The organism is Comamonas odontotermitis, from assembly GCF_040396735.1.
GTDB lineage: Bacteria > Pseudomonadota > Gammaproteobacteria > Burkholderiales > Burkholderiaceae_C > Comamonas > Comamonas odontotermitis_C.
In genome coordinates, this window is sequence record NZ_JBEBNZ010000006.1 from 1 (window position 1) to 114,128 (window position 114,128).

Below are 114,128 nucleotides of genomic sequence, written 5' to 3' on the forward strand. Positions count from 1 at the left end.
CCCGGCTTGTTCTCGATGATGATCGACTGCCCCAACTGCTTGCCCATCGACAAGGCCAGCGCCCGCGCCACCACATCGCTCACACCGCCCGCCCCATAGGGCACGATCAGCACAACAGGCCGGTTGGGATAATCGGCTTGCGCTACAGCAGGCGCGGCAAAACCCGCAGCGCCCAGGACGGCAATGCTGGCTGCGACAGCGGCAAAAGTACGGCGATGCATGGTCGTCTCCTTGCAATGGTGGTTGTTTGCCCTGCAGCCTAGCGAAGCCACCCGCCCATACCCCCAACACAGGTGACAGCGCCGTTGCACCGACGCTCCAATGCAGGGAAAACCACCATCCGTTGACTCTTTAGTGCGTGACCCATGGGTGCAGCCGCCCTTGGAGACGGCAGTCAGTAATTTTTCAAAAATAATCGTTCAACAATTCTTCATAACACACTCAACAAAAGAAAAAACAAGACCTACAAACTTTCGATATTGTTGAAATCCCTGATGGAAGTTAATTGGCAGGAATGTTACTTTTGGCAAGCAATTTGCAGGTACATTGCAAGCGGCGCGCGGCGGAGGGCTGCGGCGCCGTGCGTTCACCGTTTTCATCCTGGCCAGCGACCGCTGAGCCGCTTTCTTTGAGGAGCCACTATGAAGCGTCGTTTTTTCTGTGCTACCGCCACCCTGGTTGCCAGCATCGGTTTTGCCACGGCGGCTGCCGCCCAGACCAAGTGGGACTTTGCCACTGCCTACGGGCCCGGCAACTTCCATTCCAAGAACAACGAGCTGTTTGTGAAGGATGTGGATGCAGCCACGGGCGGCAAGCTCAAGATCACGCCCCACTTCGGCGCTTCGCTGTTCAAGATGCCCGAGATCAAGCGCGCCGTGCAGACCGGCAATGCGCAGATGGGCGAGTTCTTTCTGGTGAGTTTCCAGAACGAATCGCAGATTTTTGGCGTGGACGGCCTGCCTTTCCTGGTGGGCAGCTATGACGATGCCTTCAAGCTGTACCAGGCCCAGAAGCCTGCGCTGCAAAAACTGCTCGACAAGCAGGGCCAGGTGTTGCTGTATTCGGTGGCGTGGCCACCGCAAGGCATCTACACCAAGAAGCCGGTCAATTCGGTGGCCGATCTGAAGGGCATGAAGTGGCGCGTGTACTCGCCCACCACGGCCCGCATTGGCGAGCTGATCGGCGCGCAGCCGGTGACGGTGCAAGAGGCCGAGCTGGCGCAGGCGCTGGCCACGGGCGTGGTCGATGGCCTGATCACGTCAAGTGCGACCGGCGCCGACAACAAGCTGTTCGAGAACCTGAAGTATTACTACAACGTGCAGGCCTGGATTCCAAAGAATGCCGTGACCGTGAGCAAGAAGGCGTTCGCCGCATTGGGCAAGGCCGAGCAGGATGCATTGCTGAAGGCCGCAGCCGCAGCCGAGGAGCGCGGCTGGAAAGAGTCGAAGGAAGTGGATGCCAAATCGATCGCAGCACTCAAGCAAGGCGGCATGAGCATCGAGACGGGCTCTGCCCAGCTCAAGGCAGACCTGGCCAAGGTAGGGGAAACCGTGGTGAAGGAGTGGACCGAGAAGGCCGGCGCCGATGGCAAGGCCATTCTGGACGCGTACAAGGCTGGCAAGTAAGGATCAGCACCGGATCACGATGGCATGCGCCCATCTGCCCCACAGGCCGATGGGCGCCTTTGTCAGTGACCACAGCCTTGGAACACACATATGCGTAAATTTCTAGATGGCTTGTACTCTGCCGCCGCCTGGCTGGCAGGGCTGTCCATGATCGGCATTCTGGTGATGGTGCTGCTCACCGTCCTCAGCCGCGTCATCGGCTTCAACGCACCCGGCACCGACGCCTACGCGGGCTACGCGATGGCGGGCGCCGGTTTTCTGGCACTGGCCAGCACTTTCAAGAAGGGCGAGCACATCCGCGTCACCCTGCTGCTGGGCGCGCTCAAGGGCAAGGCACTCAAGGCGATGGAAGTTGCCGCGCTGCTCATTGCCACCATATTGGCCGGTTTTCTGGCCTTCTACTCTGCGCGGCTGACCTGGCAGTCGTGGGACATCGATGATATTTCGGTGGGCATCGATGCCACGCCCATGTGGATTCCGCAGATTTTCATGGCCCTGGGTACCCTCATCTTCTTCATCGCCCTGTGCGATGAGCTGGTGCTGGAGCTGATGGGCAAACGCCAGACCGCCGTGAACGAGGACGCACACCATGAGTGAAATTACCGCAAGCATTGCACTCATCGTGGTGCTCCTGCTGCTGCTGGCCGGCGGCGTGTGGGTGGGTCTGACGCTCGCTGGCGTGGCCTGGTTCGGCATGCAGTTCTTCACCGCGCGCGCCGCAGGCGACGCCATGGCCATGACCATCTGGGGTTCGGCCAGCAGCTGGACGCTGACGGCCCTGCCCTTGTTTGTGTGGATGGGCGAGATTCTCTACCGCACCAATCTGTCGGAGAGCATGTTCCGGGGCCTGGCGCCCTGGGTCAACGCCCTGCCCGGCCGCCTGCTGCACACCAACGTGATCGGCTGCACGATCTTTGCGGCAGTCTCCGGCTCGTCTGCAGCCACCTGCGCCACCGTGGGCAAGATGAATGTGCCCGAGCTGATGAAGCGCGGCTACCCGCAGGACCAGGTAATTGGCTCGCTGGGCGGCCCCGCCACACTGGGCCTGTTGATTCCGCCCTCCATCATCCTGATCGTGTATGGCGTATCGGCAGAGTTGTCGATATCGAAGCTTTTCATGGCTGGCGTGCTGCCGGGCATCATGCTGGCGGTGATGTTCAGCGGCTGGATCATGGTGTGGGCGTTGATGAATCCCTCCAAGGTGCCCAAGGCCGATGCAACGATGGGCTTCAAGGAGAAAATCTACGAATCGCGCCACCTGATTCCGGTGGTGCTGCTGATCGCCTCGGTGATTGCCAGCATCTACACCGGCATTGCCACTGCGACGGAAGCTGCCGCCATTGGCGTGGTGGGCTCGCTCATTCTGTCGGCTGCGCAAGGCGCCCTCACCTGGAAGAACTTCAAGGATTCGCTGTTTGGTGCCACGCGCCTGTACTGCATGATTGCCTTGATTCTGGCTGGCGCCGCCTTCATGACGCTGTCGATGGGCTACATGGGCCTGCCACGCCAGCTGGCCGAATATGTGGGCAGCCTGAACCTGTCGCCTGCGATGTTGATCGTGGTGCTGGGCATTTTCTACATCCTGATCGGCTGCTTTCTGGATGGCATCTCCACCATCGTGCTGACCATGAGCGTGGTGCTGCCCATCATCCATGCCGCAGGCATCGATCCGCTGTGGTTCGGCATCTTCCTGGTGATCACCGTGGAGACCGCCCAGATCACACCGCCCGTGGGCTTCAACCTGTTCGTGCTGCAGGGCATGACGGGCAAGCAGATCACCTATATCGCCCGCGTCTGCGCGCCGTATTTCTTCCTGATGGTGATCGCGCTGGTGATTCTGTGGTTCTTCCCGCAGATCGTCACGGCGCTGCCCAATAACATGTAGGCTCCCATCCACGTGCGAAAAACCGGCTCCTGCAGCCGGTTTTTTTTCGTGCACGGGCAACGAGCCTCCAAGCCAAAGGCACCCTCGCATTCACCACGACAATGGCGGGTGAAGCACCGCATTTCTCAGAAGCTCCATGCACTGGCCATCGCCATTCTGTTCATTCTTCTTGGGCTGGTGCCATGGCGACAGCATTTGACATTCTGAACCCCTATCTTCAGCAATTGGCTCTTTACAGACAGACTGAAACTGAGGACATCCATGCAGATTCACGGCTCCTGCCACTGCGGCGCCATCCGCTTTACCGCCGATATCGACCCTGAACGCGTCACGCTCTGCCACTGCAGTGACTGCCAAGCGCTGTCGGGCGCACCGATGCGGGCCATCGTCAGGGCGCCCATCGGGCAGTTCCATCTGCAGGGCGACCCGAAAGCCTATCTCAAGACCGCGCAAAGCGGCCAACGGCGCGCGCAGGTATTCTGCCCCGAATGCGGCACCCCCATGTATGGCAGCGAGGCCGTGAACCCGCAGTATGTGGTGATTCGCCTGGGCTGCGTGGCCGAGCGCGCCCACTTGCCGCCGCGCAAACAGATCTGGACGCGTTCTGCCATGCCGTGGATTCATGACCTGGAAAACGTGCCTGCCTTTGCCGAAGGCAGCTGATTTCATAAGAAAATAGCCTCCAGCGCGCCCCCCATAAGCGCGATTCGCTTTATTTTTATAGCACCACTCCACCGTGTGCGCTATTCCTCTGCCGCATGACCCGCCTTTTTGAGTTTGCCGATTCCGAAATCAGCCGCATCGAAACCTCGCCTGCCGGGCTGGTGATTCGTTTTGCAGCGGCCATGCTGCGCGTGCCTGAGGCCAACGAAGCGCTCTCTTCCCGCCGCAGCCAAGGCTATACCAATGGCCTGAGCCTGACATTGACGGGTGCCCTGGTCACCGGCGACATGGCCGCTTGCACAGGCCGGCTGGCGGAAGGCCAGTTGGTGCTGGCGCAAGAACGCCTAAGTGCCCTGCCCGTGCCCAGCCTGTATGCGGCGGATGGCACCCATGAAACGGGTGGAGCAGCCCTGCAGCTGGAGCTGCAGAGCGCCCAAGGGGCCTGGCTGCGGATCGATGCCACAGGCCTGCGCTGCGAAGAGGCAGCGGATGCGCGGTTTCATGAGGTCTTTCAATGCTGAACCTGCCAACCACCGAGACACGTTTGCCCAAGGTACTGGTCAGCGCCTGCCTGCTGGGCCAGCCCGTTCGTTATGACGGAGGCCACCAATTGGCGCATCACCCGGTGCTGGCACGCTGGCTGGCGCAGGGCCAGGTGGTTGCCATCTGCCCGGAGGTGGCAGGCGGCCTGCCAACACCCCGCCCACCGGCAGAAATCACGACAGGCGGCAGCGGTGCCAGCGTGCTGTCTGGCCACGCACAGGTGCGCGACAGCGCAGGTGACGATGTGACGGATGCCTTTGCGCGTGGCGCCCAGCTTGCGCTGCAGTTGGCGCACAAGCACGGCATACGGGTTGCAGTGCTGAAGGACTTCAGCCCTTCCTGCGGATCCAGCCATATTTACGACGGCCAGTTTGCGGGCCGCAAGGTGGCTGGCGACGGCGTGACCAGCGCCTTGCTGCGCGATGCGGGCATTGCGGTGTTTGGCGAACACCAATGGGATGCAGCAGCGCAAGCCCTGCAGGCCGCTACCTGCGCTGCGGGCAAGGATTGATCGACATGCGTTTTGAAGGCACTTTGCAGTCGTGGAATGACGAGCGCGGCTTTGGCTTCATTGCTGCCGATCAAGGGGGCGACCCTGTTTTTGTACACATCAAGGCATTCGGCCCGGGCGCTGCGCGGCCCCAGGCGCAGCAGCGGTTGAGCTTTGAGGTGGAACCGGGCCCGGAAGGCAAGAAGCGTGCCCGCAAGGTGCAACTGGTTCGCCCGCGTGCTGGCACTGCTGGCCCTGCCACTTCTGCTGGCAGGCCCGCTCGCGGCACGCAGCAGCGCAGCCCCGCATCCGCCCGCTCTGCCCATGGCAGTGCCCGCTGGGGAACCGCCAGCCTGTTTGCCTTGCCAGCCTTTGCGCTGCTGGTTGTGGTGCTGGGTGTGCTGTGGCACCCGCCATCGTGGCTGCTCTGGTGGTATGCGGGTCTGAGCGCATTGACCTTTGTCATCTACGCCCTGGACAAATCCGCAGCCCAAAGCGGCCGGTGGCGCACCAAGGAGAGTACCTTGCACCTGCTTGCCCTGGGCGGTGGATGGCCTGGGGCGCTGGTGGCGCAACAACTGCTGCGCCACAAATCGGCCAAGACGGAATTTCGTGCGGTTTTCTGGCTGACCGTGCTGCTCAACGTGGCCGCCCTGGTGTATGTGTGTTCCCCCGCCGGGCGCCATCTGCTGCCTTATTAGGTCTACCGTCGTTTGCCAGCAATCATTGACCTGCCGACTTCAGCACGTCTCGTTTTGGTATGGCTCAATGGGTGTTGGCGGTAATGCCAAGCGCCAGGCGCTCAATGCCTGCATCGCTCAGATCATCGGTCGCATAGCTCTGGCGCGCAGGCCACTGGGCAAAGTTGCGCGATTGCGAGCGTTCGTAGTGCGGGTCGTAGTGCTGCGCCATCAACTCGGCAAACAGGGGCGACAGCGCGCCTTGCCGCGCCCAGCCCTGCCAGCGGGCCACCGCCTCCTTGCCTTGCAATTCCTTGAGGTAGCCCAGTTTTTCTTCCAGCAGGGCCGCATCGTCGCCCAGGTAGGCATAGTCGCGCAGCAGGTAGGCCAGGCGCGCCTCTGGCGTTGCCTGGATTTCGACCACCGGCGCCGCGCGCAGGTGCGCCACCAGCGGCAGGGGCAGTGCAATGCGGCCAATCTTGGCGCTTTCCCCTTCGATGAATACCGGGCGCTCCAGATCCAGCGTGCCGATCTGCTCGGCCAGCAAGGTCTCGAAATGCTTCTGGCTGGGCTGGGCAACGCCCGGCAGGCTGCCCAGGAGCGAGCCCTTGTGGCTGGCGTAGCCTTCCAGATCGATGATCTGCGCGCCCTGCTCCGCCATGGCGTGCAGCACACGGGTCTTGGCGCTGCCGGTTGCACCGCACAGCACACGCAGTTGCAGCCGGGGCACCAGGGTGTCCAGTTGTTCGATCACATGCGAGCGAAAACCTTTGTAGCCGCCAGCGAGCTGCTGTGCATCCCACCCCACCAGGCGCAGCCAGGTCACCATCGAGCCGCTGCGCAGCCCACCCCGCCAGCAGTACACCAAGGGCTTCCAGTTGGCAGGCTTGTCATGGAAGGTATCGCGCAGGTGCCGCGCCAGGTTGGCGCTGACCATGGCCGCGCCCAGGCGCTTGGCTTCAAAGGGGCTGACCTGCTTGTAGATGGTGCCGATCTGCGCGCGCTCTTCGTTGCTGAGCACAGGGCAGTTGATGGCGCCGGGAATGCGGTCCTGCTCAAACTCTGCAGGCGAGCGGGCGTCGACGATGGTGTCGAACTGGTCAATGTCGCTGATGCGGACAGGCTGGCGGTGAGACATGGCAGAAGGCTCGGGGCTCCAACATGGAGCCAGTCAAAAACAGGGCGCCGCTGTCATGGCAACAGCAGCTTCGCAGTGTTTGATCGAGCCTCGATACATCCGTTTGTGGCCCCTGTCTTGGAAGGGGCGCACGCTGCGCGCGAAAGCTGGCATTATCCCACCGCGCGCAAGCCAGTGACAGCTGCTCAGCCGTCCACGGGTTGCGCGGGCGTCTCCAGGGTCAGCTGGTACAGCGCCAGATCCAGCCAGCGCCCGAACTTGAAGCCCACTTGTGGCATCAGGCCCACGCTCTTGAACCCGAGCTTTTCGTGCAGCGCAATCGAGCCCGTGTTGGCGGCGTCGATGGCGCCCACCAGCGCATGCACATCGTGCGCCCGGGCCTCGGCAATCACTGCCTGCAAAAGCCGCTTGCCCAGCCCCCGGCCGCGCTGGTCGTTGCGCACATAGACCGAGTGCTCCATGGTGTACTTGTAGGCCGGGTAGGCGCGAAAGCTGCCGTAGCTGGCAAAGCCCAGCAACTCTCCGGCCTCGTCTTCCAGGCCGATCACCGGCCAGCCGCCCTTTTGCTTGGCGGCAAACCAGGCCACCATGCTCTCTGCCGTGCGAGGCTGGTAGTCATACAGCGCCGTGCTGTTGATGATGGCATCGTTGAAGATGGCCAGGATTGCAGCGGCATGGCGCTCATGGGTGCAGGGCACCAGTTTCGGTTCACTCATCACTTGCTCCGGGAAAATTCGGGGTTCACCAAGGCCAGCACATAGCGCGCGGGCGTGTTGCCGGTGTTGGAAAACACCAGCGTCTGGTTCAGCTCCATCGCAAGGCAATCGCCCGCCTGCAGCGCCCAATGCTGACCGCCCAGGGCCAGCTGCATGCTGCCCTCCAGCATCCACAGTTGCTGGTGCAGCGGCTGGCTGCGCAGGGCATGGTCAAAAGCCACGCTCTGGCCGGACGGGAAGATCACCTCCACCAACTCCAACGGCGCGGGGTAGCCAACGGGCGAGAGCTGGCGGCGCACATAGCCGGTGGCCGGGTCCTGCCAACGCGGCTGGCTGGCGGCGCGCACCAGGGGCTGCGCCACTTCGCCGCTGCGCTCCTCTTCAAACAACGATGCCAGCGGCACCTGCAGCGCCTGCGCCAATTTACCCAGGACAGCGGCAGTGGCGCTGGTTTCGCCCCGCTCGATCAGCGAGATGGTCGAACGGCTCACACCACTGATCTGCGCCAGGGCATCGAGCGTATGTCCGCGCGCCTTGCGCAGGCCATGCACACGGACGGAGAGAAGCTGGTCGATGGACATGCATCCATCATAATAGAATAAATTCCAATTTACTGGAATAAGTGCAGTCAATGCACTAAATGCATTCAACAAGGGCGCTTGTGGCCTTGTTCATGCAACCGGCCTGTGCAGCAATGCCATGGTGTGCATGTCAAAGTACACCCCATCCACACAGAAGCCGTCGCGCAGCAGCCCTTCGCGCACAAAGCCCTGGCGCTCGTACAGCGCTATGGCCCGCGCATTGTCTGCACGCACGGCAAGCTCCACCCGTGTAAAGCCATAGGATTGCGCGGCTTTCAGCGCGGCCTGCATCAGCCGCTCTCCAATGCCCTGGCCACGCATTGCGGGCAGCAAGCCCATGCCCAGCATGCCCACATGGGCACGCGCCTGTCCGTGCACGGGTTGCACGCCGCACCACCCGCACACCTGGCCGTCTGCCAGCGCCACATAGTATGGCTGGCCCTTGTCGATATAGGCTTGCAGGTACTCGCGCATCTGCGCAGGCGCTGGCGCGCATTGCGATGCGAGGTAGTGCTTTTCGCGCGCCACCGTATCAAACACCTGCCAGACGGCGTCGAACTGTGCAGGCTGCAGGGCTTCAATGGATATCTGCATCGCGGTCACAGCCTTCTGCGCAGCGCTTCAAAAAACAGGGTCGACTGCAGGCGTTCGCCATTGGCCTGCTCGGCCACCCGTGCGGCCAGCGCCGGATCACAGGGCGCCAGTGGCACACCGGTCGATTGCGCCAGTACCTGGGCTTGGCAGGCGCGTTCCAGGTAGTACAGATCGTCAAAGGCGTAGTCCATGCGCTCGCCGCAAACGATGATGCCGTGGTTGCCCAGAAAGCTGATGTCCGCGCCCCGCATGGCATGGGCGATGCGTTCGCCTTCGCGGCCATCCAGTGCAAAGCCGTTGTACTGGCTGTCCACCGCCACGCGGCCATGAAAGCGCATTGCGTTCTGGCTCAAGGTGGTGTCCAGCGCGCGTTGCTGCGTCAGGGTAAGTGCAGTCGCATAGGGCATGTGCGTATGCAGCACGCAGGTCTTGCGGGCGATGCGGTGCACGGCCGTGTGGATGAACATGGCGGTGGGCTCCACCGCGTGGCCACCTGCAACCACGCAGCCCTGGTCGTCGACGATCACCACATCATCGGCCTGCACCTCGCTCCACATGAGCCCACGCGGGTTGAGCAGAAAGTGGCTGCCATCGGGCAGCGCCATGCTGAAATGGTTGCACACGCCCTCGCCCAGGCCGAAATGCGCTGCCGCACGCAGGGCCAGCGCCATGTCCTCGCGCATCTGGACGACATCGGGATCGGTGAACAAGGGGTGCGCTGTGCTGCCTGGGGTATGGGGTGCATTCATGGGGCGGCCACTCTGTAGAGGAAGACGGAAGAAGTTCCACCAGTATGGAAGGCGCCCGAGCCGCAGGCAAGCGCCTGGGGCACAAACCGGCTGTTACTGTCTCCTGCATGCGCTCCGTATTTCTGCCAATTGTGTCCGCAATCCATCGCTATCCTCGGTTTCAGGATATGTCATCAAAACCGCCTCTGGCGCCCACCAGTCAAACGCTAAATGCTATGAAAAATATAGAAATCATCGACGGCAACCTGCTGGACCAGCCAGTGGATGTGATTGTCAACGCATGGAATCGCAACATCATTCCCTGGTGGCTGCTGCTGCCACGAGGCGTATCAGGTGCCATCAAGAAGCGGGCGGGCTACCGGCCCTTCTGGCAGTTGGGCATGCTGGGGGCGATTCCGCTGGGCGGCGCGGTTACCACCTGCGCGGGCAGGTTGCCGTTCAAGGCGATCGTGCATGTGGCCGGTATCGACATGTGGTGGCGTGCGTCGCAGGCTTCCATCCAGGCCAGCGTGCATTCGGCCATGCAGATCGTCCATACGCGCGGCTACCGCTCCGTGGCCTTTCCGGCCTTGGGGGCAGGCACCGGCGGGCTGTCCGAAGAGCAGGCCCTACACTGGATGCAGGAGAGCCTGAACACCATCGACAGCAAGGCGCATGTGCGGCTGGTGCGCTTTGGCGGTGCAAGCCAGGCAGGCCGGGTAGGCCGGGCCTTGGCAAATTACAGCGAAGCGTAGACCGCATCCCGCACTTCGTTGACCAGTCGGCCGGCCATGCCTTCGAACGCCGTGTTGGTGAGCAGGATCACGCTCAGCCTGCGCTCGGGGTCAACAAACCAGTTGTGTCCATACGCCCCACCCCATTGCAGACTGCCCTTGCCCTGGGGCGTTCCGGCCAAGGCCGGGTCGACCAGAACCGCCCAGCCCAGGCCAAAGCCCCAGCCCGGGCCCTGCGTCTGGGCTTGCGGGCCGACCTGGTCACGCACCATCTCCTGCGCGGTTCTAGGCTGCAGCAGGCCGCGCTGCCCGGCGGCGCTGCGCCTCACCGATTCCAGCAGCTGGAGGTAGTCATCTGCATTGCCCACCATGCCTGCGCCGCCGGATGCAAAGGCATGGCGGTCAAACGCCCGATTGGGAGAAAAGCGCACGCCCCCCTCCTGCCCGGCAGCGAGGGGAACCACCATGTTCTCGTGCACGCGCACTGGCTGGGGCTTGCCGTCGGCATAGGGTACCGCCAGCGGCGTCCCCGGGCGCACCGCAAAGCGGGTGTGCTGCATCTGCAAGGGATGGGTCACAGACCGCGCCACCACCTGCTGCAGCGGAGCGCCCCCGGCCTTGGCGACGACGGCGCCCAGCACATCGATGCCCAGCGAATAGCGCCACTGGCTGCCCGGGGCGAAGTACAGCGGCGCCTTGCCCAGCCTGCGCAGGTTTTCATCCAGGCTGATGCCGCTGCTGTCGAGCCCGTCGGAGACGCCCAGCCGGGCATAGGCACCATCGGCCCCTTCCGCAAATCCATAGCCCAGGCCCGAGGTGTGGGTGATGAGCTGGCGCACCGATAGCGTGGGCACGGTCTTCTCGCCGTGGGCCTGCACCAGGGGCGGCCGAAAATCCGGCAGGTACCGGGTGACGGGCGCGTCCAGCTGCAGCTTGCCCGCTTCCACCAGCCGCATGGCGGCCAGCGTGACGATCGGCTTGGTCATCGAAGCGAGGCGAAAGCCGGTCGATGCCTGCATGGGCCGCTGTGCTTCACGGTCCGCATAGCCAACGGCCTGGCGGTAGAGCACGGCTCCATCCTGCGCCACCAGCACCACGGCACCCACGATCCGCTTTTGCGCGACGGCCGCATCCAGCACCGTGTTGAGGTTGGCGGCGAGCCGGGCCCGTTGCTCCAGCGCAGCATCGCTGGCCGCGTGGGCGATAGACGCCAGTGAAAGCAGACCGGCGGCAAGCGGCCGTGCCATGGTGGCAAACACATGGTTCATGGAGAACTCCTTGGCGGAAAACCGCAGTGTCCGCCACTTCACGCTCAAGAAAAAGCGTGCAACACTTCACCCATCGTGAAGAAAAACTTATCCAACCCGCGCGATTCGCTGAATGCGCTGAGCACCTTTGTACTGGTGGCACGCCTGCGCAGCTTTACCCAGGCGGGCAACCAGCTGGGCATCAGCGCGTCTGCCGTTTCGCAGCAGATGCGCAAGCTCGAAGCGCAGCTGGATGTGCGACTGCTGCAACGCAACAGCCGCCAAGTCTCCGTCACCGAAGCGGGTGAGCAGTTGCTGGCAGAGGTGACGCCGTCGCTGGACCAGCTCGACCTTGCCATGCAGAAGGTGCGCGCCGCGCGTGACGAGCCCACCGGCTTGCTGCGCATCAATACTTCGCGGCTGGCGGCGGGGCTGCTCATCACGCCCCGGCTCGATGCCTTTCTGGCACGCTACCCGCGCATTCAGCTCGAGCTGTTCACCGACGATGCGTTTTCCGACATCGTGCAGGATGGCTTTGACGCAGGCATTCGCCTCGGCGCCTTTCTGGCACGCGACATGGTGTCGCTGCCGCTCGACCAGGGCCAGTGGGAAGCCGTGGTCGCCAGCCCGGCGTACTGGCAGGCGCACGGCATGCCGCAAACGCCTGCCGATCTGGCCCGCCATGACTGCATCCGTTTTCGGCTCCCCGGCTCCAAGCGCTTTGTGCCCTGGATTTTTGTGGTGGACGGCAAGGAACAAGCCATTGAACCCAGGGGGCGCCTGATCTTTTCGGACGACGCCTACCTCACCCGCGCGGCCTGCCAGGGCTATGGCGTGGCGCACAAGTTTGTGGCCAGTATTCAGCAGGAGCTTGCCACCGGCTTGCTGGTGCCGGCCTTGCAGGCCTTCGAGAGGCCCTGGTCGGGCTTTCACATCTACTACCCGGCGCGCAGGCAGATGCCTCCCAAGCTGCGGGCGTTCATCGATTTTCTGCGCGAGGAGCCACCAGCCTGAAGTGCTGACGATTCCAGCACCGGGCTACAAAAAAAACGCAGCCCGAAGGCTGCGTTCCTGTTTTCATCGCATGCAGCGCTTACTTGATGAGCGTCACACCCGTCTTGGATTGCGCGTCATCAAAGCTCACCTCGGGGGCCAGCTCAATCACCTTGAGGCCCTGCTCGGTCACATCGAACACACCCAGGTCGGTGATGATGCGATCGACCACGCCCACGCCGGTCAGCGGCAAGGTGCAGTTCTTGAGAATCTTCAGGTCGGTGGTACCGTCCTTCTTCTTGGCCACGTGTTCCATCAGCACGATCACGCGCTTGACGCCAGCGACCAGATCCATCGCGCCGCCCATGCCCTTGACCATCTTGCCCGGAATCATCCAGTTGGCCAGGTCACCCTTCTCGGACACCTGCATGGCGCCCAGGATGGACAGGTTGATCTTTCCGCCACGGATCATCGCAAACGACTGGTCCGAGCTGAAGATGGAGGAGCCGGCGATGGTCGTCACCGTCTGCTTGCCAGCGTTGATCAGGTCGGCGTCAATGGCGTCTTCGGTAGGAAATGGGCCGATGCCCAGCATGCCGTTTTCCGACTGCAGCCACACTTCCTTGTCGCCGGTGTGGTTGGCCACCAGGGTAGGAATGCCGATGCCGAGATTGACGTAGAAGCCGTCTTCCAGCTCTTGCGCCGCGCGTGCGGCCATTTGGTCTTGGGTCCAAGGCATGTCAGGCTCCTTATTTCTTCTCGGTGATGGTGCGCTTTTCGATGCGCTTCTCGGGCGTGGCGTTCAGCACCAGGCGGTGCACATAGATGCCAGGCAGGTGGATTTCATCGGGCTTCAAGGCGCCGGTCTCGACGATCTCTTCCACTTCCACGATGCAGACCTTGCCGCAGGTGGCCGCTGCCGGATTGAAGTTGCGCGCCGTCAGGCGGAACTGCAGGTTGCCGCTCTTGTCGGCGCGCCAGGCCTTGACCAGCGACACATCGGCAACGATGGAGCGCTCCATCACATAGGTCTCGCCGTCGAATTCGCGCAGTTCCTTGCCTTCTGCCACCTGCGTGCCCACACCGGTCTTGGTGAAGAAGGCGGGAATGCCGGCGCCGCCAGCACGCATTTTTTCGGCCAGGGTGCCCTGGGGTGTGAATTCCAGTTCCAGCTCGCCTGCCAGGTACTGGCGCTCGAACTCCTTGTTCTCACCCACGTACGATGCGATCATCTTCTTGATCTGGCGGGTCTCCAAAAGCTTGCCCAGGCCGAAACCGTCGACGCCGGCATTGTTGGATGCCACAGTCAGGTTCTTGGCACCGCTGTCGCGCAGCGCTTCGATCAGCGCCTCGGGGATGCCACACAGGCCAAAACCGCCCACGGCCAGCAACTGGTTGTCTGCGACCACGCCTTGGAGTGCAGCTGCCGCATTCGGATAAATTTTGTTCACACGTGTCTCCTAATTAAGAAGGGCTTGTTCCGCGAATGAAGCATACTACGTATTAGCATACGTAGTATTTCGTAAAGGGGACAATTTTTGCCATGCGAGTGACACCGCTTGATTATCGACAGGCCTTCGAGATGGCGCCCGTGGGCCTGGTGGTTTCGCACCGCCGCATCATGATCGACTGCAACGAACAGGTCTGTTCCATGTTCCGCACTTCGCGCGAGCTGATGATCAACCAGTCCTTCCAGATCCTCTACCCCAGTGCCGACGAGTTCGAGCGCCTGGGCCGGCGCATTGCCCCCATCATGGGCGCGCAAGGCCTGTATTCGGACAACCGCATCATGAAGCGCGCCAACGGCGAGATGTTCTGGTGCCATGTGATGGGCCGGGCCTTCAACCGCGACGATCCGCATGAAGGCGGCGTGTGGAGCTTTGAAGACCTGAGCGCGCTGCGCCCGGTGCGCGCCGAGCTGACGGCGCGTGAGCGCGAGGTGGCCGCCCGCCTGCTCGAGGGCATGACCAGCAAGGAAATCGGCCGCTGCCTCGATATCAGCCACCGCACCGTCGAGATCTACCGCACCCGCCTGATGCGCAAGTATGGTGCGGAATCATCCGCAGCACTGGTGCAGAAGCTGCTGGCCGGTGGCAGCTCGCTCGATATCGTGCTGGGTCCGGACGAGGCTTGATCCAAGGCCACCAGGGCCCCTCTGCAAAACGCCCTGCCGTGGCCTGAACACGGCTTGGGGCGATCCGCTGCTTTGTCTTTTTTGATCAGTGCAGCTTCATGCGACCGGACACACGCTGCTGCAGCAGCCGCGCCAGGGCCAGCACCGCTGTCTTCACCGTGCCCAGAATGGCGCGGTGGTGCATCAGGTGCAGCGACATGTACATCCACTTGGCAAGCAGCCCCTGCACAAAGAAGTTCTTGCCGGACAGGCCCCCCATCAGGTTGCCCACACCCTTGTTGTCACCCAGCGAGACCAGCGAGCCAAAATCCTTGTAGACAAAGGGCTCGTTGAAGCGCCCTTCCTTCAGGGCGGCATACAGCACCTGGGTCAAATAAGTGCCTTGCTGGTGCGCGGCCTGCGCACGGGCGGGTACGGTCTTTCCATCTACCCAGGGCGTTGCTGCGCAGTCGCCCAGCGCATAGACCTGGTGCGCACTGGTACGCAGATGGTCATTCACCACCAGCTGGTTGATGCGGTTGACCTCCAGGCCCAGCAGCGCATTGCGGTCGGCTGCCTTGATGCCGGCAGCCCAGACGATCAGATCTGCCGAGACAGGGCCATCGGGCGTGATCACTTCGCCCGGCTCCAGTGCCTGCACCCGGGTGCCCGTCATCACGCGAACCCCCTTGCGCTCAAGCGCGGTGGTGGCCTGCTCCGATATGCGCGGTGGCAGCCCACCCAGAATGCGCTCGCCTCCCTCGATCAGGTTGATCTCCAGCCGAAAGCGCTGGTTGCTGCCCTGGCTCTCCTGCAGCATGCTGTGGGCCTCCAGCAGTTCGGCCGACAGTTCCACGCCGGTGGCGCCCGCCCCCACGATGGCCACCGACAGCGAGCGCGGTTCTGCATACGAGGCGTGGGCACAGGCACTGAGCCAGTCGGCATGGAAGCGCTGCGCGTCGCGCACGCTTTCGAGCAGATAGGCGTTCTCGATGCCCGGCGTGCCAAACGAATTGGAGCCGCTGCCCAGCGCAAGCACCAGGTGCCGGTAGCCAATGCTGCGCTCGGGCACCACTTCCTTGCCCGCTTCATTGGTGATCGCCGCGAGGCGAATGCATTGCTGTGCGGTGTTCAGCGCGATGAACTCGCCCATCACAAAGCTGAAATGGTTGCGCCGGGCCAGCACGGTGTAAGAGAGCCCCTCCTGGTGCGCGTCAAGCGTGCCTGCCGCCACCTCGTGCAAGGTGGGCTTCCAGATGTGGAAGGGCATCTTGTCCACCAGAAGCACCCGCTCGCGCCCTTCTCGCGCCCCCAGCTTGCGCCCCAGCTGTGCGGCCAGTTCCAGCCCCCCGGCGCCGCCGCCCACAATTACCACGTCATAGTGCATCTGCCACTCCTTTGCAGGATCTCCGGTACGGTCTTTCAATCACAGCTTGAACCGTAGCTTAACTTAAGTCAAATTTAACATACATTCTTGAATGTATATACAAAAAGACGACGTTTCTGCCTATACGATCTGGCGTATAAAGGCAGCAGATACCGCCCAGACAACCCGCGCCCTCAGCGCTGTACTCGTCGCGCTGAGAGGAGTTCAGCCAAGCTGGCATATGCAGTTCTGCCCATACACTGGGCTGGTTTCCATCCCGCCCTGCCCGCGGCATTCCTGCATCTATCCACTGCCTGCCATGTCGTCCCATCCACCGCCCAGCAATCCCCTGCCCCTGACACCACTGGCGCCCAATTTATGGAGCGTGCAGCAGCGCATCCGTGTGCAAGGCCTGCCGCTGCGCACGCGCATGACTGTGGCCCGGCTAGCGGACCACCAGCTATGGCTGCACTCGCCCGTCGCGCCCACACCGCAACTGCGCGCCGCACTCGATGCCCTGGGCAGCGTGGCCTGGGTAGTGGCCCCCAACCGCATGCACCACCTGTATGCAGGTGACTGGCTGCCGTTCTATCCAAAGGCGCAATTGTGGGGCGCGCCTGGGCTCGCATCCAAGCGGCGCGATCTGCGGCAGTTGCAGACCCTGCCAAAACAGCCGGGCCCACCGGGCCAGTCGGACGATTCCGCCACGCCCTCCGCATGGCGTAATCAGTTGCAGATGCAATGCGTGGGCGGCATTCCGCTGCTGAACGAATGCGTGTGGCTGCACGAGCCCAGCGGCAGCCTGATCGTCACGGATGTGCTGCAGTACTACCCGCAGGATCTGTCGCTGTCGGCGCGCCTGTTCAACAGCCTGAACGGCACACGCAGCCGCCTGGCCATGCCACGGGCCGTACGCTTTGCCATCCGTGACCAGGCGGCCGCGCGCGCAGCCGCACAGCTCATCTGCAACTGGCCCGTGCAGCGCATCGTGCTGGCGCACGACACGGTCATCGAACAGCACGCCGCCGGGCAGTTGCGCGCCGCGCTCGGCTTTCTGCTGGACTGATGGTTGGCCAAATTGCTATCCAATCAATAGCTAAATGCGCCATCTGCACTAGGCCACCTGCAAATTTCTTTGAAGAGTAAAGAGGCTTTCAAGAAACGCGAAAGCTCTCCAGGTGGATGCTGGTTTCGCTATTGCTGATGCCCTTGATGAGCCGGATGCGCTCCAGCACGCGCGAAAGCTCCTCCAGGCTCGCCACCTGCAACTCGGCCAGCAGATCCCAGCGACCATTGGTGCTGTGCAGCGCCGCCACGCCAGGCTCGCCCAGCAGCGACGCCATCACCCGGCGCGTGTCGTTGCCCACGATCTCGATGCTCATCCAGGCTCGCAACACCTCGGGTTGCACATCGGGGCGCAGACGCACGCTGTAGCCCACGATCAGGCCTTCGCGCTCGAGCCGCTCCATGCGGTTGGTGACGGTGCCGCGTGATACGCCGAGCTTGCCGGCCAGCGTGGCCACGCTTTCGCGTGCGTTTTGCCGCAGCATGCTGATCAGTGCCTGGTCGGTTTTGTCAATTTGCACAATGAGAGCCTACATTTTGCTTCACAGGCTGACATTTTCTACCACTTTTTGCACTTTGCTTTGTTTTCGCCCTGCGCCACACTGGTGTCAGCCGCCAGTGCCCATGTATTGGGCATCAAAAGCTATAAAACAAGGAGCAAACCATGACCAGCACAAGCAATAACTACACCGCAACCGTTGACTTCCTCAGCACTGATGCTGCCGCCGAACTTGTGCGCCGCGTAGGCCTCACGCCGCTGCTGGCAGGCCTCGTCGCTGCCCTGGAAGAAGACTTTGCCCGCTGGCAGGACTTCGACAAGACCGCGCGGCTTGCCCAGCACACCCGCGACGGCGTGATGGAGCTGATGCCCGTGGCCGATGCCGACCACTTTGCCTTCAAGTACGTCAACGGCCACCCCAAGAATCCGCAGCGCGGCATCCCCTCCATCATGGCGTTTGGCGCGCTGATGCGGGCCGATACCGGAGCGCCGGTACTGCTGTCGGAGCTGACGCTGACCACCGCCCTGCGCACCGCCGCCACCAGCGTGATGGCCGCCAAGCGCCTGGCGCGTGCCAACAGCCGCACCATGGCCCTGATCGGCAACGGCTCGCAGAGCGAATTTCAGGCACTGGCATTCATCGGCCTGCTGGGCATCGAAGTGCTGCGCCTGTTTGACATCGACCGCGCCGCCACCGACAAGCTGGTGCGCCACCTGCAGGCCCATGCACCGCAAGTGCAGGTGACGGTATGCGACAGCGCCGCGCATGCCGCAGACGGCGCCGATATCGTGACCACGGTGACTGCCGACAAGACCAATGCAACCATTCTGACCCGCGCCATGGTGCAGCCCGGCATGCATCTGAACGCCGTGGGCGGCGACTGCCCGGGCAAGACCGAACTCGACGCCGCCATCCTGCCGGACGCCAGTGTGTTTGTGGAATTTGCGCCGCAAAGCCGCATCGAAGGCGAAATCCAGCACATGGCCCCTGACTTTGCCGTGACCGAACTGTGGCAGGTATTGCATGGCAAGGCACCGGGTCGGCAGCGTGATGACGAGATCACCGTGTTCGATTCCGTCGGCTTTGCGCTGGAGGATTACTCCGCCATGCGCTACCTCCACGCCCTGGCTCAAAAGCATGGCGTGCTGCAGCCTCTGCTGCTGCTGCCACAATTGGCCGATCCCAAGGATCTGTTTGGCGTGCTGCACACAGGCAGCCCTGCCCGCAACCCATTGAAAACGACTGCCGCAACCGCTTGATATGCACAACTCTACTGCCATCAGCTTGATAGGAGCACCCACCGACATCGGCGCCGGACGCCTGGGCGCCGCCATGGGGCCGGACGCGCTGCGCGTGGCGCAGCTGGGCCCTGCCCTGGCCGAGCTGGGCTGCGAAGTACGCGATGTAGGCAACCTGGCCGGGCCCGCCAACCACCGCCACCCGCGCGATGCGGCCCACGGCAACCTGCGCAACTTTGAAGAAGCCGTGGCCTGGAACCAGACCGTGCACGATGCCGTGCACGCCGAGCTGGCCGCAGGCCGCATGCCGCTGATGCTGGGGGGCGACCACAGCCTGGCGGTGGGCTCCATCAGCGCGGTGGCGCGCCACTGCAAGGCTGCAGGCAAGCGCCTGTATGTGCTGTGGCTCGATGCCCATGCCGATTTCAACACGCCCGAGACATCGCCCTCCGGCAACATCCACGGCATCCCCGTCGCCTGTCTGAGCGGCCTGGGCCCGCGCGAGCTCACCCACCTGGCGGGTTTCGCACCCGCCCTGGGAGAGCAATCGCTCTGCCAGATCGGCCTGCGCAGTGTGGACGATCAGGAAAAGCACCTCATCAAGACCCACAACATCGACGTGTTCGACATGCGCGCCATCGACGAGCTGGGCATGCGCGAGACCATGCTGCGGGCGCTGGCGCCGCTGCGCAATGCCGACCCGGCCACCACCCACCTGCACCTGAGCTTCGACGTCGATTTTCTCGATCCTGAAATCGCCCCCGGTACCGGCACCACCGTGCGCGGCGGCCCCAACTACCGCGAAGCGCAGCTGTGCATGGAGATGATTGCCGACACCGGCCTGCTGGGCTCGATCGATATCGTCGAGCTCAATCCAGCGCTCGACCTGCGCAACCAGACGGCTGAACTGGTGGTCGATCTGGTGCAGAGCCTGTTTGGCAAGAGCACCCTCGTCAAGGACGTGCGCAGATAGGTTCCCAGGCTTTCCACAAACACTTTTGATCGGCCGCAATGCGGCCGTTTCCATTGGGTGATAAGCGAATCCATGGCGCCTATTTGCACAACCCCAGCGCTTGATTTTCTTAATGATGCACTTGGGTATATTCAATCGGAAAAGCGCACACCGAAAGCAGCTGCAATCGCATAATGAACAGCAACCAATGGCACGGAACACCTGCCCGCCATTGCCACGTTGCTGTCGCCGCAAGGCCGTCAGTGTCCTGCAAGTTTGAACCGGAGAACTCCCCATGACGACTGAATCCAAGTGCCCCTTCCATAACGCCCAGCAGACCCACAGCGGCACAACCAATAGAGATTGGTGGCCCACTGCGCTGCGCGTGGATCTGCTGAGCCAGCACAACAGCAAAAGCAACCCCATGGGTGCCGGTTTCGACTATGCCACGGAGTTCGGCAAGCTTGACTATGAAGGCCTCAAGCGCGACCTGCGGGCGCTGATGACCGACTCCCAGGACTGGTGGCCCGCCGATTTCGGCCACTATGGCCCGCAGTTCATCCGCATGGCCTGGCACTCCGCCGGCACCTACCGTGTGCAGGACGGCCGTGGCGGCGCAGGCCGTGGACAGCAGCGCTTTGCACCACTCAACAGCTGGCCCGACAACGTCAACATCGACAAGTCGCGCCGCCTGCTGTGGCCCATCAAACAGAAGTACGGCAACCGCATCTCCTGGGCCGACCTGCTGATCCTGTGCGGCAACGTGGCTCTGGAGAGCATGGGTTTCCGCACCTTCGGCTTTGCCGGCGGCCGGGTCGATACCTGGGAACCAGACCACGATGTGTACTGGGGCGCCGAAAAAGAATGGCTCGCTCCCACCAACAACCCCAACAGCCGTTACAGCGGCGAGCGCGATCTGGAAAACCCGCTGGCTGCCGTGCAGATGGGGCTGATCTACGTGAACCCTGAAGGGCCGGACGGCAATGGCGACCCCATTTCGGCCGCCCGCGACATCCGCGACACCTTCGCCCGCATGGCAATGGACGATGAGGAAACCGTGGCCCTGATCGCTGGCGGCCATACCTTCGGCAAGACCCACGGCGCGGGCCCTGCCAGCCACGTCGGCAAGGAACCCGAGGGTTGCGACCTCGAAGCCCAAGGCCTGGGCTGGCAAAGCAGCTTTGGCACCGGCTCCGGGCGCGATGCCATCACCTCGGGCCTGGAAGTGACCTGGACGCAGACCCCTGCGCAGTGGAGCAACTTCTTCTTCGAAAACCTGTTCAAGTACGAATGGGTGCAAGAAAAGAGCCCTGCAGGCGCCATCCAGTGGGTGGCCAAGGATGCGGACGATGTCATCCCTGACGCCCACGGCGGCCCCAACAAGAAGCCCACGATGCTGACCACCGATCTGTCGCTGCGCATGGACCCGGCCTACGAGAAGATATCGCGCCGCTTCCTGGAAAATCCCCAGGCCTTTGCCGAAGCCTTTGCCCGCGCCTGGTTCAAGCTGACCCACCGCGACATGGGCCCGGTCAGCCGCTACCTCGGCCCCGAAGTGCCGAAGGAAACCCTGATCTGGCAAGACGTGATTCCCGCCGTCAAGCACCCGCTGGTCAACAGCGATGATGTGATGGCCCTCAAGGCCCAGGTGCTGGCATCGGGCCTGACCGTGCAGGAACTGGTGGGTACCGCCTGGGCATCGGCGTCCACCTATCGCGGCTCCGACATGCGCGGCGGTGCCAACGGTGCGCGCATCCGCCTTGCACCGCAAAAGGACTGGCAGGTCAACCAGCCAGAACAACTGGCCAAGGTGCTGTCCGTGCTGGAAGGCATTCAGCGCGAATTCAACAAGACGGCAGACGGCGACAAGCGCATCTCCATGGCCGACCTGATCGTGCTCGCTGGCAATGCAGGGGTCGAAAAGGCGGCTGCCGATGCTGGCGTCAAGGTGACCGTACCTTTCAGCCCTGGCCGAGGTGACGCCACCGCCGAGGAAACCGATGCCGACTCCTTCAAATACCTGGAGCCCAAGGCAGATGGCTTCCGCAACCACCTGCAAGGCCCGCTCCCTGCTTCCGCTGAATCTCTGCTGATCGACAAATCCCAGCTGCTGAACCTGACGACCCCTGAAATGACCGTGCTGATCGGCGGCCTGCGCGCCATCAACATCAACACCGGTGGCAGCCAGCATGGCGTGCTGACCCACACCCCCGGCAAGCTGACGAACGACTTCTTCGTCAACCTGCTGGACATGGGCACCCAGTGGAAGGCGCTGGAAGACGGCACCTACGAAGGCGTGGACCGCAAGAGCGGCACCAGGAAGTGGACCGGCACCCGCGTGGACCTGGTCTTTGGCAGCAATGCCATCCTGCGCGCCGTTGCCGAAGTCTATGCCGAAGCTGGCAACCAGCAGAAGTTCGTTGGCGACTTCGTGGCAGCCTGGACCAAGGTGATGGAGCTGGACCGTTTCGACCTGAAGAAATAATTCCGCAACCCCGGCCGGCGCCTTGCGCTTCGGCCAGCCTTCAGAAACGCCCGATCCGGGCGTTTTTCATTTGCCGCGCATCCGCAGTTCCGCTCACCAGGTACCGGGCTCGCGCACCATGTGGATGATGTTGGACGGGCTGGTAATCCAGCCTCCCTTGAACCCCTCCGGCAGCGGCTCGATTGCATCGCAGCGGGTCACTCCGGCCCGTGCCAGATGCGCGGCCGCGTCCTCAAAACTCTCGGTGAACAACTCCAGCCAGATTTCCGCCTGGCTCATCTGCGGCGCCTCATCGATCCAGAGCCGGTTGGGGCCCAGCGCAAAGCCCATGGCCGGAGCTTTTTCGGTGATTGGCACGAGCCCCACCACATCGCGGTAGAACGCGAGCGTCGCCTCGTACTGGTGCGATGGCACTTTCATCGCGATATCGATTCCGCCGTAGAGATTGGCAGTCATGGCTTTCTCCTTTGTCTGTGCCTCCCCTCACCCGTGGAATACAGGCAGCCCGGCCTTGCGGGTTTTCGGTCACTTCTATAATCCAGCCTTCACCATACACCGTCAGAGGTATCCGTCCCATGCGCCATTGATGCAGCCGTTCACACAACGGCAAACCTCCACTGCCCCCACAGCGCGGGGAGTTCTTTGCATCTCTGGAATTGGCATGGCGATTTCTCACCTCTCCCTGGAGGGCGTTTCGTACGTCCTCCCCAACGGTCAAGCGCTTTTCTCCGACCTGACCGACATCTTTGACACACGGCACACCGGCCTCGTTGGCCGCAATGGCTGCGGCAAGACCATTCTGGCGCGCGTGCTTGCAGGCCAGTTGCAGCCCTCCAGCGGCCGCTGCGTGCGATCGGGTAGCGTCTACTACCTCGAACAGCAGGTTCGCCCGGGCGCGGCCACCACGGTGGCCGACCTTGCGGGTGTGCGGAAGGTGTTGGATGCCTTGCAGCGCATCGAGGCGGGCAGCTCCGCGCAGGCGGATTTCGACGCGGTGGCCGACCAATGGGACATGGCCCTGCAGTTCCACCAGGCGCTTGCGCTGCAAGGCCTCCCGCACCTGCAAGCCGATACGCCAGCCCTTGCGCTCAGCGGCGGAGAAACAATGCGTGCGGCATTGGTGGGCGCCCAGCTCTCTGGTGCGGATTTTCTGATCCTGGACGAGCCCAGCAACCATCTGGACCAAGGCAGCCGCACGGCATTGGCCGCATGGCTTGCGCATTGGCCGGGCGGCCTGCTCGTCATCAGCCACGACCGGCAACTGCTGGAATCCATGGACCGGATTGTCGAGCTGTCTGCGCAGGGCTTGCGCAGCTACGGCGGAAACTACCTGTTCTATGCCCAGGCCAAGGCGCAGGAACAGCAGAGTGCGAACGCAGAACTCGATCGCACCAGGCTGGAGCGCAGGCGCACGGAGCAATCCATGCGCGAACAACGCGAGCGCCAGGAAAAGAGACTGCAACGCGGAGCCCGAAGCGGCAAACAGGCCAACCAGGCCAAGATCCTGCTGGACCGCCAGAAGGAGCGCAGCGACCACTCAATCGGCAAGCTCCACAGGCAGCACGCGGCCACGCAACGCGAGCTTGCGCAGCGTGTACGCGATGCCGCCGCCCAGGTTGATGGCGACCTGCACATTCACCTGCAAACGCCGCTGCATGCTGGCGTCTCCCAACGCCACGTGGTTGTGCTGGATGGCGTAGCACTGCCATGGGTGGCCCCTGCCACCCGGCAGATTGATCTGCTGGTAACCGGGCAGCAGCGCATCGGCCTGCAGGGGCCCAATGGCTGCGGCAAGTCCGCCTTGCTCCAGGTACTCGCAGGCCGGATCCAGCCCCAGGCCGGGGTTTGCACGGTGACAGAAAGCCTGGCCTATCTCGACCAACGGCTGGATACGCTGGATGTGCATCGGCCAGTGCTGGAACAGTTGCAGCAGGTGAGCCACCGCCTGAGCGAGAGCGAGCTGCGGATGCGGCTGGCGCAACTGGGCCTGGGCGCCGACCGGGTAACGGTGCCCAGCGGCGTACTCAGCGGTGGCGAACGCCTCAAGGCGGCACTCGCCTGCATCCTCTATGCCGATACGCCGCCACAATTGCTACTACTGGACGAGCCCAGCAACCACCTCGACCTGCCTGCCTTGCAGGCGCTGGAGACCATGTTGTCTGGCTACCAGGGCGCGATGATTGTGGCATCGCACGACCAGATTTTCCTGAACAATCTCCCATTGACCGATATGCTGCAAGCAACCAGTGCAGGTTGGCGGCTCTTCAGTGCCGATACGCGGCAGGACCGGGATCGGTGAATGCTTCTTTCGTGCGGAAGGTTGGGCCTCACCGGGTGCAGTGGTGCCTGGTCGGTCGCCACCGGGCTTGGTGAGGCTCCCGCTGATCTCAGTGGGGCAGTTGGTCCGCATCCATCGCCACTTGCAGGTGCAGGATGGTGAAGTACAAGGTCACATCCCCTTGCTTGTCGATGAAGGTACCGGCTGCGCGCTGCAGGCGGGCTGCGATGCACAGGCATTCGGTGGCCTCGGGGCGGCCGCCGGGGATGCGCGCCGTGGTCAGCAAGGCCAGATGGTGCTCGCGGCCAAAGTCGTGCACTACTTCCAGGGCCTCGCCGTGCTGGCGCGGAATGGCCTCGTTGGCCCAGCTCCAGACAAAGCCGCCTTCGCTGTCGCTGGTGGTGCCCACGAGGCAGACCGTGGCGACCACCTCGTGCAGGGGGCCCTGCAGCACCAAGGTGGCGCTGTCCAGGTCCCAGCGGAAGCTGGGGGTTGCCTGCAGGCCGAACTGCTAGGGCCATTGGGCATTGCGTGCCACCATCATCTCGACGGCCTCGCGGCTCCATGCGGCCCAGTCGGTGTCTTTTTCTGCTTCACTCATATGCTGTCTGTTGCTGTCCATTGCGCTTCAATGGGTGCTATTGTCGTCCAGCAAAGGCCCACCCCACATCAACGGACAGCCGGCAACCCGCAGGCGTTTCAGTTCAGACCGAGCATGCCGCGCAGCTTGGAGAGGTCTTCGGCCAGCGTGTTGACCTTGCCAGCCAGTACCTTGCGGTCGCGCTCACTCAGCTTGGTGTAGAGCTCGAAGCTGCCATCGGGCTTGCGGTATTTGGCCAGCACATCGAAAACGGTCTTGAAGTTGGCGGCTGTCTTGTCGGCGAAGGCCTTGTCCTTTTTCTCGACCAGGGGGCGCAGCAGCTCGAATATCTTGTCCGCGCCTTCGAAGTTGGCCTGGAAGTCGTCCAGATCGGTGTGGCTGTAGCGCTCTTCCTCGCCCGAGATCTTGGTGGCTGCCACCTCCTCGATCAGCACGGCGGCGCCACCCACCACCTTTTCCGGCGGGAAGGTGAGCGTGGTCACGCGTTTTTGCAGCTCCTTGCAGTCGGCCAGCAGCCGGTCGGCCACGGGCGCGAGGCCCTTGGTGGATTTTTCCACCCACAGGCCGTATTCGATGCGGTGAAAACCGATGAAATCGGGGCTTTTTTCGCCCTGCTCGTGGTCGTCGGCCCGTGCGTCGATGCTTTTATCCAGGTCGGCAAACAGCTCGGCAATGGGTTCGATGCGCTCATAGGGGCGGCGTACCTGGGCATAGAGCTTCTTGGCTTCTTCGATCTTGCCGGCCTTGACGGCGTCGGTGAAGGCCTGCACGCCTTTGACGAGTTCGCGCAGATTAGTGTTGACGTACAGCTTGTACTCGGCCAGCGGCTTGACCAGTTCGAGGGCCGAGACACCGTCGGCCGCCCACGCGGGAATGACGGCGGCGGACGCACCACCAAAGAGCGCCAGGCTTTGCAGGAAGTGACGACGTGCGAGCATGTTTTCTTGTCCTTTCAAACTATCAATTCAATAGCATCTTGCGCTTGAATGGTGTACGCAAAATGCTGATTTATTCCTCAAACCAGGCCATACCGCGAAAGCTATGCCTTCGCAGCAGCCAGGAGGCTGCGGCCGAGCCAATCCTGCGCGTCGCGCACGCCCGGCAGCACATAGAAGAAGCCACCGCCCACGGGCTTGATGTATTCCTCCAGCGGCTCCCCATCGAGCCGCTTCTGAACGGTGACAAAGCCCTTGTCCAGATCGGCCTGGTAGCAGATGAAGAGCAGGCCCATCTCCAACTGGCCGGATTTGGTGACCCCATTGGAGTAGTTGAATGGCCTGCGCAGGATGAGGTTGGCTTCGCTGCCGTGGTTGCGGGGGTTGGCGAGGCGGATATGGGCATCCAGCCGGGTCTTGTTGCCTTCGGGGTCGGCTGCGTAATCGGGCACATCGTGCTCGGTCTTGCTGCGTGCGTCGAGCGGCGCGCCGCTGTCCTTGTCGCGGCCCATGATGGCTTCCTGCTCCTGCAGCGGCGTGCGGTCCCAGCGCTCGACGAAGTTGCGGATGATGCGCACCACCTGGTAGCTGCCGCCTTCGGCCCAGGCGGGCTCGTCGCTGCCTGCCTGCACCCAGACAATGCGGCGCATCAGCGCATCGCTGTCCGAATCCGGGTTCGCCGAGCCGTCTCGAAAACCGAGGAAATTGCGTGCGCTCTCGGGCGCCTTGCCTGCGGCTGCGGGTATGGGCGGCACCGTCCCCTCCTGCTTCCAGCGCATCATCAGCAAATCCGGCAGGTTCTTGATGATGTCGCGCAACGCATGGATATTGGTGTCTGGCGTGTTGGCGCAGAACTGGATGGACAGATCGCCATGGCACAGCGCGGGCACCAGCGCATCGTTGGGGTGCTGGCGCATGGGCGTCAGGCGCTTGGGCGCGAGGCCCTGAAGGCCATAGCGCTCCTCAAACAGGCTGTGGCCCACGGCAACGGTCACGGTCAGCGCATCGGGCTGCACCACGGGCCCGAGGATGCCAGAACCGGCTGGCGGCAGTCTGGGATCGGCCACAGGCTGCGCGCCCCCTTCGGTGAGAAAGCGGATGCGCTCGGTGAGGGTCTTGAAGAGCCGCTCCAGATCGGCCTTGTTGTCGGCCAGCACATCAAAGCTGGCCACCATGCCCGCCAGCGGGCGCGGCGTGACGATACCGGCCTGGTGCGGGCCGTGGAAAGGCACACGCTGCTGCGAGGTGGTGGTGTGCGGCGCATCGGCCACCTGCGGATGCGCGGGCGCATTCGCCTGGAGCTGGGCGGCTGCCTGACGCGCCGGCACGCCCGCGAGGACCCCTGCGCCGACGACGCCCGCAGCCTCGCCCAGCCAGCGGCGGCGACCGGGGGCCGCGGGCGCCGCCTCGGCAGCGCCGGCCGATGCGTCCGATGCGGCAGTCTCAGCACTGGATTGAGAATCGTTTCTACTTTTAAAGAAAGACATGGCGGCTCTTTATTTTGTCGTGTGTTATCGGTAAAAGTTTAAGGCTGCAGACCCAAGGCCATATTGATCTTGCCCACGCTTTGTGACGCCTGGTACAGCGCCTGCGCCAGATTCTGGCATTGCACGGGGTTCAGCAGCACCCCGGGCACGCCAGCGGCCTGCGCCTCGTCGGCAGAGACGCCCTGGTCTGCCAGCAACTGGCGCACTTTGTCCAGGCTGGTCTGCAATTGCTGCAGCAGTGCCGGGTTGGCATTGGACAGCACCGGCGCCAGCAATTGCTGGGTCTTGTCTGCCGCAGCCAGGCTGCCGCGCACAAACTGCAGGGCCCAACGGCCCTGCGCGGGCGTGGTGGCCTCACCTGGAATCAGGGTGGATGCACGCTCCAGCGCCTTGGCGCTGTTGGTAGCGAGGTTTTGCGGCTGCAGTGAGGCATCGCCCAGGCGTTGGGCCAGTTGGTCCACATCCTGCTGCAGGCTGGTGACAAGCGGCAGCAATTGCTCGGCACCTTCACCCGCCTTCAGGCCGGCCGCGATGCGGTGCAGGCCGACAAAGGCGGGGTCCTTGTCACGCAGTGCAAAATCAGCGGCGCGCGCGTCAATGCGGGCATTGAGGTCGCCAAATTGTGCAGCCAGCGGCACCAGCTTCTGGTACTGACCGCGTGCCAGGGCCACCAGTTGCAGGGCATCGGCCGGATAGCCGTCTGCAGGCGCCTGCAACGCAGCATCCGCATCGCCAGCTGGCTGCAGGCGCTGCGGCAGGGCCTGCAGCATGTCCTGCAAGCTGGCCACCTCGGTCAACAGGTACACCTGGTATTCGGCCAGCGCACCGATGAAGGCCGTCACCGGCGGCTTGGCGGCTTCGGCCTTGAAGGCGTCTGACGGCGTGACGGTCAAGGTGCCGCGCGGTGCGTTGAGCAAGCCGCAGGTCATCTCGTACTGACCAGGCGCAAGGCGTGCCGTCAGGGTCTGCGACAGGCCGGGCAGGATGTTCTCGCGCTCTTCGAGCACCATCACACCGTCCAGAATCTCCCACTCCAGCGCACGCTCGCCCTTGTTGACGATGCGAAACTGCACCTTGCCCGCAGGCACGCTCACAGCATTGGGCGTACACGTACCCTGGCTGATCTCGATGGTGACCTGGGGCACATCGGTAGCGCCACCTGCAGCCGCCGCGTTGTCGACGCCTGGCCTCGCCGCAGACTGCGAGGAGCCCGCCGCCTGCCAGAAAGCCGCCGCGCCCAACACCAGCACGAGCACGCTGCCCAGTACCACGCCGCCCAGAGATGCAGGCTGCATGGCGCCTGCGGAAGGCTCGCTTTGCATCGCCATATCTGCCGCTGGCGCACCATGGGTGCGCGCAGCCGCTTCTGATTTTATAGCAGGTGCAGCTGACACCGGCCAGAAGAACACCACCAGTGTGACCGCCAGATACGCGGCCCATACCAGCACCTCGCCCAGTACCGGGGCATGCATGTAACCCAGCAGGCCGCCCAGAACCACGCCCAGCGCGCTGTCTTCCGGCAGAGTCGCGCTGCTGTCAAACACCACCTGCTGCAGATGGTTCCACACCCCTGCCTCATGCAGGCGGCGCACGGCGCCTGCCAGCAGGCCTGCGGCCACCAGCAGGATGAACACGCCGGTATAGCGGAAGAACTGGCGCATGTTGATGCGCACCCCACCCTTGTACAGGCCCACGCCCAGCAGAATGGACAGCGCGATACCTGCGAGCGCGCCCACCGCCGCGCCCCAACCCGTGCTTTGCTGGAAGATGGCCAGCAGGAAGAAGACGGACTCCAGCCCTTCGCGCGCCACCGCGAGGAACACCATGCCGATCAGTGCCCAGCTGGCGCTGCCTGTCGTAGAAAGCGCCTTGTCGACCGAAGCCTGCAACTCGCTCTTGATGGAGCGTGCGGCCTTGCGCATCCAGAACACCATGCCCGTCAGCATGCCGACGGCGATGAAGCCCACCACGGCCTCGAACAGCTCCTGCTGCTTCTGCGGGAATTCTGCGGCCATCCACTGCAGGCCGGCGCCCGCAAACAGCGACAGGCCCAGCGCAAAGAAAACCCCGGCCCAGACGGCAGGCATCAATGCGGCGCGGCCTGTATGGCGAAGGAAACTGGCAATGATGCCAACGATCAGCGCGGCTTCGATGCCCTCGCGCAGCATGATCAAAAACGGAACCAGCATGAATGTTATGGCGGATCGGCCCCGCGCCCGGCATACCCGTGGCGTGGCGGCGGCCCATGTCTTTCTAGGGTCTATGGTGCAGTGCAGCCGGCTTCCCCTTCGCAATGGAGCTGCCGACACAGCCTTGCCCATTTGGGAATGGCCTGCGCCTGCGACTCCAAATCGGGATGATTCTCAGCCACTGCAATTGGCGCACATATTACGACCAAAACACCACGCGCTCTGCAAGCGCCTCTGCCATACAGGAAGCCAGCAGGGTTGTTACATGCAAACCATACCTCTGGCACCCGCTGCAAAAGCGCAGCCAGCTCTCAAAAATATAGCGATTGTTACATATCGCCACCCGCATTCCCGGGACAGCCCGGCAGCTTGCTGCCGCTTATGATGCGGTTCAGCACAACAGGAACACGTTCCAAGGAGATTTGCCATGGCGTCCAAACCCCGCTACCCCCTACCCGATCTCAACACCCTGCCACAGGACATCCAGGATCGCATCCTGCAGGTGCAGGAAAAGGCAGGCTTCATCCCCAACGTGTTCCTCGCCTTTGCCCGCCGCCCTGCGGAGTGGCGTGCGTTTTTTGCGTACCACGACGCCTTGATGGAGCGTGAGGACAGCAGCCTGACCAAGGCTGAGCGCGAGATGATCGTGACGGTGACCAGCGCGCACAACGAATGCCTGTACTGCGTGGTGGCCCATGGCGCGCTCGTCCGCATCTATGAAAAGGCGCCCCTCCTGGCCGACCAGCTGGCCGTCAACTACCGCAAGGCCGATATCACCCCGCGCCAGTGCGCCATGCTGGATTTTGCGATGAAGGTCTGCACCCGTTCGCAGGAAGTCAACGACGCCGATTTCGATGCGCTGCATCCGCACGGCTTTGATGACGAGGATATCTGGGACATCGCGGCGATCACGGCGTTTTTCGGCCTCTCGAACCGCATGGCCAGTTTTGCGGGCATGCAACCCAATGAGGAGTTCTACCTGATGGGGCGTGTGCCAAGAGCAAAAGGCTGAAGCAAAGGGATGGCGTGAAGGGCTGAGCAGGCCTGCAGCCACCGCTTGCCGTTATCACCGGCCTTCCCTGCTCAGACCTCGGCCAGCTTCACACCGCCGCGCAGGCGCTCCTCCACGGCCTCGCGCATGCCAGGCGGTGCATCGGCAAGCAAGACTGGCCACTCGTCATGTGCCCGGCGCACCACGTCCTTGAGCAGCGCCACATGGCGCGACGCGCGCAGCAGGCCGGCGGATTTGACCAGCGCCTCCACATCGTCCCAGCTCAGGGCGCGCATGGCGGCATCAATCGCCTTGTTCACCGCGTACTGCTGCGGCGGTGAGCCCGGAAAGAAGGCGGCGACGCACACGCAGTCATACACGGGCGCCAGGCGCGGCTGGTGGCCATTGGGGTAGATCAGCGCCCAGTTTTTCAAATGCGCATCGGTATTGCCCATCAGGATGGCGGCAATGGTGCGCGCCAGAAACTCGCGCGTGTCGGCCACGGGCTCGGGGCTCAGGCGGTCGAGCACACGGAGCATCGTGGGCCAGTCCTGCTGCAGGCCCTTGCCGTATTTGTGGCGCGGCGCGTAGCCCAGTGCCTGGTTGAACTCTTCCATGTGCACGCGGCTGCCATCGGGCAGGTGGTCAAAGCGCTGCACGGCCAGAATCTCGTCAAACGGCACATGCCCGGGCAGGTCGGCCTGCGCGCGGGTGATGACCTGCGCATCCGCCGTGGTCAAGCCCAGCGCCTGGCATAGGCGGTAGCAGCTGTATTCGTTGGCGACCAGATCGGGATGCGCCGTGCTGGGCAGCTTGAGGATGACGCTGCCCGCTGCGCCCTTGCGGTGCACGGTGTAGCGGCGGCCGTCCTGCACCGCGCTGAACTTGGTGACGATGCCGGGCAGCGACGCCGCATCTGCCACCGGAAACTCCACAAAACCGGGCTCCAGCACGTCGAGCCCCTGCGTGGTGTGCCAGTGCCGCACCACATCGGGAATGGCTTCGCCCTGCGGGACGGGCTCCACTTCCAGCGCGCCCATCAAATCGTGGCCGGCAGCGGCCAGCAGCTCGAACTCATCGTCGGGCGAGCAGCCGCGCTCGGCAGCCAGGCGTTCGCGGTTGTGGCCTTCGGGCAGCAGATTCTGAAAGTACACGGGCCAGCGCCCATCCGTGCGCACCAGGCGCGCATCACGGGCAGACGAGAGGATGGCCCGCGTGTCGGCCTCGTTGCCCCCCAGATAGCTCAGTGACAAGGTGGGGCGCTGCGCATCGGCAATGTAATCGGCCTCAAACGAGACGCGCAACACATCGCCGTACTGCGACAGGTAGCCGATTGCGCGGCGCCCGCCCCCCATGGCCGCAGGCTGGTGCATGTACAGGCGCAGGTAGCGGATGGAGGTGGACATGGCGATATGCGGGCGGTGCTCAGCGCGCCTTTGCCTGGTTGGCAGGGCCCCGTGGCTCGGCGGCGATGCTCTCCACCACCGAAGGCGGCGCATCGGCCCCTGCCGGCTGGCCCAGGAACTTGCCGCCTGACTGGATGAAGGCCTGCAGCGCGGGCACCAGATCCGCCGGCACGGCCACCAGTTGCATGCCCAGCACACGCGCCATCTCGGCCACGGTGGAGTAGCGCGGGTCCACATCGCCGGTTTCGGTGCGCTGCACGGCCATGCGGGACAGGCCTGCGCGCTCGGCCAGTTGGGCCTGGGTGATGTTCTGGGCCTTGCGGCTGGCAGCCAAGGAAGCAATCAATGCATCAGTCATGCTTCACATCATACTCTTTTTCATGAAAATGAGTATAAAAATATTCATTTCAACCAAACAATGCAAGCAACACAAGAAAGCAAGGAGAAAAGATACTTATAGCGATCATTTTTCAAAAAAAGATCACCACAGATATCTTTTATGCCATGTGAAGCGCTACGCCCTCAAGCCACCCACACGCAGGCCGCAAAGCGGCCCGAGCCGCCCTGCACACCGGGCACCCCATCGCGCCGGTGCGAAAAGAACCGCTCCGGGTTGCGCACCGTGCACCAGACGGGGCTGCTGTCGTTGCCATAGAGCCGGGTGATTCCCTGGCGCTGCAGACGGTGGCGGGCCAGTGCGCTCAGATCCGCCTGGAACTTGCCCGGCTTGCCAGCCGCAAAGCAGGCCGCAGCGCTGGCATCGTGCTCCACAAAGGCAGCCTGCACTTCCGGGCCCACCTCGAACTCGGGCTGGCTGATGCAGGGGCCGAGCCAGGCGAGTGTCTGCGCGGCAATGTCTGCCAGGCTCATATCCTGGCCCAGGTGCTTGCGCACCAGTTGGGCATATGCGGCAAAACAGGTTTCCAGCACCCCGACACCACCCTGGCCCACAAGGCCGCGCCACCCCGCATGCGCCGCGCCCACCACGGGCAGATTGGCGTGCGAGAAGATCACCGGCAGGCAGTCTGCAGCCATCACCGCGCAGCCCATGCCGGGCGTGTCGCTCACGCTGGCATCGGCATCCTGGCCGCTGGTGGCGCACTGGTCGATGTATTTCACCTCGGTACCGTGCACCTGGCGCACAAATACCGGCTGGCTGGGCGGTGATGCACCGGCAACGACAGTGGCAGGGCTGCCAGCGGCGCCATTCAATGCTTTTTGGGTCTCAAGCGCTTGCATGGCTTGCGCAAGCAGCGCTCTATTCTGTAGCACATGCGCAGCCTCATCACCCACATTCAGGCTGAGGTTGGTAGTGCCAAAGAGGCCCGAGCTGAACCCGCCCTTGCGGGTGGTGCACAAGGCGTGCACCCGCGCAGGCGCAGGCCAGTCGGGAATGATCCAGTCCTGGGGGAAGGCAGTATCCATCGTGGCGGGCTCCCTCACGCCTGCGCGTCCGGGCAGGCCGAAGGCTGGGCTTTCTGCACGGCGTCCGTTGCCAAGGCGGCCTGGTAAGCCGCCATGGTGAGCGGCAGGCCTTGCAGATCGACATTGAAGCGCTGTGCATTGAAGATCTGCGGCACCAGCGCGCAGTCGGCCAGGGTCAGGCTATCGCCCCAGCAGAAGATGGAAGGCGGCAGACCCTGCGCCTTGCGCTCGGCAGCCAGCAGCACCAACTGGCGCTCAAAGGCATCCAGCCCGGCCCGGCACCAGTGCTGGTACCAGGCGTTCTTGGCCTCTTCGCTCTGGCCCAGCGTGTTCTTCAGGTACCCCAGCACCCGCAGGTTGTTGATGGGATGGATCTCGCAGGCCACCTGCAAGGCCAGCGCGCGGATGCGGGCACGCGCCAGCGCGTTGCCAGGCAGGAGCGTCGGGGTATCGGGATAGGTTTCCTCCAGCCATTCGATGATGGCGAGCGACTGGTTGAGCCACTGGCCATCTTCGGTTTCCAGTGCGGGCACCAGCGCATCGCCCACATGGCTGGCAAAGGCAGCGGCGCGGTGTTCGCCCTTGACCAGATGCACCGGCACATAGTCGTAAGGCAGGCCTTTGGCATGGAGTGCGATGCGCACGCGGTAGGACGCAGAGGAGCGGAAATAGTTGTGCAGCTTCATGGCTGCACAGCATACCGCAGGCAGGTGGGCGATTGTGCACACAACCAACAGGCAGTCGCGCGCATGACAGTGCCTGCAAGGAGGCGCGCGAACCAAGGCGTGGCTTTACACGGCCTTCCACCCTTTTTGCCCGATAATTTTTTGCATCGATTCATTGACCCGCGCGCCGGTGCCCTGCGCGCCGCCAACCGAGACCAGCATGAGCCACTACGTCATTCCCGCGCCCCAGCAAGCCAGCGTGCCCGTGCACGGCAGCAGCGACCTGTTTCCCGTGCACCGCATCTATTGCGTGGGCCGCAATTACGAAGAGCACGCCAAGGAGATGGGGTTTACCGGCCGTGAAGCGCCTTTCTTCTTCATGAAACCTGCCGACGCCATCGCGCCGGTGGCCGCAGGCACCACGGGCGAGGTGCCCTACCCCACGCTCACCAGCAACCTGCACCACGAGATCGAGCTGGTGGTGGCCATTGGCAAGGGAGGCAAGAACATCTCGGCTGCCGACGCCGCCCAGCACATCTGGGGCTACGCAGTGGGCCTGGACATGACCCGCCGCGACCTGCAGGGCGAGATGAAGAAGCAAGGCCGCCCCTGGGAGATTGGCAAGGCCTTTGAAGCCAGCGCCCCCATCGCCCCGCTGGTGCCCGCAGCCCAGGCGGGCGATGTGAACAACGCTGACATCTGGCTCCAGGTCAATGGCGCCGAGCGCCAGCGCAGCAATGTGAGCAAGCTGATCTGGAACATTGCAGAAACCATCGAAGTGCTGTCGCAGGCCTGGGAGCTGCAGGCGGGCGATCTGATCTTCACCGGCACCCCCGAAGGCGTGGCCGCCGTCGTCAAGGGCGATGTGCTCGAAGGCGGCGTTGCAGGCCTGCCATCGCTCAAGATCCAGCTGGTGTGATTGCCAGCGTCCAACCAAAACGCCACCCACTGCGGTGGCGTTTTTCGTGGCCGCACAAGCGCATGGCTGTTCTGCGTCGGATGACAAAACGCCCCCTTGCGAGCCACTGCTGCATGCAGCCAACAAGCCAGGGTCGCCATTTTGCAACCACCCGCTGCACAGCCCCACCAATAGCGCACAATAGCGCCCATGACTTCTCGCGCCCCTGTTGATTACTGCCGCCAATGCGGCACCAAGGTAGAGCACCGCATTCCCGATGATGGCGACACCAAGATCCGCGCCGTCTGCCCCGCCTGCCGCGTCATCCACTACGAAAACCCGCTCAACGTGGTCGGCACAGTGCCTTACCTGGGCGACCGGGTGCTGCTGTGCAAGCGCAACATCGAGCCGCGCAAGGGCTACTGGACGCTGCCCGCAGGTTTCATGGAACTGGGCGAAACCACAGGCGCAGGTGCCGCGCGCGAAACCGATGAGGAAGCCGGCGCGGACATCACCCTGGGGCCGCTGTTTTCCGTCATCAACGTGCCCCATGTCGGCCAGGTGCACCTCTTTTACCTGGCGCAACTCAACAGCAGCACATTCAACCCTGGCTGGGAGACGATGGAGGCGCGGCTGTTCAGCGAAGCGGAAATTCCATGGGACGACATTGCCTTCCGCACCGTCAAGATGACCTTGAAGCGCTATTTTGAAGACCGCAAACAGGGCGCGTTCGGCTTCCATGCCGTGGACCTGGAGCCGCCAAAGGAAATGCGCTGACAGGCTGGCTGCCCTGCGCCAGACACCATGCATCAGAATCTCGAAGGAACACCGTCCATGTCTCTCTCCCCATCCCGCCGCCAATTTGTCCGCACCGCTGCCCAGGGCCTTGCACTGGCCGGCCTCTACACAGGCGTTCTGCCTGCCAGCCATGCCGCCAAGCTGGTCGACATGGCCCAGGCCATGGTGGAGAAATACAAGCTCGGCCACACCCTGCCCCAGGTGGCATTGCAGCTGGCTGCCAAGTCGCCCGACTACCAGACGCTGATCGACAAGATGGGCGCACAACAGGCCCAGCAGCAGTTGATGGCTGCCGCCCGCCAGGTGGTGCCGCAATACCAGAAGCAATGGGATGCGCAGCTTGCCAATGCCTATGCGCAGACCTTCAGCGAGCCCCAGCTCAAATCCTTGCTGGAACTGGGCCCCCAATCCCCGCATGCGCAGCTGATGCAAAGCAAGCAGGCCGAAATCAACCAGCAGATGCAGAAAAGCAGTTCAGGCATGCTGCGCGAAATGCTGGGCAAACTGTTTGCAGCCGCCCAGCAACCCGCAGCCAAACCGGCAGACAAGGCGCCGGAAAAGGCCAAGAAGTAAGCTGCATACGCTCCATGACTGCCAGACCTTGCTTGCAGGCTTGGTCAAGCTTGCTCAGCGGCGCAAGGTTCTCGGTCTCAGCCCAGGAAGCCAGGCCCCTCTGCCTGACAGGTCTTCTTCAGCAATTGAGCACGTTCCCCGACCGATGGCACACGCGGCCATCCGGCCCGGTCAACATGTTGGGATTGCTGGACTTGCGAAAGATACCGCCCTGGCTGTCATAGCAGTAGTTGGCGTTGCAGTTGGTGATGGTGGTAGGTGTTTTGGGCGCCACGATGGGCTGCACGGCCTTTGCAGGCGGCTGCAAAAGCTCCGTGCTGGAGCCGCAGGCCGCATTGGCCTTGGCAATGGCCGCGTTCACCTGATCGCGCTTTTCAGCTTCATTTCTGGCGATGGCGCTGCGCGCAGCGTCCAGATCGCGCAGCGCAAGCCTGCAGTCCTCGGTGTCACGAAGACCGGGCTGGGGGCCCTGGGCGTAAATCGGCGCATGCACGCTGGCGGCAGCCAACAACCCGCACGCTGCCAAAAGTTGAACCCGTTTCATCTCCTCTCCTTGCGATCCATGCGGGCAGTGGAAGCACCTTGCGCATCGCACTTGATGGTGACACAAGTCCCTTCAAGGCTGATCAAGCCACTCCATGCTGCGCCGCGGCACCCGGTCATCCAGGCGCATTCCTTTTGGGCCATCAAACCTGGCCGGTCTTGAGCAGCTGCAGCATGCCTGCCTCGTCAAGCACCGGCACGCCCAGCTCCTCGGCCTTGGCCAGCTTGCTGCCAGCCTCGGCGCCCGCCACCACATAGCTGGTTTTCTTGCTGACCGAGCCCGAAACCTTGGCACCGGCGGCTTCGAGCAGGTCCTTGGCTTCGTCGCGGCCCATGGTCGGCAAGGTGCCGGTCAGCACCACCGTCATGCCAGCGAGGATCTGCGGCGGTTTCTCGGCGGGTGCACCCTCTTCCCAGTGAACTCCGGCAGCGCGCAGTTGCTCCACCACCTCGCGGTTGTGCGGCTGCGCAAAAAAGGTGTGGATGCTCTGCGCCACCACCGGGCCCACATCGTTCACCTGCAGCAGCGCTTCGACCGAGGCATCCATGATCGCATCGAGCACACCAAAATGCTTGGCCAGATCCCTGGCAGTGGATTCGCCCACATGGCGTATCCCCAGGCCGAACAGAAAGCGCTGCAGGCTGGTCTTCTTGGATGATTCCAGCGCCGCCAGCACGTTCTGCGCAGATTTCTCGGCCATGCGCTCCAGGCCCGAAAGGGTGGCGATCCCCAATTTGTACAGATCGGGCAAGGTGCGGATCACACCGGCATCGACAAGCTGATCGACCAGTTTGTCGCCCAGGCCTTCAATATCCATCGCGCGGCGGGCGGCAAAGTGCAGGATGGCCTCCTTGCGCTGCGCGGGGCAGAACAGGCCGCCGGTGCAGCGGTGGTTGGCCTCGCCCTTCTCGCGCACCACGGCACTGCCGCAGATGGGGCATGCCGCAGGCATGTGAAAGTTGGGCACGTAAGGGCTGCGCGGCCCGGGCTGCGAAGCCGCATCGGCACCGGGCACAGGAGCGACACGGCCCACCACCTCGGGAATCACATCCCCCGCGCGGCGCACGATCACCTGGTCGCCCACGCGCACGCCCTTCTTGCGGATGTCAAACACATTCGACAAGGTGGCATTGGTGACGGTGACGCCGCCTACAAACACCGGAGCCAGGCGCGCCACAGGCGTGAGCTTGCCGGTGCGGCCCACCTGGACGTCAATGCCCTCCAGGCGCGTCACCATCTCTTGCGCCGGGTATTTGTGCGCAACGGCCCAGCGCGGCTCGCGGCTGACAAAACCCAGCTCGCGCTGCTGCGCCCGGCTGTTGACCTTGTAGACCACGCCGTCGATCTCATAGCCCAGGCTGCCCCGCTCTGCGCCCATGCGCTGGTGAAAGGCGACCAGCTCGCCCGCCCCGCGTGCCAGACAGACTTGTGGCGCCACCGGAAAGCCCCAGGCCTTGATCTGCATCAGCATGGCGTAGTGGCTCTGCCAGTCCGGCCCACCGCTGACCACAGGGGTGACTTCACCCACGCCATAGGCAAAGAATGACAGCGGGCGCTGCGCGGTGATGTTGGAATCGAGCTGGCGCACCGCCCCTGCCGCCGCATTGCGCGGGTTGACGAAGGTCTTGCCGCCTGCAGCCTCCTGCTTGCGGTTGAGCGCGTCGAAGTCATCGCGGCGCATGTAGACTTCGCCCCGCACTTCCAGCACCGGGGGCACGCCCGCGTTCTGTGGCAGGCTGAGCGGTATCTGGCGGATGGTGCGGATGTTGTGCGTCACGTCCTCGCCAATCTCGCCGTCTCCGCGCGTGGTGGCCTGCACCAGCAGGCCGTTTTCGTAGCGCAGGTTCATGGCAAGGCCATCGAACTTGGGCTCGGCCACGTATTCCACCGGCGGGGCCGAAGCATCGAGCCCCAATTCCTTGCGGATGCGTACGTCGAAAGCCTCGGCGCCGCTAGCCTCGTTGTCGGTTTCGGTGCGTATGCTGAGCATGGGCACCGCGTGGCGCACCGGCGTCAGGCCGTCGAGCACCGCGCCGATCACCCGCTGGGTGGGCGAGTCGGGAGTCACCAGTTCGGGGTGCGCCTTCTCCAGCGCTTCGAGCTCCTGGTAGACGCGGTCGTATTCGCCATCGGGCACGCTCGGCGTATCGAGCACATAGTATTCGTGCGCCCAGCGGACCAGTTGGTCGCGCAGCGCTTTTATTTTGATAGCTGCCTGCGCTTTTGCGTCATGCGCTGGAGCCGAAAAAAGATCAAAGGTATCAGCCATGAGACTTGCTTCCAAAGCACAAGGCGGGTGGCATTCTTCGCCCACCCGCCTTGTCAAAAGAATAGCTACTCGCGCTTGCTACAAAAGGATTTCAAACGTAAATCTATCTGAAATGCTTTGAGGGCAAGCGCCAACAGCTCATTTTTATCAACTGAACAAACGCCGCGCCGCCAGCGAGCCCGCTGCAAGCTCTCGCTCTTCGAGCTGGTCGTACAGGTTCTCCAGGTCCTGCGCGATCGGGTCCACCACCATCACCGGCAGTGGCGTGCCGTTCTGGTCGCAGATGACGCCGTCCATCTCGGCGCACAGGGCTTCGGCGGCAGCACGCATCTTGTCGAAAGGCGCTTCGCTGCGGCTGACGTGGGGCACATCCAGGCTCAGCAGCACATCACGCAGCGCGCTTTGCTCCGGGTCGTCTGCCAAGGCTGCCTGGGCATCGTAGGTCAGCGCTAGAATGGATGGCATCTGTGCAATGCTGGAAGGCATCACCATGCGGCCAGGGCCTGCGGGCACAAAGCCGTGCTTGGCGGCGACCTGTGCAACGTAACCGGGGCTCCACGAAGCGCGCTTGGCGCGCAGCATGAAGGCCAACTGGGCATCATGCTCGCTGGCAAAGGCATCCAGTTCACGGGCGCGGGCCACTTCCTGCAGCATGTCGGGCAGGTCAGGCGAGGCGCCGATGGTGTCGGCAAACTGCTGCACCTTGCCGACAAATTCGGAAAACTCGATCTCGTTCATCGGGCCGTGGCGGTTGGCCAGTTGAATGCCAGCCTGGAAGCCGGTGTAGCGCTCGCCCGCCTTGGGCAGCTCCCAGGTCTGCGTTGCCTGGTTCATGCCTTCGATGTTGAAGGCCTTGTTGCCCGCGCGAAAACTGCTGGGCATGGCGGCAATGGCCGCGTTGCCCGAAACGATGCCATCGGTATGGATCGGAGCAATCGCGTCGGTCAGCGCATCCAGTATCTGCTGGCGGTCACCCAGGTAGGTGCCGGGGTTGCCGCTGCGCGCCACGGCGCCTGCGGGAAACGCATCTGCACTGGCATTGCCGCCCAGGTTGCCCCCCAGGCGCGGGCCCTGCCCACCCAGCTGGGCATCCAGCACCGGATCGCCCGTGGCTGCGCCCACCTTGCCATCAAAGCCGGGTTCGAAACGCGCGTCGTCTTCGCCCGCAGGCAGTGCGCCGCCAGCCTCTTCGGGCTTGGGCTTCTTGGGCTCGTTGCGGCGGGCAGACCAGGTGTTGAAGCCGACATACAGCGCCAGAATGACACCAAAGGTGATGACCAGGGCCAGTTGAAAATTACTCATACGATTTCGTTGTAAATATCCCAGGGCCGACGCACACAACGGTAAACAGCGGGCATCGCTTTGCGAAAAGCATGCCCCCACCGGGTGTGCGCAAGCCGCGTATCCGTATCCATCAGACCGATTCGGCCATCGTCAGCGCGGACTCCATGTCCACGGCCACGATGCGCGAAACGCCCTGCTCCTGCATTGTTACACCAATGAGCTGCTGCGCAATCTCCATGGCAATCTTGTTGTGACTGATGAAAAGGAACTGGGTTCCCCGGCTCATGCTGGCCACCAGCTTGGCGTAGCGCTCGGTATTGGCGTCGTCCAGCGGCGCGTCCACCTCATCCAGCAAGCAAAACGGTGCGGGATTGAGCTGGAAGATCGCAAACACCAGTGCAATCGCCGTGAGTGCCTTCTCGCCACCCGACAGCAGGTGGATGGTCTGGTTCTTCTTGCCGGGCGGCTGCGCCATCACCTGCACGCCAGAATCGAGAATCTCGTCGCCGGTGATGATGAGCTTGGCCTGCCCGCCACCAAACAGTTCGGGGAACATGCGGCCAAAATGCTGGTTCACCGTGTCGAACGTGCCAGAGAGCAATTGCCGCGTCTCTGCGTCGATCTTCTTGATCGCGTCTTCAAGGGTCGTCATCGCCTCGGTCAGGTCCTTCATCTGCGAATCGAGGAAGGTCTTGCGCTCGCGGGCGTGGTTCAACTCGTCCAGCGCTGCCAGGTTGACGGCGCCCAGCGCGTCGATTTCGCGGTGCAGGCGGTCAATCTCGCCTTGCAGGCCCGTGAGGCGCACATTGCCCTCCTGAATGGATGCGGCCAGCGCCTCCATATCGGCCTGCGCGTCGTTCAGTAAGGTGGTGTACTGCTCCAGGCCCAGTTGCGCGGCCTGTTCCTTGAGCTTGAATTCGGTGATGCGGTCGCGCAGCGGCTGCAGATCCCGCTCGAACTGCTGGCGGCGCTCGTCGCTGCCGCGCAGGCGGGCGGTCAGGTCGTCATATTCGCTGCGGCGCGCGGCAAGCTCTTTTTCGCGCTCCATTTTCAGGTTCAGCGCGTCCTGCAGGCCGCCTTGGGCGGCTGCGTCGTTCAGGCGCCCCTGCTCTTCCTGGGCGCGCACCTGCTCATCAGCAAGGGCCTTGGCCTGCTGTATGGCCGTCTCCATGGTGCGGCCGAGCTCGGCGCGGCGCGCATCCATGCTGCGCTGGCCGAACACGGCTTCCTGCGCCTGTCGCTCCAGCGCACGCAGCTGCTCGCGGGCGCCGGTCAGCTTGCGCTCGGACTCGTAGACCTGCTCATCGAGCTGCGCGTGGCGCTCCTGGCTGTCGGCCAGTTGCATGTCCAGCTCTTCAAAACGGGCCTCGGCGGCAATGCGGCGCTCCTGAATCTCTTCGAGCTGGATCGTCACTTCCGACAGATCCGCATCCAGCTGCGCCGTGCGCGCACGCGCCTGCTCGGCCAACTGGGTCTGGCGCAGGGTTTCGACCTGCAGCTCGTGGGCGCGGTTGCGGGTTTCGGCCGCATCGTTGCGGGCCGTCACCAGGCGCTGCGATGCATCGGCATAGGCCGATTCGGCGCGCACCAGGGCGTTGCGTGCCTCTTCGCCGATCAGCGACTGCGCACGCAGCTCCTTTTCCAGGTGCTCGATCTCCTGGGCCCGCGCCAGCATGCCCGATTGCTCGGAATCCTGCGCGTAAAAGCTCACGCTGTGGCTGCTGACGGCGTGGCCCGTGGGCACAAAAATGGTCTCACCCGCCTTGAGGCGGGCGCGCTGCGCCAGCGCCTCGTCGAGGGTCGGCGCCGTGTAGCAGCCGCACAGCCAGTCGGACAGCACGGCGCGCAGGCCTGCATCGTGTACGCGCAGCAGGTCGGCCAATTGGGCCATCTGCCCTTGCGGCGCGGCGCCGGGAGCCTGCGGCAGGCTGTAGAACGCCAGACGCGCAGGCGGCGCATCCTGCGCACCGGCGCCCAGAAAGCCGCGCACCATGTCGAGGCGGCTCACTTCCAGGGATGACAGGCGCTCGCGCAGCGCCGCTTCCAGCGCGTTTTCCCAGCCGGGCTCGATCTGGATGCGGCTCCACAGGCCCTGCAATCCGTCCAGGCCATGCTTGGCCAGCCAGGGCTGCAGCTTGCCGTCGGTCTTTACCTTTTCCTGCAGGGCCTTGAGGGCTTCAAGGCGCGCGGCCAATTCGGCCTGGCGGGCGCCTTCGCTGTTGACCTGCTGCTGTTTCTCGCGGCGCGCCTCGTCGAGCTGGGGCACGCTGTCCTGCAGCTCTAGCAGGCGCGCCTCGGCAATTTCGGCGGCCTCGGCGGCCTCGTCGTTCTGCTGTTTCAGGTTGGCAAGGCGTGCCTCGTCGGGCGCGGCCATGGCATTGCGGTCGGTGCGCAGGCGTTCGCTGCGCACTTCCAGACCACGGCTTTGTTCGTTCAGGCTGCGCTGCTCGGCGGCCAGCACCTGAATCTGCTGCTGCACCTGGGTGACGGCGCCACGCTGCTCATTGGCACGCTGCTGTGCCTGGCGGTGCGCGTCTTCCATGTCGGGCAGCTGCTGGCTCTGCTCTTCAAGCTGGGCAGCCAGCATTTCGGCCTTTTCCTCGGCGTCCATGCCCTGACCGGTCAGGGTTTCAAGCTCGGTCTCGGATTCTTCCTTGCGGACCATCCACATGGCGATCTGCTCGGCCAGTTGCACCAGGCGGTTTTCCACGCGCTGGCGGCCTTCCACCACGTAGCGGATTTCGGCCTCCAGCCGCCCCACCTCGGCCGTCGCCTCGTAGAGCTTGCCCTGGGCCTGGTTGACGGTATCACCCGCCGCATAGTGGGCTTGGCGGATCGACTCCAGATCGGCCTCGACATGGCGCAGGTCGGCCATGCGCGACTCCAGATCGTTGACGGCCTTGAGGCCTTCGATCCGCACCTTTTCCTGGTCTTCTGCCGCATCGCTGCGCTTGAGGAACCACAGCTGTTGCTGCTTGAGTGTGGCGCTGGCGTTCAGCGCGTTGTATTTGGCGGCCACCTCGGCCTGCTTTTCGAGCTTTTCAAGGTTGTTGTTCAGCTCGCGCAGAATGTCTTCGACGCGGGTGAGGTTCTCGCGCGTGTCGTTGAGACGGTTTTCGGTCTCGCGGCGGCGTTCCTTGTATTTGGAAACCCCGGCGGCTTCTTCGAGGAACAGGCGCAGCTCTTCCGGGCGCGATTCGATGATGCGGCTGATCGTGCCCTGGCCGATGATGGCGTAGGCGCGCGGGCCCAGGCCGGTGCCGAGGAACACGTCCTGCACATCGCGTCGGCGCACCGGCATGTTGTTGATGAAATAGCTGCTGGTGCCGTCACGCGTGAGCACGCGCTTGACGGCAATCTCGGTGTACTGGCTCCACTGCCCGCCCGCGCGGTGATCGCTGTTGTCGAACACGAGCTCCACACTGGAGCGGCTGGCCGGCTTGCGGTGGTTGGTGCCGTTGAAGATCACGTCCTGCATCGACTCGCCGCGCAGCTCGCTCGCCTTGGATTCACCCAGCACCCAGCGCACCGCATCCATGATGTTGGACTTGCCGCAGCCGTTGGGCCCCACCACGCCCACCAGTTGGCCAGGGAGCATGAAATTGGTCGGCTCCGCAAACGATTTGAAGCCAGCAAGCTTGATGGAATTGAGACGCACGGTGCTTTTTTACTTTTCTCGGTCGGGATCGATGGCGTGGAACAAACAATGAATGGCAGGCCGATATAATACCGTGCAAGCCCTGCCTGCCACGGGCAAAAGCATCCATCCCAGGCCTTTTGCCTGCGCACCGGACTGCATCGGCGTTGAAATCTTGCGACATCGCAACAAGATTGCGCGCGCAACACCCCCCACCAGAGCTGACAATAAACACAGCCGCACACAGGACAAAGCCTGCGCGGACAATGGCTGCATGGATTCCACGCTGTCCAACACCTCTCCCTCCCATATGGTCGAAGCCTTGGCCGCCCTGCAGCCCGGCGCCCGGTGGATCAACAGCTTTGCGCAGTTGCCGCCCGCCTTCTACACCCGCCTGCAGCCCACGCCAATGCCACAACTGGCCTTGAACGCGGGCAACGGGCCTCTGGCCAGCGCCCTGGGCTTTGCCAGCGATTGGCTGCAAACCGAAGCTGCCGCCCAGGTGCTGGGTGGCAACACACTGCTACCCGGCATGGATGCCTTGGCCACCGTCTACAGCGGCCACCAGTTTGGCCAGTGGGCTGGCCAGTTGGGCGATGGCCGCGCGATCCTGCTGGGAGAGCTGGCCGCGCCAGACCAGCAGGACAGTGGCCAGGGGCTGGAGCTGCAGCTCAAGGGCGCAGGCATGACGCCATACTCGCGCATGGGCGACGGCCGCGCGGTTCTGCGCTCGTCCATCCGCGAATACCTGTGCAGCGAAGCCATGCACGCGCTGGGCATTCCAACCACGCGAGCGTTGTCGCTCGTCACCTCGCCGCAGCCGGTATACCGCGAGACAGTGGAAACCGCTGCCGTGGTGGCCCGCGTAGCGCCCAGCTTTGTGCGCTTTGGCCACTTTGAACACTTTGCCGCCCGCAACCAACTGGACAACCTGCGCACGCTGGCCGACTACGTGGTGCAGCGCTACTTTGCCGGCGCTGCCCAGCACGCGAGCGGCACCCCCGCGCGCTACGCAGCCCTGCTGGGCGATATTGCCGAGCGCACTGCCCGCATGGTGGCCCAATGGCAGGCCGTGGGCTTTTGCCATGGGGTGATGAACACCGACAACATGAGCATTCTGGGCCTGACCATCGACTACGGCCCCTTCCAGTTTCTGGACCATTACGATGCAGGCCACATCTGCAACCACAGCGACAGCAGCGGCCGCTATGCCTTTTCACGCCAGCCGCAAATCGCTTACTGGAACCTCTACTGCCTGGGCCAGGCGCTGCTGCCCCTGATTGACGACGAAGCCCAGACCATTGCCGCCATCGATGCCTATAAGCCCGCGCTGGAAAGCGCCATGCTTGCCGCCATGGCTGCCAAGCTGGGGCTGCCGGGCGAGGCCACCCGCATTGCCGACCTCGCCAACCCACTGCTCACTTTGATGCAGCAGCACCGGGTGGACTACACCCTCTTCTGGCGCGAATTGTCGCAAGCGGTAAAAAATGACCGCCTGCCTGCCCTTGCCCACTGGTTTGCAGGCGATGCGGCTTTCGACACCTGGTTGCTACAGTATCAGGAGCTTCTGGCGCGTGCTGATATTGCACAGGCTGCCGATTTGATGCTCTGCACCAACCCACAGTACGTGCTGCGCAATCACCTGGGCCAGCAGGCCATTGAGGCCGCTCAGCGCGGCGACTGGGCGCCCTTTGCACGCTTGCAAACCGTGCTGGCAGCGCCATATCAGGAACATGCGGGCTGCGAAGACCTGGCAGCCCTCCCGCCCGACTGGGCGCAACACATTGCCATCAGTTGTTCATCATGAGCTTTCCCATCCAGAAAACCGATGCCCAATGGCAAGCCGAACTGGCTGCCAAGCATGCCGAGCCCGCGGCCTACCAGGTCACGCGCCACGCCGCCACCGAGCGCCCCTTCACCGGCAAGTACGAGCAGCACTGGGCCGACGGCAGCTACCACTGCGTGTGCTGCGGCGCCAAGCTGTTCGACAGTGACACCAAGTTCGACGCGGGCTGCGGCTGGCCCAGCTTTTCGCAGGCCATTCCTGGAGCCATTGCCGAAAACGTGGACCGCAGCCACGGCATGGTGCGGGTGGAGACCGTCTGCGCGCAGTGCGGCGCGCACCTGGGCCACGTCTTCCCCGATGGCCCCGAGCCAACCGGCCTGCGCTATTGCATGAACTCGGCCTCGCTCGATTTCGAAGACACGAAGTGACGGCGGGCGCGGCGCGACTGTGCGGCGGAACTTTTCCGCACCGCCGCGCTCTTAGAACGTGTTTCCCCCCATTCGCCGCATTGCGGCAGGTCAAGCACATCTTCAGCACGGCTTAAGTCAGGGCGAATCCGCTCGCGTATCATTGACAGCCTTTCAAACAAAACGCTGAAATCACTGCGCCGCAGACTGCAGGCCTACAAGAACGACTCCAACACGCCACGCGCTGCGCCCATCCAGACCCCCCTGCTTATGAAATTCCTGATCGATTTTTTCCCCATCCTGCTGTTCTTCGTCGCCTTCAAGGTATGGGGCGTGTTCGTGGCAACGGGTGTGGCCATCGTTGCCACCATTGCGCAAATTGCCTACCTGCGCATGAAGACCGGCAAGGTCGAACCCATGCAGTGGATCAGCCTGGGGGTCATCGTCATCTTCGGCGGCGCCACCCTCATCTCGCACAACGACACCTTCATCAAGTGGAAACCCACGGTGCTGTACTGGGTGATGGCCGCCGTGCTGCTGGGTGCCTACTGGATCATGGGCAAGAACCTGATCCAGAAACTCATGTCTGCGCAGGTGCAACTGCCCCAGCACGTATGGAACAAGCTCAACTACAGCTGGGCGATCTTCTTTCTCGTCATGGGTGTGGTCAATATCTGGGTCGCCTACCAGTTCGATCTGGACACCTGGGTCACCTTCAAGATGTTCGGTGGCCTGGGCCTGATGCTCGCCTTTGTGGTTGCACAGGCGCTGTACCTGAGCCGCCACATCCAGGAAGCGCCCCCTGCCAGCAAGGCCCCGGATTCGCTGCCCAAATAAGAGAAACCAGACAGATTGACCTCTGGCGCCCTTCCTCAAAGCGCCACCAGCTATCGTTTCTATAGTAATCATGCAAACCCAGGACATCACTGCCGCCGCCATTGACGCCGTGCTGCGCAACACGCTCGCGCCCACCCTGCTCGAGGTCATCGACGAGAGTTGGCAGCACGCGGGCCACGCCGGCGCCAATGGCACCGGTGTGGGCACGCATTTCCGGGTTCGCATCGCTTCACCCTTGTTTACCGGCACATCGCGCATTGGCCAGCACCGGCTTGTGTATGATGCGCTGCAAGCATTCATTGACGCGGGTTTACATGCCCTTGCCATTGAAGTCCTCAGTACACCAAAACCATGAAATCACTGGTGTATATTTCATTTCATTGATAAATATTTTGGATTTCGCATGAAAAAACAGCTCTTGTCCGGCCTGGTTGCAGCTGCTCTGCTGGGTTCTGCTGCACTGCCCGCGATGGCTCAGAACATTGGTATCGTCAATGGCAAGCCCGTGCCTGCATCGCTGATGCAGACCTTCAAGGACCAAATGGAGCGCAGTGGCCGCCCCGTGACGGCTGACCAGGAAGCCCAGATCAAGGAAGCCATCATCGAGCGCGAAATCTACGCGCAAGCTGCCAAGGCCCAGGGTCTGGACGCCACCGACAGCTTCAAGGGCCAGATGGAACTGGCGCGCCAGGGCATCCTGACGCAAGAGCTGTTTGCCGCTTACGAAAAGTCGCACCCCATTACCGACGCAGCCGCCAAGGCCGAATACGACAAGTTTGTCGCCGCCAACCAGGGCAAGGAATACCATGCCTTCCACATTCTGGTGGACAGCGAAGACAAGGCCAAGGCCCTGATCGCCCAGATCAAGAAGGGTGCCAAGTTTGAAGACGTGGCCAAGAAGGAATCGAAGGATCCTGGATCGGGCCAGCGCGGTGGCGATCTGGACTGGGGCAATGCTGCCAACTACGTGCCCGAGTTCTCGGAAGCCATGACCAAGCTGAAGAAGGGCCAGATGACCGACGCCCCGGTCAAGACCCAGTTCGGCTACCACATCATCCGTGTGGACGACATGCGTGATGCACAACTGCCCAAGCTTGACGAAGTCAAGCCACAGATCGTGCAGCAACTGCGTCAGCAACAGATCCAGAAGTACCAGCAAGAACTGCGTGAAAAGGCCAAGGTCGAATAATCTTCCTTGCGCCTTCAGCCAGCAACCCCTGCCCCGTCCAGGGGTTGTGCTTTTTGTGGCGCGCGATGGATCGCGCCACCGATAAACTAGCGTTTTCAGACCCGCGCGCAGTCCTGATACAGGCTTGACCCGCGAAGTGACGGCAAGGTGCAAAGCCACCGCCTGTCACCGAGCGCCAGTGCTCCTGCAATGATCAGCCAAACACATTGGCGACTGCTGCGCCCCAACAAGAAAGAACCCACCCCATGCGTCTTCTGCACACCATGCTGCGCGTCGGCAACCTGCAGCGCTCCATCGATTTCTACACCCAGGTGCTGGGCATGAGCCTGCTGCGCACGTCCGAGAACCCGGAGTACAAGTATTCGCTCGCCTTTGTGGGCTATGAAGGCGGCAACCCCGGCCAGGCGGAAATCGAGCTGACCTACAACTGGGGCACGGAATCGTACGACCTGGGCACGGCCTACGGCCACATTGCGCTGGGCGTGCCGGACGCCTACGCCGCCTGCGAGAAGATCAAGGCCAATGGCGGCAACGTGACACGCGAGGCCGGACCTGTCAAAGGCGGCACCACGGTGATCGCTTTCGTGACCGACCCAGATGGCTACAAGATCGAATTGATCCAGCGTGCAGAAGACGCTACAGGAGGCGGCCTGCGCTAAGAGCCGCTCACACAGTCCTTGATACGTCATTGCTTCGTCGGGGGCGCCTAGCCGGGGGCGCCTAGCCGGGGGCGCCTAGCCGGGGGCGCCTAGCCTTGTCGTACGTCTTTACTGCTTGCGGCTTCGCCTAGCGCGGCCCGGCCTGACGCGGCCCGACCTAGCGCGGCCCTGCCTGACGCGGCCCGACACCTAGTCTCAGCCGCACATCTGCGATTTGCTGGGTTGCGTTAGCGGCTCTAAGCGCGCTTGGCCAGAAATACTCCATCAAACTTTCGACCGAATTCGCACAAAGGCAGCCGCCGTTGCGAGTCCCATCAGCACAATGGCCCAGAGTGCGTTGACTGGAACGGGCGTTGAAACGCTGGCATTTTTGTCATTGACGGTCAGCGTCACCGTAGCTGTTGCACAGACTGCTGGCACCGCCTTGTTGCACAGCTGGTAGGTGATGGTGTAGGTGCCGGGCGGCACTGCAGCCGTGGTGGTGACGAGGCCTGTGGCAGGGTCCAGCACCACACCGGGGTTGGACGCTGGCGTCACCACGGTCAGCGTGGAATTGCCAAGCGTGGAAGGCACGCCATCGGTAGTGTCGTTGGCCAATACGTTCACGGGGGTTACCGGCGTCCCGGCAGTGGCTGTGACCGTATCGGGCTGCGGGGCGGCGGCGCCTGCTACCGTGACTGTGACCGTGCTGGTGGCGCATGTTGGGGGTGTCGCCTTGTCGCACAGCTGGTAGGTGATGGTGTAGGTGCCGGGCGGCACTGCAGCCGTGGTGGTGACGAGGCCTGTGGCAGGGTCCAGCACCACACCGGGGTTGGACGCTGGCGTCACCACGGTCAGCGTGGAATTGCCAAGCGTGGAAGGCACGCCATCGGTAGTGTCGTTGGCCAATACGTTCACGGGGGTTACCGGCGTCCCGGCAGTGGCTGTGACCGTATCGGGCTGCGGGGCGGCGGCGCCTGCTACCGTGACTGTGACCGTGCTGGTGGCGCATGTTGGGGGTGTCGCCTTGTCGCACAGCTGGTAGGTGATGGTGTAGGTGCCGGGCGGCACTGCTGCCGTGGTGGTGACAAGGCCTGTGGCAGGGTCCAGCATCACACCAGGGTTGGACGCCGGCGTCACCACGGTCAGCGTGGAATTGCCAGGCGTGGAAGGCACGCCATCGGTAGTATCGTTGGCCAATACGTTCACGGGTGTCATGGGCGCTCCGGCAGCAGCTGTGCCTGTATCGGGCTGCGGGGCGCCTGTGCCAGCAATGGTTACGGTTGCGGTGGTGTTGGCACAGGCTGGCGGCAATGATTTATCGCACAAGGTGTAGGTAATGACATAAGTGCCAGGCGGTGTAGCGGCGGTTGAAGTTATCTGGCCGGTACTCGGGTCCAGCACCACACCAGCATTGGCGGCTGCGGTGGTGTTGGCATCGGTGCCCACCTGCAATGTGGAATTGGTGGGTGTGGCGGGCTGCCCATTCGATGTGTCGTTGCCCAGCACATTGATGGGGGTAAGGGGCGCGCCCATAACGCCAGTGGCAATATCGGGCTGCGGGCTCACCAGCAGCAAGGCTGCCGGGTTGATTCTGGTGGCATATAGTGTTGTTTGAGAGTTGATGGTATTAGGAGCGGTGACGATGGTAGTGGTGTCTTGTGTAATTGTTATTTTGTCTACCGGCCCGTTGATCACCAGCCCATTGAGGAATAACGAAGTGCCTACCGCCGGTGCGAGCGGGTTCCAGGTATAGGTCACAAAATTGGCCCCCACCCCGCCGGCCGTTTGCTGAAACCTGCTGGTGGCGGTACCACCCACCGCATCAAACACCGCCCCGCCGCTCAGTGCAATGGTGACCGTGCTGCCGCTGACGTCGGGTGGAGGCGGAGACCTGCGCAGTGAAAAACCGCTTTTACCCCCTGAACCACCCGGAAAGGCATTGCCCTGGGCGGCTGCAGGCCCGAACGTGGCAAGCGTTGGGCTGTAATTGATTTCAACCACCTCTTGATTGGTTGTGGGAACAGGCCCTGCCTGGTTATTTAGAATTCCTGAAAAAGAACTATTGACAGCACCAGAAAGACCAAGAGCGGGCAGGCCACCTGATCTAGACAAAGAACCCGATGCGGTTTGATTCACTTGAATATTGACCGACGGTGTTCCCTGCGAAGCAATACTGCTGGTTGTTACTGTTGAGGTAGCGGGATTGGTAGCAACGGGGCCATTCGTGTACGACCAAGGGCTCAAATCCCAATCGCCGGGTGCTGCGCACGCATATGCTGCGTTCAGCAATAGCGAAACTGCAAGTATTTTTTTCAGCTTTAGTAATTTCATGGTGCATCCCTCATCAAGATATCTGCTGCTTATTGATTTTATTTACGCATGTTTAATTTATGCGAACAATTGATATTGAACAGCAGCATTCGCAGGCATGATGTCACAAAGATCAGGCACTTACAAGGTTCTTCTGCCATAGAATGTTAATAATCATTCAAGCCAATCCATAGATGGATTGCATATGAATTTTTATTATTTTTCAATATGTCGATGATTATTAATTTATATGCAATTTATAATCATCAATAAATCACCCAACCCCGCCCCGCCTCTGGCCCGGCATCCTGGCGGCTGCGCGGGCGTTCCCCTTCCGCCGGCACATGGCACCCGGCTCTTGACCTCGGCCTGACAGCGCCAGCCGGCACCCCTAACGTAGTTGGCCGCAGTTCGGCACTGCACCGCCGAATTGCGGGCACACGCCGCGCTGCAACTCGCGATGAAACACGTCGGGCAGCACAAGCGGCTTCAGACACGCTGCAGGCTCCATCGACCGTCCTGGACATGCTCGCTGCTTGGGTGCTGGCGTCCGTTGGTCATCCCAAAGGTTAAATTTTGTAAAAAATAGATTTTTTGTATATTATTATTTGCTAGTAATTACCCTAATTTCTATTCTTACAACTCACTTTGTTACACTCCATCACTGGTTTATTTTGTAGCAAATTGTTTTAATGTTAAGAATAGATTTTCGTTTTCGCCGAGCCCTTTCCATTGCCAGCCTTGCCGGATTGAGTGCCTGTAGCGTCCAGGCCAGTCAGTTGACGCTGTATCTCTCCCAACCGTCTCTCAATGCGGCCCGGAATGCCGCCGTTCCCGATGGCGCCCTGCCGTGGTCTTCGACCTACGGGAAGGACTACACGATAGAGACTTTCAACAGCGAGGCCCTTGGGGCCAAGACCTCTGGCGCCTGGGCCATCGGTACCTATGCCGTTGCAACAGGTGGGAACACCAATGTCTCGCCTGCCAACCAATATGGGGGCGCGGGCACCAATACCGCCCTGGGCCGGGGTGGCTCCCATTTCCTCAACGCGGGCAATGCCGGCAGCCCTGCGGGCGTCACCATCACCCTGACAAACCCGGCGCGGTATGTCGGTTTCTGGTGGTCGGCTGGCTCCAATGGCAACAATGTGGAATTGCTGGACGAGCATGACAACGTGCTCACGAGCATGACCACCAACGATCTGATGCGTTTCCTGAACGATCCGGCCAACACGACGATGAAGGCGCTGAACGGAAAGACGACCTATACACGGACCCAATACAACGGAAACCCGTTCTTCGGCACCCCGGCCAATGCGGGAGAGCCCTATGTCTACCTGAACTATGTGCTGAACGACACGACCGGGTTCGGCACCACCGTCATCCGGAAAATCCGGTTCTGGGGATCGGGCTTTGAGCTCGACAACGTGGCTGTGCGCGAAGAGGCATTGCCCGGGCTGCCAGCCGAGACGGAGTTGCCCGATTCATGGGTGCCGACGGAGATCACCAAGGATTTTGTAGACCCTCCCGTCACGGCCAACGACGCAGGGGCAACGCGCATCAATACCGCTTCGGGGCCGCTCGATCTGACTGCCAATGACCCTTTTGTACCGGCAGGCAGCTCCGTCACGCCCGAGCCCTCTTCCGCCAACGGCGGCACGGTTGTGCCGCATCCGGATTACCCGGGCCAGTTTCTCTACACGCCGGCCCCGGGCTTCCATGGCGTTGACACGTTCCGCTACCAGGTCTGCCTGCCGTCGCCCAACCAGAGCAAGTGTGCAACTTCGACGGTCACGATGACGGTCACCGCTCCGGATCTGGTGGTGGATTTGACTGACATCAAGCCAAACGCCACCGTGGGGGTCCCTTATGAAGGCTCTTTCACCTGCACGAACCAGGGCACTGCCGACGCATTGACAGGCACGCGTTGCACGACGGGCCCCCTGCCCGGCGGGCTGGCCGTTGGCGTCTGCACGATGAGCCCTGCCGGTGCGGTATGGCATGCAGGCGATGCCATCCCCCAGGATGCAGTGGTTACCTGCGCGGTCACCGGCACGCCAACCAATGACAAGGGTGTGACGACCACCATTGGCACCACGGATGCTGATGGGGATTCCAACCCGGGCAACAACAGCGCATCCAAACAGATTACCGTCGAGGGAACGCCCGATCTGGTGATCGATCTGGAAGGCCTGCCGCCTACAGGCATCATTGACCGGCCTTACCAGGGCAGCTATACCTGCAGGAACCAGGGCAGTGCCGATATCGCAGGGGCAGAGTGCACCGCCACCGGCCTTCCACCCGGGGTGAGCCAGGGGCCGCAGGCCTGTACCATGGAGTCCCCATCCAGCCGAGGTGCCGTCAGTTGGTCGTCGCCCGCGGACATTCCCGAAGGGGCCGTGGTGACCTGCCTTGTGGAAGGAACACCCACACAACGGGGCCCTTCGACCACCAATGGCACGGCTGGCAACAGCACGGCCACCAAGGACATCACGATCAGCGCGACGCCCGTGCCAACTGCCGTGCCCTCGCTGACCGGATGGATCACGCTTGTGCTCTCCGCCATGATGGCTGCGCTCGGCCTGCGCAGCATCCGCAGACGCCAGCGCTGATCAAAAAGCCACCCTCGGGTGGCTTTTTCATGGTGCGGTGGCCGATTCCTGCTTGCCGCGCCTCAACTGAGTTCAACGGAGGGGAGCCGCACCCGGGAGCCGCGATGCGCTTTCACCAGGGGCCACCCCCTGTTAAAGCGCACCACCATGGGCCTTGGCCTTCTGGCGATACATGTCCCTGTCGGCGTGCTTGAGCAGGGTCTGCGCGTCGGCGCCGTCGGCGGGGTAGATGGCCTGGCCGATGGAAGCGCCCAAGTGAACCGATTCGTGCGCAGGCACGCCTTTGAGGCTGGTGAATGCCGTGCTCAGCACTTCCATGATCTTGTCGCGCACCATGCGGGCCTGCTCCTGGGTTTCCACGCCTTGCAGCACCACGACGAATTCGTCGCCCCCCAGGCGTGCCAGCATGTCGTTGCCCCGCAGAATGCCGCGAATGCGCTGTACCACTTCGATGAGCGCGAGGTCGCCGTTTTCATGGCCCCAGCGGTCATTGAGCGGCTTGAACTTGTCCAGATCCATGAACAGGACTGCAAATGGCACCGGCAGGGCTCCATTGGCCGGTTTTCTGGTGAGCGTGTCCAGAATATGCGTGAGCGCACTGCGGTTGGAGGCGCCTGTCAGCGGATCGGTGAACAGCCGGTGGCGCATGTGGTGCACATTGCTGGCCAACTCTCCGATCTCGTCATTGCGGGCTACCCCGATGGGTGCATCGATCTCGCCCTGCCCCACGCGGCGCACCGCATGCGTGAGCGATCGCATGTCATGGGCGAGGCCCCCGAAGATGCGCAGCCCCAGGCCCAGGGCAGTCCCCAAGGCCAGCAGGCCCAGCGCAACCACCAGGATGACATGGGAGCGGATGCCAGCGAGCATTTCCTGGTGCGGCACGGCCACCACGGCGAGCCAGTTCAGTCCGGCATCATCGGTGATCCGGCGGTAGGCCACTTCGATCGCCTTTCCATCCGTATCGAAAATCAGCGAAGTCTCCGCCACTTCGATCGATCCTTCAAACCGGGAACGCAGCTTTTCGTAAGCCACTTCGATCAAATGATCACCTGACGCACCGGCATTCACACGGCTGGGCCGCGCACCGGCTGTATAGCGGATGTTCTCCAGCCCGGTGGCGGCAATCAGATCCCCATTGGGCTCCATGATGAAGGCGCTGGCCCCCTTGGCCAGCGGCATGGCATCGACAAACCGGCGCAGATTGTTCAGAAACACGTCGGTGGCCACCACGCCGATGACCGCACCGTCCTCGGCATGAACGCCGCGTGCCCGCGTCATCACCAGATCACGGGCGTTGAAGTCGATATACACCGGCGTCCACACATGGCCTTTCGCCGCCCGGGCCAGGGTGTACCAGGGGCGTGTGCGCGGGTCGAACAGCTGCTTCTCGGTGGATTGCAGAACCGGAGCCGCCTTGATTCCCGGCACCATGTAGATGTTGCGGAAATCCTCGGCGCGCAGCTTCAGCCGCAGTTCGGCCACCGCCTCGCTCTTGCGCAGCAGGCCAATGCCCTGCCCGCTCTGGTTGCCGTAGTACACGTAGTCGCCGTCGTTGCCCGTCAATGAGGTTGCGGCCCACAGGCGGGTGCGCAGCGCGGGCATCTCGTCCTGCAGCCTGCCGGAGGCGTACATGCCCTCGGGAAACGAGGCCTCAATGATGGAGCGCGAACTGAAGATATGCCGGTCGACCGCCTGGCTGATGCGCTCTGCCATCTCCACCATCAACTGCTGCGACAGTGTCGAGACGGTCTTGCTGCCCGTCCAGTACCACAGCACGCCAAGCACACCCGTCAGCAGCGCAATCAGCATCACGAAAGGCAGTATCAGGGAGATCGTCAGCGATGAGGCTTTACGGGTGGGCATGGCAGATCAGGCAAGGCATTGTTTGCATTACATAGGCATCCGGGCATCCCGCGCATTGCGGCATGCCAAAGCATCGCAGGATAAATTGATAGGAATAACATATGGAACTGCAGTACTTTGATTTAGCAAAGCTTTGCTTGAATTCATCGCATACCCATGCAAAAAGCCCGCTGATCCTGCACGGATCCACGGGCTTTTTTGCTATTCAATCAGGAGTAATCGGCTGGCCTCAATGCACGCCAGCGCCGGATTTGCCTCCAGTCAGGCCTTGCGGGGCAAGGCTGCGGCTTCGCGCGCCAGCAGTGTGATGCGCTCCCAGTCGCCACGCTCGAGCGTGTCGGTCGGCACCAGCCAGGAGCCGCCCACGCAGACCACGTTCTTCAGCGCCAGAAACTCGGTCGCATTGGCCTGCGTGATGCCTCCGGTGGGGCAGAAGCGCACCTCGCCGAACGGGCCCTGCCAGGCCTTGAGCATGTTGATGCCACCGGCCTGCATGGCGGGGAAGAATTTCAGTTCGTTGAAGCCATCTTCCTGCGCCTGCATGATTTCGCTGCTGGTGGCCACACCGGGCAGCAGCGGCAGCTTGAGATCGCGGCAAGCCTGGCCCACGGCGTGCGTGTAACCGGGGCTCACGGCAAAGCGCGCACCCGCCGCTGCGGCGGCCTTGGCGTCGGCGCTGCTGCGCACGGTGCCAGCGCCCACGATGGCTTCTGGCACCGCCTTGGCAATGGCCTCGATGCTGGGCAGGCCCTGCGGTGTGCGCAAGGTCACCTCCAGCACGCGGATGCCGCCGCCCACCAGGGCCTTGGCCATCGATACGGCATGGTCCACATCGTGCAGCACGATCACCGGAATGACCGGTGCGTTCTGCATGATCGATAAAGCTGTCAGTTGCTCAGCCATGTGCAAGCCCCTTCTTCTGCGCTCGTCGCGTTGCGCCGGAATCCGGCAAACAGTTCACGGCCCAGCCCGCGCCCATTGGCGCGCAGCTGTTCGGCCGATATTGTGGCGTTCTCGCGGGCATTCCACACGTCTGCCGCCACTTCGGCCTGCATGATACCGGTTTCAGTGTTCAGCAGCACCACATCACCATCCTGAATCTTGGCCAGCGGCCCACCGGCCAGCGCCTCGGGCGATACATGGATCGCTGCGGGTACCTTGCCGGATGCGCCGCTCATGCGCCCGTCCGTCACCAGCGCCACCATGTAGCCTTTGCCCTGCAGCACGGCCAGCGGCGGCGTGAGCTTGTGCAGCTCGGGCATGCCGTTGGCCTGCGGGCCCTGCCAGCGCACCACGCAGACCACGCCATTGTGGCCATTGGTCTGGCAGATGCGCTCCAGCTCACCCGATTTGAAGGCGGCCTGCAAGGCGTCCTGCGAATCGAACACCTTGGCAGGCGCACGCAGCACATGGCGGTCCTGCGGCACGGCGCTGACCTTGATCACGCTGCGGCCCAGGTTGCCGGTGAGCAGTTTGAGGCCCCCAGTCGGGCTGAACGGTGCATCCACGGGACGCAGCACGTCGGTGTTGCCCGACACGCCCGCGTCCTTCCACACCAGCTGGCCCGACTCCACATGCGGAATGCGGGCAAAGGCCGCCAGCCCCTCGTCGCGCACGGTCAGTACATCGCCATGCATCAGGCCGGCTGCCAGCAGCTGGCCGATCACATAGCCGGGGCCGCCTGCGGCCTGGAACTGGTTCACATCGGCCGCGCCATTGGGGTACACGCGCGCCAGCAGCGGCACCACCGACGACAATTGCTCAAAATCGTTCCAGTCGATGACGATGCCCGCTGCACGCGCCACCGCCACCCAGTGGATGAGGTGGTTGGTGGAGCCGCCCGTTGCCAACAGCGCCACCATGGCGTTGACGATGCAGCGCTCATCCACCACGCGGCCGATGGGCGCAAAACGCTTGCCGTGGGTGATGCCCAGCACGGTGCGCATGGCTTCGCGCGTCAGCAGTTCGCGCTCGCCGTCCTCCGGGTTGACGAAGGCGGTACCGGGCACATGCAGGCCCATGGCTTCGAGCAGCATCTGGTTGCTGTTGGCAGTGCCGTAGAAGGTGCAGGTGCCCGCGTCGTGGTAGGCGGCCATTTCGGCCTCCAGCAATTTTTCACGGCCCACCAGGCCCTGGGCTGCGAGTTCTCGCACCTTGGCCTTGTCGCCGTTGGACAGGCCCGATTTCATCGGTCCCGCAGGCACGAACACCATCGGCAGGTGCCCAAAGTGCAGCGCGCCGATGAGCAGGCCGGGCACGATCTTGTCGCACACGCCCAGCATCAGCGCGGCATCAAAGGTGTCGTGCGTCAGCGCCACGGCGGTACCCATGGCAATGGTGTCGCGGCTGAAGAGCGACAGCTCCATGCCCGGCATGCCTTGCGTCACGCCGTCGCACATGGCTGGCACGCCGCCCGCCACCTGGGCGGTGGCTCCGTGGCGGCGCGCTTCGTCTTTCAGAATGTCGGGGTAGCCGGCAAACGGTGCGTGGGCCGACAGCACATCGTTGTACGCCGTGACGATGCCGACATTGGGCCCCTTTTCCTCGACGATGCGGATCTTGTCCTTGCCCGGCAGACCTGCCACTGCGTGCGCCACGTTGGCGCAGCCCATGGAGCGCATCTGCGGGGGGCGCTGAGCCATCGCATCCACCTGGGCCAGATAGTCGCCGCGCGTGGCTGCGCTCTTGCTGCGAATGCGGTCGGTGACCTCTTGGAGAATCGGGTGGAGTGGCGTCATGGGGATTTCCTTTGTAGGGGCGTGTCCGCGGTCTCCTTACGGGCTCTGGGTGGCCTGTACCTTGCGCACAGACCGCCAGCACACCCTCCGCGTTCAAGGCGCAGTCTGCGCTGCGCTTGGTTTTGTCTATTTTTATAGCATACGCGCCTTACACAATGTGCGCAGGCGCATATTTTTGCTATTTATTTTGCATCGCGCGCCTGCTTGACGGCGCCTTGCACGGCATCCCAGGTGCCCTGCCCCACGGTCTTGGCAATACCTGCATTGACCGACGTCAATTTGTCACGCATGCGGTTGGCCTCTGCGGCGGGCAACTCGTTCACCTGCATGCCCTTGGTCTTGATGTCTGCCAGGGCTTTGGCGGCTTCGTCGCGGGTGTCCTTGCGCTCGAAATCACGGCTCTTGATGGCAGCGTCCTGCAGCACCTTCTTCTCGGCGGCGCTCAGGCCGTCCCACCATTTCTTGCTCACCGTCAGGATCCAGGGGCTGTAGACGTGGTTGGAAACGGTCAGGTACTTCTGCACTTCGTAGAACTTGCTTGACAGCACGGTGTTGTACGGATTTTCCTGGCCGTCCACCGCCTTGGTTTCCAGCGCGGTGAAGAGTTCGGAGAATGGCAGCGGCACGGCGTTGGCGCCCAGGGCCTTGAAGCTGTCGAGGAACACGTTGTTCTGCATTACACGCAGCTTCACATCCTGCAGGTCTTCCAGCTTGGCGATTGGCCGCTTGTTGTTGGTCAGGTTGCGAAAGCCGTTTTCCCAGTACACGAGGCCGACCATGCCCTTGGGCTCCAGCGTCGCCTTGACCTTTTCACCCACCGGGCCGTCCAGCACGGCGTCCGCTTCCTTCACGTTGCTGAAGAGAAACGGCGTGTCCCACACCGCCATCTCGGGCGCGAGACCCACCAGGGTGGCGGTCGAGCCCACCATCATCTCCTGCGCACCGCCAATCAGCGCCTGCTGCATCTGCGTGTCTGACCCCAGCGATGCATTGCCGATGGCGCGCACCTTCATCTTGCCGCCCGATGCCTTCTCGACCTCCTGCGCAAAGAAGCGCGCCGCGCGCCCCTGGTTGGAATCCTCCACCAGGCCATAGCCAAAGCGCACGATGCGAGGCTTGAAATCCTGGGCGAGCGCCTGCGTGGCCGCGCCCGCAGCCATCAGGCCCGCGAGGGCACCCACCATGGCCAGCTTGGAAAATTGGATACGCATACCTGTCTCCTTCTTGTTGGGCACGCAGCCCGGGTTTGAACCAAGATTGAAATAAAACGGGGCTTCAGTGCCCTACATTCGGGCGCCACCAGCTATCAAATAAATAGTAAAAAAGCCGTTGTCAATGCATCCACTTGAGCGGCACGGTCACGATCTGCGGAAACACCACCAGGAGGGCCGCCAGGAATACATAGGCCAGCAGGAACGGCGTGGTGCCCTTGATGACCACCTCCATGCGCAGCCTGCCCACGCCTGCGACCACGTTCTGCACCGTGCCCACGGGCGGTGTGATGAGGCCGATGCAGCCCACATAGATGAACATGAAGCCGAAGTACACCGGATCGATACCGGCCTTGGCAGCCAGCGGCGCGCACACGGGGCCGAAGATCAGGATCGTTGGCGTCAGATCCATGGCCGTTCCCACCACCAGCAGGAAAATCATCATCACCGCCATGAACAGCATCGGCTGCCCCAGCAGGCCCGAGAAGCTGTCGGCCAACATGTTGGGCAAATCGGCCAGCGTGATCATGTAGGCCGTGACGGTGGCTGCGCCGCACAGGAACATCACCACCGCCGTCGTCTTGGCAGCGGCCAGAAACACCTCATACAGCTTGCACCAGCTCATCTCGCGGTACACCACCATCGAGACGAACAGCGCGTACACGGCAGCCACCACGGCCGCCTCGGTCGGGGTGAAAACGCCCCCTTTGAGCCCGCCCAGAATGATGACGGGCATCATCATGGCCCAGAAGCTCTTGGCCAGTGCCTTCATGCGTGCGCCCCATTCCACCCGCTCGCCGGAGCGCAGGTCATACTTGGCAGCAATCTTCCACCAGGCGCCCACCAGGAACACGCCCATGATGAGGCCCGGCACCACGCCCGAGAGGAACAGCTTGCTGATCGAGGTGTTGGTGGTCACCCCATAGATCACGAAAGGCATGGATGGCGGGATGATGGGCGCAATGATGCCGCCCGAGGCCAGTAGGCCCGAGCTGTAGCTGTCGGGGTACTTCTGGTCGCGCATCATCGGCAGCAAAATGGTGGCAAGCGCCGCAGTATCGGCAATGGCCGAGCCGCTCATCGAGGCCAGCAGCACTGCCGCGCCAATGGCCACATAGCCCAGCCCGCCACGGATGTGGCCGACAAAGGCCTGCGCCAGCGCAATGATGCGGCGCGACAGGCCGCCGGCATTCATCAATTCACCCGCAAGAATGAAGAACGGAACCGCCAGCAGCGGGAAATTGTCAAACCCGGCCTGCAGGTTCTGCGCGAGCAACTGGGTATCGAAGAAATCCAGGTGCCACATCAGCGCCACGCCGGTCAGCACCAGAGCGTGTGCAATCGGCATGCCGATCACCATGCCGCCAATCAGCACCGAGAGAAAAATCAGGGTCACGACCATGGCTGCGCTCCTTATTCCACCACGGCGTCAGCCGACTGCGCCGGGCCGCCGCGCAGCGCATCGCGCGCCACAACCACCAGCATGCCCACGGACAGCACCAGGGTTGCCGCCGCGCCCAGGGCGAGCGGGTAGCCCAGCACGGTGCTGTAGCTGCTCCAGCCTGCCACCACCTGCTCCCACGATCCCCACAGCAGCATCAGCATGCAAGCGGCGATGAGGAACTGCGACACCCAGAACAGGGCCTTGCGCGTGCCGGGGCCGACGCGCGAAGTCACCAGATCGAAACCCAGGTGCGCGCCTTCAAATGCCGCAACAATCGCGCCGATGGCTACCAGCCAGACAAACAGCAGGCGCGATACCTCTTCGTACGACACGATGCTGGTATGAAAGAGATAGCGCAGAACGACGTTGACGAACACGGCGATCACCATGCCCGCCAACGCCAGCACCATCAGGGCTTCTGCCATCCGCTGGATGCGCGGCTTGGGCTTTTTCGCTTCCTGGTCAGGGGTTGTCATCGTCAGTCTCCTGTGATTGATTCTTAGGTGGGTTCACTGCTTTCACGGCTGGGCCAACGGCATGGCGTTGACCCATTGCTGCGTGGCCCGGGCGATTTCTGCCAGCGGCTCGGTCGCCTTCAAGGTCAGCACATCGGGCTCGGCACGCGGGTCCTGCAAGGTGGCGAACTGGTTGGCCACCAACTCTGGCGAGAAAAAATGCCCGCCCCGCGTCTGTACACGAGCCAGGGCCGTTTCGTAATCCAGATCCAGAAACACAAAGCCCAAGCCAGGCTGGGCGGAACGCAGCTGGTCGCGGTACTTGCGCTTGAGGGCCGAGCAGGTCAGCACCACGCCGTGCTGCGCATCGGCAGCGGCCAGCAGGGCCGCCAGCCGCCCCAGCCAGCCTTCGCGGTCGGCATCGGTCAGCGCAATGCCTGCGGCCATCTTGGCAACGCTCTCGGGAGCATGGTAGGTATCGCCCTCCACCAGTTGCCAGCCCAGTTGCTGCGCAATGGCCTCCCCCGCACTGGATTTGCCGCAGCCTGACACACCCATGACAACCAGGGCAATGGGGTGAAAGGGAGCAGGAATGGTGTTCTCGGTCATCCGGATAGCGCTATCCAAAGCAGTCAAAAATAAATGCAATGCCTTGATATCATGGAAAAATCGGCACTTCTGCAAGTACACGAAAATTCGCCTCAAGCCAATGCAAACCCTGTATCGAAAAGATTGGGATAGCGCTATCATATCCGCATAACAACGCGCCAGACCTAGGAGAATCCCTTGCCCGCCAAGCCGGCCCCAGCGGCCTCTCAGCCCCTATCTGCCACCGACAAAGAAGCCCGGCGCTCCCGTGCCAGCGGCCGCATCACCTTGAGCGATGTTGCTGCCGAAGCCGGCGTGAGCCCGATCACCGTCTCGCGCGCCCTGCGTGGCGAGCGGCGCGTGGATGCGGCGCTGGTCGACAAGGTGCGCGCTGTGGCCGAGCGCATGGGCTATGTGCCAGACCCGGCGGCGCGCGCCCTCGCCTCGCAAAAGAGCACGCAGGTGCTGGTGCTGATTCCGCTGCTGTCCAACACCTTGTTTGTCGATCTGCTGGAAGCCGCGCACAAGGTGCTGTTTGCCGCAGGCCACCATATGCTGATCGGCGTGACCCATTACGACAGTGCCGAAGAAGAGCAACTGCTGCGCGCCTACCTACCCATGCGCCCTGCGGGCCTGCTGCTGACAGGCTTTGACCGCAGCCCGGGCGCGGGGCAGCTGCTGGCTGCCAGTGCCATTGCGCGCGTGCATGTGATGGAGTTGCACGATCCGGCTCCACATGGCATCGGCACCAACCCAGAAGTCGCAGCCGCTCTCGGTCCCGTCTACAGCGTCGGCTTCTCGCAGACCGATGCGGGCGCCGCCATCACCCGGCACCTGCTGGAGAGAGGCTACCGGCGGATCGCGTTCTGCGGCGCGCAGCTCGATGCCCGCGTGCTCCAGCGCCTGGCGGGTTACCGCCTCGCGCTGCAAGCTGCGGGCCTCTACGATCCGTCGCTGGAAATCCTGAACCCCGAACGCTCCTCCCTCGCCCTGGGCTCCCAGCTTTTCGAGCAGGTGGTTCGCACCCAGCCTGCGGTGGATGCCATCTTTTTCTGCAACGACGACATTGCCCAAGGCGCCCTGCTCGCCGCTACCCGTCTGGGGCTGCAGGTGCCAGGGCAGATTGCCATTGCCGGCTTCAACGACCTGCCCGGCAGCGACCAGATGGTGCCGCCTCTCACCACCATCCGCACACCCCGCAGTACCGTGGGCGAACAGGCCGCCACCATGCTGCTGCAACTGATGCGCGGGCAGTCCGTGCCCCAACCCCGGCTGGATCTGGGCTACACCCTGGTGCAGAGGCAAAGCAGCTAGCGCACTGGCTTGCAGCCGCTGTGGCAGCGAGCCGAAAGGGATGCACACCCCATCCCCCAAACCGCCCCCTTACGCCAGCCTCTCGATACGCTGCGCTGCCGTTTGCACATGGACTTGCAAGGCCGTGATGCATGGCGCAAAGCCAAGGCTGAAATCCGTGTGGGCTTGCAATTGGGCCACAAAAGCCTGCGCCAGCGGCAAGGCCTGCTGCCACACGGCAGCGGGCACCTGTGCAGCAATGACGGGCTCTGCCAGGGATTGAGGCAGTCCTCCGCCACTCAGCGGCGCGAAGGCCATGGGCGTCATGTCATAGGCAGGCGCCAATGCGTAGGGGCGGCCATTTTCTGCCATGAACGACAGATTGCCCGCATGCATATCGGTATTGCCAATCAGGTACCCATACGCCCACAGCAGCGCGGCACCCTGCACAGCCACAGCGTCGATGCATTTGATCTGGGCCAGAGCCTGCGCAATATCAGGCCAGCGCCCCGCACTACCAACAAATTCGGCATCCAGCGCCGTCAGCGAATGCAGCGCTCGGCGCCCCTGCGGCCCGACCCGGTCAAATCGCTGCACCTGCAGAAACCGCTGTCCGGCGTGGTCGATGATCCGGGTCTGCGCAGCGGCAATCCCATTGGCGCGCAAGACTTCCAGCGCCAGATGTTCCGCCAGCAGCAGATCGCGCCAGCGCTCGCTCACCGGGCTGTTCTGCAGCTCGGAGAACTTCACGATCACATGCGCGGCGTCCTCACCCGGTCCCGGCTGTGCGAACGCGGTGAACTTGGGCTGTTCTCCCGCTGCAGATGAGCCAGCCACTTCGCCCCGCGCCGCGGCAGCAGCCAGTGCACTGTAGTGCGCCGGCCTGTCGGCAGCGGCAATGGCCTCCAACGGAACAGAGTTCATGAACTGTTGGAACGCACGCTCGCCCACCAGCAGGTTGCCTGCCAGATCCGCTCCGTGCTGTTGCAGAGCCTGCAGCACATGACTATCGCCCCACGATGTGAGGTTTTCAGGCAGCGACAGGGCCCCACCATGGTTGCGACAAAAGGCTCGGCCCAGATAGCCTTGCGGGCGCATGTCGTAGAGCCACCAAGGCAAGCCCTCGCTGTGCAGCGCCTTGCCATCGGTCTGCTGCATCACAAAGCCTTCTGCCCGCACCGCTACCAGCCGGCCCAGTTCACCCACGCGCCCAGCCGTATCTACACGGTAGATGGGAGCATCAAGCACAGAGCGGGAGCCATCGCGCAATGCATACTGAATAGATCTTGCGGCACCGATGCGCACCAGTTCCGGCTCCAGCGTTGCGAGCGCGCGCGACAAGGTCGGCTGGCTGATCGCGAGCCGCTCAGCCAAGTAGCGCGCTGTCTGCGGGCCGTCGCGCAGCAGCAGACGGATGTGGTCTGCGTGGGAGATTGGGGAAGGCTGCATGGGCTTGGTGTGTAGTATTCAACCCATCCATGAATTAATTTATGAATAGATAATTGAATAGATAAAACCAAGTTTAACCCAGCAGGGCAAGGGAAGCAAGGTGGCTGGGAATGGCCCGCCGCTGCCGCTCACCACTCCGCAAGCGCCCAACTGCTGGCCATGGCAAAGTACTCCCGCAGCCATACGTTGAAGCGGGTGAGCGGCGGCGTCGGCGCTGCCACGCCCACGGGCTGCGCAAAACCCTGGCGGTGGGCGATTCGCAGCGCGCGCCGCAGGTGGAAATCGCTGCTGACGATGGCTATCGGCTGGCTCAGGTCCACACCGCGCGCCTGCAGCAAGGGCTTGGTGAGCGCCAGGTTCAGCTCGGTGCTGGTGCTGACCTCTTCCACCACCATGGTGGCCATGGGCATGCCGTGCTGGGCAGCCAGGTAGCGCGCCATGACGATGCCTTCGCTCTCGGTCTCGCCAAAATCCACCCCGCCAGTGACCGCCACGACAGCCTGCGGTTGCAGCCGCGCCAGCGCGGCAGCGGTGTCGAGCCGCATGGCCAGTGCCGGGCGCGGTTGCCCGTCCTGCGTGCCGCTGCCCAGCACCACGATGGCCCCCACGGGCGGCACCGCCTGGGGTGCGAGCCCCACACCGGCCAGCAGGCTCCAGAGCCAGCCCACGCTCACCACCCAGACTGCCAGCCCGATCCAGCCCAGCCGCCACACCGTGGCATGCCAGGGCCGCGCCGCACGCCAGCGCTGCACCGCCTGCCACCGCCATGCCAGCAACAGGCCAGTTGCACCCAGCAGCACCGGCACCACTACCCCCAGGTGAAAATGCCCCGACACGAGCGGCACCACGCCCAGCGCCAGCAGCACTGCGGCCACGAGGGCAACCGCCGCCCTTGGTAAGAAAGTCATCGCATCCTTCATCAAAAACAGGCCTCCAGCGCTCGTCCACTATGCGCCAAAGCACCAAAAATCATAGCATCAAGGCGCAATAGTGCGGGCCAAAAAAACACCCGCTGGCGTGCAGCGGGTGTTGCCTGAGCACAGACGCGGATTATTCGAATTCCAGAATGATGTCGTCCACCGCCAGCGAATCGCCCTTGCCCGCGCTGATCTTGCTGACCACGCCATCCTGCGTGGCAAACAGGATGTTCTCCATCTTCATGGCTTCGATGACGGCCAGCTTTTCGCCCGCCTGCACCTTCTGGCCGGGCTGCACCGCCACATCAACCAAGAGGCCCGGCATGGGCGAGAGCAGAAACTTGGACAGATCGGGCGGCGCCTTGTAGGGCATGAGCTTGTACAGATCAGCACCCAGCTCGGACAGCACCAGAATGTCGAGCTGGGTGCCGTTGTGGATCACCCGCAGCGCCAGCGGGTTCTTGGGCGTGCCGCGCTCGATCTGGCAGGTAAAAGGCTGGCCGTTGCAGCTGCCGCGCACCACCAGATCGCGGATTTCGGCATTGCTGCGCATTTCGTAGGTCTTGCCGTCAATGACGACCTTGCATACGCGGGCCTCGGCGTCAAAATCGGTCACCTCGCCGCTCACATAACGGTGCTGCCCTTCCGCGCCCAGCACCACGGCCGTGTAGCGGTGGCCCACCTGCACGTTGTGGCCCTGCATCTGACCCGAGATGGTGGAAGCGCGCGCACGGTAGCGGCGGTTGCGGAACATGGCCAGCGCCACCAGGAAATTGGGGTCGTCATGCGGCACGTCTTCGGCATGGAAGCCGTGGCTGTAGTGCTCGGCAATGAAGCCGGTGTTGAACTGGCCCGAAACGAATTTGGGGTGCGCCAGCAGTGCAGCCTGGAATGGGATGTTGCTGCTGATGCCGCGGATGGCGAAGCCATTGAGCGCCTCGCGCATCTTGGCGATGGCGTCATTGCGGTCCTTGCCGTGCACGATGAGCTTGGCGATCATCGAGTCATAGAACATCGGAATCTCGCCGCCTTCGTACACCCCCGTATCCACGCGCACGCCGTGCAGGTGCTCGGTATCGGCCTGCCACATGGATTGCTCGGGAGGCGCAAAGCGCACAAGGCGCCCGGTGGACGGCAGGAAGTTGCGGAACGGGTCTTCGGCGTTGATGCGGCATTCGATGGCCCAGCCGTCGCGCTTCACATCGGCCTGGGTGATGGCGAGTTTCTCGCCCGCTGCCACGCGGATCATCTGCTCGACCAGATCGAGGCCGGTGATGCATTCGGTCACCGGGTGCTCCACCTGCAGGCGGGTGTTCATCTCCAGAAAGTAGAAATCCTGGTCCTTGCCGACGACGAACTCCACCGTGCCGGCCGATTGGTACTTGACGGCCTTGGCCAGCGCCACGGCCTGCTCGCCCATGGCCTTGCGGGTGGCTTCGCTGATGAAGGGCGATGGCGCCTCTTCGATCACCTTCTGGTGGCGGCGCTGGATGGAGCACTCGCGCTCGTTCAGGTACACCACATTGCCGTGGCTGTCGCCCAGAATCTGGATTTCGATATGGCGCGGCTCCTGCACGAACTTCTCGATGAAGATGCGGTCATCGCCAAAGCTGTTGCGCGCCTCGTTCTGGCACGCGGTGAAGCCTTCAAGCGCCTCCTTGTCGTTGTAGGCCACGCGCAGGCCCTTGCCGCCGCCGCCGGCAGAGGCCTTGATCATCACCGGGTAGCCGATGCCCTTGGCGATTTCCACCGCGTGCTCGGCGGTGTCGATGGCGTCGTTGTAGCCGGGAATGGTGTTGACCTGGGCCTCGCCCGCCAGCTTCTTGGAGGCGATCTTGTCACCCATGGCGGCAATCGAATGCGCCTTGGGGCCGATGAAGGCAATGCCCTCGTCCTCACAGCGCTTGGCAAAGGCCTCGTTCTCGCTCAGAAAGCCATAGCCCGGGTGCACGGCCTGCGCACCGGTCTGCTTGCAGGCTGCGATGATGCGGTCTGCCACCAGGTACGACTCGCGGCTGGGCGCAGCGCCAATGTGCACGGCCTCGTCAGCAAGCTTCACATGGCGGGCGTCCTTGTCGGCATCGGAGTAGACGGCGACCGTCTTGATGCCCATCTTGCGGGCCGTCGCAATGACTCTGCACGCAATCTCTCCACGATTCGCGATCAGGATCTTGGTAAACATGCTTGTATTCCTTTAAACCTTTAAACGATAGGGCGTGCAGAAGCAGAAGCCAGCCTCGCTGGCTCCATCCAGCAACTGACAGAAACGTCTTGGACAGAAACGCCTGCCGGGCAGCCGTTTTCACTGCGGTTGGCAATGCGGATTTTGGTAAACATGGTGCTTCGTCTCTCTGATGAAATTTGGAATCAATGTCTTCTGCCCATTTCAGGGCAGCGCCTTGTTGTGTGCCCATTGCCCGCCGGGCATGAGCAGGTAGTCTTCACAATCCAGATCGCTGCAGACCTGGCTGCCCAGCACCTGCAGGATCATGCGGTCCTGCGTGCGCACATCGGTCGAGCGGCCCTTGACCTTGACGGCCAGCATGCGGCTGTCCTTGCCCCACTTGGCAATTTCGGCACCTTCGGCCAGTGCTTCGGTCACATCCCAGCCTTCGCGGTGCGCCGAGCGCACGGTGGCAGCCCTGCGCGAGAGCACGCGCTCGGGCCGCACCCCCACCAGCAGCACCTGGCCCTGCCAGCGCGCACCGCTCTTGTCGACGGCCTGCAGGTCTGCCACACGCCGCGCATCGTACTTGCGCACCATCGCCTGCAGGCGAGCCGCGTTGGCACCGTATTCCTTGCGCTGGTCGGGCTGGCCCGCGTTCTGTCGCTGCAGGCTGGTGGCATTGTTGCTGTATTGCTGGAACAGCAGTTCCCTGCCCTGCAGCGATGCCGTGGCGCGCACCGTGGGCGTGGGCAGGTTGCCATCGGCATCCGGCACCAGCTCAAAGCCCTGGTACACCATCAGGCGCACCAGGCCCACGCCCTGCGCTGCCGGGCACAGCTTTTGCCAATGGTGGTGTGCAGCCTGGAGCCATTGGCGGGCAACCACTTCCGACGCCAGCGACTCGTGCACATCCACCAGCACATGCAGGGCCTTGGGGCGGCAGGCATCGGCGGCGTGGCTGCCCTGCGCGGCGGCCTCCGCCCACAGCCGCCCGCCCTTGCCTTCGTTGTTGGCAAGCGGCCCCATATCCAGCAAAACACCCTCTGCCAATGGCAAGCTGCGCTGGGCACCTGGCTGGGGCTGAGCATGTGCGGGCAGGCTACCAAAGGCCAGCGCGCACACCAGCAGCGCAGGTACAAAGCTGCGCCTGAAAAGGCGTTTGTGCACTGGATGGAGGCGTTGCGGGTATGGCATGGTGGCGTCAGTGCTGCGCAGCTGGCTGGCGCGCATTCGTTGATGGCCAGGCGCCGCTCAGGCACTGCTCCTTGGCGCCGCCGCTGATGCGCGTGGCGCCTTGGGGCTGCGCATAGGCATCTGCAGGAAACTGGTAGAAGTAATCCACCAGCTGCCTCGCCAGCGCTTCTCCCACAGGCGCCACCTTCTGTGCGGTCTGCAAGGCTTGCGCAGGCGCGATGTCACGCCGCCGGCTGCTGGCAACCGCAGCACCCGAGAGGTTGGCCTTGGCACAGGCCTCCACCCGCTGCGCACCGGCATCGGCAAACCAGGCCTGTGCGCAGGCGCGCAGGGCTCGGTCCACGTACAGGCCCACGGCCGCTGTGTAAGCCTCGGCCCCGTTGTCGTAGGCATCGCTGCCCGGGTAACCCTTGGCCAGCGATTCGTACAGGCGCAGGGTTTCAGGCTGCATGGCAGCGCGCAACCGCTCTGCGCTTTGCACTGCAAGCGAGTCAGGCCCATCGCGTGAGCCGATCTGCGCCAGCGCAAACAAGGCCTCTTCCACCAACTGGCACTGCACGCCGCGCCGGGCCATGTCCGGCAAGGCAGGCGCTTGCGCATGGCTGTGCCCCTGGCCCAAAGCCAGAGCGGCAGCCACAGCGACAGGAACCCAGGAGGTACGCATGCTAGCCCGCCTGGTGCCTTACAGCGGAATATTGCCGTGCTTGCGCCACGGATTTTCGAGCTGCTTGTTCTTGAGCATCTCCAGGCTGCGGCAGATGCGCTTGCGCGTTTCGTGCGGCTGGATCACATCGTCGATGAAGCCGCGCGCACCCGCCACGAACGGGTTGGCAAAGCGGGCCTTGTACTCGGCTTCGCGGGCCGCCAGCTTTGCCGGGTCGTTCTTGTCTTCGCGGAAGATGATTTCCACCGCACCCTTGGCGCCCATCACGGCAATCTCGGCGTGCGGCCAGGCCAGGTTCACGTCGCCACGCAGGTGCTTGGAGGCCATCACGTCGTAGGCGCCGCCATAGGCCTTGCGGGTGATCACGGTGATCTTGGGCACCGTACACTCGGCATAGGCGTACAGCAGCTTGGCGCCGTGCTTGATGATGCCGCCGTATTCCTGCGAGGTGCCGGGCATGAAGCCGGGCACATCCACAAAGGTGACGACGGGAATGTTGAAGGCATCGCAGAAGCGCACAAAGCGCGCCGCCTTGATGGAGCTCTTGATATCCAGACAGCCCGCCAGCACCAGCGGCTGGTTGGCGACAATGCCTACGGTCTGCCCCGCCATGCGGGCAAAGCCGATCAGGATGTTCTTGGCGTATTCGGGCTGCAGCTCGAAGAAGTCGCCATCGTCCACGGTCTTGAGGATCAGCTCCTTCATGTCATAGGGCTTGTTCGGGTTCTCGGGCACCAGGGTGTCGAGCGACATCTCGGCGCGGCCCACCGGGTCGGTGCTGGCACGCACGGGCGCCTTTTCGCGGTTGTTGAGCGGCAGGTAGTTGTAGAGGCGACGCAACATCATCAGCGCTTCCACGTCGTTGTCAAACGCCATGTCGGCCACGCCGCTCTTGGTGGTGTGGGTGATGGCGCCGCCCAGTTCCTCGGCGGTCACCTCTTCGTGCGTCACGGTCTTGACCACTTCGGGGCCGGTCACGAACATGTAGGAGCTATCCTTGACCATGAAGATGAAGTCCGTCATCGCGGGCGAGTACACCGCGCCGCCTGCGCTGGGGCCCATGATCATGCTGATCTGCGGCACCACGCCCGAGGCCAGCACATTCTTCTGGAACACATCCGCATAGCCGCCCAGCGACGCAACGCCTTCCTGGATGCGCGCGCCGCCCGAATCGTTGAGGCCGATCACCGGCGCACCCACCTTCATGGCCTGGTCCATCACCTTGCAGATCTTCTCGGCATGGGTTTCGGACAGCGCGCCGCCGAACACCGTGAAATCCTGGCTGAAAACGAAGACCAGACGGCCATTGATCATGCCGTAGCCAGTGACTACGCCGTCGCCCGGGATCTTCTGCTCGGCCATGCCGAAGTCGGTGCAGCGGTGCTCCACAAACATGTCCCACTCTTCGAAGGTGCCGTCGTCCAGCAGCAGCTCGATGCGCTCGCGCGCCGTGAGCTTGCCTTTCTTGTGCTGCGCGTCGATGCGCTTCTGGCCCCCGCCCAGGCGGGCGAGTTCGCGCTTTTTCTCCAGTTGTACCAAGATGTCTTGCATGTTCAATCCTCTGAAGCTTGCTGGGTTGTCTCTGTGTCTTGATGGAGGCCAGGGCCTCGTTCAATCGGGTTCAATCGGTTTTACTCATGTTTTGATAGCTTGATGCGCAATACTGGATTGCGCAGTAAGCAGATTTCTTGCTGCGGTAGAAGCGGCCAGTCGGCCCTGTGCCACCTCCTGCTGTACCTGGGGCAGCATATCGCGCACGGCAGGATGCTCGCGGAAGGCGAGCTTGAGCCCATGGTCGATGCGCTCCCACATCCAGGCCAGGGCCTGCTTTTCGCGGCGCAACTGCAGGCGACCATTGCCGGTCTGCAGGCTGCGGTAGGTCTCGACCGCCTCCCAGAAGCCTTCCACGCCCTGGCCCAGCAAGGCGCTGATCTGCACTACACGGGGTTGCCACAGCGCGCCGCTGTTAGCGTGGTCCGGATTGCCATGCATCCCCAGAAGGCGCAGGCTGGAGGTGATCTGGGCCTGCGCGCGCGTTGCGGCGTTGGGGTCGATATCGGCCTTGTTGATGACCACCAGATCGGCCAGCTCCATCACGCCCTTCTTGATGGCCTGCAGGTCGTCTCCCGCATTGGGCAGCTGCAGCACGCAGAACATGTCCGTCATACCGTGCACGGCAATCTCGCTCTGGCCCACGCCCACGGTCTCGACAATCACCACGTCATAGCCCGCTGCCTCGCACACCAGCATGGCCTCGCGCGTCTTCTCGGCCACACCGCCCAGGGTGCCGCTCGACGGGCTGGGGCGAATATAGGCTTCGGGCCGCATCGACAGCTGCTCCATACGCGTCTTGTCGCCCAGAATGGATCCGCCCGATACCGTAGATGACGGATCGATAGCCAGCACGGCCACGCGCAGCCCTTTGCCGATGAGGTACAGCCCCAGGGTTTCGATGAAGGTGGATTTGCCCACGCCCGGCACGCCGCTGATGCCCAGGCGGAACGACCTGCCTGTAAAGGGCAGCAAGGCCGTCAGCAGTTCATCGCCCTGCGCGCGGTGGTCGGCGCGGGTCGATTCCAGCAAGGTGATCGCCTTGGCCATGGCGCGGCGCTGCAGCGCGCGGTTGGCGTCTTGCGTGATGGCGGCAACGCGCTCGGTCACCTCTGCACCCATGCCGCCACCTTTGTACCAATTTGGCTATCAGCGCTTACCTGCAGGGCGCAATCAACAATCATTTTTATAGCAAACACCATGTTCAACTGTCCCTACACCGGGCTCCACTGGTACAGCAGGTCGATCGGATCGCCACCCGTCTGCACAAAGCCGTGGCGTTCGTAGAACCGGATGGCATCGCTTTGGTTCAGCACTTCCAGCCATACAGCCCGTCCATCGCGCCGCGCCTGGCTCTGCACCTGCTGCATCGCCCAATCGCCAATCCTGCGGTTCTGATAGGCGGGCAACAAATACAGATGCTGCAGCTTGGTGCGGCCATCGTCACAGGGAACCACCGTCAGCAAGCCAGCACGCTGCGGGCCTTGACCATCCTCAAGGTCTGCGCAGATGTGCTGCATGTACTGCGGATCGAACTGGCCAGCAAAGCGCTTGCGGGCATTGTCCAGATTGAAGATACCCAACCGCTCCAGGCTCTCGCGCATGGCAGCAATGCGCAGGTCAAACAGCGCTTCGAAATCGTCCTGTCCCACAGGCGCAAAGAAAAGCCTCATTCGGCAGCCTCCATCCAGTCCTCGATCCGCAAGCCTTCGATCCGCTCGAACTCGCGCACGTTGTGCGTGACCAGCACGCCGTCAGGGTCGGCCAGGGCCTGGCATCCAATCATGAGATCGATGGCACCGATGGGGGTGCCCGCCTTGCGCAGGCGAGCGGACTGCTCGCCGTAATGCCAGATGGCATCACCGCCCCAGGGCGCAATGGAAAACAGTGACAAGGCTTCTTCCATCAACACACGATTGCGCTCTGCATGCGTGCTGCGCATAGCGCCGCTGGCCAGCTCCGCCGCCACCAGCGCAGATATCACCATGCTGGTGTGATCAACAGCCCGCATGCGAGCCAGCACGGCAGCGTGCTGCCGATGCCAAGCATAGATGCAGATATTGGTGTCGAGGTAATAGCGGGGCATGAGACAAGGTGCGGCGAAAGCAATCAATCAAAACCGACATCGCGTGGCGGCGTCTTGTCGCGCTCGATCTCGTCGGGCATGCCTTCAAAGCGGCCCAGCACCCTGTCCAGCCGGGCCAGCCATGCAGCATGGGCATCCGCAGGCACCGGACGCAGAACCACGGCGCCATCGGCCTGGCGCTCCACCGTCACCTCGTCGGTATCGAAGCGGAACTCCTTGGGCAGGCGAACCGCCTGGCTGCGCCCGTTCATGAAGACTTTGGCGATGGCGAGATCAGACATGGCAGGCTCCTTCAGCAAAGATATATATCAATGGTATATATCAACACTCAAGCCGTCAAGCTCGCCTTGATCTGCTCCAGCACGTCCTTGGCGCTGGCCGGGATGGGGGTGCCGGGGCCGTAGACGCCCTTGACGCCTGCGTTGTACAGGTAGTCGTAATCCTGTGCAGGGATCACGCCGCCGACGAAGACGATGATGTCGTCGGCGCCCTGCTTTCTCAACTCTTCGATGATGGCGGGCACCAGCGTCTTGTGGCCCGCAGCCAGGGTCGAGACGCCCACGGCGTGCACGTCGTTCTCGATAGCCTGGCGCGCGCATTCCTCGGGGGTCTGGAACAGCGGGCCCATGTCCACGTCGTAGCCCAGGTCGGCAAAGGCAGTGGCCACCACCTTGGCGCCGCGGTCGTGGCCGTCCTGGCCGAGCTTGGCGATCATCACGCGCGGGCGGCGGCCTTCGGCCTCGGCAAAAGCGGCGATTTCGCCCTTGAGCTTGTCCCAGCCTTCTGCGGAGTCGTAGGCGGCTGCGTACACACCCGTCACCTTTTGCGTGTCAGCGCGGTGGCGGCCAAAGGATTTTTCCATCGCGTCGGAGACTTCTCCCACCGTGGCACGCAGGCGCACGGCCTCAATGGCCAGACCCAGCAGGTTGCCTTCGCCGGATTCCGCCGCAGCGCTCAGCGCATCCAGCGCCTGCTGCACGGCGGCGGCATCGCGCTTTTCCTTGATGCTTTGGAGGCGCGCGATCTGGCTGTCGCGCACCTTGACGTTGTCCACTTCCAGGATGTCGACCGGGTCTTCCTTGGCCAGCTTGTACTTGTTGACGCCGACGATGACTTCCTTGCCGGAATCGATACGCGCCTGCTTCTCGGCGGCGGCGGCTTCGATCTTGAGCTTGGCCCAGCCGCTGTCCACGGCCTGGGTCATGCCGCCCATGGCGTCCACCTCTTCGATGATCTTCCAGGCGGCGTCCGCCATGTCCTGGGTCAGCTTTTCCATCATGTAGCTGCCGGCCCAGGGGTCGATCACGTTGGTGATGTGCGTCTCTTCCTGGATGATGAGCTGGGTGTTGCGCGCAATGCGGGCGCTGAACTCGGTAGGCAGCGCGATGGCTTCGTCCAACGCATTGGTGTGCAGCGACTGCGTGCCGCCAAACACGGCAGCCATGGCCTCGATGGTGGTGCGCACCACGTTGTTGTACGGGTCCTGCTCGGTCAGGCTCCAGCCGCTGGTCTGGCTGTGCGTGCGCAGCATCAGGCTCTTGGGGTTCTTGGCGTCAAAGCCCTTCATGATGCGGCACCACAGAAGGCGCGCGGCACGCATCTTGGCGATTTCCAGGTAGAAGTTCATGCCTACCGCCCAGAAGAACGAGAGGCGGCCCGCAAAAGCGTCCACATCCATGCCCTTGGCAATGGCGGTCTTCACATATTCCTTGCCGTCTGCCAGCGTGAAAGCGAGTTCAAGCGCCTGGTTGGCGCCCGCCTCCTGCATGTGGTAGCCGCTGATCGAGATGGAGTTGAACTTGGGCATGTTCTGGCTCGTGTACTCGATGATGTCGCCAATGATGCGCATGCTCGGCTTGGGCGGGTAGATGTAGGTGTTGCGCACCATGAACTCTTTCAGAATGTCGTTCTGAATCGTTCCGGAGAGCTGGTCCTGCGGCACGCCCTGCTCCTCGGCGGCCACCACGTAGCCCGCCAGCACCGGCAGCACGGCGCCGTTCATGGTCATCGAGACGGAGACCTTGTCGAGCGGAATGCCGTTGAACAGGATCTTCATGTCTTCCACGCTGTCGATCGCAACGCCTGCCTTGCCCACGTCGCCGGTCACGCGCGGATGGTCGCTGTCGTAGCCACGGTGCGTGGCCAGGTCAAACGCCACCGATACGCCCTGCCCGCCGGCGGCCAGCGCCTTGCGGTAGAAGGCGTTGGATTCCTCGGCGGTGGAAAAACCCGCGTACTGGCGGATCGTCCAGGGGCGCACGGCGTACATCGTGGCCTGCGGGCCCCGCATATAGGGCGCAAAACCGGGCAGGGTATCGGCAAACGGCAGGTCGGCAGTATCGGCTGCGGTATAGAGCGGCTTGACGGTGATTCCATCCGGCGTCACCCAGTTCAGCGCCCCGACGTCGCCCCCGGGGGCCGATTTGGCGGCTGCTTTTTCCCAGGCGGCAAGGTCGGCCTGGGCAAACTCGGATGCGGTGTTTTGCTTTGCGGAATCAGTCATGTCTCAGCTTTGTATCCGTTGATCAGTCTATTCAGACCTGCGAGCAAGGCCCATGAAGGGATTCGCTGCAGTTGCACTGTTGCCTGCGCAGGCCTCGCCCGGAATGGTGGCCCATCCCGTGCCATCCTGCAAGTGTACATTATTCATAATTATGAATGCAGAATTTTGAATTTCGGGCAGTTTCTGTACAATCCACCTACCGATGAACACCCCCACCTTTGCGCCCCGCGCCCTGTACCAAGACGTTGCCGAGCTCCTGCGGCAGCGTATTTTCGCCAACCAGCTCCCTCCTGGCAGCTGGATTGACGAGCTGAAGATTGCCGAGGAAATCGGCATCAGCCGCACCCCTTTGCGCGAGGCTTTGAAGGTATTGGCGACGGAAGGCCTGGTCACGATGAAGCTGCGCCGTGGCGCCTATGTGACTGAGGTCTCGCAAAAGGACCTGCTGCAGGTCTACCACCTGCTGGCCCTGCTGGAGAGCGACGCCTCCGCCGAACTGGCCCGGGGCGCGAGCGATGCCCAGATTGCCGAGCTGCAGGCCCTGCACGACGCGCTGGAAGCGGCGGTGGACGATCGCGACGAATTCTTCAACGCCAACGAGCGCTTTCACATGCGCGTGCTGGAGATGCTGGACAACAAGTGGCTCAGCCAGATGGTGGCCGACCTGCGCAAGGTGATGAAGCTCAACCGCCACAACTCGCTGTTCAAATCGGGCCGCATCGAGGAATCCTTGCAGGAGCACCGCGAACTGATGCAGGCACTGGCCACACGCGACCCTGGCGCCGCCCAGGCCTGCGTGAAGCTGCATTTCAAGAATGGGTTGGCGGCAGCGGTGTAACTGCAGGCGCTTTCGCTATCATTCAATGAGCATTCAGCGCTTGCCCATCGCGCGCAAAAGGCCGATTCTTTTCCCAACCGCTGTCGCTGTCGCTGTGGCTGCCAAATCCCTGGGTTAGCCCTGGTGGCGCAGATGTACCAGCGGATAGGCGCGGCCCTGGCCATCCAGCGGAGACCGGCCTGTTTCCACAAAACCCAGCGCACGGTAAAAGGCCATGGCCTGGGGGTTTTGCGCGTTCACATCGGTCGTCAGCCGCGGATACACACCGAGCGCCCAGCGTACCAGGAGCGTGCCCACGCCCTGCCCTTTGCTGGCTGGGTCGATGAACAATGCTTCCATATGACCTCCGAGAGGGCCGCTGGACAGCAGCATGAAGCCAAGGGGCCGGACGGCAGCATCCACAGCCAGCACAAGCGGTGCCTGCGGCAGAAAACCGGCCACCTCCTGTGCAATCGCATGGCGGTCTGCCTCCGCCAGAAAATCGTGGCTGTCATCCACCGCGCGCTGCCAGATCTGCAGCACGCGGACGCCGTCGGCGGCAGTAGATGCGCGTATCCTCGGCGCGGGGCTACCACCCATGTTCAGCGGCCTTCCAGGAACTGCTCCACGCCCTGCGCCGCGCGCACGCCGCTGGCCAGGGCTGCGGTCAGCAGATAGCCTCCCGTGGGCGCTTCCCAATCGAGCATCTCGCCCGCGCAGAACAGGCCCGGCTTGGCCTGGCACATGAGACCCGGCGTCAAACCCGCAAATGCCACACCGCCGGCAGTACTGATGGCTTCGTCCAAGGGTCGCGTGGCCGTCACGGTGATGGGGGCAGCCTTGATGGCTGCTGCGAGGCGCCCGGCGTCCTGCATGCCGTCCTTGCCCAGCACCTCGAACAAGAGCGCGGCCTTGATGCCATCCAGGCCCAGGCGGCCTTTGAGATGGTTGGCAAGGCTGCGCGAGCCGCGCGGGTGACGCACTTCGGCCAGCACACGCTCTGCACTGTGGTGCGGCAGCAGATCGACAGTGAACGTGGCGCTGCCCTCGGCGTGGATGGCTTCGCGCAAGGCGCTGGAGACCGCATACACCAGACTGCCTTCAACCCCCTGCTCCGTGGCCACAAACTCGCCCTTGCGCACAAACGGGCTGCCGCTCTTGCTATCAAAAGTGATAGCCACCGACTTGAAAGGCTGGCCCGCGAACTTGGTGCTGAAAAATGGCGACCACCCGGCCTGCAGCGCGCCACCGGCGTCGCGCTGCATGCGCACCTCAAAGCCACAATTGGCCGCCTGCAGTGGCGCCACGTCGACACCCGCCTTCTGCAGCACCGGGACCCAGGCGCCGTCCGAGCCCAGCCGGGCCCAGCTGCCGCCGCCCAGGGCCAGCACCGTGGCGCGGGCCTGCACCGCCGCCTCGCCTTCCGGCGTGGCAAAGCGCAGGGCATTGTTCTCGCCAAAACCCAGCCAGCGGTGGCGCATCGCAAAGCGCACACCGGCCGCGCGCATCGCCACCAGCCAGCTGCGCAGCAATGGCGCCGCTTTCATATCGGTGGGAAAGACGCGGCCCGACGTGCCCACAAAGGTCTCAATGCCCAGGCCATGCGCCCAGTCCTGCACGTGCTGCGGGCCAAAGTCGTTGAGCCAATCCCCCACCACGCCCTGCTGGGTTCCGTAACGGCCGACAAAGGGCTCGGCCGGCTCCGAATGGGTCAGGTTGAGGCCGCCGCGCCCCGCCAGCAGAAACTTGCGGCCCACCGATGCACTGCCGTCAAACACCGTCACATTCAGACCTTGCGTCGCAAGGCGGTGCGCCGCCATCAGGCCTGCGGGGCCACCGCCGACAACAGCAACATCGAGGGCAGGGAAGGAAGTAACAGACACCGTCATGGCAAGGCGCAATCGAAAACAGCAAGGGGGCGAACCTTACACCAACTGCAATGCCCTGTGGGCGGAATTCGGTACGTTCAGTGCAAAATGGCAATGCCCTGTGTTCAGGCTCTTCGGCATTGCGCGATTGCCAATGCACTGGCGTCTGGTGCGAGATTCAACAAATGACGACGCACGCAGCTGTAGCAGAGTGACGCCGCAAAAGCCACCAGCCACCAAGCAGTCCATCGTCACCGAGGTCGCTATTCCTGCCGGATCAGCTGGTAGTACTTTCGGCATCCCCAGACGGCAGCCACGACCAGTCCGATACCGATACCCCAGGCCACCGGCACATCGAAAGCAAAAATCAGAACGAACATCAGCCCAACGGTGACCAATGCCACCCATACCAGCGTTACATAGTCGAAGTGCGCAACTGCCATGGCGTCATCAGCCACACTGCGAGGGGCGTGGCCTGCCTTACCACGCAGATGCCTGAGCAACAGAACATCCAGGACAAATTCGAAAATACCGAGAATCAGATCGATTACGAAACCCATAGCAGAATTTTCTCCTCACTCAGCGAGCCCAGCCCGTCATTTTTATACGGCTGGCCAGTGGGGTTTCCCCTGCCTCAGAATGTACCGCAACAAAGAATATCGCCTGTCGCGGTAGACCAACTTCGCGTCGGCTGCAGAAAAAATCCGTGCCTGATCAAGGTGGCGCATGAAAAATTCGGACTCTGCGAAACCATAGGCCATGCGCCCAGCCAGCATCGATATTAGCTATATATCAAATAGCTGAATAAATCAAAGTAAAGCTCTATTTTTTGGTTCGACGGTCCTTGGTGAGCCAGGGCACCACCATCAGCACGATAAGCGCAATCACCGTGCAGAAGATGGCGGCAGACTCCTCGCCGACACCGACGGCGACGCCAATGGCGGCGGTGAACCAGATGCCAGCCGCTGTCGTGAGCCCCTTCACATCTTCCTCACCGCCTTTGGACGATTTCAGGATCGCCCCTGCGCCCAAGAAGCCCACGCCCGCAATCACGCCCTGCATCACCCGGCTGGACTCCTGCGCATTCACGCCCAGCAACTGCGCAATCGCCAAAAACATGGCCGCCCCCATGGCTACCAGCATATGCGTGCGCAAACCCGCCGCCTTGCCACTGGCTTCGCGCTCAAACCCCAGCAGGCCACCCAACAGCGCCGCCAGTACCAGCTTGAAGACAATGCGTGTCGCCTGCTCCAGGTCAGGCAGGTCGGACAGTTCCTTGGCAATCGTGTTCCAGATCACGGTGACGGCAGAATCGGTGGGGTTCATGGCGCAGCGCCCTCCAGTTGCAAGCAGACCCCAGATCCTAGTGCGCCCTCACCGTTGCCCACGTAGGACACGCATGGGCTTTTCAGTGTGGCGGCGCCCCATTGCAGAGAGGCATTCAACGGCAATGCTGCTGCAAACCCATACCCTCACGTCGTCCGTTCCAGTGCCGGCCGCGTTGCTCACTCCAGCCTGGTCGTTAAGAATTGATTGAATTTCATAGATAAATTTTGCAAATTTATATTTAGAATGGTTTTCTGTTTTTAATAGATAAAGGCTATAAATGTCGCGAATCAATAAATTGACCAGCGCCAGATGGGCCGCCTCATCCTTGCTGGCGGGCCTCTGGTTTGCCGGGCAGGTTCAAGCCCAGGTGCTGCCGACGATCGACTGCAAGCCCGATTCCGTTGCGCAACTCAACACGGGGCAGACCAGTGCAGGCGACCCTGCGACAGACCTGAACTGGAAGTTTCAATACCTGCCCACCTACTCCGGCAGCGATCCTGTCAACTGGGGCGCATTTGGTGCTGCGAAGCTGGTGACCAGCCCTACAGCAAGCTGGAGCAGCACGCCCGCCAACAGCAGCACCGCCAAATGGATCGGCATGGACGCCTTTGGCAGCCAGCCCTACACCGATGGCTCGAACTTCGGCAACATCGATGGGCTCTTCCAGGTGCAGTTCAATCTTGCATCCACCGTTTCCCTGGGCGGCTTTCAGCCCTCGATGACCTACAGCGCAGACAACTCCGTCGTCGATATCTTCATCAACGGCAAATCACAGCTCGCGCGTGGGGCCGGCACCTGGGGCTTGCCACAAGCCGGTGGAACCAACCAGTTCAACTACAACGGATTTGGCACCGGCCGCTGGCTGACGATTGCCAGCATGGCCTCGCCCGACTGGCAGCCCGGTGCCAACACCCTCACCGTCTACGTCAAGAGCAGCCGGCCCTTCATGGGATTTGCCGCAGCCATCTCCGGCACCAATGCATGTGCCCCGAATGTTGCACCCACTGCAGTGCCCGCCATCTCGGGAACCACCCAGGTCGGCTCCACCATGACGGGAACCTACACCTATGCGGACACCGAATCGGATGTGGAAGACCCCGCAGGAACCGCCTTCAAGTTCGTCACCAGCCCCAATGCATCGATTGCCAGCTCCGGCGACGGCACCACCGTCGCCAGTGGCACTACGGGCGGCGCGGCGGCAAGCACGTCGTACACGCTGCAGGCCGCAGATGCGGACATGTACCTCTACTACTGTGTGACCCCGGCCGCAAAGACCGGCACCTCACCAGGCACGGAAACCTGCAGTGCGGCATCCAGCAAGATCGTCGCCCCTCCCAAACCGCCTGCGCAACCCGCCAATGTTCCAACGCTGGGTGAGTGGGCCTTGATGGGACTGGCTGCCTTGCTTGCCCTGCTGGGCATCGGAGCAATCCGCAGGCAATCCGTCTGAAACGACAACCACCTTCGGGTGGTTTTCTTTTGCCCTCGAACACTTACCTGGTTCCCGCACCGAGTTGACCTGATGCCGCTGTCCATCCATCATGGGGCCTGACATTCGCGGCTGTTCTGACGCGCATGCTGGGTGCGCGGCAGTGCCAGAGCCTCCACCAACCCAGGTCACCCGAGTGAAAGGGAGAGATAGCGCCATGAGCAAACCAACGGTCATACTAGTGCACGGCTTCTGGGGCGGTGCCGCCCATTGGGCCAAGGTGATACTTGAGCTGAGCAGGCGTGGTTACACGGACATCCGCGCAGTGGAAAACCCATTGACCTCCCTCGCCGACGATGCGGAAAGAACACGCAAGATGATTGCGCAGGTCAATGGCCCGGTGGTGCTCGCAGGCCACTCGTATGGCGGCGCGGTCATCAGCGAGGCGGGCAACCATCCCGATGTGAAGGCGCTGGTCTACATTGCGGCATTTGCCCCCGATGCCGGGGAAAGCCCGGGCGGCATCACGCAGCAGCACCTGCCCGTTGCAGCACCGAATCTGGCGCCTGACAGCGATGGCTATCTGTGGCTGAAGGCTGACAAGTTCCATGAGAGCTTCTGCCAGGATCTTTCCGCAGAAGAGGGCCTGGTAATGGCCGTAACCCAGAAGGCGCCGCTGGCAAAGACTTTTGGCGACCCCGTGACCGACCCTGCCTGGAAGCACAAACCCTCCTGGTACCAGGTCTCCAGCCAGGATCACATGATCGCCCCCGAAAACCAGAAATGGATGTCTGGGCGCATGAATGCCCGCAAAGTGGTGACGCTCAATGCAAGCCATGCCTCCCTTGCCTCCTTGCCCGTGGATGTTGCCGCCCTGATCGACGAAGCGGCGGTGGCTACTGCCGCCTGAGTATGGATGAATCCAGAGGGCTCTTAATAGAGCCCTTTTATTGGTCCTGAAATGCGCGCATTCAAGAACTCTTGCTTGATCTTTTCGCCCCGGCCTGATACTGGGAGGGTGACAACAAAGGCTTGCAATGTGCAGCGCGCCAATTAACAAAAATAGGTAGTCAAAAGGCAATTTTCTGCATTGACACCCCCGAATATATACCTTCCACCAAGTCGGTAAGCAACAGGATCGACAGAGGCACTTAAATGATTTCCGCTGAAATCGATTGAAAATCGCAAACCTTGTTTCTTCCGCTTCGCTTTGCTGCGTAAAGTGCTTTGTCTGCCTTTAAAAGAACCGCCTTTTCACTTTCTTCCTGCGCTCTCCAGTCATAACCGCAGATGCCAATGCTGACGGTAATGGGCCAGGATCCGGCCGGGTGATTCACGCTGATGTTTTCTCCAACGCAGTTGCATAGCCTTTGGGCCAGGCGAACGGCTTCGGCAGGCGATATTCTCGGGCAAATCACCACAAACTCCTCGCCACCGTATCGCCCAACAAAATCACTGGTGCGCACCTCGGATGTGAGGAATTGCCCGACTGCGGACAAAACCCTGTCGCCTTCCGGGTGGCCACAGAGGTCATTCACGCGCTTGAAATGATCCACATCGATCATGAAGACCCCCAAAGGCTCCTGGGCACGGGCGGCATCGGCCATTTTCTCCTTCAGCTTGCTCATCAAGGCCCGGCGGCTTGCGACACCAGTCAGAACATCCTTGCTGACCATATGGTTCAGGTCCGTCTCGACCTTGTCATGCAGCATCATCAGATAGCCAACGACCATCAGCTGCAACGATATCAACAGAACTGCGTATGAGATAAGCAAGGCATAGGCGCCGCCTTCAAGCGGTCTTGCAGACAACGACAGGTTGGGCTGAAAGAGCCGCACCACCATTGAAAGCGCCAGCAGGGTAATGGAAGAAAATACCACCCAGCAGCCATTGAGCTGGTTTCTCTGTGGCAGCATGACCAGGTCAAGCATCACGATGAAATACTGAAGCAGAAACAAACCGCCGATCAATCGGGTGCGCAGCGGCCCATTGTCAAGCAGCAAGAAATATACCAGACCAACCAATAAAGGGATGGCCATCCATTTTTTTGCATTGATTGCTTCTTCAAAAAATATTCTCAGCGACCAGACAGTGAATACGATGCCGTAGGAATAGAATATGGTGGCAACCAGAAACCAATAGAATTGATTTCTGGATCCCATGAAGCTCATACAGAGAAAAGACAACCCATATGCCAGCAGCGCCCCCATCAGCTGCATATGACCGTTGCCATGGGTTTTTTTTCGAAAATAAAAAAACAATGCTGCAGAAACGCCGGAAGAGATAAAAATCAATAACGCGACCGTCATAAAATCAAGCATATGACGCCACCTTATTCATTTGCCTCCAGGGCTTTGACATAGGCGCTTTCTCTAACATTTTAAACATTGACTTACTATTTTCTCTCATGCAAGAGAGGAGTCAATCTGGCTTCCTCCAAGGCGGAAAAACTGTTGTTAGTTACCACCAATCGTGACGGCCTCCTCTCTTGATGTAGAGGGCCCCTGCCCGGCGGAGACTCGCAGCGGGTGCTCACAGCCCCTGGCGGCGTGCGCTCATCGTATGAAGGGGTGTGCGCAGGCAAGACCCACTGCAGTTGGCCCGCCTTCTACCAAGATGCGTGCAAGGGAAAAGGTCGCGGGCTTTCGACAACGCCGCGCTCGTGCCCCCCGGATGCAGAGCCGTCCGCAGAGCTGCGCAAGCAGTTGGCTGCTTGCACAAAAGAGGGCCATTTTCTACGAAGAAAGTGCCGCCACGCCCGTGGCGGTATGGCTCTCAGGCAGGCTGCTGCTGTGTGGTGCAGTGAATCCCACCACCGCCGGCTGCAATGGCGTCGATATTGAGTTGCACGATATCGCGCCCGGGAAACTGCTCGCGCAGGATGGCTTTGGTGTTGCGGTCGGCTTGCGCATGGCCAAATTCGGGGCTGATCACCGCTCCATTGCACACGTAGAAATTGATGTACCCGGCAGCAAAGTCCTTGTTCTCATATTGCGGCCGTACGTAATCGGGTCCTGGCATGCGCACCACCTTCAACAGGCGGCCACGCACGTCCGTGGACTTGCGCAGGATATCGAGATGGCGCTGGGTGACCGCGTGTTCCGGCGACGAGGTGTCGTTCTCAAAACCTGCAACCACTACCCCGGGCGCGCAGAACCGGGCATAGAAATCCGTGTGGCCATCGGTGATGTCTCGGCCGGCAATGCCGGGCAGCCAGATGACCTTCTCGATACCCAGTACCCGTTGCAGTTCCTGTTCGCACTGCGCCTTGCTGACGCCGGGGTTGCGGTTGGGGTTCAGCACACAGCTTTCCGTGATGATGGCCGTTCCCTGGCCATCGACTTCGATGCCGCCACCCTCCAGCACCAGGGTGCTTTTCAGCACAGGCATACCGGCTCTGCCGGCGACGAAGCCAGCGACCCGCGCGTCATCCCTGTGTTCCTGCTTCCTGCCCCAGCCATTGAAATTGAAGTTCACGCCAGAGAGCGCGCCGCCTGCATTTTTCACGAAGACCGGTCCGGTATCGCGCATCCACAGGTCATCAATGGGCTGCACCACCAGGTTGACCTTGTTGCCGCACAGCCGCGCGGCGAGGTCGTAATCCTGCTCGTTGACCAGCATGTGCACGGGCTCGACGCTGGCAATGGCCTGTGCGATGCGCGCCAGATTGGCCTGCGCCCCTGATTTCAGCCGCCTGCCCCACACCTCGTCATTGGCGCCAAAAGCCATCCAGGTCGCCGTGTGGCGTTCCCCTTCGTCGGGCATGCGCCATCCGGCATTGGCAGCAGGGGCAGAAAAAGCTGGCAGGCCCACCGTGGTACCTGCCACCAGCCCCATGGTTGCCGAAAGAAGTTGTCGTCTTTGCATGTTGTTCTCTCTTTGAACAGGTTCTTAGATGACTTCTTGCTGGGTGGTGCAATGAATGCCACCTCCGCCAGCGGCGATGGGGTCGATATTGATCTGGATCACCTCACGCCCTGGATACAACTGCATGTACATCGCCTTGGCGCCAGCATCCGCATTCACATCCCCGAACTCCGGCAGAAAAATGGCGCTGCTGGTCGCATAGTAGTTGATGTAGCCTGCAGCGAAGGTATTCGGATTGTTTCCAGGCCGGATCTGCTCAGGACCGTCGATGACCACGATCTGCAGCGGTTGGTTGTCCGCATCGGTGGCACTGCGCAAGATATCCAGATGCCGCCGGGTCAACACATAGTCGTAGGAGTCCGGATGCATCTCCCGGTGTGCCACGACCACGCCTGGGCGCACAAAGCGGGCATAGAAATCCGTGTGCGCATCGGTAATGTCCCGATTCTTGATACCCGGCAACCAGATCACCTTGCGAATACCCAGCAAACGGCCCAGTTCCGCTTCGCAGTCGGCCTTGCTCCAGCCTGGGTTGCGGTTGCCATTGAGCACACAGCTCTCGGTGATGATGGCCGTGCCCTTGCCATCGACCTCCAGTGCCCCACCTTCCAGCACCAGACGCGTGGCAAGCAGCGGCAGCTGCGCCTTGGCGCTGACCTCATCGGCCACCTTGCCGTCAAAGCCGGATTGCTGCTTTTTGCCCCAACCGTTGAAATTGAACTTGACGCAGGCCCGCTCGCCATTTTGCTTGCGTACAAAGACGGGGCCGGTATCGCGCATCCACAGGTCGTCCATCTGGGCGGGAATGAGCACGACGCGCGCATCAAGCATTTGCCGCGCGCTGTCCATTTCTGCCTCCCGCACCAGCATGTTGACAGGCTCATGGGCAGCAATGGCATTGGCAATGCGCGCCAGCGCCAGTTGCACCTGTGGCACTTGAGAACGTGACCAGATGGCATCCGAGGCGCCGAACGCCATCCACGTCGCCTTGTGCGCCTCTGCCTCATCGGGCATGCGCCAGCCATCGGCAGAGCCCTGCCCAGCTGAACCGCTGCCATTGCTGTTGTCCGCAGGGGGCCGGGCTTCAGCCTCTCCCCCCTCCCCGCCACCACAGGCGGTCAGCAAGCTGCCTACCGCAATCGCACTGCCACCCGCTGCGCAATGGCGCATGAAATATCGACGTGTCCTCATCATCCATCCTTTGTCCGCTTACAGAATCGATACGGAAATCCCTTCCGCATCAGGCTGGTCGCATTGTGGATGGATCAAGACATGAGATCAAATGATAATATTTGCCTCAATACATTAATTTTTCTCATATGTCAGAACATCGTATTCCTTCGCTGAAACTGTTGATGGGCTTTGAGGCAGCGGCCCGGCACGGCAGTTTTTCGCGCGCGGCAGACGAGCTGCATGTGACACAGTCGGCCATCAGTCACCAGGTGCAGCAGTTGGAGGAGCAGATCATGCAACCGCTGTTTCGCCGCGCAGGCCGTGGTGTGGAGCTGACCGTTGCCGGCGAGGTGCTGCTGCGCAGTGTTCAACGCACGCTCACCGTCCTGCGCAGCGGCCTGGGCCGCATCAGCACCTACCTGGATCCCGGCCTGGTGGTGCTGGTTTGCCCCGCGCCATTGCTGCACGGCTGGCTGCAGCCGAGATTGCGCGCCCTGGAAACCCGGCACCCGCAGCTGTGCCTGCTGCTGTCCGTGGACGAAAGCGCACGGTTTGTCGATGAGATCGATGTCGATATCGCCATCAGCGACAGGCCGCTTCAGCAGGCGGGTCTCGATGAAAGACCATTCCTGCAGGACGAATGGGTACTGGTGGCGAATACCGAGCTGGCCGGGACACTTGCCCCTCTTGCGCAGGCACAACACCATCTGCACGCCGATCTGATCTGCCTGGAAGAGAGCCTGACCGGCGAGGCGACGGCCGCAGTCTTTCTCGGGCCACTCGTGCACTTTCGAAAGCGCGCCATCTATGACGACCCGCGACTCGTGCTGGACGCCATTCTGGAGGGCCGGGGAATCGCCTGTCTGCCGCGCCTGCTCGTCGATGCCAGCCTCATGCGCGGCCAGTTGCAGATTCTTGAGCAGTACCCTCGTCTGCCCGGGGCGACCTGGTGGCTGTCCGGGGTTGCCGGGCAGGCGCGCTCTCCCATCGTCTCACAGGTATTCCAATGGCTCATCTCCGAAGGCCTGGAGCCCAAACCTTGACTGTGGCGAGGCACCGAAAAAATTTACGGCCACCGTGGAATATTGAATGCCCGGCGTACGTCTACCTGGATACCTACACCTCATCTTGAAAGATATACGCCATGAAAATCCGCAGTCTCCCCGTGCTGGCCTTAGCTCTTGCAGCCACTTTTGCTTCCGTAGCCCAGGCCGAACCTGTCGCCACCATGGCGGGCGGCGTGCTCGTCAATGCCAGCGGCATGACGCTCTATACCTTCGACAAGGACGTGGCCGGCAGCAACAAGAGCATGTGCAATGGCCCCTGCATCGCGTTGTGGCCGGCAGTCTCTGCCTCGGCCGATGCAAAACCCGAAGGCGACTTCAGCGTGATCACCCGCGACGACGGCAGCAAGCAATGGGCCCACAAGGGCAAGCCGCTGTATACCTATGCCGCAGACAAGAAGGCGGGCGACGCAACGGGCGACAATTTCAAGGGCGTGTGGCACGTCATCAAGTAAGCCGCAGCCACTGCTGATCTGGATGGAACTTGCCTGGACTTCTATGCGCGCACAGGACGAAGCCGAGATCGTTGCCTGCATCCCCAGCCTGCGGCGTTATGCCCGCGGGCTGATGTCAGACCCTGACCGGGCTGACGACCTGGTGCAAGATACGCTGGAGCGCGCCTGGTCGCGCTTTTCCATGTGGCAAAAGCACAGTGAACTGCGGGCCTGGATGTTCGGCATCATGCACAACCAGTTCATTGATCGCATCCGTGCGCAGCGTAGCCGGCCCGAGGACAGCGTGGGTGACGACCTTCCTGAAATGCCCCAGCGGCCGCAGCAGGCCGACGCGCTGGAAGTGCGTGATCTCGATCGCCTGTTGCAACGGCTCCCTCCCGAGCAGCGGGAGGTGCTGCTGCTTGTCAGTGTCGAAGAGCTCAGCTACCAGGAGGTGGCCACTGTCGTCGGCGTGCCGATAGGCACCGTGATGTCCCGGCTCTCCCGCGCCCGTGCCCGCTTGCGCGATGAGATCGCCGCCAGCGGCAGCAGCCCGGACAAGGTCACGGTCGCCTCCCACAGAATTCAACGCGTGAAGTGATCATGGACACCCCACAGATCAAGGCCCTCGACTCCAGCACGATGCCGCCCGTCACAGAAGCCGATCTGCACGCCTATGCAGACCAGCAACTGACCCATGCGCGGCGCATCCAGGTGGAACAATACCTTGCGGAGCACCCGCAAGAGCATGCCCGTGTGCAGGATTGGCAGCAGCAGAATGCGCGCCTGCGCGAAATGCTGGCCCCCGTGCTTGACGAGCCTTTGCCGCTTGGCCTGCCACTCCGACCAGCGGCAGCAAGGTTTCCGTGGCGCAGCCTGGCAGCCGGGGTGGTGATTGCGGTTGTCAGCGCAGGGTCGGCATGGTCCATCCGGGGCGCGGTCGATGCAGAGACGACACGGCTTGCCCTGGCGCGCCACGCCCAGGTGGTGGCTGCGAGCAATGGCGCCTTGAGTGGGTTTGCGCAGCGCGCAGCCATTGCCCACGTCGTGTACAGCCCGGATGTCCGGCGGCCCGTGGAAATTGGTGCCGACCAGGAGCAGGCACTTGTCACCTGGCTCACCAAACGCATGGGGACGGAAGTACGCCCACCTCAATTGGCCGGGCTGGGCTATGAATTGATGGGTGGGCGCCTTCTGCCCGGCGGCAATGGCCCGGTCGCCCAGTTCATGTACGGCACCCCTGCCGGACAGCGCCTGACGCTCTATGTGACACGCGAGGTTCCAAGCCAAGGCGATGCGCAATTCAAGTTCGGCCAGGATGGCCCCGTCAACGTGTTCTATTGGGTGGAGGACCACCTGGGCTACGCCATCTCTGCGGGCGCCGACAAGGCAGAGCTGATGCGGGTCTCGCAAGAGGTCTACCGGCAGCTCAAGCACGGGTGAGGCGGCGAAACACGCTGCAGCCAGACGGCTGCAGGCGTGCTTCTGGCGACATGCCTATGCAGGCTCCCTGCCGTATCACAGCCCACTCTGTGCGCGGGACTGGAATATTCCGCCCCCCTCAAGCGTCCATCGAAGGTATCACCCCGCCTCAATGCATCTTTTCCATCCATTGCTGGCTCGGCCTGCATGCGCAGGGCTGAAAGACCCGCGCCCGGGCCTTGCCTCTTTGAACCCGATTGAACAAGCACCATGAAACAACCCCGACACTTTCGCCTTTCCTTCCAGTCACTGCTGGTCTCGCTGGCAGCATGCATCGGCCTCGCCGTATCCCATGTTGCCCACGCCGATCCGGTGATCAACGTATATGGGCCCGGCGGCCCCGCCCCGGCCATGAAGCAGGCAGCCAAGGAATTTGGCGAAGCCAGGAAGGTCACGGTCAACATCGTCGCCGGGCCTACGCCGCAGTGGGTGGACAAGGCCAGAAACGATGCCCACGTGGTATTCAGCGGCGCCGAAAACATGATGGGCGATTTCGCCAAGGCCATGCCCGGCGTCTTCGACCTGCGGGACGCAGAGCCCCTGTACCTGCGGCCTGTTGCCATCCTGGTGAGGCCCGGCAATCCCAAGGGCATCCAAGGCTTCCGCGATGTGCTCGCCCCCGGCATCAAGGTTCTTGCCGTTGCAGGCGCCGGCCAGAACGGTCTGTGGGAAGACGTGGCCGGCCGCACCGGCGATATCGATACGCTGCGCGCCTTCAGAAAGAACCTGCTTCTGCCCGAAGCGGCCAACAGCGCCGAGGCACGCAAACGCTGGATCGAGCAGGCAGAGATCGATGTGTGGCTGATCTGGAACATATGGCAGGTGGCGAACCCGGAACTGGCCCAACTTGTCGAGATGGACGAGCCCTTCCGTATCTACCGGGATACGGGTGTTGTGCTGACCCATCGGGGAGCAGAACTTCCCGAGGCAAAGGAATTCGTGAAATTTCTGCAATCGTCTGCCGGGCAAGCCATTTTTGCCAAGTGGGGCTGGAAAACACCCTGAGATGCCACCGTTCTCAGGAGCAAAACACCTGTCGGCCCTTCCTGCACGCCTCTCCTTTGCCCCCCAGACAGTGCAAGAAGGTGCAAGGCGGATTTCTTACATTGGGCTTACATTTGTTAAAACAATCGAATTCATTTTTTGATTCATTTGATCTATGATGCTATTACTCCGGAGAGGGAGTGGAGAAGAAGCACATCAGAGCTAGCCCAAGCTTGAGCCCGCAGAATGCGGGCTCTTTTTTTACCAATTGGTAGCGAATAAGACACAAACAAAACTATCAAATTGATAGATTTAGGCTAATATTTCCACAGAGATTTGTGCCGAGTTCGTGCCTCTCCCTCTCCCAAATGCTTCTGCACGACATCCTGCACTCCAGGATCGGCCTTTTTACAGTGAACTTTGCCACCTCCGGGTGGCATTTTTTCAGCCTCCAACGAAGAACGTGTTTACGATCTCTACGGAGGGCTGGAGGGGCCATGGATCAGGAGTTCAAGCCATTCGTCGATGATTTCAAGCGCTGTGCGCAGGCATTGGATACAAGGGGTGAACCGTTCGAGCTGGACACGCCACTGGCCCTGCTTGCTCGCCTGATGCACGATGTCGAGGGCTATCTGTCAGAGCCCGAAATGCGGGCCCTTGCTGAAATTGGCGGATACATCTACCGGGAAGCCAGGCGCAATAAAGCCCTGCGGGGTGATTGAATGCATGTATCCTAGGGGCCCTCTGCAAAACGCCTTGGCGCGAACCTGACGAGAGGCTGATACCTTTCAATGCATGGGTGGCTGCAGAGCAGAAAGCGAATTCAGGCCACCATGGGCAAACGCCAGTGCGGTGGCCGCTTTGTTGCAGTTGCCGTGTTTGCTGTCGTTCCCGCGGGCCATCTCCATCTCATGGTCTTAATTGCATGCGCAATAGCGTGCATACCCGCATCCGTACTGGTGATGTCGCATCGATTGGTATTAGGAAAACAACAAACATAGTGCCATGCATCAAGCCCCAAATGCTTTGGACATGCTCTATTGCCATAGTCGCAGGAGCTGAGGCGGGATATAACTACGTCTGCAGCCTGGAGCCTGGAGTGATTTGATTCCCCATTCGGCCTATGTAACATAAGCCGCACGCCGTAATTAAATGTGAATGAAAACTCACAGCCCATTACAATTTGAGCACGCTCTACAGAAAGACATACGATGAGAGGTCTAACAGTCAGCCAGCGGATTTCCGCCAGTTTTGCACTCATTATTGCGGTGATGTTCGGCATGTCCGCCACCTTCTATTTGCGTGCGGCTTCCAACCACGAGCGGGCAGCCGAAGTTCTCTCTTCGGATCTGGCGGGCATGGGCTTTGCAGGCCAGATGCGCCAGGATCTGGCCTTCCATTTCTACCAGACGCTCAATCTGCTGCGGGATGCCGAGACGAATGCATCGCGCGCCAGCGATGTGCTCACCGAAAGAAAGGCGAGGCTGAACGCCATTGAAGCCAGCCTGGACAAGGCCTATTCCAGCTACCTCTCCACCATCACCCGCCAGGTAGACCGAGACGCGACTGCAGAGTTCGCGCGCACGCGGGATGAATACCAGAAGAACGCGCATCAGCTGGTGGACTTTCTGGATCGTGGCCAGATAGCGCAGGCTGCGCAATTGCGCAATGAGCAGATGCTGCCGCAGTGGCGCAAGGCCCAGGAGCAGGTCAGCGGCATTGTCGACATGAACCAGCATGAAGTGATCGAGGCCATGGAGAAAATGCAGGAGATCGCGGGCTCCAACCAGCGCCTGGCCGTCGGTGCCCTGGTGCTGGCTCTGGTGCTGGCCATCGTCTGCGGCCTGCTGCTGCACCGCTCGATCATGCGCCCCATTGAGGCGACGCTGGCCGCCATGAAGACCCTGGGCACCGGCGACCTGTCCAGCAAGCTCAACCTCAGCCGCCGCGATGAGTTTGCCGCCATTGAAGAAGGCTTCAACGGCATGGTGACGTCGTTGCGTGAATTGGTGGTGCAAGCGCAGCGCTCTTCTGTGCAACTGACCACATCCATCACCGAGGTCGCCGCCACCACCAAGCAGCAGCAGGCCACGGTGACGGAAACTGCCGCCACCACCAGTGAAATTGGCGCAACCTCGCGCCAGATCGCCGCGACCTCTCGCGAACTGGTGCGCACCATGGGCGACGTCTCGGCCCGCTCCGAGCAGACCGCGACGCTGGCTGGCTCCGGCCACCGAGGCGTGGTGCGCATGGCAGAGGTGATGCAGGAGCTGACCAGCGCCTCCGAACTGGTCAACGCCAAGCTTGCCCTGCTCAACGAAAAGGCCGGCGGCATCAACCAGGTCGTCACCACCATCGTCAAGGTGGCCGACCAGACCAACCTGCTCTCCCTGAATGCCGCCATCGAAGCCGAGAAGGCGGGTGAATATGGCCGCGGGTTCGGCGTGGTGGCCACCGAGGTACGCCGCCTGGCGGACCAGACCGCCGTCGCCACCTACGACATTGAACAGATGGTGCGCGAAATTCAGTCTGCCGTGTCCGCAGGCGTCATGGGCATGGAGAAGTTCTCCGAGGAAATGCGCCGTGGCAATAGCGAAATGACCCAGGTCGGCGACCAGCTGTCCCAGATCATCCACGAGGTTCAGGTTCTGGCCCCGCAGATGCAGCAGGTCAGCGAAGGCATGCAGACCCAATCCAGCGGTGCCGAGCAGATTGAACAGGCACTGAGCCAGCTGACCGAGGCGAGCGGTCAGACCGTCGAATCACTGCACCAGGCTGGCATGGCCATTGAAAACATGAGCGATGTCGCCAACAACCTGCGCAGCGGAGTCAGCCGCTTCAAGGTCTGAATTGTGGCATTGACTTCAGCACCGGAACCTGTGCCGCTGCACCTGCTGTTCAGCCTGGGTGCCGACCGCTACGCGCTGCCTGCCAGCGTGGTGCGCAAAGTCATGCCCCTGCAACGGCTCAAGCATGTGCCAGAGGCTCCGGCCTGGGTGGCGGGGCTGCTGTCCTACCGTGGCGAGATCATTCCGGTGCTGGATCTGTGCCAGCGCATCTTTGGCCACATGGCCCGGCACAGCATCAACACCCGCCTGGTGCTGCTGCACTATTCACCCACCCAGTCCCTGGGCCTGATCCTCGAAAAGGCCAACCAGGTGGTACGCCTGCCCAGCCTCGCGCAGCAACCCATGGGCCTGGATGCAGGAGGATCCTACCTCGGCTCGGTGCAGGCCCAGGGCCCGGGTGATGTGATCCAACGCATCTCCATCGAAGGGCTGTTGCCTCCGGACGTTGCCCAAATGCTGTTTCCGCCGGAAGACAGGCAAGCATGATTGAAAGACTGGAACAACTTCTGCGGTCGCTCATCGGGCTTGATGCGAGCACGTTGGGCCGGGGTGCGGTCGAGCGCGCGCTGCGGCAACGGCTGAAGGCCAACTCCATGGATGAAGAGGCCTACTGGAGCCATGTCCGCCAATCGCCCACGGAACAACGTGCCCTGATCGAGAGCATTGTGGTTCCGGAGACCTGGTTCTTTCGCTACCCGGAATCATTCGCCCTGCTGGCAACGCAGGCGCGGGCGCTGCAGCGCAGGCTCCCCATCGGGCGGCCCCTGCGCCTGCTCAGCCTGCCCTGCTCCAGTGGCGAGGAGCCCTATTCCATGGCAATCGCCATGCTCGATGCCGATTTTTCTGCAGAGCAGTTTCAGATCGATGCACTGGATATCAGCCAGCGCGGCATAGAACAGGCGGCGCTGGGCAGATATGGCGTGAACGCCTTTCGCGGCGATGACCCGGACATCCGCGAGCGCTACTTTCAACGGGAAGAGGACGGCACCCACCGCATTCACGAGAGGTTGCGCGCCATGGTGAACTTTCAGTGCGGCAACATCCTCGACAGCATCGTGTCGCCTTCGCTTCTGACCTACGACATCGTGTTTTGTCGCAATCTGCTGATCTACTTCGACCAGCCCACGCAATTGCGTGCCTTGACCAATCTCAAGCGCTGGTTGCACACCGATGGGCTGCTGTTTGCCGGGCCTGCTGAAGCAGGCATGCTGAGCCAGCAAGGCTTCGAGTCGCTCGACGCAGCGCATAGTTTCGCATTCCGCCGGCGCAGCCCGTCCAGCCCCCAGATGGCACCGCGCCCGATGTTGCCCGCAGCGACCAGGCCGAGAATCCCATTGCCGGTGCCGCCCCGTGCCACGGCGGCAGCGCGCCATCCGGCGCCGTCACCCGCCACCAGAGGAGAAGCGTCGCCCGGAGCGGATGCCGCCGCCGGCCTGAGCAAAATTGCCGCGCTCGCCAATGCGGGGCGCAGCGCAGAGGCGCTTGGCGCCTGCGCGCAGCAGTTGGCTCAGCATGGGCCGTCCGCCGAGTTGTTCTTCTGGTGGGGTTTGATCTGTGACGGCGCAGGCCAGACCGATGCGGCACTGCGTCACTACCGCAAGGCCCTCTATCTGGAGCCCTACCACGCCCGCGCGCTGGCTCACCTGGCAGCTCTTCTGGTGACGCATGGAGACCACAGCGGCGCGGCGCGATTGCAGCAGCGGCTGAAGCAACGAGAAACCCACGATGCCGGCAAGTCCTGATTCCCTTTTCACGCCTGAGCCCCCGGCGATTGATGCCTGCTGGCAGCGCATCGGTGTTCGCGGCGACCGCTCCTGCGAGCGGCTGCTCCAGCATGTGCACTGCCATAACTGCGAGCGCCATGCCGAGGCAGCCTCCCAGCTGCTCGATCGGCATGAGTTGCAGCTGGAGGCGATAGATGACTTCTCCGCCGACGACCAGCAGCCCGACCCGCAGACGGAAGGCGGCACACTGTCGGCCCTGATCTTTCGCATGGGGCAAAACTGGCTGGCCGTTCCCTCCACGCTGTTGCTGGAGGTTTCCGTGCCGGTGCCCGTTCATGGATTGCCTTACCCCCGCAACCGATCGCTGCGCGGCCTGTGCAATGTGCGGGGCACGCTGGTTCCCTGCCTGGCGCTGGAGGTGGTGCTGGGGCTGGCCACCGAAGCCACGCCGCAGGACCGGCCTCGCATGCTGATCCTGGATGCCCCCGGCGGTGCGCTGGTCACCGAGGTCCAGGCCGTGGAAGGCATCTACACGCTGGCGAACGCCATGCTGCAGAAAACCAGCCATGCCAGCGGCCTGGCTGCAAGCCAGCTGGCCTCTGCCGTCACGCAATGGCAGCAGCGCAGTGTCACCGTGCTCGATGCCGATCTCCTGTCGCAGGCCTTGTTGAGGAGCCTCCGATGAGCCAGCAAGCCACGCCAGTGTTCCACAGCGCCGTCTGTGCTCCAAAGGTGAAGCCATGAGCCTTGACGCATATCAAGACAGCTCCATGCTGGAGTTATTCCGGCAGGAAGCGCAAGCACAGACCCAGGTCATGAATACCGGCCTGCTCGTCCTCGAGCGGGAGCCTGCCGACCCCACCCAGCTGGAAGCCTGCATGCGCGCAGCGCATTCGCTCAAGGGCGCAGCGCGGATTGTCGGGCTCGACGCCGCCGTATCCCTGGCCCATGTGATGGAGGACTTGCTGGTCGCCGCCCAGAGCGGCAAGCTCCGCCTGAACACGACACGCATCGATGCGTTGCTGCGCGCCTCCGATGCCTTGCGACAACTGAGCGAAGGCGCCAGTGTCGAAGGTCTGGCCTCATTGCAGGCCATTCTGGCGGCAGATGCGCAGCAGGATGCAGCGCCAGAAACATCAGCAATACCGGATGCCTGGCCTGCGCCCGCGCCAGCGCTTGCGGAAGAAGCCGTCGTCATCGAAACCTCAGAGCCCGAGGCTCCGGGCGAGCTGCACGACCGCATCCTGCGCGTGTCGGCCGAACGCCTCGACCACATGCTCGATCTGGCGGGGCGCTCACTGGTGGCGGCGCAGCGCACCAAATCCCTGAGCCAGGATCTGGCACGCCTCAAGCGCCTGCAAGACCATCTGGACCGCTCCCTGCATGGGCTGCGTGATGCCCTGCTGGGACAGGATCTGCCGCCCCGTGCCAAGGCCCTGCTGACCGATGCAAGCCACTGGACGCTGGAAGCAAAAAACCACCTGCAGCAACACACGGAGGCTTTCGACAGCTTTGGCTGGTCCTTCGAACAGCGCAGCCAGCGCATGTATGACACCGTGCTGGCCTCGCGCATGCGCCCCTGCGCCGATCTGATGGCAGGCAAGGCGCGCATGGTGCGCGACCTCGGTCGCAGCCTGGGCAAGGAGGTGTGGCTGAATCTGGAAGGCGAAGACATACAGGGCGACCGCGATGTGCTGGAGGTACTGGAGGCGCCGCTGATCCAGCTGCTGCGCAATGCGGTCGACCATGGCATTGAGAGCCCCGCGCAGCGCCTGGCCAGCGGCAAGCCCGCGCAGGGAAACCTGGTGCTGCGCGCACGGCATGCCGCTGGTCTTCTGGTTCTGGAAGTCGAGGACGACGGGGCCGGCGTGGATCTCGACCGCGTACGCGCCACCGTCATCGCACGCAAGCTGGCCACCGAAGCCATGGCCCAGCGCATGCACGAGGAGGAATTGCTGGCCTTTCTGTTCCTGCCGGGCTTCAGCGTGAACGAGAAAGTCAGCGAGATTTCCGGCCGGGGCGTGGGGCTCGATGTGGTCCAGCATACGCTGCGCCAGCTGCGCGGCACCATCCGCGTTCGCCAGCAGCAAGGGCGTGGAACCGTGTTCCAGCTGCAACTACCACTGACCTTGTCGATGTTGCGCTGCCTGGTGGTGGAGATCGGGGGCGAAGCCCTTGCCCTGCCCCTCGCGCAGGTGGAGCAGACTCTGCGCATTCCTGCAGACGCCGTCAGCATGGTCGAGGGCCAGCAACATGTCTGGGTGCGCGACCACGCTGTCGGTCTGGTCGCAGCCCACCAGCTTTTGCAGTTGCCACAGGGGAAAGCCGATCCGCTGGGACTGTCGGTGGTGCTGGTGCCGCACCACGATCGCAGCCTCGCCATTGCGGTGGACCGCGTCATCAGCGAACAGAATCTGGCCGTGGTTCCCATCGACCCCCGTCTGGGCCTGCTGCGCGGCGTGGAGGCCGGTGCACTGCTCGATGACGGCAGCCCGGTGCTCATCATCGATATGGATGACCTGCTCAACTCCGCCGACAAGCTGTTGGGTGCAGGCCAGGTCGAACGGGTTGCACGCCTGTCTGGAGGGCCGTCGCTGCGGCGCAAGCGCGTCCTGGTCGTGGACGACTCGCTGACCGTGCGTGAGCTGGAGCGCAAGCTCCTGGTCGGGCGCGGCTACGAGGTCTCCGTGGCAGTGGATGGCATGGATGGCTGGAACATCCTGCGGTCCGAAAAATACGACCTCCTGGTGACCGATATTGACATGCCTCGCATGGACGGTATCGAGTTGGTAGGCCTGGTGAGACGCGATGCACAACTGCAGTCCATGCCCGTGGTGGTTGTGTCCTACAAGGACCGGGAAGAAGACCGCCGACGCGGCCTGGATGCGGGAGCCGACTACTACCTTGCCAAGTCGAGCTTTCACGATGAAACACTACTAGAAGCAGTACAAATGCTGATCGGCGAGGCCGTTGAATGAAACTTGGATTGATGGTCAACACCCCTGAGCTGGCACAGCGCCTCGAACGGGCTCTGGCGCCGCTGCACGACATCCACTGGGTCGCGCAGGACGAAGCCCAGGCCCTGCGCCTGTGCCGCGACACCCCTCCCGAGTTGCTGCTGCTGCAACTGGGCACCGCCGACCGGGTTGCGTTCTCGCGGCGGATCATGGACGAAGCCCCCTGCCCTTTGCTGCTGCTCGACCTGGCGACCGAGCTCAATACCGAATGGGCGTTCAATGCCCTGGGCCATGGCGCGCTCGATGTGGTTCACCTGCCGGAATTGGCGGGCGGCAGCGCATTCAATCCCGCGCTGCTGCTGCGCAAGATCCAGAACATCGCCTGGCTGACCACCTCCCAGCAGCCCCCCGCCCACCGCGCCACGCGCACCAGTTCGCAGCGCCCCTGCCTGATTGCCATCGGCGCTTCCGCGGGAGGGCCTGCAACGCTCAACCAGTTGCTGCACGAATTGCCGGCGGATCTTGACGCCGCCGTGGTGCTGGTCCAGCACCTGGATGACAAGTTCTCGGCCGGCATGGCTGAATGGCTGGCACGTGAATCGGCGCTACCGGTACGACTGGTCGAGGCAGGAGAGATGCCCCAGGCCGGCGTGGTCTTGCTGGCGGGCCGCAATGAACACCTGACGGTAAGCCGCCGTGGCGAACTGCAGTACTCCCCCAAGCCTGACGAGCAGATCTACCGTCCATCGATCGACGTCTTCTTTCACAGCCTTGCCGAACAATGGCGAGGCGACGCCATTGGTGTGCTGCTGACCGGCATGGGGCGCGACGGGGCCCACGGCCTCAAGGCCATGCGCGAACGCGGCTTTGCCACCATTACCCAGGACCAATCCAGCAGCGTGGTATGGGGCATGCCCAAGGCTGCCGTTGCCATCAATGCAGCAGACGAAGTCCTGCCTCTGGACCGTATTCCCGCCCGCTTGGCCGAACTATGTCGCTGGATAGCCGTAAAGAGAAATCCATGATTCACATTCCAACCCTGCCCGACAACATGTCTCTCCGGGAGCCGGATGAGTTCGCCGTCAGCGTTCTGCTGGTGGACGACCAAGCCATCATCGGCGAGGCCGTGCGGCGCATGCTGACCCAGGAGGCTGGAGTCACCTTCCACTACTGCGGTGACGCGAACGAAGCCGTTGACATGGCCGAGCGCATCCAGCCGACCGTCATCCTGCAGGATCTGGTGATGCCCGGTGTTGATGGACTGGTCCTGGTGAGCCAGTATCGCAGCAACCCGAAGCTGCGCGACCTTCCCATCATCGTGCTGTCGTCCAAGGAAGACCCCAAGATCAAGAGCCAGGCATTTGCGATCGGCGCCAATGACTACCTCGTCAAACTGCCCGATGCAGTGGAGCTGATCGCACGCATCCGCTACCACTCCCGCGCCTATCTGGCATTGAAGCAACGCGACCTGGCCAACCAGGCCTTGCGCCTGAGCCAGCAGCAGCTGGTGGAAAGCAATCTTGCCTTGCAGCGCATGACCAAGCTCGACGGTTTGACAGGCCTGTCGAACCGCCGGCATTTCGATGAGCAGCTGGACCTTGAATGGAAGCGTGCGCGGCGAGAGCAGCTTGAACTCTCCCTGCTGATCATCGATGTCGATTACTTCAAATCCTACAACGACAGCTTTGGCCACGTGATGGGCGATGAGGCCTTGCGCAGCGTAGCCCAGGTCCTCTCACAGTCGTGCTCCCGCTCCGGCGACATGGTGGCCCGCTATGGCGGTGAAGAATTCGCCATCATCCTGCCCAATACCTCCCACGAAGGCGCCTGTTCGCTGGCCGATGGCGCGCGGCTTGCCGTCCAGGCTCTGGCCATTGCCCATGTGCTGCCCGCACCCGGCGCCACGCTGACCATCTCTGTCGGTGTAGCCACGATGGTGCCCGAGCAGGACACCACCAAGCCCATTGCCCTGATACAGCGTGCAGACACCGGGCTGTACCAGGCCAAAGAAAAGGGGCGCAATCGCATCGGCGCGGCCTGAATGGCGCTGCGCCAAAGTCTATCGTTATGTACACAGCCACGGAATGTCCCGTGGACTGGTAGCCGCCATTGCACCGTATCGGGGCGCCCGGTGCCCTATCAGCGCAGCATCGACACGGCCGCCGGCCGTCCGGCTAGATTCAATGTTGCCACCGGCGCTGGCGTGCTTGCAATCCGGACACCCCGGCGCCAGACGCCCAGGCGGGCGGCCTTCAGGCGCAGGGCTTCGATGGGGTTGTGGGCGTGCAGCAGCACAAAGTCTGCATTGCAGCCTGCTTCCAGCCCGTAGCCTTGCAGGCCCAGCAGTTGGGCCGGATTCCGGGTGATTGCATCAAAGGCCTGCTGCATGCCGGTGCGGCTTGTCATCTGCGCCACATGCAGGCCCATGTGGGCCACGTCGAGGGCATCACCGCTGCCCAGGCTGTACCAGGGGTCCATCACGCAGTCGTGGCCGAAGGCGACGGTCAGGCCCGCTGCCATCAGCTCGGGCACACGGGTCATGCCACGGCGTTTGGGATAGGTGTCGTGGCGGCCCTGCAAGGTGATGTTGATCATCGGATTGCTGACCACGCCCAGTTGGGCCTCTGCCATCAGCGGGATGAGCTTGCTGACGTAGTAGTTGTCCATGCTGTGCATGGAGGTGAGGTGCGAGCCGGTGACACGGCCGTGCAGGCCCAGGCGCTGCGTGTGGTAGGCCAGGATTTCGACATGGCGGGAGTGCGGGTCGTCCGATTCGTCGCAGTGCATGTCCACGCGCCTGCCCTGCTCGGCTGCCAGCTCGCACAGAATGCGCACACTCTCGGCGCCATCGGCCATGGTGCGCTCAAAGTGCGGAATGCCGCCCACCACATCCACCCCCATGGCCAGGGCGCGTTTGAGGTTGTCGAGCCCGCCGGGGGTGCGCAGCACGCCGTCTTGCGGAAAGGCAACCAGTTGCAGGTCGATGTAGGGGGCCACGCGCCTTTGCACATCAAGCATGGCCTCCACGGGCAGCAGGCTCGGGTCGCTGGTGTCCACATGGCTGCGGATGGCCAGCAGGCCGCGCGCCACGGCCCAGTCGCAGTAGGCCAGGGCACGCTCCACCAGCGCCTCGTGCGTGAGCTGGGGTTTGAGCTCGCCCCACAGCGCAATGCCTTCGAGCAAGGTGCCGCTTTCGTTCACGCGTGGCATGCCGTAGCTGAGCGTGGCATCCATGTGGAAGTGCGGGTCGACAAAGGGCGGGGTCAGCAGCAGGCCCTGGGCGTCCACCACCTCGTGTGCAGGCGCCTGCAGGCCTTCGGTCACTTCGGTGATCTTGCCGCCCTGCACGGCAACGGACATGCGCTGCCGGCCATCGGGCAGCGTGGCATTGGTGATGAGGAGATCGAGCATTTTTTGTCCTTTTTAGGTGCGCCTTGGTGCCAAACCGGCTTCTGGCGCACAACTGGCAAGCGCTGATTGCTATGAAAACAATAGTTCAGCGCTCACCCTTGCGGTAGGGTTTCATCAGCGCCTGCGGATAGGCTGCCTTGCGGGCCACCAGCACCAGGGCCAGGATGGACAGCAGGTACGGCAGCATCAGGTAAAACTGGTACGGCAGCAGCCCGTCGCCCGACTGCTGCAGGCGCAGCTGCAGCGCATCGAAGAATGCAAACAGCAGCGCACCCAGTAGCGCCTTGCCCGGTCGCCACGATGCAAACACGACCAGCGCCACGCAGATCCAGCCACGGCCATTGATCATGTTGAAGAAGAAGGCATTGAAGGCCGAGAGGGTGAGGAAGGCGCCCGCCACCCCCATCAGCGCCGAGCCCGCAATGATGGCGCCGCTGCGCACCGCCATCACCGGAATGCCCTGCCCTTCGGCCGCCTGCGGGTTTTCGCCCACCATGCGCACGGCCAAACCCAGCGGTGTGCGCATCAGCACCCAGGCGAGCAACGGCACCAGCAGCAGCGCCAGCAAGGTAAGTGCCGTCTGCTCGCCCAGAATCGGTATCGGCAGCCAATCCATGGCTTCGAATGGCGTGATGGTGGGCGGCGTGTTCACCTTCGGAAAGCTCACGCGGTAGCCGTAGTACGACAAGGCCGTGGCCAGCATGGTGATGCCCAGTCCCGAGACGTGCTGCGACAGCGCCAACCCTACCGTCAGCCATGCGTGCAGCGCGCCAAACACTGCGCCAGCAAGCGCCGCCACCAGCACGCCGGTCCACAGGCCATGGCCCGCATAGACCGTGAGCCAGCCGGTAAAGGCCCCTGCCACCATGATGCCTTCGATCCCCAGGTTGAGCACGCCAGCGCGCTCGCACAGCAGCACGCCCAGGGTGCCCAGCAGCAGCGGCGTGGCGGTGCGCAGCACGGCCACCCAGAAGGCACCGTTGGCCAGAATGTCCATCAACTCGCTCATGTCGCACCTCGCACTGCAATACTCTTTTTTTGATAGCTAATAGCGCTTACCAGATAGGCGCCAGAGGCTGTTTTTCCTGAAAACATGGCGCTTCTCACTTTCTGCGCAGGCGGTATTGGGTCAGCAGGCTGGCCACCAGCACCGACAGCAGCGACGCGGCCACGATCACATCGGCAATCGCATTGGGCACGCCCACGGCGCGGCTCATGCTGTCGGCCCCCACCAGCATGCCGGCCACAAAGATGGCAGACGCCACCACGCCCAGCGGGTGCAGCCCGGCCAGCATGGCAATCACGATGCCGCTGTAGCCATAGCCGGGCGACATGTCGAGCGTGAGATAGCTTGTGCGGCCCGCCACCTCAATGGCTCCGGCCAGGCCCGCGAGCCCGCCCGACAGCAGCGCCACCAGCACCACCGTTCGGGTGACCGGCACACCGGCAAATGCAGCGGCGCGCGGGTTGGCGCCGGCTGCGCGAATATCAAACCCTGCCACCGTACGCTGCAGCAACAGCCACAGCGCCACCGCCAGCCCCACGGCTACCGCCAAGCCGGTGTGCAGGCGGGTTTGCGGGATGAGCTTGCCCAGTTCCAGATCGCCCTGCAGCGCCACGCTTTGCGGCCAGCCCATGGCCATCGGGTCTTTCATCGGGCCGTCGAGCAGATAGGCCACGAGCAGCAGCATCACAAAATTGAGCAGCAAGGTCGTCACCACCTCGTCCACGCCCAGGCGCGTCTTCATCAGGGCCGGGCCCAGCAGCAAGGCCGCACCGGCCAGGGCGGCAGCCAGCAGCATCAGCGGAAAGAGCAGGTACATCGGCAGCTCGAACCCGGTGCCGCCATGCATGCCGCCCACGGCAACAGCCGCCACCGCGCCGGCATACAACTGCCCTTCCGCGCCAATGTTGAACAGCCGCGCGCGAAAGGCGACGGCTGCGGCCAGCCCCGTGAGAATCAGCGGCACGGCGCGGGTCAGGGTTTCAGACAGCGCAAAGAGCGAACCGAACGCGCCCTTGAACAGCGCCGCGTACGTGGCCCCCACGGGCGCGCCCGCCCACAGCACCAGCAGGCCACTGATCAGCAACGTAAACAACACAGCGCCCAGGGGTGCAGCCACCATGGCGGCTTTGGAGGGGGTGGGTCTTTTTTCTAATCGCATGGGAATCTCTCACGCCTTGCGGGCAGCAGGCACACCGGCCCCCGCCATCGCCAGGCCAATGGTTTCGCGGCTCCACTCGGCGTGTGGCAGCGCGGGCGACAGGTGGCCTTCGTGCATCACGCCAATGCGGTCGCCCAGGGCCAGTACTTCGTCCAGGTCGTCCGATATCAGCAGCACGGCAGCCCCTGCATCGCGCGCGGCCAGCAGCTGCTGGTGCACAAAGCGCACGGCGCCGATGTCGAGCCCCCAGGTGGGCTGGTGCGCCACGATGAGGCGCGGAGCGCCCTGCTCTCCACCCGGGCCTTGTGCCTGTGGCGCCAGCAAGGCCCGGCCCAAAATCAGCTTTTGCATATTGCCGCCCGACAGTGAGCGCGCCGGTGCATCGAGCCCGCCGCCGCGCACATCAAACTGCGTGGATACGTGCTGGGCCTGGCTGCGCGCTGCGGCGCGCCTCACCCAGCCCAGGCGCGAGAACCAGCGGCTGCGCAGCCGTTCGGAGACGGCGTTTTCCCATACCGGCAGATCGCCCACCACGCCCGTGCTGTGGCGGTCTTCCGGAATCCGCGCTACACCCTGCGCCACCAGCGCGACGGGCGACACGGGCATGGGCCGCCCCTGGTAGCTGACGGTACCGCTACCGGCGCGGCGCATGCCGCACAGCACATCGGCCAGCGCCACCTGGCCGTTGCCCGAGACACCGGCGATGGCAACGATCTCGCCCGCCCGCAGATCGAGCGATACATCGATGAGGCGGTCACGCGCCGTGCTGTTCTTGCTGAGCACTGTGTGTACATGGCTCAGCTGACACACGCTGGCACCTACGCTCTGCGCAGGGCGGCGCTCGGGCAGGGCCACGGCCTCGCCCACCATCCATTGCGCGAGCTGCGCCTGCGTGGTGCCAGCCGTAGGGGCCTCGGCCACCAGCTTGCCATGGCGCAGCACGGCTACGCGGTCGGCCACGCGCAACACTTCGCCCAGCTTGTGGCTGATGAAGATGATCGACAGGCCCTGGGCCACCATCTGCGCCAGGGTGGCGAACAGCGCTTCGCTCTCCTGGGGCGTGAGCACGGCCGTGGGCTCGTCCAGAATCAGAATGCGCGCGCCCCGGTACAGGGCCTTCAGGATTTCCACCCGTTGGCGCTCGCCAACCGTCAGGCCCGCCACACGCGCATCGGGCTGCACCGGCAGCCCGAACTGCGCGGCCACCTGCACCAGTTTGGCGCGCGCCTGCGCAGTGGCCGATGCCGGGCGCAGCAGCGATTCGCTGCCCACCATGATGTTGTCGAGCACGCTCAGGTTGTCTGCCAGCGCAAAGTGCTGGTGCACCATGCCGATGCCTGCGGCCAGCGATGCGCGCGGCTGCCCGGGCGGCAGGGGTTGCCCATGCACGTCAATACGGCCCTCATCGGCCACATAGTGGCCGAACAGGATCGACATGAGGGTGGATTTGCCCGCCCCGTTTTCGCCCAGCAATGCCACCACCTCGCCCCGGCGCAGGGTGAGCGAGATGGCATCGTTGGCAACCAGCGGGCCAAAGCGTTTGGTGATGCCGTGCAACTGCAGTACGGGCAGATCGGCCTGCGCGGCGGTGGATGATGAAGGCGGCATGGTGTGGGGCACGGGAGCGCCGGTTGTGCACCGCTGTGGTGCTGGGTGCAGCTCTCTGGTGTCGGTTCACCAGAATGAATGATCAAGCGAAAAAGAATAGCTGGCAGCGCTTTCCGCTATTGGGTTTCCAATACAAAATTCATGAAAACCCAATACAGAAAAGCGCTACACGCTATGCTTTTGATACCATAGCGTGCGCAGGGCATGCCGGAGATTGTCCGCCACGCCTTGCGCACCGCATGCCACTTTACTTGGCGGTGGATTTGGGCTGGGAGTCATCCACCTTCACGGTGAACTTGCCAGCCAGAATGTCGGCTTCCTTGGCCTTGACCTTGGCCACCAGATCGGCAGGCACCTTCTTCTCGAAGGTACCGAGCGGCGCGAGCGACGAGCCCTTGTACTTCATCATCGAGTACGGGCCGTAGTCTTCCGCCTTGTAGCTGCCATCCTTGACGGCCTTGATCGCGCGGTCCACGCTCGGCTCCATGTGCCACAGCGCGGATGCAACCACGGTGTCGGGGTACTTGTCCTGCGTGTTGATCACATTGCCGATGGCGAGCTTGCCCTTTTCCTTGGCGGCATCGCTCACGCCAAAGCGCTCTGCGTAGAGCACGTCGGCGCCCTTGTCGATCATGGCAAAGGTGGCTTCCTTGGCCTTGGGCGGATCAAACCAGCTGTTGATGAAGGTGACGGTGAATTCCACCTTGGGATTGGTCTCCCTGGCGCCCGCCATGAAGGCGTGCATCAGACGGTTCACCTCGGGGATCGGAAAGCCCCCGACCATGCCGATCTTGCCGGTCTTGGTCATGCCGCCGGCAATCATGCCGGTGAGGTAGGCGGGCTCCTGGATGTAGTTGTCGAACACGCTGAAGTTGGGCGCCTGGATCTTGCCGGACGAGCCAGCCACGATGGCCATCTTGGGGAAATCCTTGGCCACCTTGCGGGCAGCGGCCTCCACGCCGAACACTTCGCCAAACATCAACTGCGCGCCGCCGGTGGCGTATTCACGCATCACGCGCTCATAGTCGGCATTGGCCACGTTCTCGCTGGATTTGTACTCGATCTCGCCACGCGCCTCGGCCGCCTTCAGCGCATTGTGGATGCGGCTGACCCATTGCTGCTCGTAGGGCACGGTGTAGACTGCTGCCACCTTGAGCTTGGCCTGCGCCAGTGCTGCCACAGGGCTGCCGGCCACGATGGCCGCAGGAATGGCTGCCAGACACGCTTGAACAATACGACGCCTTGTACTCATACCGAAAACTCCTTGTTGTGTAGAACGTCCACGGGGTCGAACCAGTGGCCAGGCGGTTTGCAGCAAGTTCCGTACCGGATGGAAACAGGGTCCCCAAGTGCACTCAATCATTCACCTCGTGCGGCTGGGTCTCACAGAGAGAGGCCCTCAGAGCCGCAGGACCTGCGATGCCACACCAGTGGCCTTTTCAACCGCCTTTTTGCAGGCGAAAAAAAAGCCGCGCATCTTTCGATTGCTGCGACTTGGATTGTGAATGCTTGGCCCCGGGTCGTACCGAGGGGAAACGACAGCTTGCACGCTCAAAATGCGCCAACGCTTTGCGCATATACGCAAAGCGTTGGAATTCTAACCAGAGAAAATGGCAGTCAGGTTATTTTTTGCCTCGATACCTGCGCTCGGCCATGGTCTGCGGCTATTCAAGCCTGCGGGTGCCGGGCTTGATCGGCCCATCAGCGCCGCAGTTTCATCACCAGCGGCAGCACCACGCTTGCCATGCGCAGCAGCTTGCGCGGGCCCAGCAGCAGGCCCAGGCCCACGGCGCCCACACAGACCACCGGGTGCTGGCGGCCAAAACCAATCACGCGCTCCACGATGGAGCCATGGCTCAGGGCGTAGTCAGGGCCTGCATCGCGCCTCAAGGCCAGGGCCTGTTCGCGCGCAAGGCGGCGGCCATACAGGCGCTCGCGCTGGCCCTGGATGCGCTCCAGCACGGCCCGAGCCTCGGGTTCTGCATCCTGCAGCAGCACCAGGTCGATGTCTTTGGTTTGTTCTCTCATCCATTGCTCCAGGCTTGTTTCATTGCTCCGCCATCTATTGCCCTGCCCCGCACCGCCCGCTCAACCTTGAGCAGGCAAGCAAATGCGGTACAGCAGCAACGGATGCATCAGATGCGGCGCTTGGCAGCTTGCCAGTCCTTTTTCAGCACGGCCTTGGTCAGTTGGAACGGGTTGGTGGCTTTCTTGGCCGTCACCACCAGAAAGACCAGCACGCCGATCCACAGCACCAACCACACCGCTGCCACGAGCCAGGTCACCAGCATGCGGCTCTGCGTATCCCAGAAGGAGATGATGATGGCGCCCGAGAGCACCGTCAGCGCCACGATGGTGAGGCCAGCTACCACCAGGCCCATCACCACCATCCAGAGCATGTTCCGTTTCTGCTCCTGCCATTCGATGGACAACAGGTCCAGACGGTCTTCCGCCGCAATGGCCCCTTCGGCCAGCAGCGTACGCCCCCTCGCGAGGGTGTCTTCGAGCCCCAGCAAAGACAACCAGTTCATTGATGCTCCTCGATGGAAACAGGGCGTAGGCGCCCTGTTTTTCTTATTGAATCACACTGCTGGATCGCGCCGCCGCGCCTGGGGCCCGGCCAACGGCCGGGCAGGCGCGCGGCACCGTCCATCAGCGGCGAGAGAAGATGAAACCGATCAGGGCACCGACTGCCAGTGCAGCGCCTGCCACACGCCACGGCTCATCATGTGCGTAACGGTCGGCAGCCAGGGCGGCTTCCTTGGCCTGGCGGGCGGCATCCTGCGCGGCGCGTACGGCGCTGTCGCGGGCATTGCCTGCGGAGTCTTCCAGACGGGCACGCAGGGCGCGGATCTCGGGCACGCCGTCCAGATCCTTGCTGGACAGGACGCTGCGCACGTCACCCACCAACTTTTCCAGATCAGCCTGGGCGCTTTCTACGGTGTCGGAAAACAGATTCGATTTACGCATATTCATCATCCTTTTCTTGATCAGGCTTGGGAAACCATAGCTTACGTCAATCAGGCAGAGACCCCAACATGGGTCATGTTCTTCGAGCCCCCCTGCTGCGCAAATCCATGAGAGATGCACCTCAGCCGCGCAAGCCCCACAGCAAGCATCTGCGGCATCAGCTGGCTTACATGTTACCGGAGAACACAGCCCCCACGCGCCCCGCATGCACCCGCGTAGGTGTCAGACAAGACCTACCGCCCGACCGACCAACCGTGCGCCATGGTGTGGCGCTACTGCAGCCGCTGCGCCACCGCTTTTCCGATGGCCATGCAGCTGGTGAGACCGGGCGACTCGATGCCAAACAGGTGAACCAGCCCGGCCACGCCGTGTGTGCTGGCATCCTGAATCACGAAGTCAGCCGCAGGCTCGCCCGGGCCGCTGATCTTGGGGCGGATGCCTGCATAGCCGGCTGCCAGCGCACCATCCTGCAGGCCCGGCCAGTAGCGGCGCACTTCGTCATAGAACACTTCGCCACGCGCGGGGTCCACCAACAGGTCGTCTGCTCTCTCCACCCACTGCACATCGGGGCCGAACTTGGCCTGGCCGCCCAGGTCCAGCGTCAGGTGCACGCCCAGGCCAGCTGCCTCGGGTACCGGGTAGATCAGGTGCGAGAAAGGCGCACGTCCACTCAGCGTGAAGTAATTGCCCTTGGCATAGTGCGCCGCAGGAATGTGCTCGGGCGCCAGCCCCTCGAACCGGCGTGCCAGGTCGGGGGCCCACAGGCCTGCCGCGTTGACCACGGTCTGCGCCAGCAGCTGGGTGCCGTCCTGCGCGGTGAGCAGAATGCCTTTGTGGCCGTCCACCGTCGCATCGCACCGTGCAGCGGCCAAGGGGCTGTTGAACACCACCATGCCGCCCGCGTTTTCCAGATCGCCCTGCAAGGCCAGCATCAGGCCGTGGCTGTCGACGATGCCGGTGCTGGGCGAATGCAGCGCTGCCACGCACTCCAGCGCAGGCTCCAGGGCCCGGGCCTCGTCGCGGGAGAGCAGCACCAGGTCGTTGACGCCATTGGCGGCGGCATGCAAGGCAATGCTGTCCAGCTTGGGGCGTTGCGCTTCGGATGTGGCGACGATCAGCTTGCCGCAGCGCTGGTGGGCAATGCCCCGCTCTGCGCAGTACTGGTAGAGCATGTCCTTGCCCTGCACGCACAACCGGGCCTTGAGCGAGCCTTGCGGGTAGTAGATGCCTGCGTGAATCACCTCACTGTTGCGCGAACTCGTGCCGGTGCCGATGGCATCCTGCGCCTCCAGCACCAACACCTCGCGCCCGGCGAGCGCCAGCTCACGTGCCACGGCCAAGCCCACCACGCCTGCGCCAACCACGACGCAATCGACAACATCCACCACAATGCACTCCTGAATTCTTTTGATGCAGGGAGCTTACAGGCAGTTGGGGCGCACGCATGCAAAAAGCGCTGCCCAAAGCTGAAAATTGCCTGTCCCACTCACCGCTGCATGGGACTGCGGCCCTTCCCCCGCAACAGGCCAAGGCAAAGAAAAAGCCGGCAAGAGCCGGCTTTTGCTATCTATTTTGATGCCATGGTGCCCATAGGACGGGCGCCAGCAGCAGCAATCAGTATTACTTTTTGCTGTTGTAGTTGGCGATGCCGTCCACGACTTCCTTGTGCGCTTCGTCCACGCCCTTCCAGCCCAGCACCTTGACCCACTTGCCCTTTTCCAGGTCCTTGTAGTGTTCAAAGAAGTGGGAGATCTGCTGCAGCACCAGATCGTGGATGTCGCTCAGGTGGTTGATCTTGTCGTAGCTGGGCAGCAGCTTTTGCGTTGGCACGGCCAGCACCTTGCCGTCCACGCCCGACTCGTCTTCCATGTGCAGGATGCCGATGGCGCGGCAAGGCACGACCACGCCGGTAGGCAGCGGGAATGGCGTCATCACCAGCACATCGACGGGGTCGCCGTCGCCAGACAGCGTCTGGGGCACATAGCCGTAGTTGACGGGGTAGTGCATGGCGGTGCCCAGGAAGCGGTCCACAAACACGCAGCCCGAATCCTTGTCCACTTCATACTTGACGGGAGCGGAGTTGGCCGAGATTTCGATCACGACGTTGAAGACTTCAGGTGCCTTGGCGCCAGGGGTCAGTTTTTCGAAGGACATGCGATTCCTTATGAGTCAAATGGTTGGGTGTCTGGAGCACGCCAGCGCCGTTGAGGCCACAGGCTCACGACCCGCTTGCCACTGGCCGCAGCGTGCAAAACCCGATGATTTTAGGTGCATTGGCTGACACCTGGCTGAAAAAAGCCCGGACGCCGATGTCAGCCCTTCGTCAAACCCGTGACAGACCCGGGCCATTCCCGGTAGGCGCCCTGCCCATCCTGCGCTAAGGTGAGAACTGTTTTGCCGCTGCGCCGCAGCGGCGCCCATGCACCCCAAACGCCATGCAACTGCACTACATCGCCAACGCCTCCGTGCCCTCCCTCTCGGGCAAGACCATTGCCGTCATCGACCCGTCCGATGGCCAGCAGTACGACGAAATCCAGCGCGGCAATGCCGAGGACATCGACCACGCCGTGCAGGCCGCCCGCCTGTGCTTCCAAAACGTGTGGGGCAAGCTGCCGCCGGTGGAGCGCAGCCGCCTGCTGATGAAGCTGTCGGCCAAGGTGCTGGAGCACGCCGACGAGCTGGCCGTCATCGAGCAGCGCGACTGCGGCAAGCCCACCAAGCAGGCCAAGGCCGATGCAGCAGCGCTGGCACGCTACTTCGAGTTCTATGCCGGCGCCTGCGACAAGCTGCATGGCGAAACCATTCCCTACCCGCAGGAATTCAGCGTGCTGACCTGGCGTGAACCCCATGGGGTGACCGGCCATATCGTGCCCTGGAACTACCCGATGCAGATCTTTGGCCGCTGCGTGGGCGGTGCGCTGGCGGCAGGCAATGTCTGCGTGGTCAAGCCCTCGGAGGACGCATGCCTGAGCCTGATCCGCGTGGCCCAGCTGGCGGCCGACGTGGGCTTTCCGGCAGGCGCCATCAATATCGTCACCGGCTACGGCCATGAAGTGGGCGATGCGCTGGCCCGCCACCCCGGCGTGGACCACATCAGCTTTACCGGCAGCCCGCGCATCGGCACCCTGATCGAGCAGGCGGCTGCCGAGCGCCACTGCCCCTGCACCATGGAGCTGGGCGGCAAAAGCCCGCAGATCGTGTTTGCCGATGCGGATCTGGATGCGGCCATTCCCACCATCATCAACGCCATCATCCAGAACTCAGGCCAGACCTGCTCGGCCGGATCGCGCCTGCTGGTTGAGCGCAGCATCTACGAAACCTTGCTCGCTCGCCTGGCCTCTGCCTTCGAGGCCTTGCGCGTGGGCCCGGCCACGATGGATCTGGACCTGGGCCCGCTGATTCGCCAGACGCAGCAGCAGCGCGTATGGGATTTTCTGAGCGATGCGCACAATGACGGCATCTCCATCGTTGCCCAGGGCCAGATCGTGGAAGATGCCCCCGAAGGCGGCTACTACCAGGCGCCCACCCTGCTGCGCGATGTGCCGGTTGACCACCGCCTCGCGCAGGAAGAGGTGTTTGGCCCGGTGCTCAGCTCGATGGCCTTCGATACCGAGGAAGAAGCCATCCAGATGGCCAATGCCACCGAGTTCGGCCTGGTTGCCGGAGTCTGGACGCGTGACGGCGGCCGCCAGTTCCGCGTGGCAAAGCGGCTGCGCAGTGGCCAGGTCTTCATCAACAACTATGGCGCCGCAGGCGGTGTGGAGTTGCCATTCGGCGGCGTCAAATCCAGTGGCCATGGCCGCGAAAAGGGATTCGAAGCGCTGTACGGCTTCACCACGCTGAAGACGGTGGCCATCCGCCACGGCTGATTGGCTCGGCTAAACCGCTATCAGTTTTGACCACCCGGTGCACACCACGCGTGCGCCAGAAGCCCAAATACGCTGATCCGACACCTTGACGCGCCGCCAAATGCCGCAATGCAACATGGCGGCGCGATTGTTTTTACAATAGCGGCATTGCCCGGCGCGCCTTGCCTGTTTTCTGCCTGTTGGCGGCTCTTCGCGCCGCAGTGCCCCCTGTCACTTGCTGCACAGACAAGAAGCCGCCGCCGGGCGCATAGTGTCTCCACCGGCAGCAGCCCCACGGCAACGCCACCCACACCTACAAGAACATGCCGCTTTCCCCCGTTGCCAACCGTATTCCCAAGCACCTGCGCGATGTGCGCTTTCGCAGTTTCGAGCGCGAGGACGGGCTGTGGGACATCGAGGGCGAATTGCTTGACACCAAGGCCTATGACCTGGTGCTCTCGGGCGAGCGCAAGCGCAAGGCGGGAGACGCCATCCACCATATGTGGATTCGCTGCACCATCAACACCGACCTCGTGGTGCAGGCCATCGAAGTGGCCATGGACGCACACCCGCTGGGCGACTGCCCCCAGGCCCTGCCTGCGATGCAGAACATGGTGGGCTGCAGCATGGCACGCGGCTGGCGCAAGGCCATCGAGGCCAACCTGGGCAGCATTGCCGGCTGCACCCATATGCGCGAGCTGCTCTTCAACATGGCCACCGCCGCCTTCCAGAGCGTGCACAAGGCCTTTGTATCGGCAGACCCGAACCAGCCGCCGCGCCACCTGGGCCAGTGTGCGGGCTGGGATTTCAACGGCAGCGGTGTTGCCGCCATCTACCCCCAGTTTGTCGGCTGGCAACCGCTGGTGCGCCAGACCTCCCCGGCGGAGGCCGCCAAAGCGCCTGCTGCAGCGGATATGCCGTCCGACCCCGGCAAGGCCAAAGCCTGACACTGCGCCTGGCGCACCGTTGCCCCTGCGGCCCCATGGGCGCTATTCATTTCCTGCCATAGCGCCTGTTCATGCGGGCTGGCGGGCTATCGCCCCCTCCGGCCTGCGGTACCATTGGCCTATGTCCCACCCGATCATTCCGCTGCGCGACGAGCGTCAACAGCCCCTTCCTGCCACCCGTCCGATGGTTGTGGCAGGAGGCCCGGCAGGCGGAGCAGTGGGCACCCAGGGGCCGCGCGACCAGCGCCAGCGCCCGCTGCGGGATTTGCGCATCAGCGTGACGGACCGCTGCAACTTCCGCTGCAGCTACTGCATGCCCAAGGACGTGTTTGGCAAGGATTACCAGTACCTGCCGCACAGCGACCTGCTCAGCTTCGAGGAAATCACCCGGGCTGCGCGCATCTTTGTGGGCCAGGGTGTGGGCAAGCTGCGCATCACCGGCGGCGAGCCTCTGCTGCGCAAGAACCTGGAAGCGCTGATCGAACAACTGGCTGCGCTCACCACGCCCGAGGGCCAGCCGGTGGACCTGACTCTGACGACCAATGGCTCCATCCTTGCGCGCAAGGCCCGGGCCTTGAAGGACGCAGGCTTGAAGCGCCTGACCGTGAGCCTCGACAGCCTGGACGACGCACTCTTTCGCCGCATGAACGACATGGATTTCCCGGTCGCCACCGTGCTGCAAGGCATTGAAGAAGCGCAGGCCGTGGGTTTTGCCAATATCAAGGTGAACATGGTGGTCAAGCGCGGCGTCAATGACCACGAGGTGACCGCCATGGCGCGCCACTTCCGTGGCAGCGGCGTCACCCTGCGCTTCATCGAATTCATGGACGTGGGCGCCACCAACGGTTGGCGCATGGAAGAAGTGCTGCCCTCCGACGCGCTGCTGGAGCGCCTGCAGGGCGAATTCGAGCTGCTGCCGCTCGACGCCACCGCACCGGGTGAAACCGCCGTGCGCTGGGGCTATGCCGATGCCAATGG

At 62.8% G+C, this 114,128-nt stretch carries 106 protein-coding genes and 1 pseudogene (1 of these 107 running past the window's edge); 47 read left to right on the plus strand and 60 right to left on the minus strand.

All coding sequences use genetic code 11. From position 1 onward, the window contains the following. Positions 1–221, minus strand: a pseudogene (locus ACH2DG_RS07575) (tripartite tricarboxylate transporter substrate binding protein); the annotation flags it as partial. Between the two features lie 420 nt (positions 222–641). Between ACH2DG_RS07575 and ACH2DG_RS07580 the strand changes: the two are divergent. The 7 genes from ACH2DG_RS07580 (at position 642) to ACH2DG_RS07610 (ending at position 5,907) form a co-directional block, all read left to right on the plus strand. Continuing rightward, the gene (locus ACH2DG_RS07580) at positions 642–1,625 is read left to right on the plus strand and encodes a TRAP transporter substrate-binding protein (RefSeq protein ID WP_395025217.1); all 984 of its coding nucleotides are present in this window, start codon (positions 642–644) and stop codon (positions 1,623–1,625) included. Positions 1,626–1,715: 90 nt separating this feature from the next. After that, positions 1,716–2,222, plus strand: a complete 507-nt coding sequence (locus ACH2DG_RS07585; protein ID WP_395025218.1) for a TRAP transporter small permease — start codon at positions 1,716–1,718, stop codon at positions 2,220–2,222. Further along, positions 2,215–3,510 carry a TRAP transporter large permease gene (locus ACH2DG_RS07590; protein WP_395025219.1) on the plus strand — a complete coding sequence of 432 codons (1,296 nt, stop codon included), beginning with the start codon at positions 2,215–2,217 and terminating at the stop codon, positions 3,508–3,510. The genes ACH2DG_RS07585 and ACH2DG_RS07590 overlap by 8 nt, the downstream gene beginning before the upstream one ends. Before the next feature lie 261 nt (positions 3,511–3,771). Next, the gene (locus tag ACH2DG_RS07595) at positions 3,772–4,173 is read left to right on the plus strand and encodes a GFA family protein (protein ID WP_395025220.1); all 402 of its coding nucleotides are present in this window, start codon (positions 3,772–3,774) and stop codon (positions 4,171–4,173) included. 95 nt (positions 4,174–4,268) lie between these two features. After that, positions 4,269–4,694 carry a hypothetical protein gene (locus tag ACH2DG_RS07600; RefSeq protein WP_395025221.1) on the plus strand — a complete coding sequence of 142 codons (426 nt, stop codon included), beginning with the start codon at positions 4,269–4,271 and terminating at the stop codon, positions 4,692–4,694. Positions 4,695–4,717: 23 nt separating this feature from the next. Beyond that, on the plus strand, positions 4,718–5,227 hold the full coding sequence (locus tag ACH2DG_RS07605) for a DUF523 domain-containing protein (RefSeq protein WP_395025439.1): 510 nt from the start codon (positions 4,718–4,720) through the stop codon (positions 5,225–5,227). Between the two features lie 5 nt (positions 5,228–5,232). Then, on the plus strand, positions 5,233–5,907 hold the full coding sequence (locus ACH2DG_RS07610; RefSeq protein WP_395025222.1) for a DUF1294 domain-containing protein: 675 nt from the start codon (positions 5,233–5,235) through the stop codon (positions 5,905–5,907). A 64-nt stretch (positions 5,908–5,971) separates the two neighbouring features. Here ACH2DG_RS07610 and mnmH read toward each other — a convergent pair whose 3' ends face one another. The 5 genes from mnmH to ACH2DG_RS07635 form a co-directional block, all read right to left on the minus strand. Then, positions 5,972–7,024 carry a tRNA 2-selenouridine(34) synthase MnmH gene (gene mnmH, locus ACH2DG_RS07615; protein WP_395025223.1) on the minus strand — a complete coding sequence of 351 codons (1,053 nt, stop codon included), beginning with the start codon at positions 7,022–7,024 and terminating at the stop codon, positions 5,972–5,974. Between the two features lie 185 nt (positions 7,025–7,209). Then, positions 7,210–7,740, minus strand: coding sequence for a GNAT family N-acetyltransferase (locus ACH2DG_RS07620; protein WP_395025224.1), 531 nt, complete (start codon positions 7,738–7,740; stop codon positions 7,210–7,212). Further along, complete coding sequence (locus ACH2DG_RS07625; protein WP_395025226.1) at positions 7,740–8,321, minus strand: helix-turn-helix domain-containing protein; 582 nt, start codon at positions 8,319–8,321, stop codon at positions 7,740–7,742. The genes ACH2DG_RS07620 and ACH2DG_RS07625 overlap by 1 nt, the downstream gene beginning before the upstream one ends. A 90-nt stretch (positions 8,322–8,411) precedes the next feature. Continuing rightward, positions 8,412–8,915 (minus strand): GNAT family N-acetyltransferase, encoded by a 504-nt coding sequence (locus tag ACH2DG_RS07630; RefSeq protein ID WP_395025227.1) that lies wholly within the window; start codon positions 8,913–8,915, stop codon positions 8,412–8,414. A gap of 5 nt (positions 8,916–8,920) precedes the next feature. After that, positions 8,921–9,664 carry an aldolase gene (locus ACH2DG_RS07635; RefSeq protein WP_395025229.1) on the minus strand — a complete coding sequence of 248 codons (744 nt, stop codon included), beginning with the start codon at positions 9,662–9,664 and terminating at the stop codon, positions 8,921–8,923. 215 nt (positions 9,665–9,879) lie between these two features. Here ACH2DG_RS07635 and ACH2DG_RS07640 point away from each other — a divergent pair, with 215 nt between their 5' ends. Continuing rightward, positions 9,880–10,398 (plus strand): macro domain-containing protein, encoded by a 519-nt coding sequence (locus ACH2DG_RS07640; RefSeq protein ID WP_395025230.1) that lies wholly within the window; start codon positions 9,880–9,882, stop codon positions 10,396–10,398. Here the strand turns inward: ACH2DG_RS07640 and ACH2DG_RS07645 are convergent. Next, positions 10,383–11,645 carry a serine hydrolase domain-containing protein gene (locus tag ACH2DG_RS07645; protein ID WP_395025231.1) on the minus strand — a complete coding sequence of 421 codons (1,263 nt, stop codon included), beginning with the start codon at positions 11,643–11,645 and terminating at the stop codon, positions 10,383–10,385. The genes ACH2DG_RS07640 and ACH2DG_RS07645 overlap by 16 nt on opposite strands. A gap of 75 nt (positions 11,646–11,720) precedes the next feature. On the opposite strand from ACH2DG_RS07645, the gene ACH2DG_RS07650 reads away from it, so the two are divergent. Beyond that, the gene (locus tag ACH2DG_RS07650) at positions 11,721–12,638 is read left to right on the plus strand and encodes a LysR family transcriptional regulator (RefSeq protein WP_395025232.1); all 918 of its coding nucleotides are present in this window, start codon (positions 11,721–11,723) and stop codon (positions 12,636–12,638) included. Positions 12,639–12,717: 79 nt separating this feature from the next. Here the strand turns inward: ACH2DG_RS07650 and ACH2DG_RS07655 are convergent, their stop codons facing one another. Continuing rightward, positions 12,718–13,356: a 3-oxoacid CoA-transferase subunit B gene (locus tag ACH2DG_RS07655; RefSeq protein ID WP_224152388.1), complete on the minus strand. Its 639-nt coding sequence runs from the start codon at positions 13,354–13,356 to the stop codon at positions 12,718–12,720. Positions 13,357–13,366: 10 nt separating this feature from the next. Continuing rightward, positions 13,367–14,068, minus strand: coding sequence for a CoA transferase subunit A (locus ACH2DG_RS07660; protein ID WP_184711688.1), 702 nt, complete (start codon positions 14,066–14,068; stop codon positions 13,367–13,369). 98 nt (positions 14,069–14,166) lie between these two features. On the opposite strand from ACH2DG_RS07660, the gene ACH2DG_RS07665 reads away from it, so the two are divergent. Then, the gene (locus ACH2DG_RS07665) at positions 14,167–14,751 is read left to right on the plus strand and encodes a LuxR C-terminal-related transcriptional regulator (RefSeq protein WP_395025234.1); all 585 of its coding nucleotides are present in this window, start codon (positions 14,167–14,169) and stop codon (positions 14,749–14,751) included. Positions 14,752–14,836: 85 nt separating this feature from the next. Here the strand turns inward: ACH2DG_RS07665 and ACH2DG_RS07670 are convergent, their stop codons facing one another. After that, positions 14,837–16,117, minus strand: coding sequence for an NAD(P)/FAD-dependent oxidoreductase (locus ACH2DG_RS07670; RefSeq protein ID WP_395025235.1), 1,281 nt, complete (start codon positions 16,115–16,117; stop codon positions 14,837–14,839). Between the two features lie 298 nt (positions 16,118–16,415). Between ACH2DG_RS07670 and ACH2DG_RS07675 the strand changes: the two genes are divergently transcribed. After that, the gene (locus ACH2DG_RS07675; protein ID WP_395025236.1) at positions 16,416–17,162 is read left to right on the plus strand and encodes a DUF4336 domain-containing protein; all 747 of its coding nucleotides are present in this window, start codon (positions 16,416–16,418) and stop codon (positions 17,160–17,162) included. Positions 17,163–17,250: 88 nt separating this feature from the next. Here the strand turns inward: ACH2DG_RS07675 and ACH2DG_RS07680 are convergent, their stop codons facing one another. Next, positions 17,251–17,676 carry an Lrp/AsnC family transcriptional regulator gene (locus tag ACH2DG_RS07680; RefSeq protein ID WP_224152627.1) on the minus strand — a complete coding sequence of 142 codons (426 nt, stop codon included), beginning with the start codon at positions 17,674–17,676 and terminating at the stop codon, positions 17,251–17,253. Positions 17,677–17,825: 149 nt separating this feature from the next. On the opposite strand from ACH2DG_RS07680, the gene ACH2DG_RS07685 reads away from it, so the two are divergent. The 3 genes from ACH2DG_RS07685 (at position 17,826) to katG (ending at position 22,336) form a co-directional block, all read left to right on the plus strand. Then, complete coding sequence (locus tag ACH2DG_RS07685) at positions 17,826–18,920, plus strand: ornithine cyclodeaminase (RefSeq protein ID WP_395025238.1); 1,095 nt, start codon at positions 17,826–17,828, stop codon at positions 18,918–18,920. Between the two features lies 1 nt (position 18,921). Beyond that, positions 18,922–19,872, plus strand: a complete 951-nt coding sequence (gene rocF, locus ACH2DG_RS07690) for an arginase (protein ID WP_224152383.1) — start codon at positions 18,922–18,924, stop codon at positions 19,870–19,872. Between the two features lie 274 nt (positions 19,873–20,146). After that, a complete protein-coding gene (gene katG, locus ACH2DG_RS07695) occupies positions 20,147–22,336 on the plus strand; it encodes a catalase/peroxidase HPI (RefSeq protein ID WP_395025240.1) in 2,190 nt (729 codons plus the stop codon). A gap of 93 nt (positions 22,337–22,429) precedes the next feature. On the opposite strand, the gene ACH2DG_RS07700 is transcribed toward katG, so the two are convergent. Then, positions 22,430–22,792 (minus strand): VOC family protein, encoded by a 363-nt coding sequence (locus ACH2DG_RS07700; protein ID WP_395025242.1) that lies wholly within the window; start codon positions 22,790–22,792, stop codon positions 22,430–22,432. Positions 22,793–22,997: 205 nt separating this feature from the next. On the opposite strand from ACH2DG_RS07700, the gene ACH2DG_RS07705 reads away from it, so the two are divergent. After that, complete coding sequence (locus ACH2DG_RS07705) at positions 22,998–24,635, plus strand: ABC-F family ATP-binding cassette domain-containing protein (protein ID WP_395025243.1); 1,638 nt, start codon at positions 22,998–23,000, stop codon at positions 24,633–24,635. A gap of 88 nt (positions 24,636–24,723) precedes the next feature. Here the strand turns inward: ACH2DG_RS07705 and ACH2DG_RS07710 are convergent, their stop codons facing one another. From ACH2DG_RS07710 to efeU, 4 genes are all read right to left on the minus strand, one after another. Next, the gene (locus tag ACH2DG_RS07710; RefSeq protein ID WP_395025440.1) at positions 24,724–25,116 is read right to left on the minus strand and encodes a DUF6882 domain-containing protein; all 393 of its coding nucleotides are present in this window, start codon (positions 25,114–25,116) and stop codon (positions 24,724–24,726) included. Between the two features lie 197 nt (positions 25,117–25,313). Further along, on the minus strand, positions 25,314–26,153 hold the full coding sequence (efeO, locus tag ACH2DG_RS07715; protein ID WP_395025244.1) for an iron uptake system protein EfeO: 840 nt from the start codon (positions 26,151–26,153) through the stop codon (positions 25,314–25,316). A 101-nt stretch (positions 26,154–26,254) separates the two neighbouring features. Next, on the minus strand, positions 26,255–27,637 hold the full coding sequence (gene efeB, locus ACH2DG_RS07720; RefSeq protein ID WP_395025245.1) for an iron uptake transporter deferrochelatase/peroxidase subunit: 1,383 nt from the start codon (positions 27,635–27,637) through the stop codon (positions 26,255–26,257). 38 nt (positions 27,638–27,675) lie between these two features. Continuing rightward, positions 27,676–29,826 (minus strand): iron uptake transporter permease EfeU, encoded by a 2,151-nt coding sequence (gene efeU / locus ACH2DG_RS07725; protein WP_395025246.1) that lies wholly within the window; start codon positions 29,824–29,826, stop codon positions 27,676–27,678. Between the two features lie 427 nt (positions 29,827–30,253). Here efeU and ACH2DG_RS07730 point away from each other — a divergent pair, with 427 nt between their 5' ends. Continuing rightward, entirely contained in the window at positions 30,254–30,838 is a 585-nt protein-coding gene (locus ACH2DG_RS07730) for a peroxidase-related enzyme (RefSeq protein WP_395025247.1), read from the plus strand. Between the two features lie 71 nt (positions 30,839–30,909). Here ACH2DG_RS07730 and ACH2DG_RS07735 read toward each other — a convergent pair whose 3' ends face one another. From ACH2DG_RS07735 to maiA, 4 genes are all read right to left on the minus strand, one after another. Then, positions 30,910–32,223: a type II toxin-antitoxin system HipA family toxin gene (locus tag ACH2DG_RS07735; RefSeq protein ID WP_395025249.1), complete on the minus strand. Its 1,314-nt coding sequence runs from the start codon at positions 32,221–32,223 to the stop codon at positions 30,910–30,912. 19 nt (positions 32,224–32,242) lie between these two features. Then, positions 32,243–32,581, minus strand: a complete 339-nt coding sequence (locus ACH2DG_RS07740) for a helix-turn-helix domain-containing protein (protein WP_395025251.1) — start codon at positions 32,579–32,581, stop codon at positions 32,243–32,245. Positions 32,582–32,745: 164 nt separating this feature from the next. After that, complete coding sequence (locus ACH2DG_RS07745; protein WP_395025253.1) at positions 32,746–33,648, minus strand: polyphenol oxidase family protein; 903 nt, start codon at positions 33,646–33,648, stop codon at positions 32,746–32,748. A 14-nt stretch (positions 33,649–33,662) separates the two neighbouring features. After that, on the minus strand, positions 33,663–34,334 hold the full coding sequence (maiA, locus tag ACH2DG_RS07750; protein ID WP_395025254.1) for a maleylacetoacetate isomerase: 672 nt from the start codon (positions 34,332–34,334) through the stop codon (positions 33,663–33,665). A gap of 199 nt (positions 34,335–34,533) precedes the next feature. Here maiA and ACH2DG_RS07755 point away from each other — a divergent pair, with 199 nt between their 5' ends. From ACH2DG_RS07755 to ACH2DG_RS07765, 3 genes are all read left to right on the plus strand, one after another. Next, positions 34,534–35,232 carry a fumarylacetoacetate hydrolase family protein gene (locus ACH2DG_RS07755; RefSeq protein WP_395025255.1) on the plus strand — a complete coding sequence of 233 codons (699 nt, stop codon included), beginning with the start codon at positions 34,534–34,536 and terminating at the stop codon, positions 35,230–35,232. Positions 35,233–35,421: 189 nt separating this feature from the next. After that, positions 35,422–35,988 (plus strand): NUDIX hydrolase, encoded by a 567-nt coding sequence (locus ACH2DG_RS07760; protein WP_395025256.1) that lies wholly within the window; start codon positions 35,422–35,424, stop codon positions 35,986–35,988. 57 nt (positions 35,989–36,045) lie between these two features. Further along, the gene (locus tag ACH2DG_RS07765) at positions 36,046–36,582 is read left to right on the plus strand and encodes a hypothetical protein (protein WP_395025257.1); all 537 of its coding nucleotides are present in this window, start codon (positions 36,046–36,048) and stop codon (positions 36,580–36,582) included. A gap of 118 nt (positions 36,583–36,700) precedes the next feature. On the opposite strand, the gene ACH2DG_RS07770 is transcribed toward ACH2DG_RS07765, so the two are convergent. The 4 genes from ACH2DG_RS07770 to smc form a co-directional block, all read right to left on the minus strand. Beyond that, on the minus strand, positions 36,701–37,126 hold the full coding sequence (locus tag ACH2DG_RS07770) for a hypothetical protein (RefSeq protein ID WP_395025259.1): 426 nt from the start codon (positions 37,124–37,126) through the stop codon (positions 36,701–36,703). Between the two features lie 142 nt (positions 37,127–37,268). Next, the gene (ligA, locus tag ACH2DG_RS07775) at positions 37,269–39,395 is read right to left on the minus strand and encodes an NAD-dependent DNA ligase LigA (RefSeq protein WP_395025260.1); all 2,127 of its coding nucleotides are present in this window, start codon (positions 39,393–39,395) and stop codon (positions 37,269–37,271) included. 147 nt (positions 39,396–39,542) lie between these two features. After that, complete coding sequence (locus tag ACH2DG_RS07780) at positions 39,543–40,697, minus strand: cell division protein ZipA C-terminal FtsZ-binding domain-containing protein (RefSeq protein WP_395025261.1); 1,155 nt, start codon at positions 40,695–40,697, stop codon at positions 39,543–39,545. A 112-nt stretch (positions 40,698–40,809) separates the two neighbouring features. After that, positions 40,810–44,337 (minus strand): chromosome segregation protein SMC, encoded by a 3,528-nt coding sequence (gene smc / locus ACH2DG_RS07785; protein ID WP_395025262.1) that lies wholly within the window; start codon positions 44,335–44,337, stop codon positions 40,810–40,812. A gap of 289 nt (positions 44,338–44,626) precedes the next feature. Here smc and ACH2DG_RS07790 point away from each other — a divergent pair, with 289 nt between their 5' ends. The 6 genes from ACH2DG_RS07790 to gloA all read left to right on the plus strand — a co-directional run bounded on the left by ACH2DG_RS07790 (position 44,627) and on the right by gloA (position 49,194). Then, positions 44,627–46,123, plus strand: coding sequence for a YdiU family protein (locus ACH2DG_RS07790; RefSeq protein ID WP_395025441.1), 1,497 nt, complete (start codon positions 44,627–44,629; stop codon positions 46,121–46,123). Then, positions 46,120–46,530: a peptide-methionine (R)-S-oxide reductase MsrB gene (gene msrB, locus ACH2DG_RS07795; protein WP_395025263.1), complete on the plus strand. Its 411-nt coding sequence runs from the start codon at positions 46,120–46,122 to the stop codon at positions 46,528–46,530. The genes ACH2DG_RS07790 and msrB overlap by 4 nt, the downstream gene beginning before the upstream one ends. A gap of 249 nt (positions 46,531–46,779) precedes the next feature. Continuing rightward, on the plus strand, positions 46,780–47,346 hold the full coding sequence (locus tag ACH2DG_RS07800; RefSeq protein WP_395025265.1) for a septation protein A: 567 nt from the start codon (positions 46,780–46,782) through the stop codon (positions 47,344–47,346). Between the two features lie 70 nt (positions 47,347–47,416). Next, positions 47,417–47,701 carry a BolA family protein gene (locus ACH2DG_RS07805; RefSeq protein WP_395025266.1) on the plus strand — a complete coding sequence of 95 codons (285 nt, stop codon included), beginning with the start codon at positions 47,417–47,419 and terminating at the stop codon, positions 47,699–47,701. A 48-nt stretch (positions 47,702–47,749) separates the two neighbouring features. Further along, the gene (locus ACH2DG_RS07810) at positions 47,750–48,535 is read left to right on the plus strand and encodes a peptidylprolyl isomerase (protein ID WP_395025268.1); all 786 of its coding nucleotides are present in this window, start codon (positions 47,750–47,752) and stop codon (positions 48,533–48,535) included. A 245-nt stretch (positions 48,536–48,780) separates the two neighbouring features. Then, a complete protein-coding gene (gloA, locus tag ACH2DG_RS07815; RefSeq protein WP_395025269.1) occupies positions 48,781–49,194 on the plus strand; it encodes a lactoylglutathione lyase in 414 nt (137 codons plus the stop codon). Positions 49,195–49,458: 264 nt separating this feature from the next. Here gloA and ACH2DG_RS07820 read toward each other — a convergent pair whose 3' ends face one another. Then, a complete protein-coding gene (locus ACH2DG_RS07820; RefSeq protein ID WP_395025271.1) occupies positions 49,459–51,177 on the minus strand; it encodes an Ig-like domain-containing protein in 1,719 nt (572 codons plus the stop codon). A gap of 142 nt (positions 51,178–51,319) precedes the next feature. On the opposite strand from ACH2DG_RS07820, the gene ACH2DG_RS07825 reads away from it, so the two are divergent. Continuing rightward, complete coding sequence (locus ACH2DG_RS07825; protein ID WP_395025272.1) at positions 51,320–51,580, plus strand: hypothetical protein; 261 nt, start codon at positions 51,320–51,322, stop codon at positions 51,578–51,580. 655 nt (positions 51,581–52,235) lie between these two features. Beyond that, on the plus strand, positions 52,236–54,098 hold the full coding sequence (locus ACH2DG_RS07830; RefSeq protein ID WP_395025273.1) for an Ig-like domain-containing protein: 1,863 nt from the start codon (positions 52,236–52,238) through the stop codon (positions 54,096–54,098). A gap of 132 nt (positions 54,099–54,230) precedes the next feature. On the opposite strand, the gene ACH2DG_RS07835 is transcribed toward ACH2DG_RS07830, so the two are convergent. The 7 genes from ACH2DG_RS07835 to ACH2DG_RS07865 all read right to left on the minus strand — a co-directional run bounded on the left by ACH2DG_RS07835 (position 54,231) and on the right by ACH2DG_RS07865 (position 62,421). Next, positions 54,231–55,964, minus strand: coding sequence for a diguanylate cyclase domain-containing protein (locus ACH2DG_RS07835; protein WP_395025274.1), 1,734 nt, complete (start codon positions 55,962–55,964; stop codon positions 54,231–54,233). 261 nt (positions 55,965–56,225) lie between these two features. Next, a complete protein-coding gene (gene eda / locus ACH2DG_RS07840) occupies positions 56,226–56,867 on the minus strand; it encodes a bifunctional 4-hydroxy-2-oxoglutarate aldolase/2-dehydro-3-deoxy-phosphogluconate aldolase (RefSeq protein WP_224152355.1) in 642 nt (213 codons plus the stop codon). After that, positions 56,852–58,702, minus strand: a complete 1,851-nt coding sequence (gene edd, locus ACH2DG_RS07845; protein WP_395025275.1) for a phosphogluconate dehydratase — start codon at positions 58,700–58,702, stop codon at positions 56,852–56,854. The genes eda and edd overlap by 16 nt, the downstream gene beginning before the upstream one ends. Before the next feature lie 182 nt (positions 58,703–58,884). Continuing rightward, positions 58,885–59,913 (minus strand): TRAP transporter substrate-binding protein, encoded by a 1,029-nt coding sequence (locus ACH2DG_RS07850; protein ID WP_395025277.1) that lies wholly within the window; start codon positions 59,911–59,913, stop codon positions 58,885–58,887. A 121-nt stretch (positions 59,914–60,034) separates the two neighbouring features. After that, positions 60,035–61,315, minus strand: a complete 1,281-nt coding sequence (locus tag ACH2DG_RS07855; RefSeq protein ID WP_395025279.1) for a TRAP transporter large permease — start codon at positions 61,313–61,315, stop codon at positions 60,035–60,037. Positions 61,316–61,326: 11 nt separating this feature from the next. Then, entirely contained in the window at positions 61,327–61,833 is a 507-nt protein-coding gene (locus tag ACH2DG_RS07860; protein WP_395025280.1) for a TRAP transporter small permease, read from the minus strand. A 42-nt stretch (positions 61,834–61,875) separates the two neighbouring features. Next, positions 61,876–62,421, minus strand: a complete 546-nt coding sequence (locus tag ACH2DG_RS07865) for a gluconokinase (protein ID WP_395025281.1) — start codon at positions 62,419–62,421, stop codon at positions 61,876–61,878. Positions 62,422–62,598: 177 nt separating this feature from the next. Here ACH2DG_RS07865 and ACH2DG_RS07870 point away from each other — a divergent pair, with 177 nt between their 5' ends. Continuing rightward, positions 62,599–63,714, plus strand: coding sequence for a LacI family DNA-binding transcriptional regulator (locus tag ACH2DG_RS07870; RefSeq protein WP_395025283.1), 1,116 nt, complete (start codon positions 62,599–62,601; stop codon positions 63,712–63,714). Positions 63,715–63,783: 69 nt separating this feature from the next. Here ACH2DG_RS07870 and yjjJ read toward each other — a convergent pair whose 3' ends face one another. From yjjJ to scpA, 11 genes are all read right to left on the minus strand, one after another. After that, positions 63,784–65,142, minus strand: a complete 1,359-nt coding sequence (yjjJ, locus tag ACH2DG_RS07875) for a type II toxin-antitoxin system HipA family toxin YjjJ (RefSeq protein ID WP_395025284.1) — start codon at positions 65,140–65,142, stop codon at positions 63,784–63,786. A 128-nt stretch (positions 65,143–65,270) separates the two neighbouring features. Next, the gene (locus tag ACH2DG_RS07880; protein WP_395025286.1) at positions 65,271–66,050 is read right to left on the minus strand and encodes a YdcF family protein; all 780 of its coding nucleotides are present in this window, start codon (positions 66,048–66,050) and stop codon (positions 65,271–65,273) included. A 142-nt stretch (positions 66,051–66,192) separates the two neighbouring features. Beyond that, entirely contained in the window at positions 66,193–68,241 is a 2,049-nt protein-coding gene (gene accC / locus ACH2DG_RS07885; protein ID WP_395025288.1) for an acetyl-CoA carboxylase biotin carboxylase subunit, read from the minus strand. 204 nt (positions 68,242–68,445) lie between these two features. Then, positions 68,446–69,420, minus strand: a complete 975-nt coding sequence (locus ACH2DG_RS07890) for a hypothetical protein (protein ID WP_395025290.1) — start codon at positions 69,418–69,420, stop codon at positions 68,446–68,448. A gap of 7 nt (positions 69,421–69,427) precedes the next feature. Continuing rightward, positions 69,428–70,084, minus strand: a complete 657-nt coding sequence (locus ACH2DG_RS07895) for a hypothetical protein (protein ID WP_395025291.1) — start codon at positions 70,082–70,084, stop codon at positions 69,428–69,430. Positions 70,085–70,102: 18 nt separating this feature from the next. Next, positions 70,103–71,635, minus strand: a complete 1,533-nt coding sequence (locus ACH2DG_RS07900) for an acyl-CoA carboxylase subunit beta (protein ID WP_184710260.1) — start codon at positions 71,633–71,635, stop codon at positions 70,103–70,105. An 84-nt stretch (positions 71,636–71,719) separates the two neighbouring features. Beyond that, complete coding sequence (meaB, locus tag ACH2DG_RS07905; RefSeq protein WP_395025293.1) at positions 71,720–72,757, minus strand: methylmalonyl Co-A mutase-associated GTPase MeaB; 1,038 nt, start codon at positions 72,755–72,757, stop codon at positions 71,720–71,722. A gap of 92 nt (positions 72,758–72,849) precedes the next feature. After that, positions 72,850–73,308, minus strand: a complete 459-nt coding sequence (locus tag ACH2DG_RS07910) for a GNAT family N-acetyltransferase (RefSeq protein WP_395025295.1) — start codon at positions 73,306–73,308, stop codon at positions 72,850–72,852. Beyond that, entirely contained in the window at positions 73,305–73,721 is a 417-nt protein-coding gene (locus tag ACH2DG_RS07915; protein ID WP_395025296.1) for a PIN domain-containing protein, read from the minus strand. The genes ACH2DG_RS07910 and ACH2DG_RS07915 overlap by 4 nt, the downstream gene beginning before the upstream one ends. Before the next feature lie 23 nt (positions 73,722–73,744). Beyond that, positions 73,745–74,002: an antitoxin gene (locus ACH2DG_RS07920; RefSeq protein WP_395025298.1), complete on the minus strand. Its 258-nt coding sequence runs from the start codon at positions 74,000–74,002 to the stop codon at positions 73,745–73,747. A gap of 47 nt (positions 74,003–74,049) precedes the next feature. After that, the gene (scpA, locus tag ACH2DG_RS07925; protein WP_395025300.1) at positions 74,050–76,224 is read right to left on the minus strand and encodes a methylmalonyl-CoA mutase; all 2,175 of its coding nucleotides are present in this window, start codon (positions 76,222–76,224) and stop codon (positions 74,050–74,052) included. A 202-nt stretch (positions 76,225–76,426) separates the two neighbouring features. Here scpA and ACH2DG_RS07930 point away from each other — a divergent pair, with 202 nt between their 5' ends. Continuing rightward, positions 76,427–77,062, plus strand: coding sequence for a GntR family transcriptional regulator (locus ACH2DG_RS07930; RefSeq protein WP_395025302.1), 636 nt, complete (start codon positions 76,427–76,429; stop codon positions 77,060–77,062). Positions 77,063–77,176: 114 nt separating this feature from the next. Here ACH2DG_RS07930 and ACH2DG_RS07935 read toward each other — a convergent pair whose 3' ends face one another. The 4 genes from ACH2DG_RS07935 to ACH2DG_RS07950 all read right to left on the minus strand — a co-directional run bounded on the left by ACH2DG_RS07935 (position 77,177) and on the right by ACH2DG_RS07950 (position 80,235). After that, entirely contained in the window at positions 77,177–77,641 is a 465-nt protein-coding gene (locus ACH2DG_RS07935) for an acetyltransferase (protein WP_395025303.1), read from the minus strand. A 2-nt stretch (positions 77,642–77,643) separates the two neighbouring features. Further along, entirely contained in the window at positions 77,644–78,930 is a 1,287-nt protein-coding gene (locus ACH2DG_RS07940) for a TIGR03862 family flavoprotein (protein WP_395025305.1), read from the minus strand. A gap of 242 nt (positions 78,931–79,172) precedes the next feature. Next, positions 79,173–79,469, minus strand: coding sequence for a hypothetical protein (locus ACH2DG_RS07945; RefSeq protein ID WP_395025307.1), 297 nt, complete (start codon positions 79,467–79,469; stop codon positions 79,173–79,175). 262 nt (positions 79,470–79,731) lie between these two features. Continuing rightward, complete coding sequence (locus ACH2DG_RS07950) at positions 79,732–80,235, minus strand: MgtC/SapB family protein (RefSeq protein ID WP_395025308.1); 504 nt, start codon at positions 80,233–80,235, stop codon at positions 79,732–79,734. A 280-nt stretch (positions 80,236–80,515) separates the two neighbouring features. Between ACH2DG_RS07950 and ACH2DG_RS07955 the strand changes: the two genes are divergently transcribed. Both ACH2DG_RS07955 and ACH2DG_RS07960 read left to right on the plus strand, forming a co-directional pair. Further along, the gene (locus ACH2DG_RS07955) at positions 80,516–81,688 is read left to right on the plus strand and encodes an IPTL-CTERM sorting domain-containing protein (RefSeq protein WP_395025310.1); all 1,173 of its coding nucleotides are present in this window, start codon (positions 80,516–80,518) and stop codon (positions 81,686–81,688) included. A gap of 196 nt (positions 81,689–81,884) precedes the next feature. After that, positions 81,885–82,577 carry an alpha/beta hydrolase gene (locus tag ACH2DG_RS07960; RefSeq protein ID WP_395025311.1) on the plus strand — a complete coding sequence of 231 codons (693 nt, stop codon included), beginning with the start codon at positions 81,885–81,887 and terminating at the stop codon, positions 82,575–82,577. 241 nt (positions 82,578–82,818) lie between these two features. Here ACH2DG_RS07960 and ACH2DG_RS07965 read toward each other — a convergent pair whose 3' ends face one another. The 3 genes from ACH2DG_RS07965 to ACH2DG_RS07975 all read right to left on the minus strand — a co-directional run bounded on the left by ACH2DG_RS07965 (position 82,819) and on the right by ACH2DG_RS07975 (position 86,725). After that, positions 82,819–83,988: a GGDEF domain-containing protein gene (locus ACH2DG_RS07965; RefSeq protein ID WP_395025313.1), complete on the minus strand. Its 1,170-nt coding sequence runs from the start codon at positions 83,986–83,988 to the stop codon at positions 82,819–82,821. A gap of 454 nt (positions 83,989–84,442) precedes the next feature. Continuing rightward, positions 84,443–85,534 carry an agmatine/peptidylarginine deiminase gene (locus tag ACH2DG_RS07970; RefSeq protein ID WP_395025314.1) on the minus strand — a complete coding sequence of 364 codons (1,092 nt, stop codon included), beginning with the start codon at positions 85,532–85,534 and terminating at the stop codon, positions 84,443–84,445. A gap of 24 nt (positions 85,535–85,558) precedes the next feature. After that, positions 85,559–86,725: an agmatine/peptidylarginine deiminase gene (locus ACH2DG_RS07975; RefSeq protein WP_395025315.1), complete on the minus strand. Its 1,167-nt coding sequence runs from the start codon at positions 86,723–86,725 to the stop codon at positions 85,559–85,561. A 128-nt stretch (positions 86,726–86,853) separates the two neighbouring features. On the opposite strand from ACH2DG_RS07975, the gene ACH2DG_RS07980 reads away from it, so the two are divergent. From ACH2DG_RS07980 to ACH2DG_RS08040, 13 genes are all read left to right on the plus strand, one after another. Continuing rightward, complete coding sequence (locus tag ACH2DG_RS07980) at positions 86,854–87,750, plus strand: LysR family transcriptional regulator (protein WP_395025317.1); 897 nt, start codon at positions 86,854–86,856, stop codon at positions 87,748–87,750. Between the two features lie 101 nt (positions 87,751–87,851). After that, positions 87,852–88,226: a hypothetical protein gene (locus tag ACH2DG_RS07985; RefSeq protein ID WP_395025319.1), complete on the plus strand. Its 375-nt coding sequence runs from the start codon at positions 87,852–87,854 to the stop codon at positions 88,224–88,226. A 43-nt stretch (positions 88,227–88,269) separates the two neighbouring features. Continuing rightward, positions 88,270–88,806, plus strand: coding sequence for an RNA polymerase sigma factor (locus ACH2DG_RS07990; protein WP_395025321.1), 537 nt, complete (start codon positions 88,270–88,272; stop codon positions 88,804–88,806). A gap of 2 nt (positions 88,807–88,808) precedes the next feature. Then, positions 88,809–89,648, plus strand: coding sequence for an anti-sigma factor family protein (locus ACH2DG_RS07995; RefSeq protein WP_395025323.1), 840 nt, complete (start codon positions 88,809–88,811; stop codon positions 89,646–89,648). A 249-nt stretch (positions 89,649–89,897) separates the two neighbouring features. Continuing rightward, on the plus strand, positions 89,898–90,692 hold the full coding sequence (locus tag ACH2DG_RS08000) for a substrate-binding domain-containing protein (RefSeq protein ID WP_395025325.1): 795 nt from the start codon (positions 89,898–89,900) through the stop codon (positions 90,690–90,692). A 476-nt stretch (positions 90,693–91,168) separates the two neighbouring features. Next, positions 91,169–91,393 (plus strand): hypothetical protein, encoded by a 225-nt coding sequence (locus ACH2DG_RS08005; RefSeq protein ID WP_395025327.1) that lies wholly within the window; start codon positions 91,169–91,171, stop codon positions 91,391–91,393. Positions 91,394–91,882: 489 nt separating this feature from the next. After that, entirely contained in the window at positions 91,883–93,520 is a 1,638-nt protein-coding gene (locus ACH2DG_RS08010; RefSeq protein WP_395025329.1) for a methyl-accepting chemotaxis protein, read from the plus strand. A gap of 3 nt (positions 93,521–93,523) precedes the next feature. After that, the gene (locus ACH2DG_RS08015; RefSeq protein ID WP_395025331.1) at positions 93,524–94,006 is read left to right on the plus strand and encodes a chemotaxis protein CheW; all 483 of its coding nucleotides are present in this window, start codon (positions 93,524–93,526) and stop codon (positions 94,004–94,006) included. Beyond that, a complete protein-coding gene (locus ACH2DG_RS08020; RefSeq protein ID WP_395025333.1) occupies positions 94,003–95,262 on the plus strand; it encodes a CheR family methyltransferase in 1,260 nt (419 codons plus the stop codon). The genes ACH2DG_RS08015 and ACH2DG_RS08020 overlap by 4 nt, the downstream gene beginning before the upstream one ends. Then, positions 95,246–95,929, plus strand: a complete 684-nt coding sequence (locus ACH2DG_RS08025) for a chemotaxis protein CheW (RefSeq protein ID WP_395025335.1) — start codon at positions 95,246–95,248, stop codon at positions 95,927–95,929. Before ACH2DG_RS08020 ends, ACH2DG_RS08025 begins: the two co-directional genes overlap by 17 nt. 85 nt (positions 95,930–96,014) lie before the next feature. Continuing rightward, complete coding sequence (locus ACH2DG_RS08030) at positions 96,015–98,222, plus strand: hybrid sensor histidine kinase/response regulator (RefSeq protein ID WP_395025337.1); 2,208 nt, start codon at positions 96,015–96,017, stop codon at positions 98,220–98,222. Continuing rightward, positions 98,219–99,226: a chemotaxis-specific protein-glutamate methyltransferase CheB gene (cheB, locus tag ACH2DG_RS08035; RefSeq protein WP_395025339.1), complete on the plus strand. Its 1,008-nt coding sequence runs from the start codon at positions 98,219–98,221 to the stop codon at positions 99,224–99,226. Before ACH2DG_RS08030 ends, cheB begins: the two co-directional genes overlap by 4 nt. Then, positions 99,223–100,242 (plus strand): diguanylate cyclase, encoded by a 1,020-nt coding sequence (locus tag ACH2DG_RS08040; RefSeq protein ID WP_395025341.1) that lies wholly within the window; start codon positions 99,223–99,225, stop codon positions 100,240–100,242. Before cheB ends, ACH2DG_RS08040 begins: the two co-directional genes overlap by 4 nt. 98 nt (positions 100,243–100,340) lie before the next feature. Here ACH2DG_RS08040 and ACH2DG_RS08045 read toward each other — a convergent pair whose 3' ends face one another. The 10 genes from ACH2DG_RS08045 to ppa all read right to left on the minus strand — a co-directional run bounded on the left by ACH2DG_RS08045 (position 100,341) and on the right by ppa (position 110,509). Next, positions 100,341–101,612 carry an amidohydrolase family protein gene (locus ACH2DG_RS08045; RefSeq protein WP_395025343.1) on the minus strand — a complete coding sequence of 424 codons (1,272 nt, stop codon included), beginning with the start codon at positions 101,610–101,612 and terminating at the stop codon, positions 100,341–100,343. Between the two features lie 85 nt (positions 101,613–101,697). Next, positions 101,698–102,621, minus strand: a complete 924-nt coding sequence (locus ACH2DG_RS08050) for an ABC transporter permease (RefSeq protein WP_395025345.1) — start codon at positions 102,619–102,621, stop codon at positions 101,698–101,700. A gap of 94 nt (positions 102,622–102,715) precedes the next feature. Further along, positions 102,716–103,777, minus strand: a complete 1,062-nt coding sequence (locus tag ACH2DG_RS08055) for an ABC transporter permease (RefSeq protein WP_395025347.1) — start codon at positions 103,775–103,777, stop codon at positions 102,716–102,718. Between the two features lie 9 nt (positions 103,778–103,786). After that, complete coding sequence (locus tag ACH2DG_RS08060; RefSeq protein WP_395025443.1) at positions 103,787–105,385, minus strand: ABC transporter ATP-binding protein; 1,599 nt, start codon at positions 105,383–105,385, stop codon at positions 103,787–103,789. A gap of 247 nt (positions 105,386–105,632) precedes the next feature. Continuing rightward, positions 105,633–106,637 (minus strand): BMP family protein, encoded by a 1,005-nt coding sequence (locus ACH2DG_RS08065; protein ID WP_224152311.1) that lies wholly within the window; start codon positions 106,635–106,637, stop codon positions 105,633–105,635. 449 nt (positions 106,638–107,086) lie between these two features. After that, complete coding sequence (locus tag ACH2DG_RS08070) at positions 107,087–107,413, minus strand: hypothetical protein (protein WP_395025348.1); 327 nt, start codon at positions 107,411–107,413, stop codon at positions 107,087–107,089. A 107-nt stretch (positions 107,414–107,520) separates the two neighbouring features. Next, entirely contained in the window at positions 107,521–107,916 is a 396-nt protein-coding gene (locus tag ACH2DG_RS08075; protein WP_224152309.1) for a phage holin family protein, read from the minus strand. 121 nt (positions 107,917–108,037) lie between these two features. Continuing rightward, a complete protein-coding gene (locus tag ACH2DG_RS08080) occupies positions 108,038–108,355 on the minus strand; it encodes a YqjD family protein (protein WP_224152308.1) in 318 nt (105 codons plus the stop codon). A gap of 272 nt (positions 108,356–108,627) precedes the next feature. Beyond that, entirely contained in the window at positions 108,628–109,743 is a 1,116-nt protein-coding gene (locus tag ACH2DG_RS08085; protein WP_395025350.1) for an NAD(P)/FAD-dependent oxidoreductase, read from the minus strand. A gap of 232 nt (positions 109,744–109,975) precedes the next feature. Then, positions 109,976–110,509 (minus strand): inorganic diphosphatase, encoded by a 534-nt coding sequence (gene ppa, locus ACH2DG_RS08090; RefSeq protein WP_395025351.1) that lies wholly within the window; start codon positions 110,507–110,509, stop codon positions 109,976–109,978. A gap of 281 nt (positions 110,510–110,790) precedes the next feature. On the opposite strand from ppa, the gene ACH2DG_RS08095 reads away from it, so the two are divergent. The 3 genes from ACH2DG_RS08095 to moaA all read left to right on the plus strand — a co-directional run. Beyond that, on the plus strand, positions 110,791–112,224 hold the full coding sequence (locus ACH2DG_RS08095) for an aldehyde dehydrogenase family protein (RefSeq protein WP_395025353.1): 1,434 nt from the start codon (positions 110,791–110,793) through the stop codon (positions 112,222–112,224). 302 nt (positions 112,225–112,526) lie between these two features. Continuing rightward, complete coding sequence (locus ACH2DG_RS08100) at positions 112,527–113,150, plus strand: DUF2889 domain-containing protein (protein ID WP_395025354.1); 624 nt, start codon at positions 112,527–112,529, stop codon at positions 113,148–113,150. Positions 113,151–113,271: 121 nt separating this feature from the next. Further along, on the plus strand, positions 113,272–114,128 hold the 5' portion of the coding sequence (gene moaA / locus ACH2DG_RS08105) for a GTP 3',8-cyclase MoaA (RefSeq protein ID WP_395025355.1). The gene runs 298 nt beyond the window's last position; 857 of the gene's 1,155 nt are visible here — the first part of the coding sequence; it begins with the start codon at positions 113,272–113,274; the stop codon falls past the right edge of the window.

Coding starts and splice junctions, on each gene's coding strand:
- ACH2DG_RS07580 (WP_395025217.1), top strand. CDS start 642: ATGAAGCGTCGTTTTTTCTGTGCTACCGCCACCCTGGTTGCCAGCATC.
- ACH2DG_RS07585 (WP_395025218.1), top strand. CDS start 1,716: ATGCGTAAATTTCTAGATGGCTTGTACTCTGCCGCCGCCTGGCTGGCA.
- ACH2DG_RS07590 (WP_395025219.1), top strand. CDS start 2,215: ATGAGTGAAATTACCGCAAGCATTGCACTCATCGTGGTGCTCCTGCTG.
- ACH2DG_RS07595 (WP_395025220.1), top strand. CDS start 3,772: ATGCAGATTCACGGCTCCTGCCACTGCGGCGCCATCCGCTTTACCGCC.
- ACH2DG_RS07600 (WP_395025221.1), top strand. CDS start 4,269: ATGACCCGCCTTTTTGAGTTTGCCGATTCCGAAATCAGCCGCATCGAA.
- ACH2DG_RS07610 (WP_395025222.1), top strand. CDS start 5,233: ATGCGTTTTGAAGGCACTTTGCAGTCGTGGAATGACGAGCGCGGCTTT.
- mnmH (WP_395025223.1), bottom strand. CDS start 7,024: ATGTCTCACCGCCAGCCTGTCCGCATCAGCGACATTGACCAGTTCGAC.
- ACH2DG_RS07620 (WP_395025224.1), bottom strand. CDS start 7,740: ATGAGTGAACCGAAACTGGTGCCCTGCACCCATGAGCGCCATGCCGCT.
- ACH2DG_RS07625 (WP_395025226.1), bottom strand. CDS start 8,321: ATGTCCATCGACCAGCTTCTCTCCGTCCGTGTGCATGGCCTGCGCAAG.
- ACH2DG_RS07630 (WP_395025227.1), bottom strand. CDS start 8,915: ATGCAGATATCCATTGAAGCCCTGCAGCCTGCACAGTTCGACGCCGTC.
- ACH2DG_RS07635 (WP_395025229.1), bottom strand. CDS start 9,664: ATGAATGCACCCCATACCCCAGGCAGCACAGCGCACCCCTTGTTCACC.
- ACH2DG_RS07640 (WP_395025230.1), top strand. CDS start 9,880: ATGAAAAATATAGAAATCATCGACGGCAACCTGCTGGACCAGCCAGTG.
- ACH2DG_RS07645 (WP_395025231.1), bottom strand. CDS start 11,645: ATGAACCATGTGTTTGCCACCATGGCACGGCCGCTTGCCGCCGGTCTG.
- ACH2DG_RS07655 (WP_224152388.1), bottom strand. CDS start 13,356: ATGCCTTGGACCCAAGACCAAATGGCCGCACGCGCGGCGCAAGAGCTG.
- ACH2DG_RS07670 (WP_395025235.1), bottom strand. CDS start 16,117: ATGCACTATGACGTGGTAATTGTGGGCGGCGGCGCCGGGGGGCTGGAA.
- ACH2DG_RS07675 (WP_395025236.1), top strand. CDS start 16,416: ATGTCGTCCCATCCACCGCCCAGCAATCCCCTGCCCCTGACACCACTG.
- ACH2DG_RS07685 (WP_395025238.1), top strand. CDS start 17,826: ATGACCAGCACAAGCAATAACTACACCGCAACCGTTGACTTCCTCAGC.
- rocF (WP_224152383.1), top strand. CDS start 18,922: ATGCACAACTCTACTGCCATCAGCTTGATAGGAGCACCCACCGACATC.
- katG (WP_395025240.1), top strand. CDS start 20,147: ATGACGACTGAATCCAAGTGCCCCTTCCATAACGCCCAGCAGACCCAC.
- ACH2DG_RS07700 (WP_395025242.1), bottom strand. CDS start 22,792: ATGACTGCCAATCTCTACGGCGGAATCGATATCGCGATGAAAGTGCCA.
- ACH2DG_RS07705 (WP_395025243.1), top strand. CDS start 22,998: ATGGCGATTTCTCACCTCTCCCTGGAGGGCGTTTCGTACGTCCTCCCC.
- efeO (WP_395025244.1), bottom strand. CDS start 26,153: ATGCTCGCACGTCGTCACTTCCTGCAAAGCCTGGCGCTCTTTGGTGGT.
- efeB (WP_395025245.1), bottom strand. CDS start 27,637: ATGTCTTTCTTTAAAAGTAGAAACGATTCTCAATCCAGTGCTGAGACT.
- efeU (WP_395025246.1), bottom strand. CDS start 29,826: ATGCTGGTTCCGTTTTTGATCATGCTGCGCGAGGGCATCGAAGCCGCG.
- ACH2DG_RS07730 (WP_395025247.1), top strand. CDS start 30,254: ATGGCGTCCAAACCCCGCTACCCCCTACCCGATCTCAACACCCTGCCA.
- ACH2DG_RS07735 (WP_395025249.1), bottom strand. CDS start 32,223: ATGTCCACCTCCATCCGCTACCTGCGCCTGTACATGCACCAGCCTGCG.
- ACH2DG_RS07740 (WP_395025251.1), bottom strand. CDS start 32,581: ATGACTGATGCATTGATTGCTTCCTTGGCTGCCAGCCGCAAGGCCCAG.
- ACH2DG_RS07745 (WP_395025253.1), bottom strand. CDS start 33,648: ATGGATACTGCCTTCCCCCAGGACTGGATCATTCCCGACTGGCCTGCG.
- maiA (WP_395025254.1), bottom strand. CDS start 34,334: ATGAAGCTGCACAACTATTTCCGCTCCTCTGCGTCCTACCGCGTGCGC.
- ACH2DG_RS07755 (WP_395025255.1), top strand. CDS start 34,534: ATGAGCCACTACGTCATTCCCGCGCCCCAGCAAGCCAGCGTGCCCGTG.
- ACH2DG_RS07760 (WP_395025256.1), top strand. CDS start 35,422: ATGACTTCTCGCGCCCCTGTTGATTACTGCCGCCAATGCGGCACCAAG.
- ACH2DG_RS07765 (WP_395025257.1), top strand. CDS start 36,046: ATGTCTCTCTCCCCATCCCGCCGCCAATTTGTCCGCACCGCTGCCCAG.
- ACH2DG_RS07770 (WP_395025259.1), bottom strand. CDS start 37,126: ATGAAACGGGTTCAACTTTTGGCAGCGTGCGGGTTGTTGGCTGCCGCC.
- ligA (WP_395025260.1), bottom strand. CDS start 39,395: ATGGCTGATACCTTTGATCTTTTTTCGGCTCCAGCGCATGACGCAAAA.
- ACH2DG_RS07780 (WP_395025261.1), bottom strand. CDS start 40,697: ATGAGTAATTTTCAACTGGCCCTGGTCATCACCTTTGGTGTCATTCTG.
- ACH2DG_RS07790 (WP_395025441.1), top strand. CDS start 44,627: ATGGTCGAAGCCTTGGCCGCCCTGCAGCCCGGCGCCCGGTGGATCAAC.
- msrB (WP_395025263.1), top strand. CDS start 46,120: ATGAGCTTTCCCATCCAGAAAACCGATGCCCAATGGCAAGCCGAACTG.
- ACH2DG_RS07800 (WP_395025265.1), top strand. CDS start 46,780: ATGAAATTCCTGATCGATTTTTTCCCCATCCTGCTGTTCTTCGTCGCC.
- ACH2DG_RS07805 (WP_395025266.1), top strand. CDS start 47,417: ATGCAAACCCAGGACATCACTGCCGCCGCCATTGACGCCGTGCTGCGC.
- ACH2DG_RS07810 (WP_395025268.1), top strand. CDS start 47,750: ATGAAAAAACAGCTCTTGTCCGGCCTGGTTGCAGCTGCTCTGCTGGGT.
- gloA (WP_395025269.1), top strand. CDS start 48,781: ATGCGTCTTCTGCACACCATGCTGCGCGTCGGCAACCTGCAGCGCTCC.
- ACH2DG_RS07835 (WP_395025274.1), bottom strand. CDS start 55,964: ATGCCCACCCGTAAAGCCTCATCGCTGACGATCTCCCTGATACTGCCT.
- eda (WP_224152355.1), bottom strand. CDS start 56,867: ATGGCTGAGCAACTGACAGCTTTATCGATCATGCAGAACGCACCGGTC.
- edd (WP_395025275.1), bottom strand. CDS start 58,702: ATGACGCCACTCCACCCGATTCTCCAAGAGGTCACCGACCGCATTCGC.
- ACH2DG_RS07850 (WP_395025277.1), bottom strand. CDS start 59,913: ATGCGTATCCAATTTTCCAAGCTGGCCATGGTGGGTGCCCTCGCGGGC.
- ACH2DG_RS07855 (WP_395025279.1), bottom strand. CDS start 61,315: ATGGTCGTGACCCTGATTTTTCTCTCGGTGCTGATTGGCGGCATGGTG.
- ACH2DG_RS07860 (WP_395025280.1), bottom strand. CDS start 61,833: ATGACAACCCCTGACCAGGAAGCGAAAAAGCCCAAGCCGCGCATCCAG.
- ACH2DG_RS07865 (WP_395025281.1), bottom strand. CDS start 62,421: ATGACCGAGAACACCATTCCTGCTCCCTTTCACCCCATTGCCCTGGTT.
- yjjJ (WP_395025284.1), bottom strand. CDS start 65,142: ATGCAGCCTTCCCCAATCTCCCACGCAGACCACATCCGTCTGCTGCTG.
- ACH2DG_RS07880 (WP_395025286.1), bottom strand. CDS start 66,050: ATGACTTTCTTACCAAGGGCGGCGGTTGCCCTCGTGGCCGCAGTGCTG.
- accC (WP_395025288.1), bottom strand. CDS start 68,241: ATGTTTACCAAGATCCTGATCGCGAATCGTGGAGAGATTGCGTGCAGA.
- ACH2DG_RS07890 (WP_395025290.1), bottom strand. CDS start 69,420: ATGCCATACCCGCAACGCCTCCATCCAGTGCACAAACGCCTTTTCAGG.
- ACH2DG_RS07895 (WP_395025291.1), bottom strand. CDS start 70,084: ATGCGTACCTCCTGGGTTCCTGTCGCTGTGGCTGCCGCTCTGGCTTTG.
- ACH2DG_RS07900 (WP_184710260.1), bottom strand. CDS start 71,635: ATGCAAGACATCTTGGTACAACTGGAGAAAAAGCGCGAACTCGCCCGC.
- meaB (WP_395025293.1), bottom strand. CDS start 72,757: ATGGGTGCAGAGGTGACCGAGCGCGTTGCCGCCATCACGCAAGACGCC.
- ACH2DG_RS07910 (WP_395025295.1), bottom strand. CDS start 73,308: ATGAGGCTTTTCTTTGCGCCTGTGGGACAGGACGATTTCGAAGCGCTG.
- ACH2DG_RS07915 (WP_395025296.1), bottom strand. CDS start 73,721: ATGCCCCGCTATTACCTCGACACCAATATCTGCATCTATGCTTGGCAT.
- ACH2DG_RS07920 (WP_395025298.1), bottom strand. CDS start 74,002: ATGTCTGATCTCGCCATCGCCAAAGTCTTCATGAACGGGCGCAGCCAG.
- scpA (WP_395025300.1), bottom strand. CDS start 76,224: ATGACTGATTCCGCAAAGCAAAACACCGCATCCGAGTTTGCCCAGGCC.
- ACH2DG_RS07930 (WP_395025302.1), top strand. CDS start 76,427: ATGAACACCCCCACCTTTGCGCCCCGCGCCCTGTACCAAGACGTTGCC.
- ACH2DG_RS07935 (WP_395025303.1), bottom strand. CDS start 77,641: ATGGGTGGTAGCCCCGCGCCGAGGATACGCGCATCTACTGCCGCCGAC.
- ACH2DG_RS07940 (WP_395025305.1), bottom strand. CDS start 78,930: ATGACGGTGTCTGTTACTTCCTTCCCTGCCCTCGATGTTGCTGTTGTC.
- ACH2DG_RS07945 (WP_395025307.1), bottom strand. CDS start 79,469: ATGGGTTTCGTAATCGATCTGATTCTCGGTATTTTCGAATTTGTCCTG.
- ACH2DG_RS07950 (WP_395025308.1), bottom strand. CDS start 80,235: ATGAACCCCACCGATTCTGCCGTCACCGTGATCTGGAACACGATTGCC.
- ACH2DG_RS07955 (WP_395025310.1), top strand. CDS start 80,516: ATGTCGCGAATCAATAAATTGACCAGCGCCAGATGGGCCGCCTCATCC.
- ACH2DG_RS07960 (WP_395025311.1), top strand. CDS start 81,885: ATGAGCAAACCAACGGTCATACTAGTGCACGGCTTCTGGGGCGGTGCC.
- ACH2DG_RS07965 (WP_395025313.1), bottom strand. CDS start 83,988: ATGCTTGATTTTATGACGGTCGCGTTATTGATTTTTATCTCTTCCGGC.
- ACH2DG_RS07970 (WP_395025314.1), bottom strand. CDS start 85,534: ATGCAAAGACGACAACTTCTTTCGGCAACCATGGGGCTGGTGGCAGGT.
- ACH2DG_RS07975 (WP_395025315.1), bottom strand. CDS start 86,725: ATGAGGACACGTCGATATTTCATGCGCCATTGCGCAGCGGGTGGCAGT.
- ACH2DG_RS07980 (WP_395025317.1), top strand. CDS start 86,854: ATGTCAGAACATCGTATTCCTTCGCTGAAACTGTTGATGGGCTTTGAG.
- ACH2DG_RS07985 (WP_395025319.1), top strand. CDS start 87,852: ATGAAAATCCGCAGTCTCCCCGTGCTGGCCTTAGCTCTTGCAGCCACT.
- ACH2DG_RS07990 (WP_395025321.1), top strand. CDS start 88,270: ATGCGCGCACAGGACGAAGCCGAGATCGTTGCCTGCATCCCCAGCCTG.
- ACH2DG_RS07995 (WP_395025323.1), top strand. CDS start 88,809: ATGGACACCCCACAGATCAAGGCCCTCGACTCCAGCACGATGCCGCCC.
- ACH2DG_RS08000 (WP_395025325.1), top strand. CDS start 89,898: ATGAAACAACCCCGACACTTTCGCCTTTCCTTCCAGTCACTGCTGGTC.
- ACH2DG_RS08005 (WP_395025327.1), top strand. CDS start 91,169: ATGGATCAGGAGTTCAAGCCATTCGTCGATGATTTCAAGCGCTGTGCG.
- ACH2DG_RS08010 (WP_395025329.1), top strand. CDS start 91,883: ATGAGAGGTCTAACAGTCAGCCAGCGGATTTCCGCCAGTTTTGCACTC.
- ACH2DG_RS08020 (WP_395025333.1), top strand. CDS start 94,003: ATGATTGAAAGACTGGAACAACTTCTGCGGTCGCTCATCGGGCTTGAT.
- ACH2DG_RS08025 (WP_395025335.1), top strand. CDS start 95,246: ATGCCGGCAAGTCCTGATTCCCTTTTCACGCCTGAGCCCCCGGCGATT.
- ACH2DG_RS08030 (WP_395025337.1), top strand. CDS start 96,015: ATGCTGGAGTTATTCCGGCAGGAAGCGCAAGCACAGACCCAGGTCATG.
- cheB (WP_395025339.1), top strand. CDS start 98,219: ATGAAACTTGGATTGATGGTCAACACCCCTGAGCTGGCACAGCGCCTC.
- ACH2DG_RS08040 (WP_395025341.1), top strand. CDS start 99,223: ATGATTCACATTCCAACCCTGCCCGACAACATGTCTCTCCGGGAGCCG.
- ACH2DG_RS08045 (WP_395025343.1), bottom strand. CDS start 101,612: ATGCTCGATCTCCTCATCACCAATGCCACGCTGCCCGATGGCCGGCAG.
- ACH2DG_RS08050 (WP_395025345.1), bottom strand. CDS start 102,621: ATGAGCGAGTTGATGGACATTCTGGCCAACGGTGCCTTCTGGGTGGCC.
- ACH2DG_RS08055 (WP_395025347.1), bottom strand. CDS start 103,777: ATGCGATTAGAAAAAAGACCCACCCCCTCCAAAGCCGCCATGGTGGCT.
- ACH2DG_RS08060 (WP_395025443.1), bottom strand. CDS start 105,385: ATGCCGCCTTCATCATCCACCGCCGCGCAGGCCGATCTGCCCGTACTG.
- ACH2DG_RS08065 (WP_224152311.1), bottom strand. CDS start 106,637: ATGAGTACAAGGCGTCGTATTGTTCAAGCGTGTCTGGCAGCCATTCCT.
- ACH2DG_RS08070 (WP_395025348.1), bottom strand. CDS start 107,413: ATGAGAGAACAAACCAAAGACATCGACCTGGTGCTGCTGCAGGATGCA.
- ACH2DG_RS08075 (WP_224152309.1), bottom strand. CDS start 107,916: ATGAACTGGTTGTCTTTGCTGGGGCTCGAAGACACCCTCGCGAGGGGG.
- ACH2DG_RS08080 (WP_224152308.1), bottom strand. CDS start 108,355: ATGCGTAAATCGAATCTGTTTTCCGACACCGTAGAAAGCGCCCAGGCT.
- ppa (WP_395025351.1), bottom strand. CDS start 110,509: ATGTCCTTCGAAAAACTGACCCCTGGCGCCAAGGCACCTGAAGTCTTC.
- ACH2DG_RS08095 (WP_395025353.1), top strand. CDS start 110,791: ATGCAACTGCACTACATCGCCAACGCCTCCGTGCCCTCCCTCTCGGGC.
- ACH2DG_RS08100 (WP_395025354.1), top strand. CDS start 112,527: ATGCCGCTTTCCCCCGTTGCCAACCGTATTCCCAAGCACCTGCGCGAT.